We start from the raw sequence: 115,343 nt of genomic DNA on the forward strand, positions 1-115,343 counted from the left end.
GAGGAAAATAAAGTTGGTAAAAAACTGGTAAAAGATGAGATAAAAAGTTGATATTTTTTTCAGCACATGTTAATATCATATAAATACGAAACATTTCAATGAAGCTCTTGTTGTATGTTTTACACGTTGCCTTGGAGTGGAGCTGAAAAATCATTCCCCAGAAAATTGGTTTTTGAACACACAATAATACGACAAAGGGAGAGGATAGAAATGAATTTGAATGGATATGGGAGAGGTTCCCGAATCGCCCGGGGATTGGAGACTGCGGATCTTGTACTGAAGAACGCGCAGATAGTTAATGTTTTTACCGGTGAAATCATAAAAGGCGATATTGCCATTGCGGACGGAAAAATTGCAGGGATAGGTTCCTATACCGGAGCAGAGGAAAGGGACCTGCAGGGTAAATTCGTATGCCCGGGATTTATCGACAGCCATCTGCATCTGGAATCTACGCTGGTAACTCCGGCAGAGCTTGTTACCGTGGCATCCAGGCACGGGACTACCACCTTTATCGTAGATCCCCATGAGTCAGCCAATGTGTCCGGGCTGGCTGGAATTGATTATATTTTAGATCAGACATCGGATGTAGACGCCAATGTTTTTGTGATGATGCCGTCCTGCGTTCCGGCAACGTCCATTGATGATAATGGCTGTACCCTGACTGCGGAGGATATGGCGCCTTACCTTGAAAACGAGCGTATTCTGGGGCTGGGTGAAGTGATGGATTATTCTTCTGTTGTGAATGCCGAAGAATCCATGCACAGGAAACTGGCCCTTTTTGAAAACAAGGTTCGCGACGGTCATGCACCGTTTCTCAGTGACAGCGATCTGCAGGCATATGTCATGGCTGGTATTACCACTGACCATGAGTGTTCCACCTTCGAATATGCCATGATGGAGCGGAGAAACGGAATGACAGTCCACATTCGTGAGGGCAGTGCGGCCAGAAATGTGGAAGCGATCATCCGGGGACTGGTGGAGAATCACATGAACGGCGAGGGTTTCTGCTTCTGTACGGATGATAAACACATAGAAGATATTGAACGCGAGGGGCATATTGACCACAATGTGCGGAAATCCATTGCTCTTGGTATGGACCCGGTGGCTGCCATACAGATGGCTACCATCCGTTCGGCTGTCTGCTATGGTCTGAAAGGAATCGGGGCAGTGGCACCGGGATATCAGGCTGACCTGGTGGTCCTGGATGATTTGGAGAGGGTTCAGGTTGAAGACGTTTATTATAAAGGACGCCTGATCGATAAAACTTCGGAAATTGTGGTGAAGGCCTGTGCAGAGGAGCTGAAAAATACTGTTCATGTGGGCGAATTTTCCAGGGAATCCTTAAAACTGACATCTCCTGACGGAGTTTTCCGTGTATTGGAAATGGAGGAGGGCCAGATCACCACGAAAAAGGCGGCAGTGAAGCTGGCTGACGGAGTATGCGAATTCCGGTCTGACAGCCAGTACCAGAAAATTGCCGTTGTGGAACGCCATAAGGCATCGGGAATGGTGGGCGTTGGGATTGTAAAAGGATTTGGCATCCGGGGAGGAGCCATCGCCTCCAGCGTTTCCCATGACTCTCATAACCTTATTGTGATCGGAGATAATGATGAGGATATGGAACTGGCAGTACGGGAGCTGATCCGCACACAGGGCGGCTATACCATTGTGGCGGATCATAAAGTGTTTGATACACTGGAGCTTCCTGTTATGGGACTTATGAGCGATGCGGGTTATCAATACGGCAACGAAAAGCTGAAAGGTATGATAGAAAAAGCGTACAGTATGGGAGTGTCCGGAGGATATGATCCCTTTATCACGCTGAGTTTTATGGCGCTTCCGGTGATTCCGGAGGTAAGAGTTACGCCGCGCGGGATCTATGATGTGCTGACCGGGGAGTTTTACCGGAATTGAGGGCTGTGAAAAGAAATATAAGGAAAGGTAACGGATGAAACCAACAGTTAGAGATATTGCGAAAGAAGCGGAAGTTTCTATCGCCAGCGTATCGCTGGTATTAAATAATAAGCCTTCAAGAATAACAGAAGCAACGAGACAGAGGATCCTGAAAGCAGCAAGGGAGCTTGGTTATGATTTTGAGGAAAAGAAGCGGAAAGCCGAAAAAAGTGTCCAGGAGGCCGCTGTGCCAAGGAAACAGCAGACATCGGTAATTGGAGTGATCCGTCCCAGATACAACAGTGAATTTTCCGATGCCTGCCAGAGAGGAATTGATAAATATGCCAGGGTATACGGCTACCAGACGATAGCCTGTACGGCTGATGATTCCGCAGAGCAGGCGGTGGAGTGTGTGAAAACGCTGGTTGGCCTGGGAATTGCAGGCATTATTATGATGCCGCCCATGGATATGAATGTGTATCAAAATAATGAGAAGCTTGGCGAGGCGCTGAGGACGGCAAAGGTGCCATTCCTTTTGCTGGATCAGGCGATCGACCGTGTTTTCTGCGATTTTATCACGGCTGATAATAAAAGCGGCGGCTATATGGCGGCGGAGTACCTGATACACAAGGGGCACCGGAAGATTGGGATGATCGTGGGGGACAGGGAGGTTTATACCTGCCGGAAGCGGATCGAGGGATATAAGGAGGCGCTGGCCTTTTATAACATTTCCATCCGGGATGAATACATTTTTTACGGTCATTATACGGCCAGAACAGGCTATGAGGGTATGAAATATCTGGACGATATGGGAGTACATGCGGTGTTTACCTATAACGATGAGATTGCCCTTGGCGTTTACCAATATGCCAGAAAAAATGACAAGGTGATCGGGGAAGAGATTTCTGTGGTGGGCTTTAATGATTCTGCCATGGCGCGCATTCTGACACCGCCTCTGACAAGTGTGTCTCAGCCTGGAGAACTGATGGGCAAAAAGGCGTGTGAGGTGATCATCAACAGAATCACCGGGGAGGATAAAGAAAGTGTGAGAACAACGTATTTTACTCCTGTGCTGACGGAAAGAGAGTCAGTGAAATGCCTGAATGAAGGCGAAACTTTCGAATTGTATTAAAATTATAAAAAAATCAGATTTTACGCCTCTGGAGAAATTTCCGGAGGCGCTTTTTTATCATAAATTGCCAAATTAAAGGAGAACAAAAAGAGTTTTTACAAAGTTAATCAAAGTTAATCAAGATACAAATGAGAAAAATATGATTAAATTATTCGAAATAATAAAGAAATATTCGATTTAAATAAAAAAAATAATAAAATGGCGCAGAATAATCAAGGGAACTGGTTAACAAAAACTGGTTGACAAACAGATAAAACATGGTTATAATCATGATTAACAAGGAAAACGTGTGAAACCACAGAAAAAAATAATAATTTGTTAACCTATTTTTAATCATTCAAGGAGGACAAAGAAATGAAAAGAAAAGTTTTGGCACTTGTTCTGACTGCAGCCATGCTGGGCAGCGGATTTTCCACACAGGCAGTAATGGCGGACGAAGGCGAAAAAGAAGAGATCAGCTTATGGTTTTGGGGTGCAGAGCCATATGCGCAGGAGGCTATGCAGAAATTCCTGGTAGATGAGTACAACGCATCACAGGATCAGTATAAGCTTACCGTAGAGTTCCGTCCTTCTGTTGACTCAGATATGACAACAGCTCTGGCTGCTAACGAAGGTCCTGACATTGTATACGGATCCGGCCCTGCATTCGTAATGCCGCTGGTAGAAGCAGGAAAGCTTGAGCCGATGGATACATATGCAGAGGAATATGGATGGGCAGACAGGATCCTGACTCCATATTATGAGTCCGGTACCGTAAACGGAAAGCTTTACAGCCTGACAAATGGTATCAGTACCATGGGCGTTTTCTATAACACAAAGGTTATGGAAGATAACGGATGGGAAATCCCAACTACCATCGAGGAGATGGAAGCAATCATGGATGAGGCGCTGGAAAAAGGAATGTACGCGTCTGTAACAGGAAATAAGGGATGGCAGCCTGTAAATGAGAATTATGCTTCCCTGTTCCTGACACATGTTGCAACACCGGAAACCGTTTACAAATGTCTGACCGGAGAGGAAAGCTGGGTGAACGATGATGTGAAGGCTGCTATTGAGAAGTCGAAAGAATGGTGGGACAAGGGATACCTTGCAGGAGATGATTATGTAAACCTGAATTTCAGTGAGTCCCTCCAGCTTCTCGCAGATGAGAGAGCACCGTTCTTTATCGGACCATCTATCGCGTTCCAGTGGGCTGCTTCCTACTTTGTAGATGACAAAGCAGAAAACATTGCCTTCATTCCGTTCCCTGCAACTGAGCAGGTTCCGGATGAGACTTATACACTTGGTGCTGCCTGCACACTTTCTATCAATGCAAACATCAGCCAGGAGCACAAGGATGAGGCTGCAAAGATCATTGACATTATGATGTCACCTGAATTTACACAGAAGATGACAGAAGCATGGCCCGGATACTGGGGAACCCCGCTGAAGGATCTGTCCACCATTGACACCAGTAATATGAGCTACCTGTCAAAATCCTTCATGGAAGTGGTACAGAATGTATCTGATGCAGTAAATAAGGGAAATTTCGGTTACTATGACAACGTATTCTTCCCGGCAGCAACACAGCAGAGAATCGTTAACATTGATGAGGTTTGGTTTGAAACAACAAGCGTTGATGATTATGTGGAATCTATTGATACAGAATTCCAGGAAGAATTTGAAAAAGGTCTGGTTCCTCCGATTCCGGAGCCTGGAACAAAATAATATGCCCTGAGACATACGCCCCTTAGTGTGCACCAGGAGAAATGCGGCAGATGGTACAAGGGAAAACACCCTGTGTACCACCTGCCTTTTTTGTTTCATAGGAAAGTACTCCATTTTATTCTTCGTGAAGACTTGCTGAACTTTCCTTTGAAACAAAAGACGCAGCTTACGCTGCGGGAATGCGCACTACGCGCAAGAGGAAGATGGTTGCTGGCGCAACCGCGCTCCGGCGCAAGTGTGCGCCAAGGCGCACACATTTTTATTCCATAAATTTGCGGAGGAAAAATATATGGACAGGAAGAAAAAAATAAACTGGAACTATTTTCTCATAGCTCCGGCGCTGCTTATCAGTATTTCGATTATCCTCGTTCCGGGAATTATGACAGTTGTGTACTCCTTTACGGACTGGAACGGGCTTTCACCAAACATTAACTTTGTGGGACTGAAAAATTATCAGGAGCTTTTCGGCGATAAGATCTTTTTTATAGCGATACGCAATAACTTTATCTGGGCGATCATGTTCCTGACAATTCCCGTATTTATTGGTATGTTATCTGCCATGCTTCTTTTGAGCAGAAAAAAGACAAGGAGCATTTATCAGGTGGCGTTTTTGATACCCTACGTGCTGGCACCGTCTGTAAACGCTATGCTTTGGCTGAATATCATGTTCAGTCCGGTAGTGGGCGTGGTAGCCTTTTTGAGAAACAACTTTGGACTTGATATCAGTTCTCCGCTGGCAAACCTGAAATCAGCGATCTACGCATGTGCGGGCGTTGATATCTGGCATTACTGGAGCTATCTTACCGTGATCTATCTGGCAGCTCTCCGCCAGGTGCCCACTGACCAGGTGGAGGCTGCCAAGGTGGAAGGCTGCAATGGATGGCAGCTCTTCCGGTATGTCTATCTGCCTAACATTATGCCTACCGTAAAACTGATGTTTGTGATGATCACCATCGGCTCCTTCCTTTCCTTCGATTATGTGAAGCTGCTGACAGGCGGCGGTCCTGCCCACGCCACAGAGGTTCTGGGCACCTACGCATATTCCTTTGCATTTGGCTCCATGAAGGTTGGAAAAGCAGCGGCAGTCGGTATGTTTATCAGTATTTTTGGTCTTGCTGCATCCTTTGTCTATGCGCGCATGACCAAAAAAGAAAATATGGAATAGAAGGAGGATGCTATGGGAGCTGCATCAAAAAAGAAAAAATTTACAGTGAACTTTGTGACCCATATGGTATTGATCCTGCTGGTAATCATATGTCTTTTGCCTATTGTACTGGTACTGATCAACAGCTTTAAGGAAAATGCAGAAATCGTTGCCAATCCTCTGCGTCTGCCGGTTGTTTACCATTTGGAAAACTATGTTCAGGCATGGACAACAGGAAAATTTGCCAAAGGATTCTTAAACAGTATCAAGTTGACTGGCTGTACGGTTATCATTGTCCTGATCTGTGCATCGCTGGCGGGATACGTGCTGGCTGGGAAAAGGATCAAGGGCAGCGGAGTGGTCCTGATGTATTTCATGGTTGCCATGACCGTGCCCATGCAGTTGTTCCTGTTTCCGCTGTACTATGTATACGCAAAGCTGGGTATGATCGGAAATATTCCGGCAACCAGCGTGATCTTATCTGCAACCTATATGCCCCTTGCCATATTCCTGATGCGTACATTTTTCCTCAATGTGCCAAAGGAGCTTGAGGAGGCGGCGAGGATCGATGGGGCAAATACCCGGCAGGTGATCTGGTATGTTATGCGGCCTGTGGTATCTCCCGGACTGATCACAGTTTCCGTTCTGATCGGGCTTCAGTCCTGGAATGAATATCTGGTGACATCTACTTTCCTTCAGGGAGAGAAGAATTTCACCGCGACCCTTGGATTTTTGTCCATGAACGGAAGCTATGGCTCCAATATGGCTATCCTGATGGCATCAGCAATGATACTGATCGGACCGATCATTATTTTCTTCCTGTTTGCCCAGAAATACTTTGTGGATGGCATGGTAAGCGGAGCGGTAAAAGGATGACGGATTAGGGAGGACTTTATATGGGAATTTTGAAATACAAAAATGATATTTATGCCGGAGTGCTGGGAAAGATTCTGGGGGTCTACCTGGGCAGGCCCATTGAGGGATGGAGCTTTGAAAAGATCAGGGATACCTTTGGCAGCGTCTATTATTATAAAAATCACAAGACAGGGGCGCCGTTGATCGTGCCGGATGATGATATCTCGGGTACCTTCGCATTTTTCCGTGCTCTGGAGGATTGCGGTTATAAAGCAGATATTTCAGCAGAGGAGATCGGCAATGCCTGGCTGAATTATATCGTGGAAAATGAGACGATCCTTTGGTGGGGCGGTCTGTGCAGAAGCACGGAGCATACAGCTTATCTGAGATTGAAAAACGGGGTCAAACCACCTGAGAGCGGATCTGTAAAACTGAATGGCCAGAGCATGGCAGAGCAGATCGGAGCGGAAATATTCATCGATACCTGGGCGCTTGCGAATCCGGGAAATCCGGAAAGAGCTGCAAAAATGGCGAGGGAAGCTGCAAGTGTCAGCCATGATGGAGTGGCAGTGGATGCGGCTGTGTATCTGGCGGTTATGGAGGCAATGGCCTTTGAAGAAAAGGATATTGATGTTCTGCTGGATAAAGGCCTGGGCTACATTGACAATGAAAGCTTTAAATCCCTGATCGGGGAATTGAGAGTGCGATGCAGAAAGGCTGAGGACTGGCATGAAGTGCGCCAGTGGATCGCAGAGGAGCATGGATATGACAAATATCCCGGGAACTGCCCCATGATCACAAATCATCTGACTCTTCTTATGGCATTCATCATGGGTGGAGATGATTTTAATAAGGCGTGTATGATCGCCTGCTCCGCCGGATGGGATACGGACTGCAACTCCGGCAACGTGGGCTGCCTGAACGGTATCCGGCTTGGGCTTAGCGGTTTTGAGACAGGTGCAGATCTGAGAAAACCTGTGGCGGACCGGCTGTATGTGGTGACGAGTGACAGCGGTTCCTGTATCTCCGATGCGGTTCTGGAGACGAGAAAGATCCTGCGGGCCGCAGCCGCGCTGAACGGGGAAGAGGTTGAGATTCCCAGGGAGCGGTTTGCATTTGAATACCCGGGAGCAGTCCAGGGGATCATGCCCTTTGATAAAAATACAGAAGAGCAGGTACTTACCGGGATAGAGAATTCTTATGAAACGACAGGAGAGTATGGCTGCAGGATTTCTTATGCAGGATTGGCAGCAGGTGTCCATGCTTCAGCGGCAGTAGATACATTTATTGATCTGGCGCCAAAGGGAAAGGAGGGAACCAGTTACTTTGACGTACTGTGTTCGCCAACTCTTTACAGCGGACAGAATGTTAAGATTGTTATAGAAGCTTTTGAAGAACACAATCCATTATTGGAGTTTTTTATTGAATATTTTGACGAGAATGACCAATTGGATGAGATGTACAGCTCCAAATATTCTCTGGAAAAAGGGAGAAATGAGCTGGAATGGGAGGTTCCGGACACAAAGGGACATGCCATTTACCGTCTGGGCTTGCGCCTGACCAGTGAAAAACGCCTGGATGGCAGTATTGTGATAAAAACATTGGATTGGTCAAATGCTCCCAGGGTTTACCGTATGGGAAGATCCATGGAGATGACGCCATCTCTGACACCCTGGACCACCACAACAGCATGGCTGAAAACATTTGTGTCGTCAGCAGATCATTTTAATCCGGACTATACGGTGACCTTTTCTATCTGCAATGCGGTGAAAAACGGAGTGGTAACTACGGGAACGGCTGACTGGGCGGATTATAAGGTAAAGAGTGTGATCACCTTTTCGCAGCAGGACAGCGCAGGTCTGGTGGCAAGGGCAAAGGGACACAGAAGATATTACGGCGCTGTACTGACAGAGGGCTGCGCAGTGATCTACCGCCAGCTGGATTGGGAGAGAACGGAAATTGCAAGAGTACCGTATGATTACAAAATTGACAGTACCTATGAGCTTGAATTTGGAGTGAAAGGCGATGTGCTGACACTGATCATAGACGGGCAGTTAGCGGCAGAAGGCAAGGATAGCACGTATACCTGCGGTCAGGCTGGATTTGTGGTAGACTCAGGTGCTGTTTTAGGAGGCGGCTTCGAAGTGAGCAGACTATAATCAGAATGAATTTAAGAATAATCACATAGGGGGAATACAGCAGTATGAGTATCAGACAGTTTGAAGATCAGATTTATTCCGGGGTTCTGGGAAAGATCCTGGGAGTTTATCTGGGACGTCCTGTGGAAGGCTGGAGCTATGACAAGATCCGCGACACATTCGGGGAAATAAAATATTACGTTCATGACAAAGTAGGGGTGCCGCTGATCGTGGCAGACGACGATATTTCAGGAACTTTCGGATTTTTCCGTGCTATTGAAGATAACAATTTTGACAAAAATCTTCCTGCAAAGGCTTTTGGGGATACCTGGCTGAACTATATTATTGAAAACCGTACCATTCTCTGGTGGGGCGGCCTGGGACGATCTACGGAACATACGGCCTATCTGAATTTAAAGAACGGTATAGACGCGCCAAAAAGCGGCGCCATCGAAACCAACGGAAAGACCCTGGCTGAGCAGATTGGGGCGCAGATTTTTATTGATGCCATAGCCATGGCGTGCCCGGATAATCCTGATCTGGCGGTGGAGCTGGTTAGAAAGGCGGCAAGTGTAAGCCATGACGGTATTGCTGTCCAGGCTGCCTGCCATTTGGCAGCACTTGAGTCCATGGCCTTTACGGAAAAAAATATTGATACCCTTCTGGACAGAGCCGGCAAATATATTACAGATCCGCTTCTTATCAGCATTATTGCTGATGTGAGGGAAATCTGCAGCAAGGAGAAGGACTGGCGAAAGGTAAGAGATTATCTGAATCCGAAGTACGGATATGAGGTTTATCCGGGATGCTGTCACATGGTGCCTAACCATGCTATGGTGATCGCTTCCATTTTGCTGGGCGGAGATGATTTCCAGAAATCCATCAGCATTGCATCATCCGCAGCGTGGGATACAGACTGTAATGCCGGAAACGTGGGCGCTTTTAACGGAATCCGTCTGGGCATTGAGGGAATCAATGCAGGGGCAGATTTCAGAACTCCGGTAGCGGATCTGATGTATGTGGTGACTGCAGACGGAGGTTCTGTGGTTACGGATGCAGTGATCGAGGCAAAGAGGATCATCAATACGGCAGCTCATCTTGCAGGGGAAGAGGTTCCGGTATCAAAAGAACGGTATACCTTTGAGTTCCCGGGGGCATTGCAGGGCTTTGCGCCATGTGAATATGCTCATGGCTGTATGAGCGGCGTTTCCCTTCGCAATATCAATGAGCAGGAAGAAAAAAATGGCCTGGAAATCCGCTGTCAGTGTGTGGCAGACGGCGTAACCGCAAATGTGTCAACACAGACCTTTATTGATTTTTCCAAAGTGGCTATGAATTTTTCCACAGTCGCATCACCCACTTTATATTCTTCACAGATCGTGAAAACAAAAGCCAGTGTACCAGGCGGGGAAGACGTGTATCTGACGCCTTACATTTTATACTATGACATTGACAATGAGAGCCAGGTGAAATACGGAGAAGCCTGGAAGATTTCTGAGGAGCCGAAGGAATTTGACTGGAAGGTTCCGGATACACAGGGAATGGCAATCTATAAGCTGGGCTATCAGGTGTCATCGGCAAAGAGGTTTACGGGAAGTGTGGTGATCCACAGCATAGACTGGAAAGGTGCTCCCTCAGATTTTGCGCAAAGGGGAATGCTTATGACGTCTATCTGGAATACCAATCCGCTGTGGCTGGCAAGCTTTGCAAGCTCGGCAGCGCAGTTTGCGGCTGACTTCAAGTATACCTACTGTGTTTCCCATCAGGAAGCTGACGGTCTGGTGACCATCGGTACACGGGACTGGGAGGATTATGCGGTGGAATCTACCGTATATTTCAGCCTTCATAAGGCCGGGGGAATGGTCATCCGGAGCATGGGACATAAGCGGTATTACGGTGCAGTGCTTACCGGATATAATACAGCTCAGATTTTTGTGCAAAAGGACAAAGACAGAAAGATCCTGGCTGAAACGGTCTATGTTTATGAGGAAGATAAACCATATCGCATGAGACTGGAAGCGAAGGAAAACAGGCTGAGCTTCCGGATAAACGGGGAAGAGATTCTGACCGCTGAGGACGATACCTATACCTGCGGCGGCGCTGGCTTTACCATTTCCCGGGGAACCATGACATGTGACAGCTTTATTGTGGGAAAGCAGGAGGGATTATGAGATATATCATAGCTTCAACGGCAGTTACGGATGAGATACGCTTTGCAGACGGAAGAAATGTGGAAAAGGTGGCCGGAGGAGCAGGGATCTATGCGCTGTGCGGGGTGAAGCTCTGGTGTGACGATGTGATGCTCGCCACTGGTGTGGGAGCAGATTTTGACAGTATATATGGAGACTGGTACCGAAAAAATAACCTTTCCATGGAGGGGTTGATCATAAAGGATGAGAAAACCCCGCATACGGTAATTCAGTATTTTGAAGATGGGGAGAGGGAAGAAATTCCGCTCTATGGTCCGGATCATTACAAAAAGATCGAGACAGTTCCAGAGGATCTGGAAGGCTATTTTAAAAGTGCGAAAGGGATTTACATTTTTAAAAACAGTGATGAGAAATACTGGAAGCAAATCCTGAAATATAAGAAAAATTCTCCGGCAAAGGTTATGTGGGAGATAGGAAGCGATGCGACTTTTGAGGAAAATTACAGCCTTGTAAAAGGGATCGCAGGACAGTTGGATATCTTTTCCATAAATATTGGAGAGTCTGTAAAGCTTTTGGGAAAGAAGGAGCTGACGGATATTATAAAAGAGTATCAGACATGGGGATTGCCCCTTGTATTTCTCAGGAGAGGTGCAGAGGGCTCTGTGATGATAACACCTGAAGAGGCCGTGTACGTGCCTTCACAGACAGGGGTCCATGTGGCGGATCCCACAGGGGGCGGAAACAGTTCGTCAGGGGCTGTTCTCTATGGCTTCTGTGAAGGGTTTTCCCCGGAAATATGCGGAATTATGGGAAGCATTTCGGCGGCAATGTGTATTTCCCAGTATGGCGTTCCTGAAGAAATCACAGAAGAAATGCGCGAGAATGCCAGGGAAAAGACTGGGCTTGCATAGCCGCGGAATATCTTTTGACAGCGCAGATGAAGGAGGTAAAAGAGCGTTACATGTTAAGCGATAAGATACGACAGAAACCATCGATCAAAGAAATTCACGACAGATACAGTTATTATTATAATGTACCGGAAAAGGGACTGGTGATAAATGGAAGGCCAGCCATGACACAGATTGACCATGAAAAGGTAGGAGATTTTGTGCTTTTGACAGTGAGAGATCCACTGTGTGCATACGATGAGGATCCGGCAAAAAAGATTGCGGATCAATTGGAAAATCCGGAATTGATCGGATGCTCGGGCATGTTTACCAGCTACAGCGGAACCTATAAGGGGGCTAAGATCACGGTGGTAAGCGGCGGCAGCGGTTCGCCGGAAATGGAACTGATCCTTTATGATTTTATGGAATATACAGATGCAGGAACGTTCCTTCGTGTAGGCGGTTCAGGAGGGATCGGAGATGAGGTAAAGCCGGGAGACGTGGTCATTGCAAGCGGAGTGGTGCGCGAGGAAGGGATGACAAAGGCATATGTTCCCGCACCTTATCCGGCAGCCAGCCATTATGAGGTCATCAATGCCATGGTACAGGCTGCGGAAGCCTTAAAGGCTCCTTATCATGTAGGGGTTACCGTGTCGGTTGACAGCGATTTTGTAGGAGGAGGCAGACCGGGAGTCGGGGGATATATGCAGCCCTGGAACATTGATTTTGCGGGGATCTATAACCGTGCAGGCGTTCTGAACGGAGACCGGGAATCTGCTGCAATTGTAACCTTATCTGCTCTTTTTGGCAGAAGAGGAGGTTCCATTTGCTCCGTTGCCGACAATCTGTGTACAGGAGAAAAGTTCGAGGCAGGAAGCGGACATAATTATGCCATTGAGATCGCGCTGGAGGGCTGTGCCGTACTGAACCGCATGGACCAGCAGAAAAAAGCAGCGGGGAAAAAGCACTGGTACCCGGAAATCTGATTGAGATTCGAATAAGAAATGGAGAATGACAATGAGCAAATATGACAACCCTATGAGCCGTCAGGTAGAGAGTCTGCCGGAGCTGATAAAACAGCAATATGAGGATCTGGAGCCTAAAACAAGGACGGTCCTTTCCTTTCAGGAAATCTTTAATATTCAGAGAATCGTACTGACCGGATGCGGCGATTCCTATGCCGCAGCTATGGCCACAAAACACGCTTTCGAGATGCTGACAGCGATTCCTACAGAGGTGGTTCCTGCCATTGAACTGAGTCGTTTTTACTGTGAAAAACATATGGGGATCGACTGCAGAAATCCTCTGGTGATCTCCGTAAGCAATTCCGGAACAGGAGCGAGAGTGGCTGAGGCTGTACAGAGAGCCAGAAAGCATGGATGCTATGTACTGGGAGTTACGGGAAATATGGAGTCGCCTCTGGCACAGAATTCGGATAAGGTTCTGAAGCTTGAAATCCCTTCTTTTGAGGATGCGCCGGGAACGAGAAGCTATCTGGTCAGCGTCATGGCGCTGCTGCTTCTGGCGGTCCGTTTCGGAGAGGTGAGGGGAAAATATACCATGGATCAGGCCATGGACTACCGCTATGATATTGAAAATCAAGGGAAGCTGTTGGAGAAGCTTCTGCCGGAAATGAAGATGAGCTGTGAGAAGGTTGCGGAGGAGTGGAAGGATTTTCCATGCTACGATTTTGTGGGTGCTGGATTTGATTATGCAACAGCATGGTTCGGTCAGGCAAAGATCCTGGAAGCTACAGGAAAGTTTGCCATGCACATCAATTCAGAGGAATGGTTCCACCTGAACTTCTTTGCAAGGGATGCCAGACATATGGGTACGGTTCTGGTGGCAAACACTACCAATCCTGCTATGAGCAGAAACAGGGAAATGCTGAAATATGCCAATGAGCTTCACAGGCCGATGGTGGTGATCACAGACGGCAGCGAGGAAGACTTTGGCGGTGAAAAGGCGGAATACATTAAAGTTCCTGCGCCAAAGTATCCCATTTCCATGCCTCTTACCCATTTTGCCCCCGTGTGTCTGATCGCAAGCTATATTTCCGTTCTTATTGGTGAAAAATATGGACGCGGATGTGAGGATGAGTGGAGCTTTTGCAAAGGCGGGTACTGTGTGAAAAACAGCGAAATTATTGTGAAATAGGGGGAAAGGGCAGTGGCAGTTTTAAAAAATATCAAAATTTCAACCACATATAATGAGGTCCATGACATTACAAAAGAGGTAAAACAGGTGGTGGAGGAGAGCGGGATCCAGGAAGGAATCTGCATCGTACATAATATGCATTCCACGGCGGGCTTGGCAGTTTTTTCACCATGGGACCCGGATGGATTTGTGGATCTGGATGAGGAGATCCGCCGTCTTGTACCAACAAGAATTGACTTCAAGCATCAGCACGATACACCCCAGGATGCGGCAGGACATATTAAATGTGCGCTTCTGGGAGTGACGCAGACATTTATCGTCCATGGGGGAAAGCTGCTTCTGGGCGGCTCTCAGGGGATTTATTTTCTCGAGTTTGACGGACCGAGAAACCGGGAGTTTTATGTGAAGGTTGTAGAGGATTAGTGCAGGAGATTGCACAAGAACTACGTGATTAGTGATAGGAGGAATATCTATGAAAAAAATAATTCTTGACTGTGATCCTGGTATGGATGATTCTATGGCGATCGTGATGGCTGCAAAATCTCCGGACATTGATCTGCTAGCCGTAACCACAGTAAATGGAAATTATCCGGTGGATGTAACCTGTGCAAATGCCAGAAAGACTCTGGAAATGCTGGGAATAGACAATATTCCTGTTGCCCGGGGATTGGAAAAGCCTATGGTGAGAAATGCGCCAAGCGACCCGTTTACCCACGGGCGGGACGGGCAGGGGGAAAATTTCCTTCCTGATCCCAGGCTTCCCCTTTCTGACAAGCATGCAGTAGATATGATCATCGATCTGGTAAAAGAGAATCCCGGAGAGGTTACACTTGTGGCAACCGGACCGATGAGTAATATCGCAACAGCATTGATCAAGGAGCCGGGAATCAAGCCAATGATCAAAGAAATCGTGGCAATTTCAGGTGCATTCGGTCTGAACAAATATGCTTTTTTGAATGCAACAGGCGATACGCCGCAAAGCGAATGGAATGTTTATGTTGACCCGGAAGCAACAAAGATCGTGTACGAATCAGGCATCCCGCTGGTGGCGCTGGGGCTTGATGTGGCAACATATTTTGACGTTAATTTCAGTGAAGAGGATATTAAGCTTCTGGATGAAAGCGACAAAAAAGAGGCAAAATTTCTGCGTCAGGCGATCCGTTTTAACGGAGGAAGAGGATTTGATGCCTATTGCACCGTAATCGACTGCATGGCAGTTGCCTGTGTGATCGATCCTACGCTTGTGAAAACCATGAAAGCTCATGTTGGCGTTGAGACAAAGGATGGACTGACCCTTGGTATGACAGTGGTAGACCGCAGGCACCATCATGTGTGGGAGCAGCTTCCGGTCATTGAAATCGGATGCAGCGCGGATTACGGAAGATTTCTGAAGCTGCTTCTTGACCTTGTTTTGGAATAGGAGACTGAAAAATGTACAGATATCAGCATAAAATGTTTGAAAAAGAGGCAATTTATATTGCCGGACCAGAGTGCTTTTATACGTATGGTTACGATGCTCTGGGAGCTATGCGTGCCAGGGCACAGTCTCTGGGCTTTGGGGTAACCTTACCGAACGATCATCCTTTGGATATGGAAAATCCGGATAAGCAGAAGCGTGCGGACAGCATTTTTGTCGACCTGGATAAGGTGATGAAGGAAACGACAGTCATAATCGCGGATCTGGAAGCATACAGGGGCGCAGAACCGGACAGCGGCACTATTTACGAGCTGGGAATGGCATATGCAGTGGGTGCCCGCTGCTACGGATACACCCGTGATAAGAGAAGTCTGGGTACAAAAAACCAGCAGGCGTATTTGAAGAATGGCAGGATCTATGACGAGAGAGGCGGTGTGATGCCGTATGCACAGCTTCCTTTTTCGCCGACGATCATCGGTTCCACAAAGATTGTGGAGGGGGACTTTGATGACTGTCTGAAAATGCTGATGGTTGATATTGAGGAAGAATATAAATATAAAGCTGGACGCGGAATGCAGGTGGATCATTCACGGCATGTGACGGAAGACAAGAGAGAAAAACCTTTGATCTATCTGGCTGGGTTTGAAAGATATGATGAGGATGGCGAGGCTGTTTTTGCAAAAATGAAAGAAATCTGCAGACAGCGTGGCTACGATGCAGTATCCCCTCTGGACCAGGCACCCGGCGTGAAAAAGATTGACACAGAGAATCCTTATATCCAGGCAGCCAATCTGTTTGACAACTTCCAGCAGCATGTAAGGAACTGTGATATTATCGTGGCAAACCTGAACGATTACCGCGGCTACGAGGTAAACAATGATGTTGGGTTTGAGTGCGGTATGGGCTATATGCTGGGCAAAAAACTGTATGGATATATGGATAATGCGGATAAACTGATCAACCGGATCCCGCATTTAGGAGAAGAAAAGGAATACCGTGATCAGACGGGAAGTAATGTGGAAAACTTTGATTATCCGGCAAATCTTATGTTCGGAAGCTCCATGAAGATCTTTGAAGGAGACTTTGAGCATATTATTGGAAAAGTGCTGGATGACCTTGAAAAGGAAATTGTTTGATCCTATAATTGGAGAGGAGGAAAGATAATGGGAACACCTCATAATATGGCAAATAAGGGAGATATTGCAGAGAAAGTGCTGCTGCCCGGCGACCCTATGCGGGCAAAGTTTATCGCGGAAAATTTTCTGGAAAACCCTGTATGTTATAATGAAGTCCGGGGCATGTATGGATTCACAGGAACATATAAAGGTGAGCGGGTATCGGTTCAGGGAACCGGCATGGGAATGCCGTCCATGCACATTTACGCCAGCGAGCTGATCCGGGAATACGGCGCCAAAAGACTGATCCGTGTGGGAACCTGCGGCAGTCTGAGGGAAGGGATCGACCTGAAGGATGTGGTGATCGCCATGGCATCCACAACGGATTCCGGCATGAATAAGGACCGTTTTGGAAGTATTTCCTTTGCGCCCACAGCAAGCTTTTCACTGTTAAAGGCTGCCTGGGAAAAGGCAGAGGAGCTGCAGGTAAAAGCAGTGGTAAGCAATATTTTCACCAGTGACAAATTTTATGATGACAGGGGAAATGAGAAGAATGCACTGCTGGCATCCTACGGTGTGGCGGCGGTGGATATGGAGACATGTGAGCTTTATACCCTTGCATTAAAATATGGCGTGGATGCACTGACAATGCTGACGGTAAGCGACAATCTCCTTACAGGAGAGAAGTGTACGGCAGAAGAGCGACAGACTGCTTTTCTGGATATGATCCGGATCGCACTGGAAATTTAATTCCCGCGGGGGCTTTGACTTAGATATCAGGAGGTAGGAAAGAATATGAAAAGGCGTGTTTTTCTCATTGTTCTGGACAGTTATGGGATTGGATATGAGCCGGATGCGGCGGATTTCGGGGATGTGGGAAGCAACACCCTTGGAAGTATTGTGAAGTCGGAATTTTACCATACACCCAATATGAAAAAGCTGGGACTTTTTAACATTGAAGGCGTAAAGGCGGGGGAGAAAGAGGAGTTTCCCCTTGGCTCCTATGGAAGAATGCAGGAAAAGTCAAGAGGAAAGGATACCACAGTCGGGCATTGGGAGATCGCAGGATTGGTTTCAGAGAGCCCTCTGCCTACTTATCCCAATGGTTTTCCAAAGGAAATCCTGGATGAATTCGTGCGGCAGACAGGGAGAGAGGTGCTGTGTAATCTTCCCTATTCCGGCACGGAGGTGATCAAGGATTACGGTGAGGAGCATGTAAAGACAGGGGCGCTCATTGTATATACCTCTGCAGACAGTGTCTTTCAGATTGCGGCCCATGAGGATGTGGTTCCGGTGGAGGAGCTGTATCGGTACTGCAGGATCGCCAGAGAGCTTCTCGTGGGAAAACATGGAGTTGGCAGGGTAATTGCCAGACCCTTTACCGGGGAAGCAGGCGCCTATGTGAGGACACCAAGAAGGCACGATTTCTCCCTGGTGCCGCCTGGAGATACCATGCTGGATGTGCTGGAACGGGCAGGCTTTGATACTATCAGTATTGGAAAAATATATGATATTTTTGCAGGAAAGGGTATTAAAGAAAGCGTTCCCACCAAAGGAAATACAGATGGTATCGGCAGACTTTTTGAGATGCAGAAAAGAGATTTTAACGGACTGTGTTTCCTGAATCTGGTGGATTTTGATATGCTTTACGGGCATAGAAATGACATTGACGGCTATGCAAAGGCGGCTGCGGAATTTGATACGGCGCTGGGTAAATTCATGGCAGAGATGAAGGACGAGGATATCCTGATGATCACTGCGGACCACGGCTGCGACCCTGGCTTTAAGGGAACCGATCATTCCAGGGAATATACCCCCATGCTGATGTACGGAAGGGATGTGCGGGAAGGTGTGGATCTGGGAACAAGACCTTCCTTTAGCGATATCGGACAAACGATTCTGGATATCTTTGGGATAAAGGGAGGTATTCAGGGAGAGAGCTTTTGGGAAAAGGTGAGCAATTAAAGAAGGGGCGTGTCGCACGGGGAATAAAATCCTGCGTATGATACGCCCTTTCAAGACTCTATGAAAGATTTTTTATAAGATACTGTGCATTGTCGTAATCTTTTGAATCTACGAGAATTTCATAAACTGACGAGACATTGGAAAAATTGCCGCCAAAGCTTCTGGAGGACCCCCTTCCGGGTGCTAAAAAATCCTGTTCATGGCTGGTTCGGGTATATTTGTGTTTTATTTTGTTATGATCCAAAATATCCCGGATTTTATTGCACTCAGTTAAGGAAGTGCCAATGTATAGTGTTTTCATAATGAACACCTGCTTTCTCTGTAGAAAAAGAAATATTGAAATTTTACAGCTCCATTATACTAAGCCTAACACATTAAATCAATACAGAAAACAAAAACACGCAGCGCCGCTAAAGCGAATCTGCGTGTTTTGCATTTATTCTGATTTTACAGTAAATTGATACTTGCCTTTTCCATGACCGGAAACTGGTTGGATAAGATTGGCAGCGAGCATTTTTTTTATTAGTTCACCAGCAGAAAAAGAAGAGATTCCCGTTACCAGCATGATTTCCTTTCTGCCAAAGGGATGTAAAAAGCCTATTTTTTCATGGATTTGCAATATTTTATCTTTGGTGGATTGCTTGGCGTTTAAAGACGAAACATAGGTTTGAAACATAGCTTTAGAGGTTTCAAACGTAGGTTTTAACGATTCAAACATAGGTTTCTCTTCAATTTCGGTCGGAGTATGGTAGTTTAGATTATATAATGTTACCCAAAAAGAAAAGGTATCCGAATAAAATCTAGGCTCCAGTTCTGGATGATAATTGATTGCCTGGTGGTAGTCGCCTTTAATTTTTTTGAAACCACTTCCTCTGCGTTCCATGTAGTTCATGCGGTTAAAGATATCAGCAATGATAGGATTACGGCGTTTGGAGGGCACATGGTCAGTGTCAAGGTTTTGTACAAGTGTCCCTGCATACATGCCACCGGGGGAATAGATTTCCATACGGTCATCATAAATGTCAATATGAACTTCACTACCGGTTTCAAGATATCATCAGTTTTTTTCCAACGCTTTTTCGTATTATTTTTGATAAAATCCGTTCCATTTTGGAGAAGCGTTACGAGGCTTCCTCTATATTCTTTGTCATCAATTGCTTCCATAACTCCGGAAGCTTTATCGAGTCCATACCAGTGTGTACAGAACAGACGTGATTGGTAAATGGGAGAATCATCAGCTAATAACGCTCCAGCATTTGTTAATACCTTGTCATCATTCATAAGGCCAAAAGACAAAACAAAATCTTTTCCGTTTTCCTGCTGGATTTTCAGAACAATCTGCGGAATAGGATCCATTTTAGATTTTATTGTTTCACTGATTTTTTCGGCAAAGTTATGTGCGTTATCAAGTCCAATCCATTGTTCATCATCGGATACGCCAAAAATCAATACGCCACCGATTCCATTGGCAAATGCGCTTACACTTTTCAGCCAGCTTTTGGGCCGTTTTTCTTCTAAAGTCAGTTTTTTGTCATATTCAGTAGCTTCTCCGATTAAAGATTTGATATTCAAAGCGGTTCCTCCATTCCTGAATATTATTATATTAACGGGTATTATGGCTGTCAAGGTAAGCATTTGCGATTTGTATTACCCATTATACAACTGATAATATTTCCCCTTCTGCGCGATCAGTTCATCGTGGGAGCCGCGCTCGATGATCCGGCCCTGTTCCAGGACCATGATGCAGTCGCTGTTGCGGACAGTGGAAAGCCTGTGGGCAATGACGAAGGTGGTTCTGCCGCTCATCAGCTTATCCATGCCGTCCTGTACCAGCTTTTCGGTACGGGTGTCGATGGAGCTTGTAGCTTCATCCAGGATCAGCACGGGCGGGTCTGCTACGGCAGCGCGGGCGATGGAGAGAAGCTGTCTCTGGCCCTGGCTTAAGTTGGATCCATTGTTTTTCAGCATAGTATTGTAGCCATCGGGAAGCCTTCTGATAAAGCTGTCTGCATTTGCAAGCTTTGCGGCTGCAATGACCTCTTCGTCAGTGGCGTTCAGGTTGCCGTACCGGATATTCTCCATAACCGTAGCAGTAAAAAGGTTGGTCTCCTGAAGCACGATGCCCATGGAACGCCGCAGGTCAGCTTTCTTGATCTTATTCACATTAATGCCGTCATAGCGGATCTTGCCGTCCTGGATATCGTAGAAACGGTTCAGCAGGTTGGTGATGGTAGTCTTTCCGGCACCGGTAGAACCGACAAAGGCAATCTTCTGACCGGGTGTGGCGTACATTTTTACATCGTGGAGCACAATCTTATCGTCATTGTAGCCGAAATCCACGCCGTCCAGAACCATATCACCCATTAATTCCACATAATCCGTAGTGTTGGTGGCTTTATGGAAATGCTTCCATGCCCAGCGGCCTGTACGCTTTTCGGATTCTGTCAGCCTTCCTCTTTCTTCTGTGACATTTACGAGAGTGACATAGCCGTCGTCTGCCTCCGGCTGCTCATCCAGCAGGTCGAAGATCCGTTTTGCTCCGGCGAGAGCCATAACAATACTGTTAAACTGCTGGGTTACCTGGTTGATAGGCTGGTTAAAGCTCTTATTGAAGGTCAGAAAGCTTGCCAGGCCGCCAAGGGTAAAGCCACCCACGTTGTTGATAGCCAGGACGCCGCCCAGAATGGCACAAAATACATAGCTGAGATTACCGATCTGGGCACAGGTAGGACCCATCACATTGGCGAACTTGTTTGCATTGTTTGCGCTTTCAAAAAGCTGATCGTTCAGCTCATCAAATTTCTTCATGCTCTCTTCTTCATGGCAGAATACCTTTACAACCTTCTGCCCTTCCATCATTTCTTCAATATAACCGTTGACAATACCCAGGTTTTTCTGTTGGGCAAGGAAGTATTTACCGCTTAAGCCTGCAACTCTGCGGCTGGCAGCGAGCATGACAGCTACCATTACAAGTGTAAGGATGGTCAGCGGCACATTCAGCATGATCATGCTTGCCACAACGCTCACAACGGTGATTACACTGGACAGAAGCTGCGGGATGCTCTGGCTGATCATCTGGCGCAAAGTATCGATATCATTGGTGTAGATGGACATGATATCGCCATGGGCATGGGTGTCAAAATATTTTATAGGCAAGGTCTCCATGCGGGCAAACATTTCATTACGGAGATTCCGCAGGGCGCCCTGGCTGACATAGATCATGATCAGGTTATAAACATAGGTAGCAGCCACGCCGACAGCGTAAAAGCAGGCCACTTTTAAAATTGCCATGGCAAGAGGCTGGAAATCAGGAACATCTGTCTGCAAAAGGGGCAGAATGTACTGGTCAATGAGGGTTTTTGTAAACATGGTTCCCTGGACATTTGCCAGAACACTGACGAAAATGCAGACGATAACTGCTGCAATATGGAATTTATAGTCCTTTAGGATGTAGGCAAAAAGTCTGCCCATCATTTTGCCGGGATTCTCGATCATAGGGCCGGTACGCACCAGAGTGCCGCCGCCTCTTCCCTTTGGTCCGCCAGATGATGTATTGGAATTACTCATGCCTGTTCACCTCCCTTATGTTGGTCAAAATCGCCGCCGCCCTTTGTCTGGGAATTATATACTTCCTGATAAATGGCATTGTTTTCAAGCAGCTCCTTATGTGTTCCGAAGCCATTGATCCTGCCGTTCTCCATCACAATGATCCGGTCAGCATTCTGGATACTGGAAATACGCTGTGCAATGATCAGTTTGGTGGTGTCCGGGATCTCTTCGGCAAAAGCACGGCGGATCCGGGCATCCGTGGCAGTATCCACAGCACTGGTGGAATCATCAAGAATCAGTATTTTCGGCTTTTTCAATAAGGCGCGGGCAATGCAAAGCCTCTGCTTCTGACCGCCGGAAACATTGGTTCCGCCCTGTTCGATGTAAGTATTGTATTGCTCCGGCATTTTTTCAATGAATTCATCGGCACAGGCAAGGTGACAGACACGTCTGCATTCCTCCTCCGTAGCCTCCTTGTTTCCCCAGCGGAGGTTTTCCAGGATGGTGCCGGAAAAGAGCACATTTTTCTGAAGCACCACGGCAACCTGGTTGCGGAGCGTTTCCATATGATAGCTGCGCACGTCAATGCCGCCCACCTTTACGGAACCTTCATTTACATCGTAGAGGCGGCTGATCAGGTTTACGAGGCTTGACTTTGCGCTTCCTGTGCCGCCGATAATGCCAATGGTTTCGCCGGATTTAATGGAGAGGCTGATATCCTTCAGAACAGGCTCTTTGCTGTCCTTTTTGTAGCGGAAGGATACGTGGTCAAACACAATGCTGCCGTCCGGAACTTCCATGACCGGGTTTTCCGGGTCAGAAAGATCAGCTGTTTCATTCAGGACTTCTGACACTCGCTCTGCACTTGCAATACTCATGGTAACCATGACAAATACCATTGAGAGCATCATCAGGCTCATAAGAATGTTCATGCAGTAGGTCAGAAGGCTCATAAGCTCGCCGGTAGTAAGGCTGCTTCCCACGATCATTTTTGCACCGATCCAGCTTATTCCAAGAATGCAGGCGTAGACAGTAAGCTGCATCAAAGGCATGTTTACGACTACCAGCTTTTCTGCTTTGATAAACATTTCGTAGACTTTATTGCAGGCCTTCTGGAATTTGCTTGTCTCGTAATCCTCACGGACGTAGGCTTTTACAACACGGATGGCAGTGATGTTTTCCTGTACGCTGGCATTGAGATCATCGTATTTGCGGAATACTGCCTGAAAGTATTTGGTTGCCTTTCGGAGGATACAGAAGAGGCAGATACCCAGGAAGATTACGGCGATCAGATAGACACTTGCCAGCTTTGCGTTGATGATAAAGGCCATAACCATGGCGCAGATCAGGCTGGCTGGTGCACGGGTACACATACGCAGGAGCATCTGGTAGGCGTTCTGCAGATTAGTCACGTCTGTGGTAAGACGGGTGATCAGGCCTGCGGTACTGAATTTATCAATGTTGGAAAAAGAGTAGGTCTGGATGTTGGAATACATGGCCTTGCGCAGATTTCTGGCAAAACCGGTGGACGCAAGGGCACCGTATTTACCGCCCAGGACTCCGGTGACCAGTCCTGCCACAGCAAGGACTGCCATCAATGCACCCATACGGTAAATATAGCCAATGTCTCCGCCTTCCACACCATTGTCGATCATGGAGGCCATGACAAGGGGGATGAGGGTTTCCACGATCACCTCCAGGATCATAAAGACCGGGGTGAGGGCAGAAGCCTTTTTAAACTCCTTAACCTGGCCTAATAGTGTTTTTAACATTAGGACTCTCCTTTCTGTTTTGTATTTTTTTCTATATTTATTTTTACCTGCTCCACGACTTCAAAAAAGGTGTCCAGCTTTTCCTGGGAAATACCATCCCTAAGCAGTAGGTCAAGACGATCGAAATTGTCTATGATCTCCATCTGAAAGGCCGTGGCTTTCTCCGTAAGGACAAGCCGTTTCAGACGGGCGTCCCGGGGAATCGGTTCTCTGGTGATCAGGCCTTTCTTTTCCATTAACTGCAGGATTTCGGAGGCTGTGGAGCGGGCAATATGAAATTCTGCCTCCAGATCCTTTTGGAAAACATCTGTACCGGAATGCCGGAAAAGGTAGCCGATTATCCAGCCCTGCATATGGGTGATCCCGGCCTTTTCGTCCAGTCCGGCGCGGAAAAGGCTTACCATACGGCCTATCATATGATCCAGCATATGTACTTGGTATCCAATGTGTTTGTCTATCATAAGCACCTCATTCATAAGGGGTCTGCGTGGCAGACATGCCATTCGGGCGAAAAGTTCGAACCCGAACTGTTAGGGTACGAACAGATTATATGGAGTTATATAGTATTTGTCAATAGGAAGAATATGTTTTTTATGTGAACATTAGGCTGGGCTTGCGGTTTGAGAGAAGGTTCTATATAATGAGAGAATGAAGAAATTTTTGCGTTTATGTGGAAAGCACTGGCGCGGCCTGGTGCTGGTTTTTATAATTGTATATGTGGTGATCGGGGCGATGATACCCTTTGCAAGACAGAAAACGGTGGGGGAAGAGGAGAATATTTATTCCCGCCAGGATTTTTATGCCCGGGAGGGGAGCGTCAGCGCGGACAGGGCACATGTGGTGGAGGATAATAAAGAAGCCCTGGAGCTTCGTCTCCTCATGCTGAACGAGGCAAAGGAACGGATCATTTTGTCCACCTTTGATTTTCGCCAGGATGAAAGCTCCTGGGATCTGGCTGCTGCTATTTACCAGGCGGCTGAACGAGGGGTACAGATTGAGATTATGGTGGACGGCTTCAGCGGATTGCTGCGCATGGAAGGGAGTCCCTTCTTTTACGCATTGTCCAGCCATCCCTGCATTGAGGTCAGGATCTACAACCCCATTAATCTGCTGACTCCATGGAAATTAAACGGCAGGATGCACGATAAATATGTGATCTGTGATGATAAGGCCATGCTTTTAGGGGGAAGAAATACATTTTCATACTTTCTGGGAGATTACGAGACAGATTCCCGAAGCCATGACAGGGAAGTGATGATCTATAATACGGATTATGAAAAAGGGACGGAGAGCAGTGTGATATCCCAGGTGGAAGAGTATTTTTACAGCATTTGGGACGGACCGTATATGAAAGTGTTCCATGACAGCGAGAGCCTTGCAAAGCGCCGTTCCGTAAAGCTTAAGATTCAGGCGTTGAAGGAGCGGTATGAGGAATTGATAGAGCATTATCCTGCATGTTTTGAGGCTTATTCCTATGAACAGCATACGGTTCCCATTCAAAAGGCTACGCTGATCTCCGGCGAGACCGGTATTTACGGGAAAAAGCCCATTGTGTGGGATACTCTGCAAAAGCTGATGGCAGATGGGTCGGAAAGTGTAGTTTTCCATACGCCGTATGTGGTCATGGATGAGACGATGGCTGAGGGTATGAAGGAAATTTCGGAAAGAGTGTCCGATTTTTCCATGGTGATCAATGCCATAGAAAATGGAGATAATGTGGTGGCATCCAGCGACTATATGCTTCACAAAAAGGAGGTTCTGGACACTGGCGTGAAGCTGTATGAGTTCGACGGGGGAGAATCCACCCACGGAAAGACGATCCTCATCGATGATGATATGTCTGTTATCGGGTCCTATAATCTGGACATGCGGAGCACCTACATGGATACGGAGCTGATGCTTGCCATTCAGGGAGAGGAGTTTTTTCAGGAGTTAAGCGGATATACGGATGAATTCCAGAAGAAATGCCGGATCATTGTGGACGAAGATCATTACGAGCTCCCGGAGGGATTGGTGCCCCAGAGACTGTCTCTGAAGAAAAAGATTATTTACAGCCTGGTCGGGCCACTGATCCAGCCTGTCAGATATGTTGCGTAGTGAAATTATATATATGCTTTTTTGCCTCCGGGTCATAAAAGGCCCGGAGGTTTTTCGGGTACCTTCTAATACTAGCGTATGCTGCGGTGTGCTTTCGTTTTATTCCTTCTGCGGTAGCTGAGCCAGGATGATGGCGGCAAACATGATGAAGCAGCCCAGGATTTCTTTGGCGCTGAGCTTCTGACCCAGGATGATCCAGCCAGCCAGAACGGAAATGCAGGATTCCAGGCTGAGGATCAGGGAAGCCACGGTGGGGTTCATGTTTTTCTGTCCCACGATCTGCAGGGTATACGCTACACCGCAGGACATGACGCCTGCGTAGAGAACGGGCTGCCATGCTGCCAGGATGGAAGACCACTGCGGATGTTCAAAAACCAGAGCCGGGATGCCGGAAAGAACACCGCACACCAGAAACTGGATGCAGGACATCTTTACGCCGTCCACCATTGGTGAAAAATAGTCAATTACCAGGATGTGCAGGGAGAATAACACTGCACAGATCAGCACCAGGATATCGCCCTTTCCGATGGAAAAATCATCGGTGATACAGAGCAGATACAGGCCGATCAGCGCCATGATAACGGCAGCCCAGATGAAGGGACTGCATTTCTTTTTCATAAAGAGTCCAATGATCGGGACGATTACAATATAGCAGGCAGTGATGAATCCTGCTTTTCCCACAGTGGTATATTTGATGCCGAACTGCTGGAAATTGCTTGCCAGGCAAAGGCAGATGCCGCAGGCAATACCGCCCATAACCAGGGTTTTTCGTTCAGCTCGGCGCTCCTGCTCTGTGCGTTTTGCAGGTGCTTTCTGCTTATCCAGAAACCAGATAACCGGCAGCAGTACGATGGAGCCGATGATGGAACGCACGGCGTTAAAAGTAAATCCTCCTACATAGTCCATGCCAACGCTCTGGGCAACAAAAGCAACGCCCCAGATGGTGGCGGTGAGAAGAAGGATCAGAGAATTCTTCAAAGGTATCTGTTGTTTTTTCATAATCTACTTGTATGCCCGCTGTTTCCGGGCATACTCTCCTCGTTTACCAATTATTCTTTTAAATTATGCGGGGCTTTAACGCTCCATCATGCTGATGGATTCGATTCCCACGCTGCCGCCCCGTACCACTTCGATGCGGCCGAATTCCTCTTTGATAAGCTTCACGACAGCGTCATTTTTTGTTGCTGTCTGGACGAATTCCAGAAGAAGGCTGTCCTTTCCATAGTCGATAACCTTTGCTTTGAAGGTTTCCGCGATCTGAAACAGCTCCACCTTATCAGCAGGGGTGCAGTTGAAAACTTTTATATAAAGGATCTCCTTCATTCTCACAAAGATATCTGTAAAATCAATGACCTTGATCACCTCTACCATACGGTTTAACTGCTTTTTGATCTGCTCAAAGGTCTCATCATCGCTGACCGTTGCAATAGTCATTCTGGACACGGTAGGGTCCTCTGTGGTGCCTACCGTAAGGCTGTCCAGATTATAGGACTTTCCGGAAAAAAGCCCGGAAATTTTGGAGAGAACACCAACCTGATTCTCCACATAAAGAGAAATCCATCTTTTTTTCATTCCTTTATCTACAGCCATCTGTTCATCCTCCTAACAATCCATAATCATATCTTCCAGCGTTCCGCCGGGCTTAATCATCGGGTAAACCATTTCCTCCGGGTCAATGATAAATTCAATGAGAGTTGGGGTCTTGGTGTTTGCCTGTGCCTGTTCAAAAGCAGCGGCAATTTGCTCCTTGTCGGTAACACGGATGCCTTTTGCTCCGTAGCTTTCAGCAAGCTTTACGAAATCCGGGGTATATTCCGGGTATTCCTCGCCGTTTGTGCGGCGGGAAAGGGCGCCGGAGCGCATGTTCGTCATGCTGTAGCGTTTTCCGTAGAAAAGCTTCTGCCACTGGCGCACCATGCCCAGATATTCATTGTTGAAGATGCAGACAATAACCGGCAGCTCCTCCAGAACTGCGGTGGCGAATTCCTGAATGTTCATCTGCATACCGCCGTCGCCGGAAATGACGATAACCGGCTTGTCCGGGTTGCCGATCTTTGCGCCGATTCCGCCAGGGAAGCCGTAGCCCATAGTGCCAAGACCGCCGGACATGATAAGCTGCTTTTTCTCCGTGATCTCCGCATACTGGGAAACAAGCATCTGGTGCTGTCCTACGTCCGTGACAATGATCGCCTCGTCAAACTGACGGTTCATCTCATTTAAGATATCAAGAGGTCCAAGCTTGGCAGTCGGGCGCATGGTAAGAGGATGTTCCTCCTTCCAGGCCTGGATTTCCCCAAGCCACTTTTTCGTGGAGCATTCCTCCACATATTCGTTCATTTTTGCCAGGGCTTCACGGGCATCGGCTACGATGGGAATATCTACCTGGATATTACGGGAGATCGATGCCGTGTCGATATCGATATGTATGATCTGTGCATTGGGGGCAAATGCGTGGAGCTTTCCGGTGATCCGGTCGTTGAATCTGGTTCCGATGGAGAAAAGTACATCGCAGTTGCTGACCGCCATATTCGCTGCATAGGAGCCGTGCATACCAAGATTTCCGATAAAAAGCGGATGGTTGGTGGGAATCGCGCCTCGTCCCATAACGGTGGTGACCACGGGAACGTTTGTCTTTTCCACTGCTTCGCGAAAGAGGTCGTTTGCACGGGCGATATTGACGCCGCCGCCAGCCAGAAACAGAGGACGTTTCGCTTTGGAAAGGGTCTTGATGGCGCGTTTGAGCTGACCAATATGGACGCTGGTATTGGGCTTATAGCCGCGGATGTTGACAGTCTTTGGATATTCGGCGCTGCCAAGCTCTGCCATCACGTCTTTGGGAAGGTCAATGAGTACAGGGCCGGGACGTCCTGTGCGGGCAATATAGAAGGCCTCCTTGATAATACGTCCAAGGTCTTCACGTCTGCGGACTGTGACACCGTATTTTGTAATGCTGCGGGTGATGCCTACAATGTCAACCTCCTGGAACGCATCGTTTCCAATGAGGTGGCGCGCTACCTGTCCGGTAAAGCATACCAGCGGAACGCTGTCGTAGTTTGCGGTAGCAAGTCCGGTGACAAGGTTTGTTGCGCCAGGACCGCTTGTTACAAGGCAGACGCCCACTTTTCCGGTGGTTCTTGCATAGGCATCGGCTGCGTGGACAAGCGCCTGCTCGTGGCGGGGCAGGATGACAGTGATATCGTCCTGTTTATACAGTTCATCGCTGATGTCGATGGTGCAGGCCCCGGGATAACCGAAGAGGTATTCTACGCCTTCTTCCTTCAGGGCTTTTACAAGTAATTTGTTTCCTGATATTTGTCTCATTATCAAAACCTCCTTTTTTAATCGGTATGTGGAGCTGTGGCTTGCAGCTCGCATAAAAAAGCCCTAAGCTTCATAAAAAGCTTAGGGCGAAAATTTTCCGCGGTACCACCTAATTTCAGGAGAAGAAAAATCTCCCACTCTGTCAATACAGGAGAATATGAATCTATATCTGCAATTCCCTATATTGCGTCCCTGTAACGTGGAACCTACGTTGAAGCCTACTTGGCGGCTGCCGCCGCGGTTCAGTCCACTGCTCAAGGGCTACTTCCACAGTCCGTTCCCGAAGGCTTTCACCAGCCGCCTCCTCTCTGCGCATCCCAAAACTGTGTACTCCTCCCTGTCACTGCATTTGGCTGTAATAGATGTTGAAACCTATTATAACGGTTTCGGGGGCTGATTGTCAACCGGAGATTCAGGAAAATTGGCTGCTTTCCTTAACCACTGGGAAAGAGATCTGCATCTCAAATCCCTGGTTCCACTCGGAATTTGCATTCAGAGTTACATTTAATTCCCTTGCAATTTCTTTTGCAAGATACAGCCCCATGCCGGTGGCCTTCTTCCTGTTTTCGCCGGAATCGCCTGTAAAGCCCTTTTCAAAAATATAGGGCAGGTCGCAGCTTCGGACACCAACTCCGTTATCCTTGATACTCAATACATAACAGCCATCCCTTTCAAAAGCCGAAAAACACAGCTCCGGATCCTCGCCACAGTACTTTATGGAATTGCTGATAATCTGTCCAAGAAGGAAGGAAAGCCCTCTTCTGTCAGAGTAAACTGTATCTTCGGACAAGGAAAACCGGATCTGAAACTGCTTTTCCTCCAGTAACGGCCTGTAATCTTCCAACAAATCCTTAATGCATGTGCGGATAGGGATATGCTCAAACAGATAATCCTTTCTTGTGCTTTTGACCCGCGCATAGAATAGCATCTGGTCAATGGACTCCTGCATACGGTTTCGGATATGATCCAGCTTAAAACTTACGTCAGGAGATAATTCATCTCTGCGGTTGTCGAGGAGCAATGTCAATAAGGAGAGCGGCGTTTTCGTTTCATGCGCCCACGATTCTACATATTCTTCATAATCGTTTAATTGTGTTTGCAGCTCCGTATAGGCAATTTGTTTGTCGCGCAGGTTTTTACCAAGCTGACGAATGTATTCTCTCTGCACCACGCTGACGGTTTCCAGCAGCAATTCCTCATGATATTCATCCGGATTATAGAGGAAAGCTAAAAATGCCTGTTCCTTCTTTCGTTCCCATTGGATAAGTACACCGCATACCAGGGAGAATAAAAGAACCGTAGCAAGTACGATCACAACCATCATGGCATAAAATGCCTGTACATCAGCAAGCCATAGAAGTAATGCTGCAAATGCATCAATCCCCAGCAAAAGCAAAAGCCATGGAATATATTGCAGGAGTGACTTGATGATACGCTTCATACCGGCTCTCCTTCCGCTGTGAGTTGGTAGCCAATTCCACGGACAGGAACGATCTGCTGGCGCATCATAAGATTTGCCATAGTCTTTTTCAGCCGTGTCAAATTAACCTGAAGCGCATTTTCATCAATAAACTCAGTGGTTCCCCAGATTGCCAAACACAATTCTTCCTTTGAAACGACTTCATCTCCGTGAGTCAGAAACACCTCAAGGATCTTCCCCTGGTTTTTCGGAAGAATGACAGAGCTGTTGTGAATATAAAGCGTGTAGGTCTGCCGGTCCAAAAGGAAGCCTGCTCCCTCCAGCAGATTTGACCGGCCTTCGTAGCGCTTCATCACATTCGAGACACGGGCCAGAAGCCGCTCTTTCCTGCAAGGTTTTGTCAGGTATTCGTCTGCGCCCAAATCCAGCGCATGTAATTCGTCACGGAGCTGGTCACGGGAGGTAAGTACAAGAACAGGGATAGAGCTTTTTTGTTTCACTTCCCGGCAAATCTGGAATCCACTGGTTCCCGGCAAATTCAAATCCAAAAGGATCAGATCGGGGGAAAGCTCCAGAAGCTGTCCCGCCACATCTTCAAACACGCAGATTTCATTGACTTGATATTCTGCCTTGCGCAGCATATCCGATAGCTCTTCCCGCATGAGAGATTCATCTTCTACGATCACAATGCGTTTCACACGGCTTTCCCCCTTTCTTCTTCATGATCTGCCATATTATTCTTCGCGCTCCGGAACCATTAGGGTCAGGAGGTAGTGGTCACTTGTCCGCTTCACGGCCGCGATATAAACATATTCTACCATACAAAGCAACAAAATCATAGCGGCAGAAATGATCATCATTTCGGGCAGGTCGGTTTTCGCTCTGGAGGGCAGAATACCTGTAAGCAGCGCCCGAACTCCAATCAGGCTGCTCAAAGCAGCCACAACCACAGGAAGGCCAAAATACCAGTTGATTTGTTTCCTGGAGGACTTGCAAAGAGTAGAGTACGCAGCGCCTAAATGGACCAGCGTCCGATAGCGGCGGCTGGATTTCTGCTGAGTGATGAGGAATTGTACGCCGATAATGGTATTAGCGATGATCAGGAAGATGATCGCCAGGTAAATGGTGATATAGCTGGCCGCCACCATATAAAACAGTTGCCGCCCCATATTTTGCAGGTAGCTCTCATAATACAAGCCTGCTTCATCCAGCTTCTTATTCATATCAGATATAGCGGACATGAGACTTGCATTTTGCGTTTCGCTTTTTTCCAAAACGCCATTGAGATAAATGTTATATTCACCTTGCGTATAGTATTCAAACACTTCGTCAGGAAGGATTAGCGCAAAGGATAACGTAATGGATCGATCTGTAACCAGTTTTGTTGTTTGTAATTTCCCCTTCAGATAAAGAGTTTTTCCATCCAGATGGGTTTCCGGCCGCGCTTCCAGAATGCTGTTAAGCAGCCTTGTTCTCTCATTGGTCGTAAATTCATTGTCCATATAAACAGCAGCTTCGTCTGCATCCAGTATTAGATTCGGAAGACCGGCAATAGTCAAAAGCTGATTATAGCTGCTAAGCTGAATTAAATACGGATAGGTGTCATATTGGAGATTGTTAAGAAGCACATCCCTGTCCATGGAGGATTCCAATTCACGCAGAGCAGATATAACCGTTTCCATTTGGAAAGCATTGTTGAGGTCTTCAGTAGTACGGATATGCCCAACTTTCATGTCAAACAAATCAGAAAATTGGGTGTCTAACTGGTGATCGCTTAACGTCTGCCGGATTGCCGCCGTATCGTTTCCATCCTCAATCTCCTCAAAGGTATAGTCCAGGACATGCTGTTCGGATTCTCCGTAGAAATGTGAGATCCCTACGCCTGCCCCGAAGCAGCACAGGGCTGCTAAAATGAGAAGAGAACAAATGGCAAGCGTACCAGAACGATGGACAACGGTTTCCTGTATCTGACGGAAGTTAAATACATGGAGTTGACGGTCCTTTTTCCCGGATTTTACCACAAAGCTAATCAGGAATCGGAGGCCCCAAAAGAGTGCGATTGTGCCGAAAACACCAAGAAGGATGGTCAGGCCCATCATCATAAGACCAGACCATGCTTTTCCGTGAATGGCCATAGCATAGGCCGCGGTCAAACAAAGAATCCCAACCAAAAGCGAAAACGCATAGATGATCGCAGGTAGCTGCTTTTTTGCTCCATCCGGCGTATCGACAAGCAGTGAGCCTATTTCCTGTCTGCTGATTTTGACGCTGAGGATCAAAAATGCCGCAAATTTAATCAGGAGGAAGCCTGCGGCTGTCCACAATACGGCTTCCGGAAAAAAGGAGATCTGATGACCAACAATTCCAAGTCCCACCAGCCGGGCGGTGATCAGGCTGATCAGCTCCGACAGCAGAACGGCAATCGGTAATCCGATGAGCAGTGAGACAACGCTGTTGCGGAAATCCTCGGCCAGCAGCATCACAAACAATTTGATGCGCCTCATGCCCATCATCAGATAGATACCAAGCTCATGCCTGCGCCGCTCTAGCTGAAGCTTACTGGCATAGTAAATGAGGAAAAACAGGATGAACAGTGTCATGCCAAAAAAAGCGGGGATCATCGTCAGCAGTCTGTCTACCGCATCGCTTTCCATCTGTGCCAGAAAGATCATCACATCCTGGTTCGGCATCGCCAGAATAATGTAAAAAGCGATGATAGATACCAGCAGAGAACTGAAGAACAGGCCGTTTTCTTTCCGGTTTCTTTTGCTGTTGCGGGAAATTAGCTTAAAGAACATTTGCGCTGCCACCTCCTAACTGCGCCATTACCTTCAAAATCCGGGAATAAAATTCCTGCTGAGATTCGTCAGGGATATTTCGGCGAAGCTCATGGAAGATAACACCATCCTGAATGAACAGGATCCGTTTACAATAGCTGGCCGCATTGGAATCATGCGTTACCATTAAAATCGCAGCATTTGCATTCTGATTCAGCCCGGAAAGCTTTTCCATCAATGCTTTCGCATTTTTTGAATCCAGAGCGCCGGTAGGCTCATCAGCAAGGATGATCCCCGGATTCAGAATCAATGCTCTGGCTGCGGCAATTCTCTGTTTCTGTCCGCCGGACATCTGGGACGGAAATTTATTCAGGACATCCTTCACTTCCAGATAAGACGCAAGCTGTTCCAGCCGCGTATTGCTTTCATTTTCAGGTACACGGTGCAGGGACAGCGGAAGCAGAATGTTTTCGCGACCAGTCAGATTGTCCAGAAGTTCAAAATTTTGGAACAAATAGCCGATCTCTTTTCCCCGATAATCAGCCAGCGCCGATCCTTTCAGCGTCTGTATCTGTTTCCCATTCATCGTGATACTTCCGCTGCTGGGCTGGATCACGGTTGCAATACAATTCAGCAATGTGGATTTTCCTGATCCACTGCTCCCCATAATGCCCAAAAACTCTCCGGGCATTACCTGAAATGTAATACCATCCAATGCCTTTGTCTGGCTTTTTGCTTTGCCATAGTATTTTTTCAAAGATTCAATCTCAAGAATAGGTGTCATTTCAATACCTCCTTTGGTTCTGTCATTATCATAGCACAAGGAGGATCTATATAACACTTACAGTCGATGAAAGGTTTTATGGGAAGTCTGACAATAAAATAAGATACGGCTGCAGACATAGAAAAATGTCTGCAGCCGTTTTGAATGTCAAGGAAAAGCTGCGTCAGAGGCAGATGGCTGCCGGGCGAGCTGCGGATGACAATCACAGGAACACATACTTCAGCACAAACAGCACAGCCAGAACATACATCAGGATACTGATCTTCTTTTTCTTTGCGTTTCCGGTTGCCAGATTGATGATAACGTAGGAGATAACGCCGAGGGAAATGCCCTCAGAGATGCTGTATAAAAACGGCATGGCGATAATGGCAATAAATGCCGGGATCGCTTCCGTCATGTCATCAAAATCGATCTTGGTGACAGAGGTCAGCATCAAAAAGCCAACAACGATCAGCGCCGGGGCTGTGGCAAAGGATGGGATTGCCAGGAAGATGGGGGACAGGAACAGGGACAGGCCGAATAGGATCGCTGCCACAACAGCCGTCAGTCCTGTTCTTCCGCCTTCGGCAACACCGGAAGCACTTTCCACAAAGGTGGTAACCGTGGAGGTACCGCAAATGGCACCGGCAGTTGTTCCGATGGCATCAGACAGCAACGCACCCTTGATCTGGGGCAGGCGTCCGTCCTTATCCAGCATATCCGCCTTGGAAGCAACGCCGATCAGCGTTCCAAGAGTATCAAACATATCCACGAACAGGAAAGCGAACATGATCACCACGAAATCCAGAGAGAATACAATGGAAAAGTCCATTTTCATGAACGTGGGAGCCATGCTGGGGATGGAGATTCCGCTGGAAAAATCCGGGAGCAGGCTGTAAAATCCAGCTTCAGCGTTTGGCGCATATATGCCTGTAAGCTGACAGATGATGCCAAGGCCCCAGGTGATCAGAATACCCCAGAGAATGCCGCCCTTTACATTTTTTACAAGCATGATAGCTGTGATCAGCACGCCCAGCAGCGCCAGGAGCACGGTGATCCCTTCATAGGAGAAGGTACCGGAGGAAACAGAGCTTTTAAAGGAAAAGATGCTTACCAGGGTAGAGTCATTGTTTACTACGATCTTTGCATTCTGCATTCCGATAAAGGCGATAAAAAGTCCGATACCTACGGATACAGCGTGTTTCAGGTTCATGGGAATGGAGTTGAAGATCGCTTCCCGCACATTGGTGAGTGAGAGCAGGATGAAAATAATACCTTCGGCAAACACGGCTGCCAGTGCCTGCTGCCAGGAATAGCCCATTCCCAGGACTACCGTGTAGGCAAAATAAGCATTCAGGCCCATGCCGGGAGCCAGAACAAACGGATAGTTGGAAAGTAACGCCATCAGGCAGGTGGCAATAAAGGATGAAAGGGCAGTTGCGGTAAAGATTGCGCCCCGATCCATGCCTGATGCAGAAAGGATGTTAGGATTTACGGCCAGAATGTACGCCATGGTCATAAAGGTAGTGATACCTGCCATGACCTCGGTCTTTACATCTGTGCGGTGCTCCTTCAGATGAAATAATTTGTCAAGATTCATATTTCTTCCCCCTTTTCTCAGACTCGCATTGAAGAGTCCGTTTATTTCCGCGGGCAATGAGCCAAGCGCGGGTGCTTGCACACGCATTTGGCGAATGCCGCGAGAGTCAAATACCCTGCAGGGTATTTGACGTGATTATATTACCGGAAATATATTTTTCCGTAATATTTCTGGCGTCGGAGAGATAGACAAATCTCTCCAGACGTTCTCTGGCAGTAAGCTGCTGCGGATGGCGCAGATTGCTGTCGTCCAGTACAAGGGCATCAAATTCATAGCCTTTTTCGAAACTTCCCACCTTTCCGAAGAAGGAGCCGCCGCCCAGAGTTGCCATATAAAAGGCTTCTTCCAGGGTCACAGGCTTTAAGGAATCATCCAGAAGCCGCCAGCGCAGCTTGGAGACCTGAATGGCATCCGCCATGGCGCGGAAGATGGATAGAGAAAAACCGCCTGCAATGTCACTGCCAAGACCGATATGGAGTCCTTCGTCCAGATAGCGGCGAACAGGTGCAATGCCGGAAGCAATATCGGTGTTTGACTGGGGGCAGTGGGCAATGTAAACGCCTCTCTCCTTCATCAGCGCGATTTCCTCGTCTGTGGAGTGGACACAGTGTGCCATGATCGTTGGGCAGTCTTCTCCTCCAAACAGACCGAACTGGCTGTAGGCATCCCCGTAAAAACGGCTGGAAGGACAAAGCTCCTGAACCCAGGCAATCTCACTGAAATTTTCAGACAGATGGGACTGGATGGGAAGCTGGTATTCCTTTTGTATCTCGGACAGCCGCCGCATCAGGTCATCGCTGCAGGATGGGATAAAGCGGGGTGTCAGGATGGGCTGGGTATTCTGGTAACGTCCGATGACCTGGGACAGCCATTTTCTGGTGTCTGCCGCGGACGCCTGGGAACTTTCTTCCTGAAGATCCGGGGAGCCGTTCCGATCCATGTTTACCTTGCCAACCATGGTTTTCAGCCCGGTTTCCTCCAGAAGATCCATAAGGAGTACCGTAGCATCTACATGAAGCGTCCCGAAAATACACGCCCGTGTGGTAGCGCTCATTTTCAGATCCTGGGCAAAAATGGAGTAGGCTTTTTGGGCATAATCCGGATCCTTGTATTTGGCCTCCTGGGGAAATGTGATGGTGTTCAGCCATTCCAGAAGCTCCAGATCCATTGCGGTTCCCCGATAGCAGTACTGGGGAGCATGGAGATGCAGGTCCACAAGTCCCGGGGTGATTAGCTTTTCACCCATATCCTTAAGGGGAAGATTCTGGAAGCGTTCCGGCAGTACGGAAAATACACCTGCAGAGATCCCGTTTTCGCAGACCACATAAGCATTATCCATAATGGAGAGAGTATCCGGGCTTTGGCTGTGACAAATGGTGCCTTTTAGTACGAATGATCGTTCATTCATGTTTTCACCTTCCTTTCAGTGTCGAAGAGGACAAAGGGCGAAAAAAAGCTACCATTAATAGATACACCTATGCCCTGTACTTCTGTAGGAACTTATAGACAACTATTAAGGTAGTTGGTAGAAACGTCCAACCAATTATGGACTTATATAAGCAGTTTCACGCTTGTTATTTATTTATATGATTATTATAGAAGAAATAGAGTTTTATGTCAATTTATTTTTGAATAATTAAGATAATAGGGCGGGGCGCTGTAAACGGAGCAGCGGTCAATAAAATTTAGGTCATTAATCTGACATTTTTATAAAGGATATGATTTTTCTTTGAAAAGGTTTCCTGTAACATGGAGGCATCCTTTATACACAGGAGGGGAATACATGGAAAAAATAAAATTCTTGGATGAGAGCGGAGCCTTTTCAATTAAAAGTCCGGAAAATTACAGTGCGCTCTATTTTCCTATTGCGAGTGAAAAAGGGCTGAAAAGCGCAGTGACGCCAAATCTGGGCGGTGACAGTAAGCTTGACCAGGAGACCTTTCTGCTGGAGCCAGTGAGTGTGGAGAACCTGCACAATAACCGTTCCACAAGGAATTTCTGGTGCAATGTGGAAAATGTGGGATGCTGGTCCGTAACAGGTGCATCCGCGGAGGAAGAAAATAAAAAGTTTACGGATGAGCAGGATAGCAGTGAACTGACAGCAGGGCTTATGTGGCATACCGTAAGAAGGACTTCACGGAAATATAAGCTGGAATCTGAAGCAACCTTGTTTGTTCCGGCTGAGGAAAATGTGGAGATCATGTATGTAAAGATCCGAAACACAGCCGGGGTATCGCAAAAGGTAACTCCCATTGCTGCTGTGCCTATTTATGGAAGAAGTGCGGACAATATCCGTGATCATAGGAACGTTACTTCCATGCTTCACAGAATACGAACGGAAAAATACGGTGTTCTGGTGAAGCCTACCATGTCCTTTGATGAGAAGGGACACAGAAGAAATCATCAGATTTATTTCGTGGAAGGAATCACCGGAAACGGAAAAGCTCCGGTTTCCTTCTATCCTACGGCAGAGTCTTTTATAGGAGAAGGTGGGACCTTTACCCACCCCAGAGCAGTTTATATGGACATGCCGGGAGTCCCGGCGAAAACGGAAGCAGCAGGAAAAGAGGCGATGGGCGGGATTCGTTTTGAAACAATCGTCCTTGATCCGGAGGAGACAGCGGAATATCTGATCTTTGCAGGGACCGCGGAGGAGGAAGAACAGGTGGAGCGGGTTATTTCGCTCTATGGCTCTCACGGTAAAGCAGTGCAGGCGCTGGAGGCTGTGAAGAAATACTGGCAGGAAAAAGTGAATGTGTCCTACCATACAGGAGACAGCCGATTTGATCTTTTTATGCGTTGGGTAAGCTTTCAGCCTTTGCTAAGAAGGCTTTACGGGTGTTCTTTCCTGCCCCATCATGATTACGGAAGAGGCGGCAGAGGATGGAGAGATCTCTGGCAGGATTGCCTATCTCTTCTTTTGATGGATCCGGGGGATGTACGGAAAATGATTCTGGACAACTATGGCGGTGTGAGGATCGACGGAACCAACGCTACGATCATCGGCAGCAGGCAGGGAACCTTTTTGGCAGACAGAAACGGAATCAGCCGCGTCTGGATGGATCATGCAGTGTGGCCGCTTATGACCACAAAGCTTTACATAGACCAGACAGGAGATATCGGGATTTTGACAGAAAGAGTGGCATATTTTAAGGATCCTCAGTCCATGCGGGGTACGGATACGGACAATGAATGGAACGAAGAGTACGGAATGCAGCAGAAAACGGCGGATGGCAGTATTTATTGCGGCTCTGTTCTGGAGCATCTTCTGATCGAGCATCTCAGTGCGTTTTATGAGGTTGGGGATCACAATATCATGCGTTTGCGGGGAGCTGACTGGAATGATGCGCTGGATATGGCGCCGCATCACGGCGAGAGTGTGGCGTTTACCTGCGCTTACGCAGGAAATTTCAAGGAGCTTGCACACTGCCTTGCCCTTCTGCGCGATAACATGGCATGTACGGAGATTGCGCTTATGGAAGAGATTGCGGTTCTTCTAAAGGATGAGCCAGAGATGTATGAGGATATTCAGACAAAACATGAGACTTTGAGAGAGTATCTGAAAGCCTGCAGACACCATATAAGCGGAAAAACGATACTGGTTCCGGTAGACAAGGTGATTGAAAACCTGAACCACAAAGCGGACTGGATGATGGAGCATATCCGTAAACAGGAATGGATCAACGGAGAAGACGGTGAAGGTTGGTTTAACAGCTACTATGATGACCACAAAAATGCGGTGGAAGGATTTTTTGAAAACGGGGTCAGGATGATGCTGACTGGTCAGGTGTTTGCAGTGATGAGCGGTACGGCAACAGAAGAGCAGACTGCTGAAATATGCAAAAGTGCAGACCACTATCTGTATGATCCGGAGGTTGGCGGTTATCGTTTGAATACGGACTTCCATGAGCTGAAATTTGATATGGGAAGAATGTTTGGATTTGCATATGGAGAAAAGGAAAACGGAGCCGTCTTTTCCCATATGGCTATCATGTATGCAAATGCACTTTATAAGAGAGGATTTGTAAAAGAAGGCTATCAAGCATTGAGAACTCTGGCAGATACGGCGCTTGATTTTGAGACCAGCAGGATTTATCCGGGAATTCCCGAATATTTTAACCGTGAGGGAAGAGGAATGTATCACTATCTCACAGGCGCCGCAAGCTGGTATATGATGACCATGATCACGGAAGTGTTCGGGGTACACGGAAAAGCTGGCAGCCTGGCAGTGCGGCCAAGGCTGATGAAATCCCAGTTTGATGCTGTGGGAAAAGCAGGTATCAGGCTTACATTTGCAGGAAAGAAATTTGAGATCCTTTATCACAATGAAGGTGCACTGGAATATGGGGAATACCGTATTGGCAGTGCGAAATGTGACGGAGTTCCTATGCAGAACACGGATCGCGGAGCAGTTATGGACAGAGCGGCTGTAGAGGCGTTGGGAGACGGCGAACATCAGATTCAGGTGGCTCTTGTTCCGCGAGATATGGCGGCAGAGTAATAGACAGAGAGAAAAGGAGAAAGCAAAATGCAGTATGGATATTTTGATGATGAAAGGCGGGAGTATGTAATAACAAGGCCGGACACGCCTGCTCCGTGGGCAAATTATCTGGGCTCTCCAGAATATGGCGCTGTGATTTCAAATAATGCGGGAGGCTACAGCTTTGCAAAATCAGGTGCAAATGGACGTATTCTCCGGTATGTATTTAACGGTTTTGACCAACCGGGGCGCTATCTGTATATCCGGGACAATGACAGTAAAGATTACTGGTCAGCCTCCTGGCAGCCGGTAGGAAAAGATCTGGAAACATATAAAAGTGAATGCCGTCACGGGACAGGTTATACAAGAATGATTGCGGATTACACCGGCATTCATTCCGAAGCACTGTACTATGTTCCAATGGATAAGGAATATGAGGTGTGGGGCCTGAAGGTAACAAACCAGTCAGATACCAACAGAAGCTTAAGTGTTACAGGATACGCAGAATTTACAAATAACAGCAATTATGAGCAGGATCAGGTAAATCTCCAGTATTCCCAGTTTATTACCAGAACTCTTTTTGAAGGCAATCGTATCCGTCATATGGTTCACGGGAATCTGGACGGACTGGATGATGGCAAGGATGTAGACGACAAGATCGTTGTGGAACGCTTCTTTGGACTGGCAGGCAGTGAAGTTTCTTCTTATTGCGGCGACAGGGAAAAATTTCTCGGAAGGTATCACGGATACGGAAATCCTGCAGGCGTGGAGAAGGGAGGCCTTGGAAATGAGCTGAGCTACAATGAAAACGGCTGCGGCGCGCTGACGTCTCAGATCGTACTGGCACCGGGTGAATCCAAAAGCCTGGCATTTGTCCTTGGGATGAAGTATGACGCGGAAGCAGAAAAAATCCTTAAGAGCTATGAGAAGCCGGAAGAAGTCTGTGAAAAGGAAGTGGAAGAGATCAGATCCTACTGGCATGGAAAGCTGGCACATTTTCAGATTAAGACTCCGTGTCCTGAATTTAACACTATGATTAACACATGGAATGCGTATAATTGTTTTATGACCTTTATCTGGTCTCGGGCAGCTTCCTTTATCTACTGTGGTCTGCGTAACGGATACGGATACCGTGATACAGTACAGGACATTCAGGGGATCATCCATCTTGCGCCGGAAATGGCTGTGGAAAAAATACGCTTCATGCTGTCAGCACAGGTGGATAACGGAGGCGGCCTGCCCCTTGTAAAGTTTACGCACAACGCGGGACATGAGGATACACCGGATGATGCGTCTTATGTAAAGGAAACAGGACACCCGGCTTATCGTGCGGATGATGCCCTGTGGCTGTTTCCGACAGTCTATAAATATATTTCCGAGTCCGGCGACCTTGCCTTTATAGACGAAGTGATTCCCTTTGCCAACCGGGACGAGGGTACGGTTTACGAGCACCTGAAAAGAGCGATCGATTTCTCCATGAAGCATCTGGGAAGCCACGGAATGCCGGCTGGTCTGTATGCGGACTGGAATGACTGCCTGAGACTGGGTAAAGAGGGAGAGTCTACGTTTGTGGCGCTGCAGTTCTACCTTGCCATGACCATTCTGAAAAAATTTGCAGAATATAAAAAAGACGAAGCGTATATCGCTTATCTGGAAGAAAGCCAGGCAAAGCTTGGAAATATCCTTGACGGGCTGTGCTGGAATGAAGACCGTTTTATCCGGGGCTTTACGGAGACAGGGGAGGTCATCGGAAGACGCACAGATCCGGAAGCAAATATGTGGCTGAATCCGCAGAGCTGGGCTGTCATCAGTGGATTTGCTTCAGAAGAACAGGCGGATAAGGCGCTGGATGCGGTTTATGAGAGGCTGAATACAGAGTATGGGGCAATTCTTATGGATCCGCCCTATCATGAACACGCTTTTGGCGGAGCACTGGCTGTTATTTACAATGCAGGAACAAAGGAAAATGCAGGAATCTTTTCCCAGTCCCAGGGCTGGATCATTCTGGCGGAGGCACTGCGGGGACACGGTGACAGGGCATTTGGTTACTTTATGGAAAATGCCCCTGCAGCACAAAATGACCGTGCGGAGGTCCGAAAGCTGGAGCCTTACTGCTACGGACAATTTACAGAAGGAAAAGCAAGCCCGCATTTTGGACGTTCCCATGTACACTGGCTTACCGGAACAGCGTCTACGGTCATGGTGGGCTGCGTGGAAGGGATTCTGGGAATGCGTCCGGATTTCTACGGACTTAAGATTGCTCCTTCCATACCCAGGTCATGGGATGGTTTTGAGATTGAAAAGGATTTCAGAGGAAACCATCTGCACATTGTAGTTTTCAATCCGGGACATGTGGAATCAGGATGTAAGAAGGTTTTTGTAAACGGAAAGGAAATAGAAGGAGATTATATTCCGGCAGAGCTTCTGGAGAAATATACAGAGATTGAATTTATTATGTCATAATCTTTATATAAGGGCGGACACCGCCGTCAGGATTTGGCGGTGTCTGGTTTTGAGAGAGGTGCGACACTCCAGGTGGTGCAGTAATAGAGGTCACGGTATTTTTTTGGAGTCATTCCAACCAGCTTTTTGAAAATCTGTATAAAATGGCTTTGGGAGGAGAAGGACAGGTAGTTTGCAATTTCGATCAGGCTGTAGTCACAGAATTTGAGAAGATTCTGCGCCTTTTCCACCTTTTTCTCCCGGATATAATCGCTGACAGAAATACCTACCTCTTCCTTAAAAATGCGGGAAAGATAACTGGCGGACAGGCCGGTATGGGCAGCAAGGTCTTCGATGGTGATCCGCTCTTTGATATGGGCGTATATGTATTCAATACAGGAAGTGACTGGCTTGGAGGTTCCGGCATTTTTGCGGAGAAGCCGCATTTTTCCTGTAAAATCCAGAACCATGCGGTCATGGAGGCTGGCAACCTCCTCGGTGGTGTGAAGCAGGTCCAGCTTCAGAATGTAGAAGTCGCTGAGACGGAATGCCTGCTCCATTTCCATTCCGCCTTCCACGCAAAGCCTTGTTATAAAAGCGGTTGTGATAACAAAATGGTATTTCAGATTTGTGACCGGATTACGGGAGAGAATCCCTACCCCTTCGGATTCGGTAAAGCGCTTTTGCTCACAATTCTGGCGTACAGCATCGATATCACCGGAGCTGACAGCCTGATAAAAAGCGATTTCCTCGTTCTGCGGGCGATGGGTACGCTCTTCCTCACTGTCCAGTGTTTCCTTTCTGTACCAGTCCTGCAGTAATCCCATGTGAACGCTCCTTTCCTGCCGCATTACAGGGCAGATAAAAATTTTGTTTATTATATCATGAATTTGACATTTTTACAATTAATCTAATATATTGCTTTAGAAAAAAGAGGTACACTATCATCATCAAAGGGAGAGAGAAAATCCCGAAAAAATAAAAAACAGGAGGACAAAGATTTGAAGAAAAAGTTAATTGTTGCGTTAGTTGCGGCAGCTATTGCATCAGGATCAATGGCTGGAAATGTGTTTGCAGCAGAGGAAGGAAAGGTTATTAATATTTATTCATGGAACAATGAATTCCGTGAGCGCGTGGAAGCTGTTTACTCTGAGGTGGAGGAAACCTCCGAGGACGGCACAGTAACAAAATTAAAGGATGGTACGGAAATACATTGGATCATCAATCCGAATCAGGATGGTGTTTACCAGCAGAAACTTGATGAAGCATTGCTCAGACAGGCTGATGTTTCAGATGATGAAAAAGTGGATATGTTTCTGTCAGAGACAGATTATGTAAATAAATATACAGATGCGGATGCAGATGTTGCAATGCCGCTTACGGACATTGGCATTGACCCGGAGACTGATCTGGCAGACCAGTACGACTTTACCAAGACAACCGCATCTGATCAGAACGGTGTGCAGAGAGGCTCCACATGGCAGTGCTGCCCGGGACTTCTGGTATATCGCCGTGATATCGCAATGGACGTATTCGGAACAGATGATCCGGAAGCAGTCGGCGAGAAGGTAAAAGATTGGGATACTATCAAAACTACAGCAGAGGAACTGAAAGCAAAGGGATATTATACATTTTCTTCCTATGCAGACACCTTCCGTCTGTATGGCAACAGCATTGAAGAGTCATGGGTTCAGCCGGGCGAGACAACCTTAAAGGTTGATCAGAAGATCATGGATTGGATCAAGGATTCCAAGGAATGGCTGGATGCCGGCTACTTTGACAAGACCGTAAAAGGCCAGTGGAACGACGACTGGAATAAATCAATGGGCTCCAAGTCCAAAGTATTTGCATTCCTGCTTCCGGCATGGGGAATCGATTTTGTCTTAGAGAAAAACTGGGACGGCGATGAAGGCGCATGGGCTGTTACAAATCCTCCGCAGGAATACAACTGGGGCGGTTCCTATCTGCATGCGTGTGCAGGCACAGACAATCCGGAGCATGTAAAGGATATTATCCTCGCGCTGACCGGTAATAAGGATAACCTGTTAAAGATTTCCCAGGATTATTCAGACTTTACAAATACAAAGAGCGGTATGCAGGAAGCAACGACTGATGATGAGAATTTCTCCTCCGCATTCCTTGGCGGACAGAATCCATTCAAATACTTTGCTCCTGTTGCAGAGAATATTGCCATCGCACCTCTTTCCGCTTATGATCAGGGCTGCGTTGAGCTGATCCAGAATGCGTTCAGCGATTATTTCCAGGATAAGGTTGAATACGATAAAGCAAGAGAAAACTTTGAGACAGCGATCAGAGAGCGTTATCCGGACATCAGTGAGATCCAGTGGGCAGAATAATGTGATCAATCTGTGGGGCATATCTATGCTCCACAGATATTTTGAGGAAAGGAATGATATCTTATGAGGAAAAAGCGCAAAAGTATCAGTTATGCGAAATGGGGATATATTTTTATTCTTCCGTTTTTCATTTGTTATTTTATCTTTTCTTTGATCCCTCTGGCAGATACGGTGAGATACAGCTTTTTTGAGTATTATCGCTCCGGAATCAAAGAAATCGGTCCAAATTTTATTGGGATGGAAAATTATACCAGCCTGCTGCAGTCAGATATGCTGAAGTATGGAATAAATACCCTGATCTTATGGATCATCGGATTTATTCCGCAGATTGTAGTTGCTTTGATCCTTGCCGTATGGTTTACGGACATTCGTCTGAAGATCCATGGAAAGCAGTTCTTTAAGGTGGTTATCTATCTGCCGAACCTGATCATGGCGTCTGCGTTTGCCATGCTGTTTTTCACAATGTTTTCAACCAACGGACCCATCAACTCGATTCTGATGTCTCTGGGGCTGATTCAGGAACAGATCGACTTCATGGGGACTACATTCGGGACGCGGTCCCTGGTTGGATTTATGAACTTCTTGATGTGGTTTGGAAATACAACTATCATGCTGATGGCGGCAATTATGGGTATCAGTGTGGATGTCTTTGAGGCTTCCGAGCTGGATGGATGCAATACGATAAAAAGATTTTTCTACATCATCCTGCCGCTGATCCGTCCGATTCTTGCTTATACACTGATCACAGCCATCATCGGCGGTCTTCAGATGTTTGATGTTCCGCAGATTCTGACCAATGGACAGGGTAATCCAGACCGTACTTCTATGACGCTGATTATGTTCCTGAACAACCACTTGAAGAGCAAGAACTATGGTATGGCGGGTGCGCTGTCAGTTTACCTGTTTATTATTAGCGGTATTTTGTGTCTGATTGTATACAGGATGACAAATGACAATGACCCGGACGGCTCCAAGGCGGCTGCAAGAAGGAAAGCAAAAGAAGAAAGAAGAAGGAGGAAATAACATATGAAATCCAAAAAGCCAAATCTCGTACAGAGTATCATTGCGCATACCGTGCTGATCATTCTGTCGCTTATGTGCCTGTTCTTCTTCTATATTTTGATCATCAATGCCACACGGTCTCACGCAGACCTGCAGAAAGGCTTTTCCGCGCTGCCGGGAAAATATTTTCTGGAGAATCTGAAAAATGTTGCCAATGACGGAACCTTCCCTATGTTTCGGGGAATCCTGAACAGCTTGATCGTATCCGGCTGCTCAGCGGCGTTGTGTACATATTTCTCATCATTGACAGCTTATGGACTGTACGCATATGATTTTAAAGTGAGAAAAGCAGCGTTTACGTTTATCATGGCAATCCTGGTTATGCCTACCCAGGTTACGGCAATGGGCTTTCTGCGTTTGATTACGAAAATGGGGATGTATGACTCCCTGCTTCCCCTGATCATCCCATCCATTGCATCCCCGTCCGTGTTCTACTTTATGTACAGCTATCTGCAGTCATCACTTCCATTGTCTCTGGTGGAAGCGGCAAGAATTGACGGAAGCGGGGAATTCAGGACCTTTAATCAGATCATACTGCCGATCATGAAGCCGGCAATCGCGGTACAGGCGATTTTTACATTTGTGGGTTCCTGGAATAATTACTTTGTTCCGGCATTGGTCATTCAGTCAAAAGACAAAATGACGGTTCCGATTTTGATCGCTACGCTTCGAGGTGCGGACTATATGAATTTCGACAGTGCTAAAATTTATATGATGATTACGGTAGCGATCGTTCCGATCGTTGTGGTATATCTGCTTCTTTCAAAATATATCATTGCAGGCGTAACGCTTGGCGGTGTAAAAGAGTAAATTTAACAGATCAGAGATCCCCCGCTTTCAATGCGTATAGCATTAAGTGGGGAATTTCAATAAGGAGAAAAAATATGACAGCAGGAAATCAGACTCGCAGCGGGACGCTGGCGCCTCATCCCTCAGATCGGGAGGTTACGCACAGCCGTCTGGCACGGGAAATGGCGGCAGAGGGAATGGTTCTATTAAAAAATGAGGGACTGCTTCCGTTCAAGGAATCCGTACGCCTTGCATTGCTTGGCGCTGGTGCGGCAAAGACAGTGAAAGGGGGGATTGGCTCAGGAGATGTAAACAACAGGGAAAATATTTCCATATACAGAGGGCTTAAGGAGTCAGGAGTATTTCTTACCAGCGAGGGCTGGCTCTTGGACTACAATCAGCGTTATGATGCCGCCAGAGAGGAATGGAAGAAAAAAATACTGGAGGATGCGAGTCATGTGGAAAATCCATTTGATGCGTATTCAGCGAATCCGTTTGTGCTGCCGGAGGGACGGGATATCCAGCCGGAGGATGTGAAGGGGGCCGAGGCAGCCGTTTATGTCATCAGCCGTATTTCCGGAGAAGGCAAAGACCGGCGCAGGACAGAAGGAGATTATTATTTAAGCAGAAAAGAGCAGGAGGACATCCTGTACCTTAATGAGAAGAATATTCCGATCGTGCTGATATTAAACGCAGGAGGTCCGGTAGAGCTGACGGATATTCTGCAGAAGGCGGAATATATAAAAGCAATTTTAAATATTTCCCAGCCGGGCCAGGAGGGCGGCTATGCAGCGGCTGATGTTTTGCTGGGAAAGAAAGCGCCGGGGGGAAGGCTGACTACAACCTGGGCGAAACGCTATGAAGATTATCCCTATGCTGACACGTACAGTTATCTGAATGGAAATTTGGAATGGGAAGAATATAAAGAAGGCATCTACGTAGGATACCGGTACTTTGACAGCTTCGGCATAGAGCCTCTGTTTCCTTTTGGTTATGGACTTTCCTATACCTCATTTGAAATAAAATACGAAGGACTTCGGATTAAAGAAGATGGCTTTGAGGTGGAAGCCACAGTGAAAAATACAGGGGACTGCTATGGCGGCAGGGAGGTAGTTCAGGTTTATGTAACACTGCCGCAAAATGGCGGAGCCAGGGAATTCCAAAGGCTGGCAGGGTTTGCCAAGACTGCTGTTCTGCAGCCGGGGGAATCACAGAGGCTTACCATTGCCATAGAGCAAAAGCAGATAGCTGTTTTTTCTGATAAGAAGCATGCCTGGCTGGCAGAAAAGGGAAAATATGGCGTGTGGGTAGGTGAGAATCCGGCTTCTTTGCAGTTGGCGGCAATGCTTTGGATCCCGGAGGAGGTGATTCTGGAGCAGGTACATACAGTATGCCGGAAAGCGGCAGACTTCGAAGAACTGGGGGCAGCGGCATCAGCAGCGAAAAAAGAAGCGCAGTGGCTGACAATGGCTAAAGAACAAGGCGTTCAGGAGCTTATTTTTGTGCCTCAAAAAGAAGAAAAGAAAACGTACCGGAGACCTGATGTGCCGGAGCAGCCAATTTCAGAGCTGATACCGCTATTGTATGGAAATATTACTATGGGTGCCAGTACTCTGGGATCCGCTGGAATCCGTGTTCCCGGTTCGGCTGGGGAGACAACGGAAGCGCTGGAGAAAAAGTACGGAATGAGCTCCCTGATCATGGCGGATGGTCCGGCCGGGCTCCGGCTGCGGCAAAGCTATGAGGTGGATCAAAAGAGTGATGAAGTGTATGGTCTTGGCGTATTGGGGTCTCTGGAAAACGGATTTTTGGAGCCAATGGAGCATCATGAAAATGCGGATACCTATTATCAGTATTGCACAGCATTTCCGGTGGGTACTGCTTTGGCGCAGACCTGGGATAAGGATCTGATGAGGCGCTTTGGTGAGGCGGTTGCAGTTGAGATGGAGGAGTTCCATGTGGATCTGTGGCTGGCGCCTGGTATGAATATCCACAGAAACCCGTTGTGCGGACGTAATTTTGAGTATTATTCGGAGGACCCTCTGTTGTCCGGAGTTATGGCGGCGGCAGTGACCGAAGGTGTACAGAGCCGAAAAGGGTGCGGTGTGACCATTAAACATTTCGCCTGCAACAATCAGGAGGACAACCGCATGGGTGTGGATGTCCGTGTTTCCGAAAAAACGCTCCGGGAAATTTATTTCCGCGGATTTGAGATCGCAGTGAAGAAAAGTGCGCCTATTGCGCTGATGACATCTTACAATCTGATCAATGGGGTCCATTCGGCAAACAGCAGGGACTTGTGTACCACACTTGCCCGTGATGAGTGGGGCTTTGACGGTATCATTATGTCGGACTGGAACACAACGGTTCCGGAGGACGGGAGTGTGCCGTGGCAGTGTGCGGCTGCCGGAAATGATATTATCATGCCGGGCAGTCCCAAGGATGCTCAGAGCATTCAAAAAGCGTATGAAGAAGGAGAATTAACAGAGGAAGACATTCGAAATTGTGCGGGACGTGTGCTTGAGGTGATCAGAAAGCTTGGCAAATTCAGATTTTCGTGCTAAAATAGGCAGAAAATATATGCCGGAGGTAGGACCTTGAATCTGAATAAGGAAAATATGAAAAAGATATATGGGCTCATTGCATTTGCTGTGCTTTTGTATCTTGGGGTGCAGAATATCAATGTGGTGTTGAAATATGTGGGGCTTGTCTGGGGGCTTCTCCTTCCATTTGTTGTGGGCGGCGCCATGGCGTTTGTGCTGAACGTGCCTATGTCCTTTATAGAAAAGCGCTTTTTCGGGAAAATCAAAGAAAAAGGCGGCAAGGCGGCGAAAGCGGCGCGTCCGGTAAGCCTGGTGCTTTCCATTGTGTTTGTGGTGCTGATCATCCTTGTGGTGATCCTGGTTGTGGCACCGGAGCTGGGCAGCACACTGGTGACTGTGGTGAAGGGAATCGAAGAAAGTATCCCTAAAGCACAGGAGTGGCTGGAGGAAACCTTCCACAGTGATTCCCAGATCGTAAAGTGGGCGAATTCGATTGATATACAGCCGGAGAAAATCATAGATTCCGCAGCCAGTGTTTTGAAAAACGGCGTGGATAACATTCTGGCATCTACCATTACCGTGACAAAGGGCATTTTAAGCACTGCAATGAATGTGGGAATCGGGTTCATTTTTGCCTGCTATCTGCTTCTGCAGAAGGAGAAGCTGGGGGTTCAGGTGAAAAAAGCTGCTTATGCCATATTACCGGAGAAGGTGGCAAAATACGCAGGGCATGTATGGTCTCTTGCCAGCAGGATTTTTGCCAGCTTTATCACAGGGCAGTGCATTGAGGCTGTGATCCTGGGCAGCATGTTCTTTGTATCCATGACGATCCTGCGCTTCCCTTATGCTATGTTGGTGGGAGTTCTGATCAGTTTTACAGCTTTGATTCCTGTATTTGGAGGTTTTATCGGCTGCTGGGTAGCTTTTTTCCTGATCCTGATGGTAAGCCCGGTAAAGGCATTGATGTTCCTGGCGCTGTTTTTGATTTTGCAGCAGATCGAGGGAAATCTCATTTATCCCCATGTAGTCGGAAACTCCGTAGGACTTCCCGCCATATGGGTTCTGGTAGCCGTCACTGTGGGCGGCAGCCTTATGGGAATCGTGGGAATGCTGGTTTTCATCCCGCTGGTGTCCGTGGTTTACACCTTATTCAGGGAGTGGGTTTACGGCAGGCTGAAGCAAAAGAAAATAAAGGTAGCCTGAAAGAAGTCTGGCTGAAAAAAGATACCGGTATGTTTCGGAATCGTATATAACGGAGGAGTAAAGGCTGACAGCATGTATCCAGTGGAGGATGCGGCTGTCAGCTTTGCTTTTCAGATCACATCTTCGATCACCAGTATTCCGCAGCGGAACACTTCCACTTCGGCTATGATTTCGCTTTTGCCTTCCGGTATGCTCCACTCACATTTCTGTCTGGCTCCGTGATGTTCATCGGGGGTGGCGAACCATATATGTTTCGGCTTTCGATGTATTTCGATCTGTGCAGATATTCTTATATTGTGGCTGGGCTTACGTTTTCCCTCTGCCCAGAGATTGTCATTTTCAGACAGGTTCACAAAATAGATCACCTTGGTATCTTTGCTCTGGCGTATATGATACCAAATTTTTTGGGGTTCCCCATCAGCGCTGCCGGCGGGAGTAAATACATATTCCCGGTTATCCCATCCCTGGTGTGTCATACTCACATCTGCCAGCTCTCTGTCATAGAAAAACTCCCCATACTGTACAAAAAAGTCCTGATAAGTCCGCACAGCGGCTAATTGTTTATCGGTGAGGGTCACATAATCCGCATAGTACCCCTGGGTGATCACGGCATTCTGCTCTCCAAAAAAGATCTGAGAGGCACCGTGCATGGCAATGACAAAAGACAGATATAGCTGGCTTTCCAGCGCGCTTTCGGATTCGCACGTACGAAAGGCTGCCGGGTATGCCGCGATAATTACAGGCCTTTCGCCACGGCTGGCCTCACGGATCAGACTGCCAATATGACGATACGTTACGTTGGGTGGCCAGACCTCTATATAGACAGCGGATTGATGGGCATTCACGGTCCTGGCAAGGGGCCATCCGCCTACATTGTTAAAAATCAGAACAGGAGAGGTATTATTTTTTGTCAAGAATTCCGCGGCATCATCGATCAGCGGAGTGAACTGCTCCTCCAGATATTGTATTTCTCCCTTCCAGTCAAGCGCTGTTTTCGGCTCCCCATAGGTATCCATATGGATCCCGTCAAAGCCTGCCTGTTCCATGGCTGTTCGGTACTGTTTCAGGATATGTTCATGCCATCCGTTTTCACGGCTGATATTCATAATGTAAAAGGTTTCAATAAAGCACAGAGGCTTTCCCTGACTGTCATACAGGCTCTGTTCAGGATGATCGCGCTGATATTGAGCAGATGCGGCGTACACGGCACCGTATGCCAGGGCTTTCATGCCGTATTTGTGACACGCCTCCACTTTTTCGCGGATCACACACAGATCATTTTTCTTTCCCATCATATCAGTATAATGAGTTTCGGGTGCTACCAGATCATCATGGCGGTACGACCAGTCGTAGAACTGTACTGCATTGATATGCAGCTTCAGCATGCTGACAATATCCTCCTCACCGCTGTCTGATTCAGAAAAATCGCTGAGAAAACCATATCGGATCAATTTTTCGGAGGATACGATATCAAAGGCAGTATAAGCATGATAAAGGCACACATCCCCACGGTAGAATTCAGCTTCCACACCATAACCGCCTGGTTCTGCCGGAAAATCCTTCAGGAGAAGGCGGTTTTTTCCGGATGTCAGATCAACCGGAAAGCAAAATACCTGCTTCCGGGTGATCCGCAGCACTGCACGATCCGCATTGCCGTTGTTCTCGGCAATCAGAAAAATTTTCGTTCCCGGTTCAAAGCTAGCTTTTGCGGGATAAATATCAAACTGCATTCTGTATGTTCCTCCTATCCTTTCATTGCGCCATCCGTCAGCCCTTTGATAAACTGCTTCTGGAAAATCAGAAAAACAATTACCACAGGCACAATGGCAATAGCTGAAGTTGCCGCCATAATATTCCATTTTGCGCCTCCAAATTGCTGGAAGAATACGGACAATGCCTGGGGAATATTCTGTTTTGCCCGTGATTGCAGGAAAAAAGCAGCCTGGGCATAATTGTTCCAGATACCAAATCCGTTCAGGATCACAAAGGAAGCAGTGGCAGGTCGGATGACCGGAAAGATAATCTTCCAGAATACAGCCATTCCGGTACAGCCGTCTATGGCAGCCGCCTCATCCAGCTCCTTAGGCAAAGCCTCTATAAAAGTAGTGTAGATAAATACAGCGGAAGGCATAGCTAATGTGGAACAAACCAGCACCATACCCCACAGCGTATTGACGGCATGAAGCTTTCTCATCAGCGTATATAGCGGAACTGTATTGATGATGCCCGGTATCATCATACAGGAGAGAAGGATACCAAACACAAGCTTATTAAACCGTGTCTTGTATCTGGCAATGGCGTATCCAGCCATTCCGCCCGCTGCAATGGTAAGCACCAGGGTTCCTGCCGTGATCACTGCGGAGTTTACCATGGCAGTCCCGATGCGTGACTTATTCCAGGCATCGAGAAAATTCTGCCAGTAAAATTCCGGAATAAATATATTTCCTTCATAAAAAACCCGTTTGGAAGAATTCAATGCCAGGATCAGTAAAATAAAGAATGGGAGCAGACTGGTAAGACAGATCAGAAGAATTATCAGTCCTCTTAAGATTTTCAGTATACGTTTCATCTACATCCTCCTCTACTCTTTGGCTCTGGTCAAACGCATGGAAATGAGTACCGGAACCAGAATGATAAAAAACAGGATCAAGGCCACTGCAGTGGAATAACCGGTTTTGCTGCCATAACACATGCGCATAATATAAATGCTGAGGCTCTCCGTAGAATAACCGGGACCGCCCTGTGTCAGCGACATGATGATATCAAAGACGGACAGCGAGCCTATGATATTTGTAATGACATTGATGCGCACCGACGGTTTCAGCAAAGGAACCGTAACACTGCGGAAGCACTGCCATCCATTGGCACCGTCGATTCTGGCTGCCTCAGTCAGTTCTGCCGGGATGGATTGCAGACCAGCCAGATAAATGATCATGGTCATTCCGGAATATTGCCATACATTGACCAGGATCAGTACCAGCATGATGGTTCCATAGCTCTTCATCCAGCTTGCAGTCAGGTCAGGCAGTCCAAGCTGTAAAAATGCGTAATGCAGGTATCCGCGTCCGGGCTGCAGCAGAAAATACCAGATATATCCCATGATCAGCGGGCTGATAATAGCCGGAAGGTAAATGATCACTCTGGCGATGCTCTGTCCGCGGAAATGACTGTTCATCAGCAGTGCATAGCAAAGCCCCACGACATTCAGCAAAAAAGCACTGCACACAGCGAAAACCAGAGTGGTTCGGATATCGTGAATGGCACGTTCGTCTGAGAAGAAATCAATAAAATTTTGAAGTCCGATAAAATTTGCAGTTCCCATACCATCCCAGTCTGTAAGGCTCATGCCGATTCCTCTGAAAAGCGGATAGATAAAGAATACGGCAAAGAGCAAAAATGCCGGAAGGGACATAAATTGTGTCACACAGATTTTTTTTCTTTTCACAATTACTCCTCCTTAAAAAGTCGCATTTTAAAAGGAGCCGCTGCAATCCTTTTCTGTCATGTAACAGCTCCTTCGCAGTTGAAATTTTTCTTTAGAAGCCGGCATCCCAGGCTTTCTCATAAGCTGCTGCAAATTCTTCTGCCGTATATTTGCCGGCAAGAAGATCCTGTACCATTCTTCCTGCATCATCTCCTGAAAAACCGGCGGGTTTTTCATTGGTAAAACCAATGTTTGCCGCAGATTCCACAGCGGCATTCACGCCTTCCACTACAGTCTCCGGAGCCCATTTTGCATCTACATCTGTAAAGGCAGACGGAGAACCAAGGCTCTCGGCATATTTTGTCTGGTTCTCTGCGCTGAACAGATACTCCAGAAAGGCCTTTGCTTCCTCTTGATGCTCAGAATCCGCACTGATGCTGTAGCCGGAATCCTCTGCTACCAGTACCATAGGAGTGCCATCCTCCATCATAGAGGGATAGGGTGCAAACCCAATCTTATCTGCCATTTCCGGATCTTTTTCCAGAATATTGGAGAGGCACCACATACCGTTGCTGAACATTGCTGCTTCGCCGGAAACAAAGGCATCTACACAGTTGTCGCTGGTGGCTGTCAGAACATCCTCATTGATGAGCCCTTTTTCCTGAAGCTCCAGCAGCCCAGCTGCAAATGTTGCCATGGCACCGTCTGCAGCGCCAAAGTTCAGAATGCTCTTGTCGTTATTCAGCATGGCCTTTTTCGTCTCTGTGGCACCGTATTTTGCTTTGATATAGCCATGAGGGATAAATTCGATCAAATGTCCCAGATGCCATGCTTCACTTCCGAAAATGAACCAGGGTGCGACTTCCGGCATCTCGGTTTTGATGGTTTCCAAATTTGCAACAAATGTCTCCCAGGTGTCTGCGGGAGCCAGATCCAGTTCATCAAAGATCTCCTTGTTATAAAAGAAACCAGCCATGGTCATATTGGTACAGATACGATACTGCTTTCCGGAGTTTACATCCGTACAGCTTTCTTTCATGGAAGGGATCAGCCTGTCCCAGATGTCGTTCATGTCCGACAGATCCAGATATTTGCCCTGGTCAACATATTCCTGTTCATAAGTGGTCATGATATCCGGCGCTTCTCCTGATGCAAACTTGATCTTAATGATATTGCTGGCATCATTCTGATATTCCTGCTCAACGGTGATGCCATCATTTTGGGCATTGAAATCTGCGATGATCTCATCCATCAGATCCACGGTTTCCACTTTCCCGGTGAAGAATGACAGATCGGCATCCGCTGCACATACAGGAAAAGCCAGAACCTCCAATGCCATGACTCCTGTTAAAAATCCTGCTAAAAGTTTTCTCATATTTGTTCCTCCTTCTCTGAAAACCTTTTTGATAAGTCTATTATACGTCTGTATATACTTGTTGAAAATTCCTGATTTTTTAGAATGATATCCTGATTTTTTGGATATCTTATACAGAATATTGAAATTTTTGGAGCACCATTTTATAATATTTCATAGATGCAGCGATCGCGGCAGGATACATAAAAACAGGAGACGGCCTATGAAAAAACGGAGGAGCTTAACTCTTTTTACAAACACGATACAGCAAAAGCTTTTTTGTATCATATCTGCACTGATTTTCGGCACGGTCATTCTGGTGTCAGGCTTCAGCCATCTGCGTTTTGCCTCTGATTATACCAGGCAGTCGGCGGAAAATACCAGACAGCTTATGGAGCAGATCACGCTGAATCTGGATGCTTATATTGACGAACTGACCAGACTGTGTCTCAGTCCTTATTATAATCGGCAGGTAATGCAGCAGTTGATGCATACGCCTGAGACAGCTCAGGAGAAACTGGATAAAAAACGGGAGATTGAAAATTATCTGGGGCAGGTTATGACCACTCCGCGAAAGGATATCCTTCGTGTCTATATTTTTTCGGACTCTGTTTATTCCTGCAACCGGACCGCACATGACGCAGATACCCAGACCTATGAATCGGAAGAATGGTATCAGAAGGCGCTTTCCGGCAGCCAATATGTTATTCTGCCTCCGCAAACAGAAGATTCTGACACCTCTCCCATTACCTTTTTTTCGGTGGCAAAACAGATATGCAGTCTGAAGGATAATTCTGAAGTCCTGGGAGTCATCCGCGTGGACGCCAACTACAGCGGTATAAAATCCGTTTGTGACCGGGTTTCGGTACGTCCCGGAAATGCTTTGATGATTCTCGATAAGAGCGGTAATCTGATTTACAATCATGCTGATCTGAAAGAACCTGTTTCCAGTGAGGAAGTGCTTCAGATCCTTTCGCAGGACGATTGCTCAAGTGCCAGGCTGCATGGAGAATCCTATCTGGTCCATGCGCAAAACATTCCTTCCACTGGCTGGAATGTGGTGACCTTTAATTCCAAATCGGAGATTTATGCCAATGCAAAAAGGACGCTGGTCTTCAACCTTCTGATCGCAATTTTTATGGTGGGTTTGGGTGTGATCTTATCTGCATTTACCTTACATCGGAACTTATATCCGCTCTATCAGACGGTTTCCCTGATGCAGCAGGTGCAGAACGGAGATTTATCTGTCAGGGCTGATACAGACTGTACATCGGAGATTTCTTATTTGAATGCCTCGTTTAACTGTATGCTGGAACAGATCCAGCAAATGATCTTTCAGGAAACTCAGCTTACAAAACAGGTATATGAAGCAAAATATTTGCAAAAACAGGCTCAGTTTGATTCTTTGTATCATCAGATCCAGCCGCATTTTCTTTTTAATACCTTGAATACCACCAGTCTTCTGATAAAATGTCAGCGGTATCAGGAAGCCATTACCAGCATTGAACAGTTGTCCGTGCTGCTGCGGGGGATTATTTATTCGGATAAGGAGATTTCGTTGGAAGGAGAGCTGGCTATTACGAACAGCTATCTGGAACTGCAAAAACTCCGTAACAGCTATCTTCATTTTTCCATCCGGACTGATGACACGGATCTTTCTTTGGAAATGCCAGCCTTGTCTATTCAGCCCTTGGTGGAGAACGCGTTGATTCACGGCTGCAGCTCAATGGAAGAGGATTTTATGATCGAAGTTACTGTATGCAGCAGGGAGAAGCAGCTTAGAATCGCGGTTTGTGATAATGGAATCGGTATGACAGAGGAGGAGCTGGCTGCTTTGAAACAGCGTATGGAGGACTGCGAAGCAGGTGATATATGTTCCGCGGGTGGGATTGGCCTGATCAATATTCAAAAGAGAATACATTTAAAATACGGGGAGGCTTATGGGCTGGAAATACAGTCTGGAAAAAATAAGGGAACGGTTATTACTCTGTCGCTTCCGAAGGAGGTTATGTAATGTACACAGCGTTAATTGTGGAAGATGAACCGCTCATGAGGGAATATTTGCTGGCGAACCTGTCTGTTATTCATTGGGAATGGAAAACAGCTGCCTGTGCCAAAAACGGTGTGGAGGCACTGGAGCTTCTGCAGAAACGGCATTTTGATCTGGTCATTACAGATATAAAAATGCCGCGGATGGACGGGCTGGAGTTGGCTGATTATATCCATAAAAGGTTTCCGGATATGAATATGATCCTGCTGACCGGGTATGATGAGTTCGATTATGCCAGAGCAGCAGTGCGCGCAGGTGTTACGGATTATCTGCTGAAACCCCTGAAGGATATGGAACTGCACGATGTACTGAACAGTATTGCGGAGAAGCTTTCCGGTTCAAGAGAGAATGCCGGACAGGACAGGGTGGCTGCTATATCGTCACAGGATGTTTCGGAAAAAGAAGCGCCTAATATTATTGTACAGCGGGCGAGGGCCTATATTCAGACCCATTATGCTGCTCCGCTGTCATTAAATGAACTGGCAGAAATCCTGAATGTTAATCCTGCCTATCTGAGCAGTATTTTTAAATCTGACCGGGGGGAATCCTTTTCGAAATACATTCTGAGACTGCGGATGGAACGTGCCGCAAAGCTGCTTCGTACTCATCCCGCGGCAAGGATCAATGAAATTGCGGAAGAAACAGGGTATGTGTCTGCCAGGCATTTTGATACGGCATTTAAGAAGTATTACGGTATTACGCCCAATGAATACAGAATGGGGAGTGAATGTGCAGAAAGAGGTGGAATAGATAAATAAAAATGCGGAAACCTTCTCAATTTGTTTATGCAAATCCAAAAGGTTTCCGCACCGCGGGACTCGCTGCAATTTGCGCTGCAAATCGCACCGCGCCGAATAGCTTCGCGCTACGACTCAGCTTTTTTATTGAGCTCGTGCCTTATTTATTGTTCTTCTCAACCTCAGCCATCTTCATAGCGCGGACTTTCAGGGGCAGGCCGAAGAGGGTGATAAATCCGTCTGCATCGTGATGGTCGTACAGGTCGCCGGTTGTGAAGGAGGCCAGGGACTCATTGTACAGGCTGTATGGGGAAGTGGTGCCTGCTTTGATGATGTTGCCCTTGTAGAGCTTCAGCTTTACTTCACCAGTCACATATTTCTGTGTGGATTCCACAAATGCCTGGATTGCCTCACGAAGAGGTGTGTACCATTTTCCTTCGTATACGATCTGGGCAAACTGGCTGCCCAGCTTTTTCTTTGTTTCCATGGTATCGCGGTCAAGGATCAGCTCCTCCAACTGGTCGTGAGCCTCCATCAGGATCGTTCCGCCAGGAGTTTCGTAAACGCCGCGGGATTTCATACCAACAACACGGTTTTCCACAATGTCTACAATACCGATGCCGTTTTCACCGCCCAGTCTGTTCAGCTCAGTGATGATCTCGGAAACCTTCATCTCTTTTCCGTTTAAGGTCTTCGGAACACCGGCTTCAAAGGTCATGGTGATCTCTGTCTCCTTGTCAGGAGCCTTTTGCGGGGTCACACTGAGAACCAGCATGTCATCGTAGTTGGGGGCAAGTGCCGGATTTTCCAGCTCCAGTCCCTCATGGCTGATGTGCCATAAGTTACGGTCGCGGCTGTAGCTGTGGCTTGCATCAAATGGAAGATTGATGCCGTGTGCCTGACAGAATGCGATCTCATCCTTACGGGACTGCATGGTCCACACATCGGTCATACGCCATGGAGCGATGATTTTCAGATCAGGAGCCAGAGCCTTGATACCAAGCTCAAAACGGATCTGGTCATTTCCTTTTCCGGTTGCACCGTGGCAGACAGCGGAAGCGCCTTCTTTTCTTGCAATCTCAACAAGCTTCTTTACAATGGCAGGACGTGCCATGGAAGTACCAAGGAGATATTTGTGCTCGTAAACAGCGCCAGCCTCAACACAAGGCATAATGTAATTATCGCAAAAGTCGTCAACAATATCTTCAATATATAATTTGGAAGCGCCGGAAAGCTTAGCTCTCTCATCCAGACCGTCTAGTTCATTTCCCTGTCCGCAGTTTACGCAGCAACAGATAACCTCGTAATCAAAATTTTCCTTCAGCCACGGAATCAATGCTGTGGTATCAAGACCGCCTGAGTACGCTAAAACAACTTTTTCTTTCATTATAATATTCCTCCTGAAAATGGTATGTTTATAAAATGGAACAATAAGCTCTTTTGAATAAATATTCATTTCTGTTTGGGGGATATTTTATTGTCCCCCTATGGACAAGGGTTAATATACAACATTTTTCATAAATATGCAATAGGGATTTTGAAAAAAGTAAAATTAATTTTTGCATAAAAATACATATTTTAATAGGAAAAGACGTAGAGAAATTCAAAAATAGTCAGAAAGTCCGGAAAATAGCTATTGCATAATATGCAAGATAGATGTATAATCTACCCATCGCCCTGAATAGACTTTTTATCTTTATGGCAGGGCAGCAGGAGGAAAAGCAGATGATAAAGGCAGGAATTATCGGAGCCACCGGTTATGCAGGCAATGAGATCGTCAGACTATTGATGGGTCACAAGGACGTGGAGGTTGCATGGTACGGCTCCAGAAGTTATATTGATAAAAAGTATGCAGGAATTTACCAGAATTTTTTCAAGCTGGTGGATGCCGTGTGCATGGATGACAATATGGAGGCGCTGGCTGAGGAGGTAGATGTGATTTTTACCGCCACTCCCCAGGGTTTATGTGCATCTTTAGTCAATGAAGAAATCTTATCGAAAGTAAAGGTCATTGACCTGAGTGCGGATTTCCGGATCAAGGATGTAAAAAAATATGAAGAATGGTACGGAATCCCCCACAAAGCACCGCAGTTTATCGATGAGGCAGTGTACGGCCTGTGTGAGATCAATCGTGAGGATATCAAAAAAGCAAGGCTGATCGCCAACCCGGGCTGTTATCCCACATGCTCCACGCTTTCCATCTATCCTTTATTAAAGGAAGGACTTATCGATCCGGACACCATCATTATAGATGCCAAATCCGGCACCACAGGAGCAGGACGCGGCGCAAAGGTGGACAATCTCTACTGCGAGGTCAATGAAAACATTAAGGCATACGGCGTAGCAACCCACAGACACACCCCGGAGATTGAGGACCAGCTTGGCTATGCCTGCGGACGCCAGGTGCTGATCAATTTCACACCGCATCTTGTTCCCATGAACAGGGGTATTCTGGTGACAGCCTACGCATCCCTTGCAAAGAAGGTAACATACGAAGAGGTAAAGGCCGCCTACGACAAATACTATGAAAAAGAAACCTTCGTGAGAGTACTGGATCAGGATGTATGCCCCCAGACAAAATGGGTGGAGGGCAGCAACTATGTGGATGTAAACTTTAAGCTGGATCCCAGAACAAACAGGATCATTATGATGGGCGCCATTGACAACCTGGTAAAAGGCGCAGCAGGACAGGCAGTACAGAATATGAACCTGATGTTTGGCTTCGAGGAGTCAGAGGGACTTTTGCAGGTTCCCATGTATCCGTAACAAAGCAGACTGACAAGTCGCGCAGCGACCTGCGTTCATGAGCATGTAGCAAAGCGGAATGCGAATGTCCGCTTTATAGCAGGAAAGAGGAGAGAAAATTATGGAGATAATCACAGGCGGCGTGACTGCGGCAAAGGGCTTCTTTGCAGCAGCAACAGCAGCAGAAATCAAATATAAAGACCGCACAGACATGGCAATGATCTACAGCGAGGTTCCCTGCAAAGCCGCAGGAACTTTTACCACCAATGTGGTAAAAGCAGCCCCTGTAAAATGGGATCAGGACATTGTATATAATCATTCCAACGCACAGGCAGTCGTGTGCAACAGTGGCATTGCCAATGCCTGCACCGGAGAGGAGGGCTACAGCTATTGTAAAGCAACAGCCGACGCTGCGGCAGAGGCGCTTGGGGTCCCGGCTGACAGCGTTCTTGTGGCATCCACAGGCGTGATTGGAATGCAGCTTCCCATGGACCGCATCACAAGCGGAGTCAAAGCGATGGCACCGAAGCTGTGCGGCAGCCTGGAAGCAGGAACAGAGGCCGCAAAAGCCATTATGACCACAGACACCGTAAAAAAAGAGGTAGCCGTCCAAATCGAGATCGGCGGCAAAACCGTCACCGTAGGCGGCATGTGCAAAGGCTCCGGAATGATCCACCCCAACATGTGCACCATGCTTGGCTTCCTTACAACAGACGTCTGCATCTCAAAGACACTGCTCCAGGAGGCCCTGAGCGAAAACATCAAAGACACCTACAACATGGTATCCGTAGATGGAGACACCTCCACCAATGACACCGTACTCCTCCTGGCAAACGGCCAGGCAGGAAACCCGGAAATCACAGAAAAAGGCAAAGATTTCGCCCTCTTCATGGAAGCCCTGAACTACGTGAACACAACCCTCTGCAAAAAAATAGCCGGAGACGGCGAAGGCGCCACCGCCCTTTTCGAAGTAAAGATCATCGGTGCTGAAACAAAAGAACAGGCCGTAACCCTAAGCAAATCCGTAGTCACCTCATCCCTGACTAAAGCCGCCATCTACGGTCACGATGCCAACTGGGGCAGAATCCTCTGCGCCATGGGCTATTCCGGCGCCCAGTTCGACCCTGAAAAAGTAGACCTCTACTTCGAAAGCCGCGCCGGAAAGATCAAAATAATCGAAAACGGCGTCTCCACCGGCTACAGCGAAGCAGAAGCCACCAAGATCCTCTCCGAGGACGAGGTAACGGCCATCGCCGACATCAAAATGGGAACCGCCACCGCCACCGCCTGGGGCTGCGACCTAACCTACGACTACGTAAAAATCAACGCCGACTACCGCTCCTAACAAAAGAAACTCCGCAAAAGCGTGTCTCGTCCGCAAAGCGGAGATCCATCAGCAGGGGCAGTCCTTGCTCCCCAAAAAGCGCGTCTCGTCCGCAAAGCGGGGCCAACAGGGGGAGCGCGAGGGGGGCATGCGGCCTTCGCAACTCCGAGCTTGCCCCTCGCAGATTTTTCACAACTTTTATAAAAAAGAGGATTAAACTATGGTAAACCAAAAATATCTAGACAAAGCGGAGGTCCTCATCGAAGCCCTCCCATACATCCAGCGTTTCAACCGCAAAATCGTCGTCATCAAATACGGCGGAAGCGCCATGCTGGATAACGAACTAAAAGAAAATGTCATCAAGGACGCCGTCCTCCTAAAACTGGTAGGCTTTAAACCCATCATTGTCCACGGCGGCGGCAAAGAAATCAGCCGCTGGGTAAACAAAGTAGGCATGGAACCCCGTTTTATTAACGGCCTTCGCGTAACCGACAAAGACACCATGGAAATCGCAGAAATGGTTCTGGCAAAAGTAAACAAAGAGCTGGTAAACTTTGTCCAGTCCCTTGGCGTCCGCGCTGTGGGAATCAGCGGCAAGGACGGCGGCCTCTTAAAATGCAAAAAGAAAGTATCCGATGCCGGAGATATCGGTTATGTAGGAGACATCACCCAGGTCGATCCCAAAATCCTTTACGACCTTTTAGAAAAGGACTTCCTCCCCATCGTTTTCCCAATCGGCTACGATGACAATTTCGATACCTATAACATCAACGCCGACGATGCAGCCTGCGCCATCGCAGAAGCCGTAAGTGCAGAAAAGCTGGCCTTCCTGTCAGACATAGAAGGCGTTTACAAAGACCAGAACGACCCCTCCACCCTGATCTCCGAGCTTCATGTCAATGAAGCGGAGGAACTGATCCGGGAAGGCTTTGTAGGCGGCGGCATGATCCCGAAGCTGAATAACTGCATCCATGCCATTGAGAAGGGCGTAAACCGCGTCCACATTCTGGACGGGCGTATCCCCCACAGCCTTCTTTTGGAAATTTTCACTAACAAAGGTATCGGAACAGCAATTTTAAGAGAGGACGGCGAAAAATACTACCATGAACATGATTAACCAGATGGAAGAGGCAGAAGCAAATATTCTGCATACCTATAACCGTTTCCCTGTTGTATTTGAACGGGGAGAGGGCGTTTACTTATATGACACAGAAGGAAAAAAATACCTGGATTTTGCTGCGGGAATCGCAGTAAGCGCTTTGGGCTACCACTATCCCGGATATGACGAGGCGCTGAAAGACCAGATCGACAAGCTGCTCCACATTTCCAATTTATATTACAATCAGCCGATCATTGAGGCGGGAGCCAGACTTGTGATGGCAAGCAGAATGAACAAGGTATTCTTTACAAACAGCGGTACCGAGGCCATTGAGGGAGCTATTAAAGCTGCAAAAAAATACGCTTTTGAGAGGGACGGACATGCAGATCATGAGGTCATTGCCATGAACCATTCCTTCCACGGCAGAAGCATCGGCGCTCTGTCCGTAACAGGAAATGCCCACTACAGGGAGCCTTTCGAGCCTTTGATGGGCGGCGTGAAATTTGCGGACTTTAACGATCTGGAAAGCGTAAAGGCCCAGGTGACGGACAAAACCTGCGCCATCATTGCGGAAACCGTGCAGGGCGAGGGCGGCATTTACCCGGCAGATAAAAAATTCCTGGAGGGCCTTCGCAGGCTTTGCGACGAAAAAGATATTCTGCTGATCCTGGATGAGATCCAGTGCGGAATGGGCAGGACCGGCTATTATTTTGCATGGCAGGCATACGGCGTGCAGCCGGATATCATGACCTGCGCCAAGGCTCTGGGCTGCGGCGTTCCTGTGGGAGCATTTGTGCTGAATGAAAAGGCTGCCTCTGCATCCCTGAAACCGGGAGATCACGGCACCACCTACGGCGGAAACCCCTTTGTATGTGCTGCTGTGAATAAGGTATTTTCAATTTTTGAGCAGGATATGATCTTGGCACATGTACAGGAGCTGACCCCATATCTGGAGGAAAAGCTGGATGGATTGGCAGAACAGCACGATTGCGTTGCTGCAAGAAGAGGCATGGGCTTTATGCAGGGGCTTGTGATAAAGGGCCGCCCTGTAGGAGAAGTGGTAAACAAAGCTTTGGAAAAAGGGCTTCTTGTAATTTCCGCTGGCAGCGATGTGCTGCGTATTGTACCGCCTCTCGTCATAACCAGAGAGCATGTGGATGAGATGGCAGCTATTTTGGATGAATGCCTGAAATAAGACCCTGGAAAGAATTGTCAAAAAGTCAAAATATCGTAAAAATCCGTCAAAATAGGGTGAGATTTTACTGATCGGTTACACTATAATACGATCATTGAAACAATATTTGGACGGAGGTAGCAAAATAATGAATAAAAGATGGTGGAAAGAAAGCGTAGTATATCAGATTTATCCAAGAAGCTTTTGTGACAGCAACGGAGACGGAATCGGGGATATAAACGGCATTACCTCAAAACTGGATTACCTGAAGGAATTGGGGATCAACGTGATCTGGCTTTCTCCTGTCTATCAGTCTCCAAATGATGACAACGGATATGACATCAGCGATTATCAGGCAATTATGGAGGAATTCGGAACCATGGAGGATTTTGACAGAATGCTTGCCGCGGCTCATGAGAGAGGCATTAAGATCCTGATGGATCTGGTGGTAAACCATACTTCCGATGAACATAAATGGTTTGTGGAAAGCAGAAAATCTGAGGATAATCCTTACCGTGATTATTATATCTGGCGCCCTGCAAAGGACGGCGGAATGCCAAATAACTGGGGCTCTGCCTTTTCCGGTCCGGCATGGGAATATGACGAAAAAACAGATATGTATTATCTGCATCTGTTTTCCAAAAAGCAGCCTGACTTAAACTGGGATAATCCAACGGTGCGTAAAGAAGTCTTTGACATGATGAACTGGTGGCTGGAAAAGGGTGTAGACGGCTTCCGGATGGATGTGATCAGCCTGATTTCCAAGAAGGAAGGACTTCCGGACGGAATACCGGGAATCAACGGTTACGCTGGATGTGATGAGACAGCGAACGGTCCTCACGTACATGAATATCTGCAGGAAATGCGTGAAAAAGTATTAAATAATGCAGATACCATGACCGTGGGAGAATGCGCAGGCGTAACGCTGGAGGAAGCGAAAAAGTACGCATCAAGCAGTGAAAAAGAGCTGAACATGGTATTCCAGTTTGAACATATGGGCGTAGATTCCGATGAAAAAGGAACAAAATGGTGCACCAGAAAAATGGATCTGCGTGACTTAAAGGAAATCCTTTCCAAGTGGCAAAAGGGTCTTGAAGACATTGCATGGAACAGCCTTTACTGGGAAAACCACGACCAGCCCAGAAGCGTTTCCAGGTTTGGAAATGACAAAGAATACTGGGAAGTATCAGCAAAAATGCTGGCAACCTGCCTTCACATGATGCAGGGAACTCCTTATGTATATCAGGGCGAAGAGCTGGGAATGACCAACACGGTTTTTGAGACAATTGATGATTTCAGAGATCTGGAAAGCATCAATGCTTATCATGAATTGATAGAGCAGGGAGTTTTCAAAGAAGATGAGTTGATGGAAGCGTTGCGCTATAAGAGCCGTGACAACGCCCGCACTCCGATGCAGTGGGATGACAGCGAACAGGCTGGCTTTACCACAGGAACTCCGTGGATCAAAGTGAATCCAAACTATAAAAAAATCAATGCCAAAGAGCAGCTTTCCAGGGAAAATTCTATTTTCCATTACTATCAGAAGCTGATCCGTCTGAGAAAGGAAAAGGAAATCGTGGTGTACGGTACCTACGACCTTCTCCTTCCGGATGACAGGGATATCTACGCATACACCAGGACATTAGGAGAAGAAAAGCTTCTTGTTGTGTGCAATTTCAGCGACAAAGAGATTTCTTTCAGTCTGCCACAGGAGTTTGAAAACAGCCATGTTATGATCTCCAACTATGAGATGACAGAAGTGAAAAAGGAGCTGATCCTGAAGCCTTACGAGGCATTCGTTCTGGAAAAATGATCATATTTTCATATCTTTAAATTCAACTGATTCCGGTACTGCAGAGGTGTGGTGCCGGAATTTTTTTTGAATTCTCTGAGAAAATTCCCCATATTGTTAAAGCCACATTCCAGACAGATCTCCGTGACGGACATGCTTGTTTCCTCCAGAAGCCTCATTGCCTGACGGATGCGGTAATCATTCAGGTATTCCATAGGTGTGCGCTGAATCGCCTTTTTAAAAAAACGGGAGAAATACTGTTCATTCATATTGACAACACCTGCCATATCCCGCAGATAAATCTTTTCTCTGTAGTTTTCACGGATAAAGGTGAGAACAGCTTTGATCTCCTCCACACGCTTATCGCTTGTCTTTTCTGTGGCCTCGAACATCCGGTTTTGGGAGAGAATAGCTAAAATGCGCAGGAGAGAAGCCTTTATAAAAAGCTGGCTGGTCAGATCGTCTGTGACGGCGCGGATGTCTGCCTCAGGACGCTGGCCTGTAAGGGAAACGCCGAAGGCTTCCGTCACATCCCCAAAGGCAGAACGGATGGGCAAAAAGGCCGGGTGTCCGGAGGGAATGCACCGGGGAAACAAAAGGGTGCCGTTCTGGATTGGGGCGAAGAGCTTAAGCTGAGTGGCGTCGCAGGAATCAAAGCTCAGCATGGACGGATGAAACACCACAGCATTTTCGCAGGCATTTCCGTTGCTCTCACTTATGAGGCTGTGAAGCTCGCCGGGATTGATAAAATAAAAGGCTTCCTCCGTGACAGTAAAGTGCTCCATATTGATCTCCAGGGAAAAGCCTTTTTCCGAAAAGTATATAATTTCCAGTTCCTCATGCCAGTGATGCTTCACCATAAGGCCCTTTTTATGTGCCGGATTCCGGTACAGAGCGCAGGGAAAGGTGTTGGTACCGTGGATTCGGATTTCTTTTAAACCGGGGGATTTGGATTGCTGCATGGTTCGTCTCCTTGAGGATTATTCTTGCTTATCATATTTTTAACATATCATATCGTCTGAAAGGGCGCAATAGTGAAAATATATGTTGACAACTATTGTTGTCAGTGATATGCTATCTACAACTTGAAAATGACAAAGAAAGTTGTCAAAATGACAAAAAAACAGGTCAAAAAATCTAGGGGGGGGGGTAAAAGGTATGCCGTTGGAAAACAGGCTGAAGGAGCACCGTGCCAGACTTGGAATTAATCAGGCAGATATGGGAAAGCGTGCAGGTGTTTCACGGCAGACCATCAGTTTGATCGAGAGAGGTGACTATTCGCCGTCAGTGTCTTTGGCATTGAAGCTGGCGAAAATCTGTCAGGTGACAGTGGAGGACATTTTTACATATACAGAGGAGGGTGAGGAGAATGAGTAAAAAGAAGGGGATGAACAGTTACGTAAAATATTTTGCGGTGATGCTTGTTTGTGCAGCGTGCGGCGGGATATTGGGATTTTGTGTATCCTATTTCGAAGGCTTAAGCGAGATCAATCTGGGAGTAGGTGGATTTCTGAAACTGGTTCGGACGAACATCCTGCCTCTGCTGGTGATCTTTACTGTTCTTGCGGTTATGTGTAATGAAGTGATCCTGAGCCAGATGAGAAGAATCGGAAGGGCGATTCCCAAGGCTGAGGATGAGGAATGTGATGTTCTGGAATACGAGCTGGACAGAATCGGAAACTTAGGAGCAATTTCGTGCAACGTATTTTTAATAGGTTCTCTTCTGATACTATCCACTGGATATTCCATGGAATACATTGAAAATGCGGTAAGATCAGAGGGCATCAGGCTGATCGCAGGAATGGTCGTATTTATACTGAATAATGCTTATATCGGGATATGGCAGGTGCGGTATGTGAAGCTTATCCAGAAAATTTATCCGGAGAAAAAAGGGGATCCGGCATCCAGAAAATTTCAGGAGCAATGGCTGAAAAGCTGTGATGAGGCGGAAAGAGAGACGATCTATCAAAGCAGCTATAAGACCTATATCAGACTGTCGAAGTGCTTCCCGTTTTTTGCCATGATAGCAATGCTGTGTCATCTGATGTGGAATACGGGGATTATGGCAGTAGTTATGGTTTGTGCTTTGTGGCTGCTGACTTCTATTACATATTGCCGGAACAGCCTTACTAAAAAGAGGGAAAAGCTGCGGGGGTAAGGAGAAAAAATGGAAAAGAAAAAAATAAAAAGGCGGGTCGGACAGCTTGTAGTGAGCCTGATGATGCTGGCTATGGGAGGCTGCTGCGGCGTCCTGATCGTAAAGTATCTGGAAGGCATGAAAGCCCCAAGGTCTTCCATAAAAGATATGATATTCGGACTCATTTTTCTTCTGGCAGCTATGTATGCGGCAATGCTGCTGCAGATCATCATTCATGAGGGCGGACACCTGGTCTTTGGACTGTTGACTGGCTATAGATTTTCCTCCTTTCGGATCGCCTGCTTTATGTTTATCCGGGAGGATGGAAGGCTCCGGCTGAAAAGGCTGTCCATTGCCGGAACAGGAGGGCAGTGTCTGATGATACCGCCTGAGCTGGAGAACGGAAAATGTCCTTATGTTTTGTACAATTTGGGCGGTCCCACCTTTAATCTGATTGCCGCCGGGCTGTGTGCGGGTTTAAGCGTACTGCTGGATCCATATGTGCTGGTTTCCACGTTTTTCATGGTCATGACGGTTGTGGGAACTGCATTTGCACTGATGAACGGTATCCCCCTGCATGTGGGCGGAGTTGACAATGATGGATATAATGCCGTCTCAATGGGCAAAAACCGGGAGGCGCTGGAGGCGTTCCGGCGGCAGATGTGTATCAGCAGTCTGGGCGCAGAGGGAAAACGTCTCAGAGAGATGCCGGAGGAATGGTTCGTGATGCCGTCTGAGGAAAAGATGAAAAACAGTATGATCGCAGCTATGGGCGTTTTTGCTTGTCAGCGGCTGATGGATGAGATGAAATTCCGGGAGGCAGATGAAATGATGGAGCGGCTTTTATCCATAGATACCGGGATCGTGGGGCTTCACAGAAATCTGATGAGAGTTGACCGGATATTCTGTGAACTGATAGACGAAAATCGTCCGGATCATCTGGAAAAAATGATGGACAGGGAACTGAAAAAGTTTATGAAGTCCATGAAAAATTTTCCGTCCGTTTTGCGGACACAGTATTGTTACTCTCTCCTGGCAGAAAAGGACCGGGAAAAGGCGGAGAAGTACAGGGGGCAGTTTGAAAAAATGGCGCAAAAATATCCTTATCCCATAGACATCCAGGTGGAAAGGGAGCTGATGGAACTGGGCTGTGAGGCAGCAGAAAGGAAGAACTTGGAGGAGAGATTATGAAATTAGAAGTAAAAATGTGAGGAAAAAGTTTGGCGATACAGAGGTGCTTCACGGGATTTCTTTTTCTGTGGAAAGCGGTAGCGCACTTGGCCTTCTGGGGCGCAACGGCGCCGGAAAAACCACTACGATCCGTATTTTAATGGATGTTTTTAAAAGTAATTCCGGAGAGATTTACCTGGATGGAAAGCCCTTTCGACCCAGGGAGCATCAGATCGGTTATCTGCCTGAGGAAAGGGGGCTTTATCCCAAAAAGACGGTGAGTGAGCAGCTTATTTACCTGGGAATGCTCCGCGGTTTAAGCGCAAAAAGTGCAAAGGAAAGCATGAAAAAATGGATCACCCGTATGGGCGTGGAGGAGTACGAAAACCGTAAGCTGGAAACACTTTCAAAAGGAAATCAGCAGAAGGTACAGCTCGCCCAGACGCTGATCTGTAACCCGGAGATCATTATCCTGGATGAGCCTTTTTCCGGTCTTGACCCTGTGAATTCCCAGATATTAAAGGACGTTATCAAGGAACAGATACAGGAAGGAAAACTTGTTATTTTTTCCAGCCATCAGATGAGTTATGTGGAAGAATTCTGCGAGGATATTGCCATTTTAAATCATGGACAGATCGTGCTTTCCGGGGATTTAAGAGAGATCAAACGGGAATTCGGAAGAGACCGTCTGGTCATCTCCAGCATGGATGAGGAGCCGAAGGATCTTGCCAGACGGCTGACGGATACCTTTTCCGATCTGCTCGAGGTGGAAAAAGTCAGGAAGGACCGGGTAATCATCCGAAAGATTGATGAGGAAAATAAGCCTCTGATCCTGCAGAGACTTCTGGAGCAGGATGTGGATCTGGAATTCTTTGGGATGTACGAACCGTCTTTAAACGATATCTTTGTGGAGAAAGCAGGTGACGAGGCATGAAGCAGTTTTTGACCGTTTTAAGATTTGAATTGAATAATTATTTTAAGAATAAAAGCTTTATGATCACAACCATTTTGCTGGCATTGGCGGTGGCGGGAGTGATCATAATTCCGACTATGATTCCAGGACTTTTAGGAGGAAATTCAGCAAAGGACGAACAGGAAAAATTGGGTCTACTGGGCATTTGTGTGAATACTGCTGAGGTTGAAAATGTAGACGGGCTTTTGGATATGATGCCTGCAGAATGGGTGCTGTATGAGGATGAGGAGAGCCTGAAACAGGCTGTAGAAGACGAAGTTGTTAATGGCGGATTTGTATTAAACAGTCCGGATGATGTGAAATATGTAGTAATGAATCTGACAATCAGCGACAGGATCGCGGAAGATTTTGAGCAGGCTATGAATATCTGGCTCCGGCAGCGGTACCTTACGGGAAAAGGACTGACAGCGGAGGAGATTCAGGCTGCTGACAGCCTGGCTCCCAGCATAACACCGGAAATTCTCGGAAAGGACAGCGCTAAAAATTACGCTTATACGTATGTTTTGGTGTTCAGCATTTACTTCCTGATCATTTTCTACGGGCAGATGATCGCGGTGTCCGTAACAACGGAAAAGAGCAACAGGGCTATTGAGATCCTTGTGACAAGCGTGAATCCAAACAGCCTGATATTTGGCAAGGTTCTGGCGGGTGCACTATCCGGTATTTTGCAGATGATCATAATTTTGGGGGCTGCATTTGCCGCTTATGGAGCATTCCGGGAGGCATGGGGAGGTGCCCTGGATTTCCTTCTGCATGTGCCCGCAAAGGTGCTGATTGCATTTGCATTTTTCGGAATCATGAGCTATCTCCTGTATGCGTTTATCTTTGGAATGCTTGGCGCGTTGGTGTCAAAAACAGAGGATATCAGCAAAAGCTCTATGCCGGTGACTCTTATTTATGTGGCATCCTTCCTGATTGCCATGATGGGGCTGACAGACTGTGACAGCATGATGATAAAGGTGGCATCCTTCATTCCCTTCTCATCAGGAAATGCTATGTTTATCCGCATTTCCATGGGCAGTGTAGCAGTATGGGAAATCGCAGTTTCCGGTGCGGTTCTCCTTCTGTCCTGTGTGGTGACGGGAATCCTGGCAGCCAGGCTTTTCCGCTTCGGAACGCTTCATTACGGAAATCCTATGAAGTTTACAAAAGCCTTAAAGGGTGCAAGAGAACAGAACTGATGCGGGAACAATGGTGCATATTTTTCCGGAATTGGTATATGCTATAAAAAAGAGGGAGGTGTTGCAGAAGCAGCGCCTCTTTTCACAATAACCAGTATGTGGAGGGAAAAATATGTGGGGTATCCTTGTTGCGTTGATTTCCGGTGCATTGATGAGTGTGCAGGGTGTGTTTAACACGGAGGTGACAAAGCAGACCAGTCTGTGGGTGTCTACAGGATGGGTGCAGCTTTCTGCCTTTCTGGTGTGTGTGCTGGCGTGGATCTTTACAGGCCGGGACAGTGTGGGAGCTTTGTGGCAGGTGGATAATAAGTACACGCTTTTAGGTGGCGTGATCGGAGCTTTTATTACGGTGACAGTAATTCAGAGCATGGGCTCTCTGGGACCTGCAAAGGCGGCGATGCTGATCGTAATATCCCAGCTTGCAGTTGCCTATATCATTGAACTTTTCGGTATGTTCGGTGTGGATAAGGAACCGTTTGAATGGAGGAAACTGATCGGTATGGCAATCTCCATCGTAGGGATTATTATATTTAAATGGCAAAAGTGATAATTGCTATTGTAAAATTATGACTTTTTCGTTAAAATAATGGTGGTAGAGTATGAGTGGCGGGGAGCTTGCCGTGTGAATATTTACGGCAAAGGAGTGAACCGGCATATTATGATTAAGAATAGAGCAAAACCATTATTTTGTCTGGCGCTGCTTACGGCGGGTCTTTTGGTTGGAAACGCAGGTCTGACAGGCTGCGGAAACCGTGAAGCAGAGTTTTTGGAGAGAAAAGCGGCGGAGCAGGCGGACGATTCGGAAGAGTATCTGGCAGAGAAAGAAACACCGGATGAGACGGACGAAGAGAAGGATGCAGCTTCGGACAGTGTGACAGAACCGGAACCGGCAGGAGTTACGGAAACGCCTGTCAGGATTTTCGTGGACGTACAGGGTGCGGTTGTCAATCCGGGAGTTTATGAGCTGGAGGAAGGGAGCAGGGTTTTTCAGGCTGTTCAGGCGGCAGGAGGCTGTCTTGCAGATGCGGCGGAAAGCTATGTGAACCAGGCGAAAAGCCTTTCAGACGGACAGCAGATATACGTACCTGCCCTGTCAGAAGTGCAGGAAGCAGAGAATGGGAAAGATGTGATTGCTGCAAAAGCACCTGAGGCTGTGGGAGCAGAAGAAGACGCAGATAAAGGGACGGCAGAGCAGTCGGAAAATGATGCAGAGAGCAGGATAAACCTGAACACTGCGGATGTGGCACAGCTTACCGGGCTGGCAGGCATCGGGGAGGCAAAGGCGAAAGCCATTCTTGCATACCGGGACAGTGTGGGCGGTTTTTCTTCCATAGAAGAGATCATGAATGTGGAAGGCATCAAAGAAGGTACTTTTTCCAGGATAAAAGATGACATTGTAGTAGGATAAGGAGAACATAAATGAGCAGGAAAGTATTGGTAGTAGACGATGAGAAGCTGATTGTAAAGGGCATTCGTTTCAGCCTGGAACAGGAGGGAATGGAGGTTGACTGCGCATATGACGGCGAAGAAGCAGTGGAGAAGGCAAAGGAAAAGAAATATGACATCATCCTTCTTGATCTGATGCTTCCGAAGATGGACGGCCTTGAGGTGTGCCAGCAGATCCGGGAGTTTTCCAATGTGCCCATCATCATGCTTACTGCAAAGGGAGAGGACATGGATAAGATCCTGGGCCTGGAATACGGTGCAGACGATTATATCACCAAGCCCTTTAATATCCTTGAGGTAAAGGCACGCATCAAGGCGATCATGCGCCGTGCCGGAAGCGGACAGGAGGAGAAGGAAAAGGCAAAGACCATCGAGGTGGGTGATCTGCGCATGGACTGCGAGGGGCGCCGTGTCTTTATTGCAGGCAAGGAAATCAATCTGACTGCAAAGGAATTTGATGTGCTGGAGCTTCTTGTGTTTAATCCAAATAAGGTCTACAGCCGTGAAAACCTGCTGAATATTGTGTGGGGCTATGAATATCCCGGCGATGTGAGAACTGTGGATGTACATATCCGCCGTCTGCGTGAAAAAATCGAGGCAAATCCCAGTGAGCCGAAATATGTACACACCAAATGGGGTGTGGGATATTACTTCCAGGCATAAACTATGACACAGAAAAAGAAATCAAGCTTTTTTAAAAGTCTTCGTTTTCGTATCCTGATTATCCTGATCATACTGGGAATCGTGCCGAGTGTCATTGTGACAAGAATTGCGCTTACCACCTATGAGGACAGAGCGATCGCTGTCCGTAAAGAGAGCGTGAAAAATCAATGTGACATTTTGTGCAACCTGTTAATTAAAGAAAACTTTCTCAACGACTCCAGCTCGCAGGTGGTAAACAGCAAGCTGGAGTTGCTGTCTGGGATTCTTGGCGGCAGAATTCTGTTGGTGGACAGGGATTATAAGATAGTTAAGGATACCTATGGCGTGGACGAGGGCAAAATCCTGATGTCTTCCATGGTGATCAAATGCTTCCGGGGCGAGGAGGCCAGCCGGTATGTGAGAAAGAGCCAGAAGATCGAGATGGCTGTACAGATCAAGAGCCCGGAGGTGAAACAGTTCCAGGGTGCCATGCTGGTCAGTATTTCCACAAGCGAGATCGCGGCTACTATGGATGAGCTGGAACAGAAAGGGTTGATCATTTCGGGGATTATCGTGGCTCTGTCCATTCTGTTGGCCTATGTGCTTTCCACAGTTCTTGTTAAGCCCTTTGCCAGAGTTACCAAGTCTATCGAGGATCTGACGGATGGATACCAGAATGAGGAGATTTCCGTGCCGGATTACACGGAGACAGCCCTGATCACAGATGCCTTTAATAAATTGCTTTCCAGAATGAAGGTTCTGGACGAATCCAGGACAGAGTTTGTATCCAATGTGTCCCATGAGCTGAAAACACCGCTTACTTCCATGAAGGTTCTGGCAGATTCCCTGGTGGGGCAGCAGGGTGTTCCGGAGGAGCTGTATCAGGAATTCATGAGCGATATCACAGCAGAGATAGACAGAGAAAATAAGATCATTACAGACCTTCTTTCTCTGGTAAAAATGGATAAAAAGGCAGCAGACTTAAATGTGGAGCGCATGGATATTAACCAGCTTGTTGAGGGGATTTTAAAGAGACTGCGTCCCATTGCGGATAAGAGAAATATAGATCTGATCCTGGACAGCTTCCGTCCTGTGGAGGCGGATGTGGATGAGGTGAAATTTACTCTTGCCATCAGCAATCTGGTGGAAAATGGAATCAAATATAATGTGGATGACGGCTGGGTGAGAGTCACTTTGGACGCAGATCACAAGTATTTCTATGTAACGGTGGCAGACTCCGGTATGGGAATTCCGGAGGATTGTATTGAACGGATCTTTGAACGTTTTTACCGTGTGGACAAGTCCCATTCAAAGGAAATCGGCGGAACAGGTCTTGGTCTTGCCATTACCCGCAGCGCCATTACCATGCACCACGGTACCATTCAGGTGTTCAGCAAGGAAGGTGAGGGTACTACCTTTACCGTCCGGATTCCAGTGTCATATATTCCGTAGGAGGTGTCAGGATGAAAAGAATATTAGGTATCCTGCTGTCTGCGGTAATGGCATTCGGCCTTCTGGCAGGATGTTCGGTGGAAGTGCAGGAGGAAAAGAGCGACAGCGGAAGCAACCAGTATTATCTGTATTATATTAATAAAGAAGAGACAAATCTTGAAAAAGAAAGCTATGTACCGGAGCGGGAGACAGCGGAATTTATGCTTCAGGATCTGACGGCTGTGTTAAACGGACATCAGCAGCAGGGAGAGAAGCTTGCACTTTTGCCGAAGGAGGTTGAACTGAATTCCAGCCAGATGAATGGTTCTGTGCTGGAGCTTAGCTTTAACAACCAGTACAGTAATATCAGCAGAACAAGGGAAATCCTTGTACGTGCCGGGATTGTAAAGATGTTTTTGCAGGTTCCCGGAATCACAGGCGTGAAATTTTTTGTAGGAAATAATGAGCTGCTGGATTCCAAGGCGCAGCCCGTGGGAGAAATGAATGAAGATACCTTTGCGGAGCTGTGGGGGACAGAACGGGAGGCTTACCGGTATGGCACATTTACTCTGTATTTCACAGACAGCACAGGGGAAAAGCTGGTGGAAGAAAAACGAAATGTGTATTATAAGCGCAGTCTGCCAAGAGAACGGGTGATCCTGGAGCAGCTTGCAAAAGGCCCTATGGTAAAGGGAAATTACCCTACCATTCCGGAGAGCACGGAGGTTATGGATATTACAACAGCAGACGATGTGTGCTACGTGGATTTTAATTCTGCATTCCAGGATTATCAGCTTGACATTCCGGTAAATACAGTGATTTATTCAGTCGTAAACTCTCTGCTGACAGCAGCAAATGCAGACAAGGTTCAGATTTCCATTGGCGGAAATGATGAGGCTGTGCTCAATGACGGCACATCCCTGTATAATTTCTACGAAAGGAGCGAGGAGCTGGTCGCTGCTGTAGAGATGCAGGAGAAAAAATAAAAGGGTAAGAAAACAGGAGGAAGGCTTTATGACAAGGCGTCCGCTTTGCCTTGTATGCCTGTTTCTGATGCTTGCCATGATCCTTGCGGATTGGCTTGGATTTCCTCTGATAAGGGGAAATCCTCTGCCGCAGGAGATACAGTCATGGGTGGAGGAGCATCCGGAGTCCACTGTCTGCGGGGAAGTGGAACGGTATACGGTCAGTGAGTTTTCCGCATCTGTCTATCTGAAAAACGCATATCTTATTTACAGATCAGAAAAAGTTTCCATTGAAAATGTAAAAGTATTTTTAAAAGAGGAAGAACAGGTTCCTGTGGGGACCGTGATTTTGCTGTCCGGAAATCTGGAGCGGGTACCGGAAATCCGCAATCCGGGGGAGTTTGACAGCAGACAGTATTATGCCTGTGAGCATATTTATTATTTTTTGAAAAAAGGAAAAATACTGAAAAAGTCAGATGATTATTCCAGATACGGTCAGTTTTTGGCTGATTTAAGAGAAAGACTGGCGGAAGCACTGAAACAGACAGCAGGGAATGCAGCGCCGGTATTTCAGGCTATGGTGTTGGGGGATAAAGGAAATCTGACGGAAGAAATAAAGCTGCGCTATCAGATGGCGGGAATTGTACATATCATGGCCATTTCGGGCTTGCACATCAGCATTCTGGGAGTGGGGCTTTACCAGGTTCTGATGAGGACGGGAATGGGAATATGGCCGTCAGGGATTCTTGCGCTGGCAGTGATGCTGCAGTATGGGATGATGACAGGAGGCAGTGTGTCTACCATGCGCGCAGTGTGCATGTTTTTGATTTCCGTGGGCGCAAAAATTGCCGGACGGATCTATGATATGATGACAGCCCTGGCTGCGGCAGCCATGCTGATTCTGCTGGAATCTCCTGCGTATCTTTACAGCAGCGGATTTCTGCTGTCCTTTGGAGCGGTGCTGGGAATCGGAATTGCGGCTCCCTCCATGCTGCATCTGACCGGGGTGAAAACAAAGGCGGGGAAAGGGCTGGTATCCTCTCTTGCAGTCCAAATGGTCACGCTTCCCGTTTCGCTTTATTTCTTTGGAGAGGTATCGCTGGCAGGAGTTTTTCTCAATCTGGCTGTGCTTCCCACAGCGGGAGCAGTGCTGGGAAGCGGCGCGGGCGCTGCGCTTTTGGGGAGCGTGTATGTTCCGGCAGGAGCGGTGGCAGCAGTGCCGGGGAGATTGCTGCTGTGGGGCTATGAAAAATTGTGTGCCATAGCGGCAGGGCTGCCTGTTTGCACCTGGGTCGGAGGAAGGCCGGAGATTTGGCAGATCGCGGCGTATTATGGGATACTTGGGGTCATATTGTGGTTTGACCACGGAGAGCGTTTTAACAGGAAAGCGGTGCGTATGTTTTTCTTTGCGGGAGGCATTGCTGTTGGAATCCTGGTTCTGGGATATCGTTCCTGTCCGTATATGAGAATTACCTGCCTAGATGTGGGTCAGGGCGATGGTATTATGGTGGAAACGCCGGAGGACTACAGCTTTGTCGTGGATTGCGGGAGCAGCAGTAAGACGGGAGTGGGGCAGTATCAGCTTGTGCCTTACCTGAAATACCGGGGAGTTTCACATCTGGACGGGATTTTTGTTTCCCATACGGATGAGGATCACATAAGCGGTGTGAGAGAGCTTTTGGAGCTTATGGGAAAGGGACTGGTTTCAATCCGGGCAGAGTGTCTTTATCTGCCGGCCTGGGCGGATGCGCCAGAGGCGTGGGAGGAGCTTTGGAATCTGGCAGAGAAAGCGGGTGTCCGGGTGCGCCGGGTAAAACAGGGGGACTGCCTGGCTGAGGGGAAGCTGAAATTTTGTTTTCTGGCTCCGGCTCCCGGTACCCGGGGCGATGATGTGAATGAGGATGGGATGGTCCTTAAGCTGGAGTATGGTTCTTTTTGCGGGATTTTTACCGGAGATATTGGGGAGGAAACGGAAAAGAAATTAATAAAAGAAGACCTGCTGTGTGATGTGGATTTCTTGAAGGTAGGGCATCACGGCTCCAGGTATTCCTCAAGTCAGGAGTTTCTGGAAAAACTTAAACCGGAGTACGGGGTGATTTCCTGCTCGGAATCCAATACTTACGGTCATCCCTCGCCGGAGGCGGTAGAACGTCTGGAGGGCTGCGGATGCCAGGTGGAGTACACGATGAAAAGCGGAGCAGTTACACTGGTGACGGATGGGGAGAGAATTGGAATGCGTGGATTTTTGCAGGAGAAGTCAGGATGGTGAGTTTTTTCTTCCATGAAGGCGGATTTTGTGGTATGTTTATGGTATGCTCCGGGACAGTGAAGTAAGGTCCGGGGATTTGCATAAGACAGGATATAGCGGATTCAGGAGAAAAGATTTGAAGAATATTCAGGAAGACATCAAGACGGGAAAATTTAAGCAGGCATATCTTTTGTATGGGGACGAAGCCTATCTGAAGCAGCAGTATAAGCACAATCTGCAAAAGGCGCTGAACCCGGACGGGGACAGTATGAACTACAGCCATTACGAGGGAAAGGGAATTGATGTGCGGGGATTGATCGATCTCTGTGAAACCATGCCTTTTTTTGCGGAGCGAAGAGTGATCCTGCTGGAGGACACCGGATTTTTTAAGAATAAATGCGATGAATTTGCGGATTACATGAAGGAACTGCCGGATTATCTGTGCCTCATTTTTTCGGAATCCGAGGTAGATAAACGAAGCCGGATGTACAAAGCAGTAAAGAGTTGCGGCAGGATTGCAGAATTCATAAAGCAGGATGAAAAGACATTGATGCGCTGGGCTGCGGGAATTCTGGGGAGAGAAGGAAAAAAGATCACCCAGAGGGATATGGAGCTGCTTCTTACGAAAACCGGAGTGGACATGGGAAATATCAGAATGGAGCTGGAAAAGCTGATCACCTACACCGGAGAGCGTGACGTGGTGACAGGAGCTGATATTGAAGCAGTCTGCACGACCCAGACCCAGAACAAAATATTTGATATGGTACGTGCCGTGACGGAGAAGAATCAGAAGCGTGCGCTTGATCTGTACTATGATCTGCTGACTTTGAAGGAGCCGCCTATGCGGATCTTGTTTCTGTTGGCAAAGCAGTTCCGCCAGCTCCTTCTCACAAAAAAATTTATGCAGGCCGGCATGTCGCAGCCGGAAATTGCGTCCGGTTTGTCAGTCCCTTCTTTTGTGGTGCGGAATATTGTATCATGTGCAAAGTCCTATACTGTGGAAGAGTTGGAACAGGCGGTAGAGGATTTTGTGGATGCGGAGGAAGCGGTAAAGACGGGACGGCTTCAGGATGTGCTGAGCGTGGAGCTGCTGATCGTGAAGTACAGCTCTGCCAGGGCATGAGGATGATGGTTGTTGGCGTAACCGCGCTTCGGCGCGAGTGTGCGCCAAGGCGCACACTTTTTTGGGACTTTAGGACAGAAAAAAGGCAGTCGATGACGGTTCGACTGCCTTAATTTTCACTTATAAGCTTATAATTAAAAATTAAATTTCTCTATTAGCCGATGCTGTTTACGGCTTTTGTTAAACGGGAAACTTTTCTAGCGCAGTTATTTTTGTGATAAACGCCTTTGGAAGTTGCTTTGCTGATAGTAGAAATAGCATCCTTTAATGCAACCTCTGCTGCTGCTTTATCCTTATTTGCTACTGCAGCCTCAACTTTCTTAATGGAAGTCTTAACAGCGGATCTGATAGATTTGTTTCTCGCAGCTTTTGTTCTGTTTACTAAAATTCTTTTTTTAGCAGATTTGATGTTAGCCAATTCGTACACCTCCAATTCCTGAGTGATCGTGAAAATATTTTCTTCACAGGAACAGACACGGGCGCTCCTATGAAACATGCTTATACATTATATTGTAATTACAGGAGATTGTCAATATATTTTTGAATAAATATTTTCGCCGTATTTTGGCTCGTATTTTGGCTTGTGGCGGAAAAATGATTCCGGGTATACATATTTCGGGCTTAAATGAGGAAACTAAAGGGAAAAGAGTGTAAAGCAATAAAATGTTTGGAGGAGAGAGCGCGATGTTGGGAAGCTACAGAATCAGAACAGACCTGGCTGTGGAAGCACGGGAGCGGTTTACCGAGGAAAATGTGGAGATTCGGGGCGTGGAGGTGAAGGAGGATTATGATGAGGAAAAGGATATCCGCACCACAGTGGTGAAGATCACGACGGAAAACGGTGCAAAAGCCATGGGACGGCCTCAGGGAAATTACATTACTATTGAGGCGCCGAACCTTTCCATGCCGGATGAGGACTACCACCGGGAAATCTCGCAGGAGATTGCCAGCCATCTCAGCCAGCTTATCGATCTGAAAACAGAGAAATCCATTCTGGTGGTGGGACTGGGAAATCAGGCCATTACAGCAGATTCCCTGGGACCGCGGGTGGTAGATAACCTCCATATGACCCGCCATATTATCCAGGAATATGGACTGATGGGAATGGGAGAAGAAAAAATGCACCGGACAAGCGGCATTGTGCCGGGAGTGATGGCACAGACCGGAATGGAAACATCGGAGATCGTGGAGGGCGTCGTTTCCATGACAAAGCCGGATGTGGTGATCGCTATTGATGCGCTGGCTGCCAGAAGCACCAGAAGACTGAACCGCACCATTCAGATTACGGATACGGGTATCAATCCGGGATCCGGTGTAGGAAATCACAGAGTAGGGCTGACAGAAGAGAATCTGCAGGTAAAGGTGATCGGCATCGGTGTGCCTACGGTGGTAGATGCAGCGACGATCGTCCATGATTCTATGGCGCATCTGCTGGAGGCTTTGGACGAGGCGGAGCAGAAGGAGTTTCTGGAGGAAATGATCTCGCCTCATCTTCACAGCATGTTCGTAACGCCGAAAGATGTGGACGAGACGGTAAAATATCTCAGCTTTACCATATCAGAGGGATTGAATATGGCTTTTGCGCAAGTGTGCTAGAGTGTGAAGTGCAGATTGCAGGAATGAATTTTCAAACATGCTTTAGTATAATCCGTGAGGACTTGTCATAGTATAACCTTAAGAGGTGATTTTGTGACGAAATTCCAGAGAGCGGTGTGCTTAATTTTATGCTTGTGCTTTTTGGGGGTTCTGGCAGTGATGCCAGAGCCTTTTTCCCTGTGGAGAACTATGGGAAATGTGTACAGGCAGCTTCCACTTTACTGCTTTCTGGAAAAACGAGCGGAAAAAGCGGCAAATGAGGGGGACGCAGAGACAAACGAGCTGATCGTGGCAAGAAATGCGCAGTATCTGGGTATGCTGGTCGAAGAAGAGAATAGCCAGCCGGTCCAGGGGGAGGCTAAAGCAGAAGTTGTGCCGGAGGATCAGGATGATGCGGGGGCGGAGGCTGTGCGGACCCCCTTGGTGGCTGCCATCACGGAGAAACCTGGCAACACAGAAGATTCTGCCCGGGAAAGCCTGATACCCGCCAGTGTGACACCCACGGAAGGTCCATCGCTCCTGGTATCCGTTACGCCGGTTCCAGAGGAAGAGGCCAGTCAGACGGCAGCATCGGTGGAGGCACATCCGGTGATTGATCTGTCACCGGAAAAGCTTGGGGATTTCGATTACCTGCTTGGGAATTTTTATATTGTGGACGGAGCAACGGCAACTAACGCATCGCAGTTGGACGCAGCTCGTTTCCTCAGAGAGGATCTGACTATGAAACAGGATGCCTCTCTGCCGCAGATTTTGATCTACCACAGCCATTCCCAGGAAACCTTTGCCGATTCACGGGAAGGAGAAGTGGAGGACACTGTGGTAGGAGTGGGGAATTATCTGACCACCCTTTTAACGGAAACCTACGGATACAATGTGATTCATGTTACGGAAACCTTTGATATTATTGACGGAGAGATCGACAGGAGTAAAGCATATGATTGTGCAAGAGAATATGTGGAACAGTTATTGGAGGAAAATCCTTCTGTGGAGGTAGTGATCGATCTGCATCGTGACGGGGTTCCGGAGGACCGCCGCCTTGTAACAGAGATAAACGGAAAGGAGACAGCCCAGATCATGTTCTATAATGGTCTAAGCTATACGGTAAACCATGGTCCCGTTGAATACCTGCCCAATCCTTACATAGAAGATAATCTGGCGTTTTCTTTCCAACTGGAATATCAGGCTGCCCAGTATTACCCGGATTTCTACAGAGGAATCTATCTGGCTGGTCTGCGCTATAATCTTCATCTGCGCCCAAAAGCCCTCCTTCTGGAAGCCGGTGCCCAGACCAACACGGTACAAGAAGTGAAAAACGCCATGGAACCTTTTGCAGATATCCTCAACCGTGTGCTGAAAGGGGAATGATGTTGGTGTACAGCGATTAAGCATCTGTACACCAACGTTTGATGGCTAAATATGCTTCTTTAAATCGGCTTCATTCATATTCAGATATTTTGCACCCTCGGTAATGCTAAGCAAGCCATCTCTGATCAGATTAACGGTCAATTCGCGTTTGCCTTCCGCTTTTCCTTCTTCACGGTACATCATCATCGCTCCATCCCACGCCTGGCACATATCTTTTACCTCCAATCTGTTGTTTTCCAATACGATATATTGATCCAGAAGAACTGCAAGAAAACGGCGGGTTTCTGTTGAAAGCTCCTGGATATCTCTTTCGTGTGTTTCTATGTAGGCTTTTAAATCCTCTTTTTTTCGGCTGTGTTTCATTAATTGAAAAATATCCTTCCATTCCGTATGAAATAATTGAGGATTCTGTTCGCGGATATCTGCAACATGAATCCGATAATCAGGAAGTATAGTACGGAATTTTTCAACCTCTTTGGGGACATTCATCATATCGTGCAAACTGTGTTTTGCTTTCCAGCGGGTTTCGCCCATATACAATATGACATTAAAAACAGGAATCAAAGGGTATACAGTTCCGTCTTGTGAGATTGACTGATATTCCTTTGTTTTCAACTGGTCAGTATATTCAATTCCGTCATATACCATATTCCGCAGAGGCATATTGTAATCGGCTGTGGATTGTCCTTCACATCCAACGAGAAAACGTTTATCGGGTTTATCGTGCAGCATCAGCATGTCACGTTCCCGTTCCACAAAATCCGGCTTTACGAATGTCAATTTATCCGGTGTATATTTTGGTGCATCTTTATCTGGAGTAGTTATGGCTTCATATGAGTTGAGACAAAGCCGCTTTTTTCTTTGTAACTTTTTCAGATACCTGGAATCTATGATAGGATATCCTTGAAAAATAGTGCCGTTGATCAAATCAGCAAAGCGTGAGGTATCCTTCAGGTATTCTGACAAGGCATAGTCTTTTACGCCCAAGTGTTCACCTGCTTTCGGTTTTTCTGAATTTGCGGGAGTTCTCTGCCGAATGGCAAATAAGAATTTTTCCTGAAATGTAAATTCAGAATATCACAGTGGCGTCTGAAATGCAAGGTGTTTTAACTAATACGATTATATCATAATAAAATAAAGAACACAATGGACTGTTTTGGAAACTGAACAAGCTATTCGCAGCTAATGAGTTGTACTGGGAAGCCGCAGAGGTTATAGGAAAATTAAGCGGTGACAGAAATTCGCTACTGTGGTATAATGTGAACACTTAGTGAATGCAAGCCGCGGGCGCAGCATGAACTTAGCGAGTCCAAGCGGCAGCACAGACAGCAGACGAGGTAAGAGGAGGAGTTTTCTGGAATGACAGACCAGAGTAAAATTCGTAATTTCTGTATTATCGCACATATAGACCATGGAAAATCCACACTGGCGGACCGGATCATTCAGATGACCGGGCTATTGACAGAGCGTGAGATGCAGTCTCAGGTACTGGATAACATGGAATTGGAGCGGGAGCGCGGCATCACCATCAAGTCCCAGGCCGTGCGCATTATATATAAGGCAAAAAATGGAGAAGAATATATTTTTAACCTAATAGACACTCCAGGACACGTTGACTTTAATTATGAGGTTTCCAGAAGCCTGGCTGCCTGTGACGGCGCCATCCTGGTGGTGGATGCAGCCCAGGGAATCGAAGCCCAGACGCTTGCCAACGTGTATATGGCGCTGGACCATGATCTGGAGGTTATCCCTGTGATCAACAAGATCGACCTGCCAAGTGCTGAACCGGAGCGGGTTATTAATGAGATTGAGGATGTGATCGGTCTGGAGGCCCAGGACGCTCCGCTGATCTCTGCAAAGACCGGCATTAACATCGACCAGGTTCTGGAGCGCGTTGTGGAAAAAATTCCGGCTCCGGAGGGAGATGTGGATGCACCATTAAAAGCATTGATCTTTGATTCCGTATATGATTCCTATAAAGGCGCTATTGTTTTCTGCCGTCTGGTAGACGGGCGTGTGAAAAAGGGAACCAAAATCCGTATGATGGCAACCGGATTTACTGCAGAGGTAGTTGAGGTTGGATATTTCGGAGCCGGGCAGTTTATTCCCTGCGATGAACTGAGCGCCGGAATGGTAGGCTATATTACCGCGAGCATCAAGAATGTGCGCGACACCCGTGTAGGCGATACGGTAACAGACAACGACCGGCCATGCGCAGAGGCACTTCCCGGATATAAAAAGGTAAATCCAATGGTCTACTGCGGACTTTACCCGGCAGACGGAGCTAAGTACGGTGATTTGCGGGATGCACTGGAAAAACTTCAGCTAAATGATGCGTCTCTGTTCTATGAACCGGAAACCTCCGTAGCATTGGGCTTTGGCTTCCGCTGCGGATTTTTGGGGCTGCTGCATCTGGAGATCATCCAGGAACGTCTGGAGCGTGAATATGACCTTGACCTGGTAACCACCGCGCCAAGTGTTATCTATAAAGTACACAAGACCAACGGCGAAGTGATCGATCTGACCAATCCGACGAACCTGCCGGATCCTTCGGAGATTGAATATATGGAGGAGCCGCTGGTCAATGCGGAGATCATGGTGACTACCGAGTTTATCGGTGCAATCATGGATCTGTGCCAGGAACGCCGGGGACAATATATTGGGATGGAATATATGGAAGAAACGCGTGCGCTTCTGAAATATAAGCTTCCGTTAAATGAGATCATCTACGACTTTTTTGACGCACTGAAGTCACGGTCCAGAGGATATGCTTCTCTGGATTATGAGCTTTGCGGCTATGAGAGAAGTGAGCTTGTGAAGCTGGATATCCTGGTAAACAAAGAAGAGGTGGATGCCCTTTCCTTCATCGTGCATGGTGGCACTGCTTATGAGCGTGGCCGCAAGATGTGCGAAAAGCTGAAGGAAGAGATTCCACGCCAGCTTTTTGAGATTCCCATCCAGGCAGCAGTGGGAAGCAAGATCATCGCCCGCGAGACAGTGAAGGCCATGCGCAAGGATGTGCTTGCAAAGTGCTACGGCGGCGATATCACCAGAAAGAAAAAGCTCCTGGAAAAACAGAAGGAAGGAAAGAAGCGTATGCGCCAGGTAGGAAACGTGGAAATTCCTCAGAAAGCATTTATGAGTGTATTGAAGCTGGACGATAAATAGCAGGTAAGTTTGCGGAGTGATAATATGAAAGCAAAGATAAAAGTCCTTATCAGAAGGATAAAAAGAAGCATCAAAACAGACAGGGACAAATGGATAAAAGGGGCTATTCTGGCAGTTATTCTGATCCTTATAGCCATTTTCCTGGGAAATTGTGCCTGCGGGAAAAAGAAGGCAAAGGAGCCTGACGAAGCAGCCCAGGGTGTTATGAAAATTTCACCTATACCCACCCCAACTCCCACAGAGGCGCCCAGACAGGTCAGCGCCGATGCTGTGGCAACCAGCGGAAACGTGACCATGGTAAATGAATATCTGGTACAGAAGGAAGAAAATGGCGGCGCCGGGAGTGCAGATAACACGGATAATACAGCAACGTCATCCGGCACAGATGATGGCACAGACAATGGCACAGACGATGGTGCCGTTGACGAAACAGAAGGAGAAGAGGCTGAGTAATGGAGGAGAAAAATAATTTTTCTCCTCTCGAGCTTTATGTCCACATCCCTTTTTGCGTGAAAAAGTGTGCGTACTGTGACTTTTTATCTGCGCCCGGGACAAAGGAGCTGCAGAGAGAATACGTTCAGGCGCTTCTCGAGGAAATCCGGGCTGACAGGGAAGAAAAAAGCCGGCCTGTGACTTCGGTCTTTATCGGTGGGGGAACGCCTTCCATTTTGGATGGGCAATTGATGGGACGGATTTTGGAGGAATTGAGATCGAATTTCGCAATGCTGCCGGATGCTGAGGTGACAATAGAGGCAAATCCCGGGACATTATCTGCTGAAAAGCTGGATACCTACAGAAAAAGTGGGGTGAATCGCCTGAGTCTTGGGCTGCAGTCACCGCAGGATGAGGAGCTGGCTGTGCTGGGGAGAATCCACAGCTATGATGCTTTTCTGGAAAGTTATTATATGTCCAGGGAGGCGGGATTTTCCAATGTTAATGTGGATCTGATGTTTGCCATACCGGAGCAGACCAGGGATGGCTGGCAGGAAAATCTCAGGAAGGTGGCAGCGTTGGAGCCGGAGCATATTTCTGCCTACAGTCTGATCGTGGAGGAAGGGACACCCTTTGCGGAAAGGAAACTGAATCTGCCGGATGAGGACACAGAGTATGCGATGTATGAGGATACGGCAGAAATTTTGGGACAGTATGGTTTCAGACAGTATGAGATTTCCAATTATGCCAGAAAAGGCTTTGCCTGCCGTCATAACATCGGTTACTGGAGGAGGCGCGATTATTTGGGATTCGGCCTTGGAGCGGCCTCCTTTTGCGGAGGTATGCGCTATTCCAATACAGATGACCTTGGATATTATCTGAAAAACAGCGGAGATTTCCATAAGCTTCAGTGCAATGTGGAAATGCTGACGGAAAAGGATGCCATGGCAGAGTTTATGTTTTTGGGGCTTCGTATGACAGACGGTATTTCAAGAGCAGAATTTGAGAACAGTTTTGGCATTCCCATCGAAATGATCTATGGTACGATTTTAGAAAAATATAAAAAGCTTGGTTTATTAGAAGAACAGAATGGCAGAATTTGTCTGACAAGGAGAGGAATCCATATGAGTAATCATGTGATGGCGGATTTTCTTATTTAGCAAATTTTGCCGCAGTAAAGATAAAAAGGGACGGAGAAATCCGTTGATGATACAGGAAGGAAAAAGAAAAATGTTACAATTTTTATGCTTGGCAGGACCTGCCTGCCTGTCGATGGTGATTTTTTTGAAAGGGGATAAACAGGAAAGAAGATTATTCCAACTGGTTATGCTTTATGGGGCGTTTGCTATGGTAGATACGGCTTTGAGCCTGATTTTTACTGCACTGCTCGGTAAAGCTGAATACACCTGTCTGCAGGGAAATCTGAATGATACCTACATCTCGCTGAAATCTATGATTTTTTTCATTGTGATTTCGATCGCGGTGGGCGGCGCAGCAAAAGCGCTGGATACCTACATGGATTTTAACTTTAAAGTGAAGAAGGAAAGTCCAAAAGATGAAAAAGAAAATTAAAATTATTTTTGAGTATATTGTAGTTGTTCTGCTGGTGTTTGTGGGTTCCCTGCTTGCATTTGCTGCCAGATGGGCGGTAAGCTCGTTTGGGGATATTTCTGTAGATGAGATTATTTTCCATCTTATGGTGCCGCTGGAGGGAACAGAAGGAAGCGTTCTGGAAGAGTTTGCATTGCAGGCGCTGGTTCCGGCTATCCTTATCACTGCGCTGTTTCTTGTTATCAGGGCATTTTCTTCGCAAAGAGAGAAGATCCTTACATATTGGAAAAAACATAACAGGAAAGAACTCTGGTTAGAGGTAGAGAATAAGAGAAAGAATAAGAAGACAAGCTATCTCGTTATTCCTATGGTGCTGTCTGCAAAAGGCGTGACAGAGCTGGCGCTTGTGTTTTGTATGCTGGGAATCCTTTACGGGGCCGGAAAGGTGCCGATTGTGGATTATATTAAGAAAGAACTGCATGATTCCAAGCTGATCGAAGAAAACTATGTGGACCCAAATGAGGTGAAGATCACATTTCCGGAGAAAAAGAGAAATCTGATTTATATTTATCTGGAATCCATGGAAACCACTTATATGGATAAGGAACATGGCGGAGTTATGGATGAGAATCTGATTCCGGAACTTACAAAACTTGCGGATGAGAACCTGAGCTTTTCCCAGCGTTCAGGCGGGCAATTGAGCGGGGCAAGGATGGTACCGGGAACTACCTGGACTATTGCAGGTATGTTTTCCCAGACCTGTGGGCTTCCATTGCGGCTTCATGTTAAAAGCAATGATATGGCAAAATATGAAACATTCTTTCCGGGAGTAACATCTCTCGGCGAGATTCTTGAAAAAGAAGATTATGTAAATTGGCTGATCTGCGGCTCTAATGTGAAATTCGGCGGCCGTGCCGCTTATTTTTCGCAGCATGGAAACTATCAGTTCCTGGATTGGATAAAGGCGCAGGAGCTTGGATTGATTCCGAACGGATATAAGCAGACGTGGGGATATGAGGATCAGAAGCTGTTCCAGTTCGCAAAAGATAAGGCACTTGAGCTGGCAGCAGGAGACGCGCCGTTTAATATGACGATATTGACAGTGGACACCCATAAACCGAAGGGATACATATGCCCGCTGTGCCAGGAGAAGTTTCCAACGCAGTATGAAAATGTTCTGGCCTGTTCCAGCCGTCAGGTATATGACTTTGTAACATGGCTTCAGCAGCAGGATTTCTATAAAGATACGACGGTGATCCTGTCCGGCGACCATACTACCATGGCGGTGGGTTATATCAATTCTTACATACCGGAGGATTATACGCGCGGTACATATCAGGCTATCCTTAATGCTGCAGCAACACCGGTAAAAACAGAGGACAGACAATTTACGAATATGGATATGTTTCCCACAACCCTGGCAGCTATGGGCTGTACGATCGAGGGGGAACGTCTTGGGATCGGCACAAACCTGTTTTCCGGTGAACCGACGCTGATGGAAAAGGTGGGATATGACTGTATGAATGAAGAATTGGAAACCGGATCAAGCTATTACGACAATCGGTTTATGTATGGAAAATCTAGCTGAGATAATTTGGAGAAGAGACTTGACGAACAAATGTTCCTGTGCTATTCTGATATAGCACAGGAGCATAAGCAAGGAATCCTGCTTTGCAGGGTTCTTTTTTTCTATAAATATACGGCTGTTTGGCTAAACTGATTTAATAGGGTGCTGAACAGATATGAATTATCTTTCGGATAAGAGATTGGAGGAGCACATGGCAGAGACAAATAAAAAGCAGTTCATCAGAATCCGGGGAGCCAATGAGAATAATCTGAAAAATTTAACTGTGGATATTCCCAGAGATAAATTTGTGGTTTTGACCGGATTAAGCGGTTCAGGAAAATCCTCACTTGCATTTGACACGATCTATGCAGAAGGGCAGAGAAGGTATATGGAATCCCTGTCATCCTATGCCAGGCAGTTTCTGGGGCAGATGGAAAAGCCTGATGTGGAGAGTATTGAGGGTCTTCCGCCTGCTATTTCCATTGACCAGAAATCTACAAACAGGAATCCGCGTTCCACCGTGGGAACTGTGACAGAGATTTATGATTATTTCCGCCTCCTTTACGCCAGGGTTGGTATCCCGCATTGTCCTAAATGCGGCAGGGAAATCAAGAAACAGACAGTGGATCAGATGGTAGACCAGATCATGGAGCTTCCGGAACGGGCGAAGATCCAGCTTCTTGCTCCCGTAGTAAGAGGAAGAAAGGGAACCCATGCCAAGCTTCTGGACCAGGCAAAGAGAAGCGGCTATGTCCGTGTGGAAATAGACGGAAGTGTGTACCAGCTATCCGAGGAGATTAAGCTGGATAAGAACATTAAGCATAATATTGCCATTATCGTAGACCGTCTTGTGGTGAAGCCGGGGATCGAAAAACGATTAACAGATTCCATTGAGACAGTGCTGGATCTGGCAGATGGGCTTTTGGTGGTGGATACCATGGATGGGAATTACCTGAATTTCAGCCAGAGCTTCTCCTGCCCTGATTGCGGCGTGAGCATTGATGAGATTGAACCCAGGAGTTTCTCGTTTAATAATCCCTTCGGTGCCTGTCCGGATTGCCTGGGCCTCGGATATAAAATGGAATTTGATATTGACCTGATAATACCGGATAAATCCCTGAGTATTTCTCAGGGAGCCATCACAGTAATGGGATGGCAGTCCTGTACGGATAAAGGAAGCTTTACCTATGCAATCCTTTCCGCGCTTTCAAAGGAATATGATTTCAGTCTGGATACTCCCTTCTGTGATTATCCGAAGAAAATCCAGGACATCCTTGTTTATGGTACGAACGGGCATTCCGTTAAGGTTTACTATAAGGGCCAGAGAGGAGAGGGTGTTTATGATGTGGCATTCCCCGGTCTTCTGAAAAACGTGGAGCAGCGCTATAGGGAAACCGGCTCTGAAACTATGAAACAGGAATATGAGACCTTTATGCGTATCACGCCCTGTACCACATGTAAAGGCCAGAGACTAAAAAAGGAATCGCTGGCTGTTACGGTGGCAGATAAAAATATATATGAGATTACAAATCTTTCTATTGATAAATTGAAAATATTCCTGGAAGAAATGAAGCTGTCTGAACAGCAAATGCTGATCGGTAAGCAAATCCTGAAGGAAATCAGGGCAAGAGTAGGATTCCTGGCAGATGTGGGACTTGAGTATCTGTCTCTTTCGCGTGCTACCGGAACCCTGTCAGGAGGGGAAGCGCAGCGAATCCGTCTGGCTACGCAAATTGGTTCAGGACTGGTGGGAGTAGCATATATTTTGGATGAGCCTAGTATCGGACTGCATCAGAGAGATAACGATAAGCTGCTCCGCGCGCTGATGAATCTGCGTGATCTTGGAAACAGCCTGATCGTGGTAGAGCATGATGAGGATACCATGCGGGCAGCGGATTTCGTGGTAGACATCGGTCCCGGAGCAGGAGAACACGGAGGACAGCTTGTGTGTATCGGCACGGCGGAGGATCTGATGAAGAATCCGGATTCCATTACCGGTGCATATCTCAGCGGAAGGATGAAAATCCCGGTACCTGCGGAGAGAAAGCAGCCTACAGGATTTTTGACGATCAAAGGTGCGGCAGAGAACAACCTGAAGCATATAGATGTGGAAATCCCGCTGGGAGTCATGACCTGCATCACAGGTGTTTCCGGTTCCGGAAAAAGCTCTCTGATCAATGAGATTCTTTATAAAACTCTGGCGAGAGATCTGAACAGAGCGCGGACCATTCCGGGAAAGCACGATTCTATTGAGGGAATCAAACAGTTGGATAAGGTGATCGCGATCGACCAGTCTCCCATAGGGCGTACTCCGAGATCCAACCCGGCCACTTATACAGGAGTATTTGACCAGATACGGGACCTGTTTGCATCCACAGCAGATGCTAAGGCAAAGGGTTATAAAAAAGGGCGTTTCAGCTTTAACGTAAAGGGCGGCAGATGTGAGGCCTGCAGCGGAGACGGTATCATTAAGATCGAGATGCACTTTCTGCCGGATGTATATGTTCCCTGTGAGGTCTGCAAAGGCAAACGCTATAACAGAGAAACACTGGAAGTGAAGTATAAGGACAAAAGCATCTATGACGTGTTGGACATGACAGTGGAAGAGGCATTGCCCTTCTTTGAAAATATCCCTTCAATCCGCAGAAAAATAGAAACACTGTACGATGTGGGACTTTCCTATATCCGTCTGGGACAGCCTTCCACCACCTTGTCAGGAGGAGAGGCACAGCGGATCAAGCTTGCCACGGAGTTGAGCAAGCGCAGCACCGGAAAGACCATTTATATTCTGGATGAACCGACGACAGGACTTCATTTTGCCGATGTGCACAAGCTTGTGGAAATTCTGAAGCGCCTGGCGGACGGAGGAAATACGGTGGTGGTGATCGAGCATAATCTGGATGTGATTAAAACGGCAGATTACATTATCGACATAGGTCCGGAGGGCGGCGACAAAGGGGGTACCGTAGTGGCATGCGGAACACCGGAGGAGGTGGCTGCTAATCCGGCCTCCTACACAGGACAGTATGTGAAGAAACTGCTGTAAAGATGAACTGGGTCTTTCCATTTTGCGGATTTTTGTATATAATGATTACTGTTCATAGTAATTTTTGCAGGTACGTGCCTGCGTTTGTATACAGAAAGGGGATTTCCATGCCTGCAAGTGATATCGGGATTGACCTTGGTACCAGAAACTGTCTGGTATATTCCACGGGAAAAGGGCTTGTACTCAGTGAGCCTTCCGTGGTAGTTTATGATAAAGATTCGGAAAAAATAAAAGCGATCGGTGAGGAAGCTCGCCAGGTGGCAGGCCATGTATCTTCCAATATGGAAGTGATCTGGCCGATTCGCCAGGGTGTTATCGTGGATTATATTGTTCTGGAAAAAATGCTGAAATACTTTATCTCCAAAGCTATGGGGCGGAGAGCGTTCCGAAAGCCGAGGATCAGCATCTGTATTCCCAGCGGAACGACAGAAATTGAGAAAAAGGCGGTGGAGGAAGCGACTTATCAGGCTGGTGCCAGAGAAGTTTTTCTGGTGGAGGAGCCTATAGCGGCGGCCATTGGAGCCGGAGTGGATGTGACAAAGCCATTTGGCAATCTGATCGTGGACATTGGAGCCGGAACAACGGACATAGCCGTTATATCTATGGCGGGAGTGGTGGTGTCCAGTTCCATTAAGGTGGCGGGAGATAATTTTAACCAGGCCATTATGAGTTATGTGAGAAAAAATCACAGTCTGTTTATCGGAGAGGACGCAGCGGAAAATATCAAGATAAAGATCGGTACGGCCTGCGAGGAAAACTCCACCAGAACCATGGAGGTGAAGGGGCGCAATGTGATCACCGGACTGCCAAAGGTGGTAACACTGACCTCCGAGGAGGTACGCGTTGCGTTGCGGGAAGCAACAGGGCAGGTCGTGGAAGCCATACATGGAGTTTTGGAGAAAACACCGCCCGAACTGGCAGCGGACATTGTGGACCGGGGAATCGTGCTGACAGGCGGGGGTGCTATGCTGCATGGCATGGATACTCTGGTGGAGCAGAAGACAGGAGTCAGTGCGCTGACGGTACAGGATGCCATGATGGTAGTTGCCGTTGGTACCGGAAAATATGCGGAAATTATTTCAAGGATGAATGAGTAGGCGGGGTGCTGCATTTTGCAGCGCCTCTTTTGGCAATATTTTGTGTACCGCATGTACAGAATGACAGAAAACGGGAGATGAGCAGATGAGTGAAACCATTACCGGATATATTGACCATATAATATTTCGGAATGATGACAATGGATATACTGTTATGGTGATGAAAAATACTGGAGTGGAGGAGGAGCTTACCTGCGTGGGAACTTTTCCTGATATCAGCCAGGGCGTGACCATTGAAGCGGAGGGACATTTTACCCAACATCCGATTTATGGAAAGCAGTTCCAGATTCAGTCTTTTACGGAAAAAATGCCGGAGGATACTCTGGCGATGGAACGATACCTTGGTTCCGGCGCGATCAAGGGAATCGGGGCGGCTCTCGCTGCCCGTATTGTACGCCACTTTGGGGAGGACACTCTGCGGATCGTGGAGGAGGAGCCGGAACGTCTGTCAGAAGTGAAGGGCATCAGTGAGAAAAAAGCACGGGAGATTGCCGCTCAAGTTACTGAAAAGGCGGATATGCGCCGGGCCATGATATTTTTGCAGAAATACGGGATATCTTTAAATCTGGGCGCGAAGATCTACCAGAAATACGGACAGTCTGTGTATAGTGTGCTTCAGGAAAATCCATACCGTCTGGCAGAGGATATTTCCGGGGTTGGATTTAAGATTGCGGACGAGATCGCATCCCGTATCGGCATTCATACAGATTCGGATTACAGAATCAGAAGCGGGATGTTGTATACTCTTTTGCAGGCTTCCGGGGAAGGCCATACATATCTGCCGAAGGAGGAGCTTTTTAACCGTTCTTCCAGGCTTCTTGATGTGAATCCTTCCTATATGGAGAAGCATCTGATGGACATGGCTATTGACAGAAAGCTGGTCCTGAAAGAAAAAGAGGGAGAGACCCTTGTTTATCCAAGCAGGTATTATCAGCTTGAGCTGAACACGGCGCGGATGCTGTGTGAACTGAATATCCGCTGCCCTCAGGATAAAAGCCTGATGGAACAAAGGATTTCCCAAATAGAAAAAGAAACCGGAACGATTCTGGATGAGATGCAGAAGAGAGCCGTGATGGAAGCTGCGGAAAATGGCCTTTTTATCCTGACAGGAGGGCCAGGCACCGGAAAGACTACCACTATAAATGCCATTATCAGGTTCTTTGAAGGAGAAGGTGCGACCCTTCGCCTGGCAGCTCCCACAGGACGTGCAGCGAAGCGCATGACAGAGGCTACAGGATATGAGGCCCAGACCATACACAGGCTTCTGGAGCTGAATGGTCTGCCGGAGGAAGAACGTGAGGGCCAGCCCATCCATTTTGACAGAAATGCCCAGAATCCGCTGGATGCAGATGTGATCATTATTGATGAGATGTCAATGGTGGATATTTTTCTCATGCATTCTCTGTTGAGTGCAGTGACAGCGGGTACGAGACTGGTGCTGGTGGGGGATGAAAACCAGCTTCCCAGTGTGGGACCGGGAAACGTACTGCGTGACATTATTCGGAGTAAAGAGTTTCCGGTGGTGGAGCTGACCAAGATTTTCCGTCAGGCATCCCAGAGTGATATTGTAGTGAATGCACATAAGATAAATAAGGGGGAGCCGGTATCACTTAATAATAAAAGCCGGGACTTCTTTTTTCTGAAGCGGTATGATGCAGATATCATCATCCGTGTGGTCATTGCGCTGATCCAGGAGAAGCTTCCGAAGTATGTAGACAGCAGACCCTTTGAGATCCAGGTGCTGACACCGATGCGGAAGGGGCTTCTGGGAGTGGAACGGCTGAACCAGATCCTTCAGAGATATCTGAATCCGCCGGATTCAGGGAAAAAAGAAAAGGAACTGGGAGAACGACTTTTCCGGGAGGGCGATAAGGTGATGCAGGTAAAGAATAACTATCAGTTGGAATGGGAGGTTCGTGGAAAATACGGAATCCCTGTGGAAAAGGGTGTAGGTGTCTTCAACGGAGATACGGGAATCCTGAAGGAGATCAATGAGTTTTCCGAGACAGCTTCCGTGGAATTTGAGGATGGCCGCTATGCGGATTATTCCTTCAAGCAGCTTGAAGAGCTGGAGCTTGCCTATGCCATTACCATTCACAAATCCCAGGGATCAGAGTATCCGGCTGTGGTGCTGCCGATTCTTTCAGGACCAAGGATGCTTTTGAACCGTAATTTACTTTACACCGCCGTTACCAGGGCGAGAAAATGTGTAACTGTGGTGGGAAGTGAGGAAACCTTCGGGGAGATGATCAAAAATGAAAAGCAGCAGAAGCGTTACAGCTCTCTTGATGAAAGGATTCAGGAGCTTTCCTGATATTCTTTATCCCAGACGCTGTCCTTTGTGCCATCAGATTCTGAAAGATCCATCGCGGCTGATCTGTCCTGCATGTGCGAAGGAAATCCGGCCCATATCAGAACCCAGGTGCTTTAAATGCGGAAAGCCGGTAAAGGAAGAGGAGGAATACTGCGTGGATTGCAGAATCCATCCCGGTGCTTTTCGCCAGGGAAAAGGGATTTTTCTTTATGACAGCAGGATGAAGGACTCTCTGATGAAATATAAATACTACGGGCGGCGTGAGTATGGAAGGTTTTTTGCAAGGGCGATGTATATTTACGGAAAAAAAGATTTAGAAAGATGGAAACCGGATTTGCTCATCCCTGTCCCGCTATATTGGAGAAAACAGAGGATGCGGGGATTTAACCAGGCCGCATACCTGGCAGAGCAGCTTTCAGGCTATACCGGAATTCCGGCAGACTGCAGTCTTGTAAAAAAAGTCAGGCAGACAAAATCCCAGAAAAAGCTGGATGCAGCCGGACGCAGAAAGAATCTTCAGGCAGCTTTTCGCGTGAGGGAGCGGGTAGACGGAAGAAGAATCCTAGTGGTGGATGATGTATACACAACCGGGAGCACCATGGATGCAATGGCATCCTGCCTTTTGGAAAACGGGGCTGAGGAGATTTTCTTTCTTACCCTGTGTATGGGACAAAGCAGGTAGAAACAGCAAAAAAGGCTTTTCATGGTTGGGGATATATGATACAATTAGCCTGTATGAGTATTTTTATTTCTAAAAGAAGTGTGAGGAGTCATTTATGATAAACGAGGAAAAAGTGAAGATCATGAACCGGCTTGCCATGTACGAAAAGAAAGAGGGCAGAAAGTATCTTCCTGTCAGCAAGTATTACAGAAGTGACTATATCGGTCTGGCTATGATTAAGAATTTCTTTTTGGTAACCATAGGATATGCTCTTGTGCTTGCCGTTGTTGCAGCATATAATTCCGAATATCTGATGAACAATATCCATAAGATGAATCTGATAAGTCTGGGAATCGGAGTACTGGTGGGATATGTGGCCACTCTGGCTGCGTATTCCGTTTTGACCTATATCCAGTATACCGTGAAATATCACCGGGCAAAAAAAAGCGTAAAGAAATACTACGGAGAGCTGACAAAGCTTGAAAAAATTTACAGCCGTGAAGAAAAAAAGTCAGCGGGTCGTGAAATGTCAGGAGGATATAAGAAATGACAGCATTACTTGAATTAAAGCAGAAAATCAAGAACCTGTACGGGCAGTACGAAATATATATCCTGCCCATATTGAAATTTGTTCTGGCATTTGTGTATTTTGTGTGGATTAACGGTAATATGGGATATATGAGTCAGGTGAATAATCTGTTCGTGGTTCTGATCCTGGCGCTGATCTGTTCTATTTTGCCATCTGCTGTTATGGTTTATATCGGCTTTGTATTGATGCTGCTTCACAGCTATGCTCTTAGTATAGAGGTTGCAGGTTTTATGCTGATGCTGATCCTGCTTATGATAATCTTCCTGCTGAGATTCAGCGGCGGGCAGAATACAGTTATGGTATTCACCCCACTTTCCTTTGTATTTAACGTTCCGGCCTTGCTGCCCATTGGAAGCGGACTACTGGGAAATTCACTTTCAGCCATTCCTGCAGGATGCGGCGTGGTGATGTATTACTTCATCCGTTTTATCCGGGCACAGTCCAATACGCTGATGAACGCGGAGATGGAGATTACGGATAAAATTCAGATCATGGCTGACGGACTGGTGCAGAACTGGGGCATGTGGATCACCGTGGTGGCATTTGTTGCCGTGATTCTCCTGGTACGCCTTATCCGTACCCGGTCCTTTGATTATGCGTGGCGGATCGCCATCATTGCAGGCGGCGTTGCGTATGTATTTGTAATGCTGGTAGGAAGCTTCTACCTGAATGCAACGGTTGCCATGGTTCCACTTCTGATCTGTACAGTGGTTGCAGTTCTGGTAGGGATCATTCTGGAGTTCTTTGTGTTCGGAGGCGATTACAGCCGTACAGAGAGACTGGAATACGAGGATGACGAATATTTTTATTATGTAAAAGCAGTGCCTAAGGCATCTGTTGCAACGTCAGAGAGAAGTATCAAGAAAATTAATGCAGAACCTGTACGTGAGGAGCGGAGAATGGAGGAGAGCGCAGGAACCTACGCAAATCCGATTTTCCATGGCGACGAGAAAGCGAGAAAGAGAAAAGCTTCTCCGGTGCCGAGACAGGCACGTCCGGTTCAGAAACCTGTAAAAGATGTCGATTTTGAGAAAAAACTGGAGGAATCCCTGAAGGATCTTTAGTATCCGGTTTTTCCGAAGTATGAATGAAAGGAGAGCGCTATGCAGGATATAGCAGTTACAATATCAAGATATCTGTCCAAGCTGTCTTTGCCTAGTCTGGGCATTACGGATGTGATAGAAATCTTCCTGATTTCATTCTTCATTTATCAGTTTATGGTGTGGATCAAATTCACACGGGCATACACCCTTCTGAAGGGCATCCTGGTTGTACTGGGATTTATTTTGCTTGCTTCTATTTTTAAAATGAATACGATCCTGTGGATCGTAAATAAAGTGGCAAATGTTCTTTTGATCAGTGTAGTCATTATCTTTCAGCCCGAATTGCGGAAGGTTCTGGAGCAGCTCGGACAAAAAAAGATCATGGCATCAATCATTCCTTTTGATACAGGAAAGGAAGTGCAGGAGCGTTTTTCAGACAAAACTGTAAACGAGCTGGTAAAAGCCTGCGTTGATATGGCTGAGGTCAAGACCGGAGCGCTGATCGTATTGGAGCAGGATATTCGTTTGACAGAGTACGAGCGGACAGGGATCAATGTGGACGCTGTACTTACCAGCCAGCTTCTTATTAATATTTTTGAGCATAATACACCTCTTCACGATGGAGCAGTCCTTGTGCGTGGAAATCGTATTGTGTCTGCAACCTGTTATCTTCCGCTTTCGGATAATATGGAACTGAGCAAACAGCTTGGCACCCGTCACAGAGCAGGTGTGGGAATCAGTGAGGTCAGCGATTCTGTGACGATCATCGTGTCCGAGGAAACCGGAAAGATATCAGTCGCACAGAACGGAAGGCTTGCCAGCGGGGTAAACAGCTCCGAACTGAGGGAGGCTCTCGTAAAAGCTCAGAACAAAAAAGTTGTAAACAACAGTAGATTGCGTTACCTGCTGAAAGGGAGAGTGAAACATGAAGAAGCGAAAACTGACCGATAACATCCCTTTAAAGATCATGTCACTGCTTGTTGGTATTATGGTTTGGATCATCGTGGTAAATGTAGATAACCCGATCAGCCAGAAAAACATTACCATTCAAGGAGAGAGTGTGGAGGTGCTGAACACCGCCTATGTAGACAGCGCAAATAAAATGTGCCTGCAGGACGATGACCCGAGTCCTGTGCGTGTAACCATTACCGGGGAAAGAAAGACTCTGAGCAGGATTACTGCTTCAGACATTACCGTGACTGCTGATCTCCAGCAGGCTGTAAGCCTGGATACGGATCCGGTGATGGTTCCCATTACTGCTTCCTGTCCCGGGATTTCTGCCGGAAACATCGAGGTGACACCTCAGTATCTCAGCGTTCATCTTGAAGAAAAAGCTACCCAGGAATTCCTGGTAAATGTAAACTATGGCGACAGCAAGCCGGGAAAAGGATATGAAGTAGGGGCTCAGATTGCCAGCCCTGAGAAAGTGAAGATTACAGGACCAAAGTCTCTGATTAATAAAATAGATAAAGTAAATGCCACGGTAAGCGTGGAGGGAAAAACTGAGGACTTTACAGAAGATGTAAGCCTTACTATTACAGATAAAAACCAGGATGCTTTTTCTAGCAGAATGGCTTATCTGACCATAGATAATTCCAAAGTTCTTGTCAGCACCAGGTTCTGGAAAATCAGGACAGAGGTCAAGATCCAGGGAGAATATACAGGAAAACCGGCTGACGGATATTATGTTGACAGTGTTACCACTGTTCCGGATACCATAAGTCTGGCGGGAACGGATGAAGCGCTTGAAAGCCTGAGACAGAATGAAAATACTTTGTGGATCGGCGGAGACAGCATTGATATCAGCGGAAAGACAGGCGATATTGAGGAGAAGGTAAGCCTGAAGGACGTATTGCCGGAGAACACAAAGCTGACCAGCGGTGCCAGCGAGGATGTCTGGGTGAGAGTGAGCATTCTGCCTGAGGGAAGTCGTTCCTACGGCCTGTTGTCTAATGAGGTAAAGGTAGAAAACATACCTGAAGATCTTCAGTTGGCATTTGGCACCGACAAGATTGAAATCCGGGTAAAGGCTGTGAAAGGCGAGATTGACGATTTTGATGTGGAGGATGTGAAAGCGTCCGTTGACTTAAAGGATATGACGGAAGGAAGCTACCAGATTCCTGTAAAAGTGGAGCTGCCGGAAGGATATGAGCTTTTGGAGGACGTGACTACAGATGTTACAATATCCGAAATATCAAATGCGGAAGAGAATAATGGATAGGGGAGTGATACTATGGTAAGCTGTAAGGTAAAAGTAAAAAACCCATCAGGACTTCATTTACGTCCTGCTGGGATTTTGTGTAAGGAAGCTATGAAATACAAATCTTTGATTACTTTTCAGTACACAGATGGCACTGCAAATGCAAAAAGTGTGCTCAGTGTGCTGGGAGCCTGCGTGAAATGCGGGGATGAGATTGAGATTTTCTGTGAAGGCTCAGATGAAAAGGAAGCGCTGGAAAACCTGGTTGCGGCAATCGAGGGCGGACTGGGAGAATAAGGAACACGATTCTATTTAGGAGGGAATAAATTGAGGAAGAGATTAGTTGCTGCATTGCTGGCAACAGCATTGTGCCTGTCAGCTCCGCTGGAGGCAGGGGCTGCCGCTTTGGACGGGGAGTTGGCAGCAGATTTTACAGCAGAAGCAATTGCAGAGGAGATTACTGCGGAGAATACAGAAACACCTGCTGCGGAACAGGAGACAGAGCAGGAAGTGCCTGTTGATACGCAGGCTCCTGAAACAGAAATAGAAACGACCCAAACGACTCAGGAGAATCCGGTGGAGGAGATTCCGGAGGAAACGTTTATTGAAGATGGCTTTACATCAGGGGAGGATAATGTTTATCAGGAGCCGGACGGCGCAGACATTGGAATGTATGACGGTGTTGCTGATGATGAAACACAGACCAATCCTGCTGATGCAGGGGCTGTACAGCAGGAGAATATCAACTGCTGGAAATGGGACAGCGAGGCAAAGGTTTTCTGCTATTATGGGGAAGACGGAAATGAAATGACAATGGCACAGGTGGATGCGCTCCTTGTATCTCAGGGAAAATATACAGGGTACTATGAGATTGACAATGAGTATTACTGTCTGGATGGAAATGGGGCACCCAGAACAGGTGACATTACTCTGTCGGTAAATGGTACGACGGCAACGTATTATTTTGACCCAACTCCGGATGAATTAGGAATTACAGGAAAAATGTACCGGAAGGGATGGCGCTGCGTAACTACTGCGGGAAAAGAGCAGTGGCTCTGTTATGATTCCGGTGAGCAGAACCCGGCAGATATGGGTAAGCTGTATGTTCACGGTACGATTGCCACAGATCTTGATAAGCTTAAGGGAGATGCTACATACCTGATTGATAAAAATGGTTATATCATTGCCGGAAAGACTATGGTAAAAGCTGAAAATGGCTCTTATTATGCTACAGACAGCCAAGGCCGTATTTATAAGGACAAAATGATAACCTATAAAAAGTATCAGTATTATTTTGGCTCAAACGGCGCAAGGGTGACCTGGAAAAACTGTTGGCACCGCTGTCCGGGCGCCGGAAACAGACTGTACTATTTTGGTAAAAAAGCAGGAAGAGTACAGAAGAAAACCGGCTGGCAGAAAGTCACCAGAAGCAACGGTAAATTTTATGGATGGTTTTACTTTAACAAAAAGGGTGCTCACTATGTCAATAAGCTGACAAAAAGCGGTTATTACTTTAAAGAGGACGGAAGGCTTGCCAGCGGAGTCACAGTGATTAAGGGCAAGAGCTATTTCTTTGAAGTATCAACATCAAAGAAGCGAGCCGGAAAAATGGTTAAGGGCCGGATGGTCACCTATAAAAAGAAAACCTACTATGCGAACTCCAAGGGTGTTCTCCGCAGCAGCGGCTGGCAGAAGATTGACGGCAGCTACTATTATTTCAAAAATATGGTTGCAGTAAAGAATACCTATATTAAAAAAGGCAGCACTTATGGTTATCTGGATAATACAGGACGATTTACTACCGGGTGGGTTATCATAGATAATTCGAAGAACCTGGTTAAATATCTGAATCCTGATAAGGAAGGATTTTTAACAAACACCTCCAGATGGATTGATGGTAAGCTTTATTACTTTGATAAAAACGGATATCGTATCAATGATCTGACTTCCAAATATACAGGACCTTACACTCTTGAGGTTGACCGTGTAAACAATGTTATGACAGTATACGCAGAAAATGGGACTGTACCGGTAAAATCCATTCGTGTTTCCGTTGGTCTGCCGGAGAGCCCTACTCCCCTGGGAACCTATTACCTGTCAAGAGCAGGAAGATGGCAGAGTCTGATGGGGCCATCCTGGGGTCAGTACGGAAGCCATGTAGACGGAGCAGGACAGGGTGGTATTTTCGTCCACTCTATAGCGTGTGACCAGCCAAACAGCTATAATTTGTTTACCTTTGGTTACAATCTGCTGGGAAATCCCGCATCTCACGGCTGTATCCGTACCTGTGTAGCCGATGCAAAATGGGTATACGACCACTGCAACGGTTCAAGAATCAGAATTTTTGACGGTACCTATCATGCAGATGAGGTCTTTAAGGGACCGTTGGGCCGCAGGGCATTGGCACCTCTGCAAGGCCAGAAAAACGGCGGATATTTCGATCCTACGGATCCTGCTGTTGTATAATAATGTTATTTGAGAATCAAAGAGCTCTTCGGATTTTCCGAAGGGCTCTTTTTTGAAGGAAATCCTGATAATTTCATTGAAATTTCACATACATGTATGTATAATATAAAAGTAACATTTTTTTAACAAATGCAGAGGGAAAAAGTTAATAAATAAGGCAGGAGGAAACAAATGAAAAAGTGGAAGAACTGGTTATCGGCATTACTGTTGACTGCTGTTGTGGGGGCAGGATTTATGGCAGGACAGACAACGGTAAAAGCAGAGTCGAGGCCTTATGACAGAAGTGATAATGTTGCTCCGGAGGAGTTGGTCCCAAATGTAGGAGCATCCAGCACAAAATCAAAGGTTTCTAAAAACGCATGGAAAAAAATAAATGGTGTGTGCTATAACGGAAGCGGAAAAGTAATTCCGGGAGCGATCACCAGAGGAATAGATGTTTCTGAGTGGCAGGGGAAAATTGACTGGCAGAAGGTGAAAGGTTCGGATGTGGATTTTGCCTTTGTGCGTATCTCCTATGGTTTAAATCATCTTGATACATACTATGAATACAACATGCAGCAGGCTGAATTGGCAGGCGTTCCAGTGGGAACTTATGTATACAGTCTGGCAACAAATACCACAACAGCCTTAAAGGAGGCTCAGTATGCCATTCAGCAGATGAAGGGCAAAAAGGTTTCGTATCCGGTAGTGTTTGACTTGGAGGATTCATCCATGGGAAAGCTCCCTAAAGCTACCATCACCAAAATCGCTCTTACCTTCTGCGATGAGGTGAGAAAAGCTGGCTATACGCCTATGCTTTACATGAATCTGAACTGGTATAACAATCATGTGGATTGGAGCCTTCTGGCTGGTTCAGGGTTGGATGTGTGGATTGCTTCCTATGGTGATACGATTGATGCTCCTGACAGCAGTAAGTATGCTTATACTATCTGGCAGTGTACAGACGGTAATGAAGAGGTTGGGTTAAATCCTACAAAGGGCTTAGTCGCTGGTATTCCAACAAGCAATGATGTGGATATGAACTTCGGCTTTACAGATTATACCACGAAAGTTGTACCCCGCTGGGAACCACAGTCCGGGTATGTTCCCGCAACACAGCCCTTATATCCTGATACTACACTGAAAAAGGGTTTGGTCACGGAAAACGGCAAAACCTATTATTATAAAAACGGTACGAAGATCACAGGCTGGAGGAAAATCAGCGGTAAGTATTATTATTTCAGCGCCAGCAATGGAGCCATGCTGAAAAGCAAGCTGGTGAAAGTAAACGGAGATGTTTATTATGTAGACAAAAAAGGCGTCCGTGTAACAAAGAAGCTTGTAACAAAGAGCAAAAAGAAATATTATTTCGGCAGTGACGGAAAGGCGGTAAAGGGAAGTTATAAGCTGAATGGAAAATACTATTATTTTGACACAGAAAACGCTTACATGTGTACGAATTATAAGCTGATGACTGCCAAAGGAACCATCTATTATTATGGAAGCGATGGCGTCCGCGTAAAGAATACTTTCGTAACCATAAAAGAAAACAACAAAAACAGGACATACTATTTCGGCTCTAACGGCAAAGCATATAAAGGCTGGCATACCATTAAGGGGAAGAAATACTATTTCTATCAGGGAAAAGGCACCAATGCAGGAGTGCGTGCCCAAAGCGTAACACTGACAGATTCAAAGGGCACTGTATCTGTGTTCAACAAATACGGCGTCTGCACAAAGCAGTATAAGAATTAAGCGCCATGGAAAAAACAACAAATAGGCAGGGAAGCCTGAAGGATTACATTTTTTTGCATCTATCCGTCCTTCTGTTTTCCTTTACCTCCGTATTCACAAAGCTGGCATCAGGGGAGTTTAACAAAAACGGTATTTACGGCTGGAAGCTATATCTTTTCCTGTTTCTGATGCTGCTGAACTGTTTTATCTATGCCTTGGTATGGCAGAAAATCATCAGCCGTTTCGAGCTGAGCGTTGCCTACGCCAACAAAAGCGTCTACCTGATCTGGACCCAAGTATGGGCCATACTGATCTTCCAAGAGACGCTGACCGTACAAAACATTATAGGACTGATAATCGTATTTGCAGGAGTATTGGTGGTGCAGAAATATGAATAAATACATGCTGTTAATGTTCGCGGGAACCTTTTTCACCGCATTTTCCCAGCTACTGCTAAAACAGAGCGCCGGAAAAAAATACAAACACCCAATTTTCGAATACCTGAACTGGCGTGTGATCACCGCCTACGCCATTTTCGTAGGCGTACTCCTCCTAAACACATATGCCTACACCCGTGTAGACATGAAATACGGAGCCGTAATCGACACCTTCAGCTACGTATTCGTAATGCTCCTTTCCTATTTCATACTAAAAGAAAAATTCACAAAAGGAAAAGTAATCGGCAATCTCCTAATCATGACCGGCATTTTCATCTACACATTAGGATAAGCAAGATATCCAATGCCAATAACCCACCATCATGATTCTTATTCCATATAATGTTCGCATCCAATCCATCCCGTCAAACAAGCGGGCCAAAAGGGGGTGCGCGAGGGGGAATGCGACCTTCGCTCTCTGAGCTTTCCCCCTCGCTTTAATCTGGATACCCCGGCATCCTATCCTCATAAAGCACATTCTCCCCCAACGGAGAAAGCACCGCTATGTTATGGAATATCTCCCGAGTAAGCCGATCAGCCTCTTCCCTGTCCTTACAGGTAATATAATACCGCACAACATAAGGATTCTTTCCATGGGGAACAATCTCCTCCCCCTTTTCATAAAAAGCCCAATACTCCTTCACACCCGGAAGCCCTGCAAGCTTTTCTGCCTGTGACTGATCATCCACGACCATTCCGTTTTTTCCATGAAAATACAGAACTGCGCAGCACCTGGAAAAATAAGGAGAATGCGCAGAAAGCCTTTTCCGCAGCTCCCCCTCCTGATACACATAATCCAGAAGAAGCTCCTCCACAGCAAGTCCGCTGCAGTATTCCACCAGCTCATGCTCATAGCCAAAAAATCTTCCCGCAATCTCGCATACCGACACAGGAGTGCCCGGCTTCCAGAAAAACTGCATAGAAAGAGGTCCTGATCTTTGCCCGGTATATTCCACCGTTTTTTGCAACACTTGACGGGCTTCGTCTATAACATGATCGATCAGCCTGGAAGGATAAACATTTCTGGTACTGATGGGAATCTCCTGTGTCCCAATGGATGTCTTTTCCCTGTCCGCAATACTCAAAACATGTACCTGCCCATCCAGAATCCAGGTCATCATATTGAACTCATATCCATCGTGATATTCCTCCACAAGCAGCTCCTTAATGTCCGAGGTTTCGCAAACATAATCAAAATGCTGACGGACCTGCTGAACAGAATCCAGAACGAGAACCCCCCTCGAACCGTATTTATCCAACGGTTTCACCACAACAGGAAAAGCAAATCCATCCAGCGCCTGATCCGGGAAATCCCGGTTCACAGTTGTAAAATGGGGCGTAGCAATCCCAAGCTGATCCAGCATTTTTTTCATTTTATATTTGTTTCTGTAAAGATCCAGCTTATCCGGGGAAAAATAGCACTTCAAGCCAGCCTTTGCAGCAATTTTCACCATGCACTCAAAAAGATAATCGGAAAAAGAGGTGATGATTCCATCCACCTGCTCTTCCTTGCAAAGCCGCGCAATTTCATCTATATTGCCAGGCGGAATATCATAGGATTTATCGGCATGGGCCTTTCCCTCACTGTTTTTGTAGCCATCAACCACAATGGTGTAATAACCGCGTGCCTTAGCGGTCTCGATAAGCTGAATGAATTCTCTGAGGGAACCCAGAATTAAAAGCCTTTTTTTCATAAGGAACCTCCTGTTTCCTGTAATTGCTCCAAAAGAACCCGGGCAAGCCGCTCCATATCTGCAGGCAAATACCGCTGATCCACAGGCAGGGGAAGAATATGAGAAGCAAAATCCCATTCCAGGCAGTCGGAGGAACACTGCGCAATCACATTATTCCAGTAGGTAGGAACAAATATTTTCTGTGCTGCCAGAGATTTTTTCAGGATAGCAGCTTTGTTTGTATAAAAAGGGTAAACAAAAGGAACCTGTGGTGCAGAAAACTTTTTTCCATTAAAGTTCCCTAAATGGTCTTCCAGAATCCTGTAATTTGTCCGGCGCCGCATGGCAGCGCTCTCATAATCAATTCCGGACAGCAGATTTCTGGTAAGCGGTGACATTTGTTTTACAGGTTCTTGGTAAAAGCTTTCTGCTGTATCCAGCATATTCTGATAATAGTCAGAAGCACTGTGTTCGTAGCGCCCAAGAATGTGGGACATCCGCGCCGCAGAGCTGTCCAGCGGAAGTTTTTCATAATCAGATGGCTTTTGGGGTAGATATAGATAGGCTCCGTCCGGCAGACCGAAAAATTTCCTGCAGGAATAGAGGGTTGGAACACCCTTCACAGGTTTCTGGTAAAAATCGTGGGTGTGATCCACAATAAGGTTTGCGTATTTCTCTTTCAGATAAAGAATTTTATCCTTCGTAAGCTGTCCATAATAGTTGATCACATAGACAAAAGAGCCTGCTTCCGGCTCAAAATCCCTGGCGGGAAGAAAATCCTCTGCCAACGGGTACCATTTCACCGTTCCGTCCCAGGTTTCGCAGATTGCCGTTACTGAATCGCAGATAAAGCGGGGCAGATAGAGAATCTGAACCTTTAGCTCCTGCAAAGCATAGAGAAGTGCAGTGCGCCCAAGGTTCAGACGGAGCAGGTTCTGGTGATATTCCTTCCCGGGAAGGGGTTCCATTTGAAAATATCCGCCGATTTCCTTCATATATAATAGTATCCTTTCGAAAATTATGCGGTTTCTTTTGCCTTGTCCTCTTTGTTCTCATCGGTCCGATTGTCTTCGGTTTCAGCCCTCCGAACTACAAAATGGGGCATTTTCTTTGCCTCGTCCAGTACGTGCATCAGATATTCGCCCAGGATGCCGATGCCAAGAAGTATCAGGCCGTTGTATGCAAGGATCAGCAGCACAGTGGTGGTAAAGCCTTCCACCGATACGCCAAAGGCAAAGTACCGGAAAAGATAATAAATGGCAAGACAGATGCTGACAACAAAGCTTACGACACCAATATCCCTTACCACGATCAGCGGGAAAGAGGAATTGGTAGTGATGTCGTAGATCAGATCCTTTACCAGGCGGCGGAAGGTATAGCCGCTGTGACCGAATTTGCGGGCATCATGCTGCACTTCCACGTTGATGATTCGGTTTGAGGTCTGCACCAGGAGATTTCCGATTTGGGGCAGATGGATCGTATTCTGTACAATGGCATCCATAATGAACCGCCGCATCAGCCGGAAACTGGTAATCTCCAGGCTGGGGTCCTTATGAAGCATTTTGGACGTGGCATAGACGGAAAGGCGTGTGCCCATTTTACGGATAAAATTGTGATGACGGTTGGCATATTTTGCAATGATGACATCCACATCATCTCTCTGGTCCATAACCTGGATCAGCTTGGGGATTTCTTCCGGCGGATGCTGGAGGTCATCATCCATGGTAATGACAAAATCTCCCTTTACATAAGAAAAGCCGCAGAGAAGTGCGGGATGCTGTCCGAAATTTTTTGCAAGCTGTATGGCTTTCACGCGGGGATCGCGCTGGTGGAGCTGTTCCATGATTGCAAAGGAATTGTCTTTGGAACTGTCGTCCACTAAAATCAGTTCAAAGTCCTGATGGACAGTATCCTCAAAAACAGTTTTCAGGCGGGTATATAATTCTTCCAGCGTATGCTCGGAATTGTACACGGGAACTACGATGGAATATAAACTCATTGTTTGTTCCTCCTTATTCAGGTGAATTGACGGGCAGAAGCTATGGCCTGTCCGCGGATTGTTTTTCATGATTATACCGTGGTCACTAAGCTCATGCTGCGCCTGCGGCTTGCATTCCCTAAGTGTCCAGGTATATGTTCTCACTAGATTCGCGGTGCGCCTCTCGGCTTGCGCTCATCAAGTGTTCACATTATATCACTTTTTATAGGGGAAAGCAAATTTAGGATTGAATTTGCTGGATAATTGTGAGAAAATGAAATACAGTTTAGACGTGCGCCTGTGCGCAGATGCCGGAACTGTAGTATAATGAACTGTATAAAACGCAGCAAATATGGAGTTTAACAGATAAACTATGACAGAACGTGAAAGATCGCGTATTCCATTTAACAAGCCCGCTTTTGTGGGAACGGAATTAAACTATATAAAGGATGCAGTAGATAAAGGAATGCTCTGCGGCGACGGAGAATACACGAAGAAGTGCGCCGCCTGGATGAAGGAGCGCTTCCAGGTGAACCAGGTGTTTTTGACAACTTCCTGCACTCATGCTTTGGAAATGGCTGCTTATCTGGCAGACATTCAACCAGGCGATGAGGTGATCATGCCCTCTTTTACCTTTGTATCTACAGCAGACGCTTTCGTGCTCCGGGGAGCCAAAATCGTGTTTACAGACATTCGCCCCGATACGATGAATATAGACGAAAAGCTGATCGAGGATGCCATCACTCCCAGGACAAAGGCTATCGTGCCTGTTCACTATGCTGGTGTGGGCTGCGAGATGGACACGATTATGGACATCGCCCGCAGACATAACCTGAAGGTGGTGGAGGATGCCGCCCAGGGCGTCAACGCTTTTTACAAGGGAAGGGCATTGGGAACCATTGGGGATTTCGGCTGTTACAGCTTCCATGAGACAAAAAACTATACGATGGGAGAGGGAGGCGCCGTGGTGTTCCAGGATGCCGCATATCAGGAAAAGGCGGAGATCCTTCGGGAAAAAGGCACAGACCGCAGTAAATTCTTCCGGGGGCAGGTGGACAAATACCGTTGGATCGATTACGGTTCATCCTATCTGCCAAGTGAAATGAATGCGGCTTATCTCTACGCCCAGCTCGAGGAAAGTGAGAAGATCAACAGCAAGCGGCGGAGGATTTATGATTATTACCATGAAAATTTAAAATGCCTGGAAGAGAGAGGTTATATCCAACGCCCCCTTGTGCCTGAGGAGACAGAGCATAACGCCCATATGTACTACCTGAAGGTGAAGGATTTAGAGACAAGAACCCGTTTGATATCTTATTTAAAAGAGAATAATATTTACAGCGCATTCCACTATATCCCTCTGCACAGCTCTCCGGCAGGAATGAAATTCGGACGCTTTCACGGGGAGGACAGGTATACCACCAGGGAAAGTGAGAGACTGCTCAGGCTTCCCATGTTTTATAACCTGCCTATGGAGGATGTGGAATACATTACGAACAGGGTTCTTTCCTTTAACTTTTAGTCCCTGGAAAGCTACAGGAGGACACAAATAATATATGATAAAAAGAAAATATAAAAGTCTGACAGCCATGATTTTATTGCTTGCACTGCTGACCGGATGTATTCCGGTACAGGCAGCCCCTGCAGTGAATAACGGCACCATGGGAGCAGTCACTTACGACCAGTCCCTTCCCGCGCCGCCGGACACCTTTTCCGAGACTGCAGTTCTGATGGACGCAGATACAGGCGCTGTCCTTTATGGAAAGGGCCAGGACGATATCAGATATCCGGCCAGCATCACAAAGATCATGACACTGCTTCTTGCAGCGGAAAACGCATCTCTGGAGGATCAGGTAACCTTTACGGAAACCGGAATCCGGGAAGTGACGCCGGACAGCGGAAATATCGGAATGCAGCTTGGGGAAGTCATGTCCATGGAATCCTGCCTCTATGCGGCGATTATACAGTCTGCCAATGAGGTTTCCACCCAGATCGCAGAGTATGTAGGCGGCACGGAGGAGCATTTCATCGAGATGATGAATCAGAAGGCACAGGAGCTGGGCTGCAAAAATACCCACTTTGTAAACGCTAACGGAATGCCGGATGAAAACCACTATTCCACAGCCTATGACATGGCGCTGATCATGCAGGCTGGTCTGAAAAACGAGACGTTCCGGAAGATCATCGGTACCCAGGATTATGTGATCCCGGCTACCAATATGAGCAAGAAAAGAAAGCTCCATACCCATCTGCCTCTGCTTGCGGAGGAGTCGCCGCTTTGCTATGAAGGGTGTCTGGGAGGGAAAACAGGTCTGACACAGGCATCTCAAAACACTATGGTGGTGGCGGCGGAGCGAAACGGAGCCACTTATATCGTGGTAACTATGCGGGACGCGGAGCTGAGCCAGAATTGTGCGGACAGCATTGGACTTCTGGACTATGCCTTTAACAATGTTCAGAAGGCTCCGGAGCCAAGCCCAACACCTGAACCAACACCGGAGCCTGTTTTGGAGCCAAGTCCCACAGCAGAGCCGGCGCAGGAGCCTGCCATAACTGAGGCGCCGACGGAGGACGCTGAAATGCAGGGGGAGTCGTCAGAAGGACTCTCTGCACATAGAAGTACCCTTTTGATCATCGGGGCAGTGATGGCAGTTATTTTGATCATTTTGTGCATCGCCCTTGCGAGGAAAAAGCGAAAGCACTGAAAATATTGAAAAACACATGAAAAGGAGAAGAAAAAATGGGAAAAATTAAAGTAACAAACTGTGATGACATCGAAGGATTAAAAGTAATCGAGCCTACCGTATTCGGAGATTCCAGAGGTTATTTTATGGAAACCTATAATTATAATGACTTCAAGGAAGCCGGAATCGACGTGGAATTTGTTCAGGATAACCAGTCCAGCTCAAGATACGGCGTTTTAAGAGGACTCCACTTTCAGATCAATTTTCCGCAGGACAAGCTTGTCCGTGTAGTAAACGGGGAGGTATTCGACGTTGCTGTGGACTTAAGAGAAGGCTCTAAAACCTACGGAAAATGGTACGGCGTGGTGCTTTCCGCTGAAAATAAAAAGCAGTTCTTTATTCCGAAGGGATTTGCACACGGCTTCTTAGTGCTTTCCGAGACAGCAGAATTTACCTATAAATGCTCTGACTTTTATCATCCGAACGATGAAGGCGGACTGATCTGGAATGACCCGGATATCGGTGTTCAGTGGCCGATACCGGAAGGCATGGAGCTTATTTTCTCCGATAAAGACCAGAAATGGGGAAGCTTCAAGGAATTTCACAGATAGGAGAAACATATGCTGAAAACGATTCTGGCTCTGCCGGCGGATGTATACAAAAACCGCCGGCTTGTCATGAAGCTGGCAAAAAATGATTTTAAGACCAGGTATGCCGGCTCCTATTTCGGAACCTTCTGGGCGTTTGTACAGCCTATTGTCACCATTTTAGTGTACTGGTTTGTGTTTTCCGTGGGATTCCGCTCCAATACGGACAGCGTGGGAGTGCCCTTTGTACTCTATCTGGTGGCTGGTATCGTGCCCTGGTTCTTTTTTCAGGACTCCCTGATCGGGGGGACGAATGCCCTTATTGAATATAATTATCTTGTAAAAAAAGTCGTTTTTAATATCAGTGTTCTTCCGGTTGTGAAGATTATTTCTGCCATATTTGTACACGGCTTTTTTGTGTTGTTTACCATTATTCTGTATCTGTGCTACGGAAGATTCCCGGATTTCTATTATCTGCAGCTTATTTATTACAGTTTTTGTGTGTTTGTGCTGGCATTGGGAATCTGCTACGTGACCTGTTCTGTCGTTGTGTTCTTCCGGGATCTGACACAGATGATCAATATCGGACTGCAGGTAGGCGTATGGCTCACCCCCATTATGTGGGTGGCAGAGGACTCTCTGAAGGGACACGCCCTTTTGCAGAAGATCCTTCAGCTCAATCCCGTATATTATATCGTGTCAGGCTACCGTGATTCGCTGATCATGAAACGCTGGTTTTTTGAACGTCCGCTGTGGACGCTGTATTTCTGGATTTTTGCCATCGCCTGCTTTGGACTGGGGAATTGGGTCTTTAAGAGGCTGCGTGTACATTTTGCAGATGTATTGTAGGATTGCCATGAGAGAAAGGAAACAACGTGGAAAGTAAGAATGCCATTGAAGTAAACCATTTATCAAAAATGTATAAGCTCTACGAAAAGCCATCAGACCGTCTGAAGGAATCCCTGGGCATAAGCCGGAAAAAACGGTATCAGGAGCGTTATGCGTTGAATAATGTTAGTTTTAATATCCATGAGGGCGAATGCGTGGGAATCATCGGAACAAACGGCTCCGGGAAATCCACCATTCTGAAGATCATCACAGGAGTTTTGAATCCCACGGAGGGGGAGGTAAAGGTAAACGGTCGTATCTCTGCTCTTCTGGAGCTGGGAGCAGGTTTTAACATGGAATATTCCGGTCTGGAAAACGTGTATCTCAACGGCACCATGATCGGCTTTACCGAGGAGGAGATCGACGCAAGGCTTGATGATATCCTTGCCTTTGCAGACATTGGGGATTATATCCACCAGCCTGTAAAAATGTATTCCAGCGGTATGTTTGTGCGCCTTGCCTTCGCTGTTGCCATCAATATTGACCCGGAAATCCTGATCGTGGACGAAGCCTTGTCCGTAGGAGATGTTTTTTTCCAGGCAAAATGCTATCATAAATTTGAGGAGTTTAAAAAGCAGGGAAAGACCATCCTGTTTGTAAGCCACGACCTGGGCAGTGTGTCCAAATACTGTGACCGGGTGATTCTGCTGAACCAGGGCGTGAAGCTGGATGAGGGAACACCCAAGGCTATGGTGGATATGTATAAGCAGCTTTTGGTGCATCAGGATCCTGTGAAGCAGGCAGAAGGAGAAACAGAGAAGCCGGAGGAAAACTGGAGAGAGGGCTTCCAGGTAAATCCCAATACCCTGGAATACGGGGAAAAACAGGCGGAGATTCGGGACTTTGTGGTTCTGGATGAAAAGAACCGCCAGACCAATACCATTGAAAAGGGAAGTACCTTCCGGATCAAAATGCGGATTCATTTTAATGAAGATATCCAGCAGCCGATCATGGCATATACCTTTAAGAATATTCAGGGAACGGAGATTACCGGAACCAACACCATGTATGAAGGGGTAAATGTGTCCCATCCTGACAAGGGAAAGGAATGCGTGGTGACATTTGAACAGAAAATGGACCTTCAGGGGGGAGAATATCTTCTGTCCTTTGGATGTACAGGCTACAAAAACGGAGAGTTCGCCGTATTTCACCGTCTTTACGATGCGTGCAACATTACTGTGGTTTCCTCGAAAAATACGGTGGGCTTTTATGACATGAATTCCAGGGTGACAGTGGAGGAATAAAAGGAGAATTCCATGCAGGAAAAAATCGGAAATGTAATTTTGGATTATGAATACTATCCCGGAGAGGATTTATACAGTGATGGTCCGGTGGAGGAGGAGCTTCTTGAGATAGCCAAAAACTATAAAGAAGAGGAACTGAATCAGGTGATCCAGGAGAAAAACAGTTGGCCTGTGCTTTACCATTTTTCTCATATCCGCCAGAATATTCTGGAGTGGCTTCCTATTTCGAAAGAGGATAAGGTGCTGGAAATCGGTTCCGGATGCGGTGCCATGACCGGCGCTCTTGCAAAAAAAGCGGGAAGCGTTACCTGTATTGACCTTTCCAAAATGCGCAGCAACATCAATGCCTGGAGAAACCGTGACTATGAAAATATAAAGATCATGGTGGGGAATTTTCAGGATATTGAGAAAAATCTGGAAGAAAAATATGATTATATCACCCTGATCGGGGTGTTTGAATATTCCGAGGGCTACATCGGGACAGGGGAGCCTTATGTGGAAATGCTGAGGCGTATCTCGCGCCATCTGTCCCCCGGCGGCAGGCTGGTGATCGCAATTGAAAACCGTCTGGGGCTGAAATACTGGGCCGGCTGTACAGAGGATCATGTGGGCAAATTTTTTGAGGGGCTGGAAGGCTACCCCGGCACAACGGGAGTCAAGACCTTTTCACGAAAGGAGCTTCAAAAGATCATTGATCAGGCTGGAGACTTTACCATCACCTTTTATTATCCCTACCCGGACTATAAATTCCCTATGACCATTTATTCGGATAAACGACTGCCCAAAAAAGGGGAGCTGAGTGATAATTTCTGTAATTTTGACAGGGCGAGGATGCAGCTTTTTGATGAGCCCAAGGTGTATGATTCCCTGGTGGACGCAGAGCTTTTCCGGGAATTTTCCAATTCCTTTCTGGTTCTGGTGCAAAAGGAGGGCGAGTGATGGACGAGATCATTTACAGCAAATATTCCAATGAGAGAAGCCGGAGCTTTGCCATCCGTACCGATATCCTGGAAGGGGCAAATGGACTTTATGTGGAGAAAAAAGCGCTCTATCCGGAGGGGCAGAACCATGTGGAGGAGATTTTCCGCTGGTATGAGGAGCTGACGGAGGCTTATAAGGAGATTGGATTTTACTGCAACCGCTGTGAAAAAACGGACGAAGGAATCCGCCTGGAATATCTGGAGGGACAGACACTGGAGGAAGCCCTGGACGATCTGCTGGAAAAAGGAAACACAGAGGCGGCAAGGGCAAAGCTTCACGACTATCTTCTTCTTGTAAAAAAGCTTTACGATAA

At 47.0% G+C, this 115,343-nt stretch carries 95 protein-coding genes, 1 pseudogene, 1 riboswitch and 1 other annotated feature (1 of these 98 running past the window's edge); of the genes and pseudogenes, 70 read left to right on the forward strand and 26 right to left on the reverse strand.

Annotated elements, in window-relative coordinates:
• Positions 1-210 precede the first annotated feature (210 nt).
• The 15 genes from ade (at position 211) to ACESZH_RS08270 (ending at position 18,560) form a co-directional block, all read left to right on the forward strand.
• Positions 211-1,914, forward strand: coding sequence for an adenine deaminase (ade, locus tag ACESZH_RS08200; RefSeq protein WP_373214496.1), 1,704 nt, complete (start codon positions 211-213; stop codon positions 1,912-1,914).
• Positions 1,915-1,948: 34 nt separating this feature from the next.
• A complete protein-coding gene (locus ACESZH_RS08205; protein ID WP_373214494.1) occupies positions 1,949-3,025 on the forward strand; it encodes a LacI family DNA-binding transcriptional regulator in 1,077 nt (358 codons plus the stop codon).
• Between the two features lie 354 nt (positions 3,026-3,379).
• Positions 3,380-4,732, forward strand: a complete 1,353-nt coding sequence (locus tag ACESZH_RS08210) for an ABC transporter substrate-binding protein (protein WP_373214493.1) — start codon at positions 3,380-3,382, stop codon at positions 4,730-4,732.
• A gap of 289 nt (positions 4,733-5,021) precedes the next feature.
• The gene (locus ACESZH_RS08215) at positions 5,022-5,897 is read left to right on the forward strand and encodes a carbohydrate ABC transporter permease (RefSeq protein WP_373214490.1); all 876 of its coding nucleotides are present in this window, start codon (positions 5,022-5,024) and stop codon (positions 5,895-5,897) included.
• A gap of 12 nt (positions 5,898-5,909) precedes the next feature.
• Positions 5,910-6,752, forward strand: coding sequence for a carbohydrate ABC transporter permease (locus tag ACESZH_RS08220; protein WP_373214487.1), 843 nt, complete (start codon positions 5,910-5,912; stop codon positions 6,750-6,752).
• 20 nt (positions 6,753-6,772) lie between these two features.
• Complete coding sequence (locus ACESZH_RS08225) at positions 6,773-8,890, forward strand: ADP-ribosylglycohydrolase family protein (protein ID WP_373214484.1); 2,118 nt, start codon at positions 6,773-6,775, stop codon at positions 8,888-8,890.
• Positions 8,891-8,934: 44 nt separating this feature from the next.
• Positions 8,935-11,040, forward strand: coding sequence for an ADP-ribosylglycohydrolase family protein (locus tag ACESZH_RS08230; protein WP_373214482.1), 2,106 nt, complete (start codon positions 8,935-8,937; stop codon positions 11,038-11,040).
• Complete coding sequence (locus ACESZH_RS08235) at positions 11,037-11,930, forward strand: carbohydrate kinase family protein (RefSeq protein WP_373214480.1); 894 nt, start codon at positions 11,037-11,039, stop codon at positions 11,928-11,930. The genes ACESZH_RS08230 and ACESZH_RS08235 overlap by 4 nt, the downstream gene beginning before the upstream one ends.
• 50 nt (positions 11,931-11,980) lie before the next feature.
• Positions 11,981-12,892, forward strand: coding sequence for a nucleoside phosphorylase (locus tag ACESZH_RS08240; RefSeq protein ID WP_373214478.1), 912 nt, complete (start codon positions 11,981-11,983; stop codon positions 12,890-12,892).
• A 31-nt stretch (positions 12,893-12,923) separates the two neighbouring features.
• Positions 12,924-14,063: an SIS domain-containing protein gene (locus tag ACESZH_RS08245; RefSeq protein WP_373214475.1), complete on the forward strand. Its 1,140-nt coding sequence runs from the start codon at positions 12,924-12,926 to the stop codon at positions 14,061-14,063.
• Between the two features lie 12 nt (positions 14,064-14,075).
• Positions 14,076-14,486, forward strand: a complete 411-nt coding sequence (locus ACESZH_RS08250; RefSeq protein WP_373214472.1) for a secondary thiamine-phosphate synthase enzyme YjbQ — start codon at positions 14,076-14,078, stop codon at positions 14,484-14,486.
• A gap of 49 nt (positions 14,487-14,535) precedes the next feature.
• The gene (locus ACESZH_RS08255) at positions 14,536-15,483 is read left to right on the forward strand and encodes a nucleoside hydrolase (protein ID WP_373214470.1); all 948 of its coding nucleotides are present in this window, start codon (positions 14,536-14,538) and stop codon (positions 15,481-15,483) included.
• A gap of 11 nt (positions 15,484-15,494) precedes the next feature.
• Positions 15,495-16,616, forward strand: coding sequence for a nucleoside 2-deoxyribosyltransferase (locus tag ACESZH_RS08260; protein WP_373214468.1), 1,122 nt, complete (start codon positions 15,495-15,497; stop codon positions 16,614-16,616).
• Positions 16,617-16,643: 27 nt separating this feature from the next.
• Positions 16,644-17,345: a purine-nucleoside phosphorylase gene (gene deoD / locus ACESZH_RS08265; RefSeq protein ID WP_373214465.1), complete on the forward strand. Its 702-nt coding sequence runs from the start codon at positions 16,644-16,646 to the stop codon at positions 17,343-17,345.
• Between the two features lie 45 nt (positions 17,346-17,390).
• Positions 17,391-18,560 carry a phosphopentomutase gene (locus tag ACESZH_RS08270; RefSeq protein ID WP_373214463.1) on the forward strand — a complete coding sequence of 390 codons (1,170 nt, stop codon included), beginning with the start codon at positions 17,391-17,393 and terminating at the stop codon, positions 18,558-18,560.
• Positions 18,561-18,996: 436 nt separating this feature from the next.
• On the opposite strand, the gene ACESZH_RS08275 is transcribed toward ACESZH_RS08270, so the two are convergent.
• The 5 genes from ACESZH_RS08275 to ACESZH_RS08295 form a co-directional block, all read right to left on the reverse strand.
• Positions 18,997-19,566, reverse strand: a complete 570-nt coding sequence (locus ACESZH_RS08275; protein WP_373219878.1) for an ATP-binding protein — start codon at positions 19,564-19,566, stop codon at positions 18,997-18,999.
• Positions 19,449-20,132, reverse strand: coding sequence for a helix-turn-helix domain-containing protein (locus ACESZH_RS08280; protein WP_373214461.1), 684 nt, complete (start codon positions 20,130-20,132; stop codon positions 19,449-19,451). Before ACESZH_RS08280 ends, ACESZH_RS08275 begins: the two co-directional genes overlap by 118 nt.
• A 75-nt stretch (positions 20,133-20,207) precedes the next feature.
• Positions 20,208-22,127 carry an ABC transporter ATP-binding protein gene (locus tag ACESZH_RS08285; protein ID WP_373214458.1) on the reverse strand — a complete coding sequence of 640 codons (1,920 nt, stop codon included), beginning with the start codon at positions 22,125-22,127 and terminating at the stop codon, positions 20,208-20,210.
• Entirely contained in the window at positions 22,124-23,881 is a 1,758-nt protein-coding gene (locus ACESZH_RS08290) for an ABC transporter ATP-binding protein (RefSeq protein ID WP_373214457.1), read from the reverse strand. The genes ACESZH_RS08285 and ACESZH_RS08290 overlap by 4 nt, the downstream gene beginning before the upstream one ends.
• Positions 23,881-24,342, reverse strand: coding sequence for a MarR family winged helix-turn-helix transcriptional regulator (locus ACESZH_RS08295; protein WP_373214455.1), 462 nt, complete (start codon positions 24,340-24,342; stop codon positions 23,881-23,883). The genes ACESZH_RS08290 and ACESZH_RS08295 overlap by 1 nt, the downstream gene beginning before the upstream one ends.
• Positions 24,343-24,529: 187 nt before the next feature.
• Between ACESZH_RS08295 and ACESZH_RS08300 the strand changes: the two genes are divergently transcribed.
• On the forward strand, positions 24,530-25,978 hold the full coding sequence (locus ACESZH_RS08300; protein ID WP_373214453.1) for a phosphatidylserine/phosphatidylglycerophosphate/cardiolipin synthase family protein: 1,449 nt from the start codon (positions 24,530-24,532) through the stop codon (positions 25,976-25,978).
• Positions 25,979-26,077: 99 nt separating this feature from the next.
• On the opposite strand, the gene ACESZH_RS08305 is transcribed toward ACESZH_RS08300, so the two are convergent.
• From ACESZH_RS08305 to ACESZH_RS08345, 9 genes are all read right to left on the reverse strand, one after another.
• Positions 26,078-26,977 carry a DMT family transporter gene (locus ACESZH_RS08305; RefSeq protein WP_373214452.1) on the reverse strand — a complete coding sequence of 300 codons (900 nt, stop codon included), beginning with the start codon at positions 26,975-26,977 and terminating at the stop codon, positions 26,078-26,080.
• Positions 26,978-27,052: 75 nt separating this feature from the next.
• Positions 27,053-27,550, reverse strand: a complete 498-nt coding sequence (gene ilvN / locus ACESZH_RS08310; RefSeq protein WP_373214500.1) for an acetolactate synthase small subunit — start codon at positions 27,548-27,550, stop codon at positions 27,053-27,055.
• Between the two features lie 30 nt (positions 27,551-27,580).
• Positions 27,581-29,299: a biosynthetic-type acetolactate synthase large subunit gene (gene ilvB / locus ACESZH_RS08315; protein ID WP_373214449.1), complete on the reverse strand. Its 1,719-nt coding sequence runs from the start codon at positions 29,297-29,299 to the stop codon at positions 27,581-27,583.
• 79 nt (positions 29,300-29,378) lie between these two features.
• Positions 29,379-29,652, reverse strand: a binding site (T-box leader).
• A gap of 59 nt (positions 29,653-29,711) precedes the next feature.
• Positions 29,712-30,740, reverse strand: coding sequence for a sensor histidine kinase (locus ACESZH_RS08320; RefSeq protein ID WP_373214447.1), 1,029 nt, complete (start codon positions 30,738-30,740; stop codon positions 29,712-29,714).
• A complete protein-coding gene (locus ACESZH_RS08325; RefSeq protein WP_373214445.1) occupies positions 30,737-31,417 on the reverse strand; it encodes a response regulator transcription factor in 681 nt (226 codons plus the stop codon). The genes ACESZH_RS08320 and ACESZH_RS08325 overlap by 4 nt, the downstream gene beginning before the upstream one ends.
• 36 nt (positions 31,418-31,453) lie before the next feature.
• Positions 31,454-33,517, reverse strand: coding sequence for an FtsX-like permease family protein (locus tag ACESZH_RS08330; RefSeq protein WP_373214442.1), 2,064 nt, complete (start codon positions 33,515-33,517; stop codon positions 31,454-31,456).
• Positions 33,507-34,280, reverse strand: coding sequence for an ABC transporter ATP-binding protein (locus ACESZH_RS08335; RefSeq protein WP_373214439.1), 774 nt, complete (start codon positions 34,278-34,280; stop codon positions 33,507-33,509). The genes ACESZH_RS08330 and ACESZH_RS08335 overlap by 11 nt, the downstream gene beginning before the upstream one ends.
• Positions 34,281-34,482: 202 nt before the next feature.
• The gene (locus ACESZH_RS08340) at positions 34,483-35,859 is read right to left on the reverse strand and encodes an NCS2 family permease (protein WP_373214437.1); all 1,377 of its coding nucleotides are present in this window, start codon (positions 35,857-35,859) and stop codon (positions 34,483-34,485) included.
• Between the two features lie 106 nt (positions 35,860-35,965).
• Complete coding sequence (locus tag ACESZH_RS08345; RefSeq protein WP_373214435.1) at positions 35,966-37,267, reverse strand: amidohydrolase family protein; 1,302 nt, start codon at positions 37,265-37,267, stop codon at positions 35,966-35,968.
• 75 nt (positions 37,268-37,342) lie between these two features.
• Positions 37,343-37,438: riboswitch (purine riboswitch) on the reverse strand.
• 204 nt (positions 37,439-37,642) lie between these two features.
• Here ACESZH_RS08345 and ACESZH_RS08350 point away from each other — a divergent pair.
• Positions 37,643-40,360, forward strand: coding sequence for a GH36-type glycosyl hydrolase domain-containing protein (locus ACESZH_RS08350; protein WP_373214433.1), 2,718 nt, complete (start codon positions 37,643-37,645; stop codon positions 40,358-40,360).
• 27 nt (positions 40,361-40,387) lie between these two features.
• Positions 40,388-42,802, forward strand: coding sequence for a GH36-type glycosyl hydrolase domain-containing protein (locus ACESZH_RS08355; protein ID WP_373214431.1), 2,415 nt, complete (start codon positions 40,388-40,390; stop codon positions 42,800-42,802).
• 26 nt (positions 42,803-42,828) lie between these two features.
• Here ACESZH_RS08355 and ACESZH_RS08360 read toward each other — a convergent pair whose 3' ends face one another.
• Entirely contained in the window at positions 42,829-43,608 is a 780-nt protein-coding gene (locus ACESZH_RS08360; RefSeq protein WP_373214429.1) for a helix-turn-helix domain-containing protein, read from the reverse strand.
• A gap of 174 nt (positions 43,609-43,782) precedes the next feature.
• Here ACESZH_RS08360 and ACESZH_RS08365 point away from each other — a divergent pair, with 174 nt between their 5' ends.
• The 5 genes from ACESZH_RS08365 (at position 43,783) to ACESZH_RS08385 (ending at position 50,735) form a co-directional block, all read left to right on the forward strand.
• Complete coding sequence (locus ACESZH_RS08365) at positions 43,783-45,138, forward strand: carbohydrate ABC transporter substrate-binding protein (protein WP_373214427.1); 1,356 nt, start codon at positions 43,783-43,785, stop codon at positions 45,136-45,138.
• A gap of 63 nt (positions 45,139-45,201) precedes the next feature.
• Positions 45,202-46,161: a carbohydrate ABC transporter permease gene (locus ACESZH_RS08370; RefSeq protein WP_373214424.1), complete on the forward strand. Its 960-nt coding sequence runs from the start codon at positions 45,202-45,204 to the stop codon at positions 46,159-46,161.
• Between the two features lie 3 nt (positions 46,162-46,164).
• Positions 46,165-47,010, forward strand: a complete 846-nt coding sequence (locus ACESZH_RS08375; protein ID WP_373214421.1) for a carbohydrate ABC transporter permease — start codon at positions 46,165-46,167, stop codon at positions 47,008-47,010.
• 74 nt (positions 47,011-47,084) lie between these two features.
• Positions 47,085-49,553, forward strand: coding sequence for a glycoside hydrolase family 3 C-terminal domain-containing protein (locus ACESZH_RS08380; protein ID WP_373214418.1), 2,469 nt, complete (start codon positions 47,085-47,087; stop codon positions 49,551-49,553).
• A gap of 33 nt (positions 49,554-49,586) precedes the next feature.
• Positions 49,587-50,735: an AI-2E family transporter gene (locus tag ACESZH_RS08385; RefSeq protein ID WP_373214415.1), complete on the forward strand. Its 1,149-nt coding sequence runs from the start codon at positions 49,587-49,589 to the stop codon at positions 50,733-50,735.
• A gap of 110 nt (positions 50,736-50,845) precedes the next feature.
• On the opposite strand, the gene ACESZH_RS08390 is transcribed toward ACESZH_RS08385, so the two are convergent.
• The 4 genes from ACESZH_RS08390 to ACESZH_RS08405 form a co-directional block, all read right to left on the reverse strand.
• Positions 50,846-52,465 carry a glycoside hydrolase family 66 protein gene (locus ACESZH_RS08390; protein ID WP_373214413.1) on the reverse strand — a complete coding sequence of 540 codons (1,620 nt, stop codon included), beginning with the start codon at positions 52,463-52,465 and terminating at the stop codon, positions 50,846-50,848.
• Between the two features lie 14 nt (positions 52,466-52,479).
• Positions 52,480-53,304, reverse strand: coding sequence for a carbohydrate ABC transporter permease (locus ACESZH_RS08395; protein WP_373214412.1), 825 nt, complete (start codon positions 53,302-53,304; stop codon positions 52,480-52,482).
• 12 nt (positions 53,305-53,316) lie between these two features.
• Positions 53,317-54,180 carry a carbohydrate ABC transporter permease gene (locus tag ACESZH_RS08400; protein WP_373214409.1) on the reverse strand — a complete coding sequence of 288 codons (864 nt, stop codon included), beginning with the start codon at positions 54,178-54,180 and terminating at the stop codon, positions 53,317-53,319.
• A 91-nt stretch (positions 54,181-54,271) separates the two neighbouring features.
• Positions 54,272-55,534, reverse strand: coding sequence for an ABC transporter substrate-binding protein (locus tag ACESZH_RS08405; protein WP_373214406.1), 1,263 nt, complete (start codon positions 55,532-55,534; stop codon positions 54,272-54,274).
• Positions 55,535-55,736: 202 nt separating this feature from the next.
• Between ACESZH_RS08405 and ACESZH_RS08410 the strand changes: the two genes are divergently transcribed.
• Entirely contained in the window at positions 55,737-57,527 is a 1,791-nt protein-coding gene (locus ACESZH_RS08410) for a sensor histidine kinase (protein ID WP_373214404.1), read from the forward strand.
• The gene (locus ACESZH_RS08415; RefSeq protein ID WP_373214401.1) at positions 57,527-58,321 is read left to right on the forward strand and encodes a response regulator; all 795 of its coding nucleotides are present in this window, start codon (positions 57,527-57,529) and stop codon (positions 58,319-58,321) included. The genes ACESZH_RS08410 and ACESZH_RS08415 overlap by 1 nt, the downstream gene beginning before the upstream one ends.
• A gap of 139 nt (positions 58,322-58,460) precedes the next feature.
• Here the strand turns inward: ACESZH_RS08415 and ACESZH_RS08420 are convergent, their stop codons facing one another.
• Positions 58,461-59,687 carry an argininosuccinate synthase gene (locus ACESZH_RS08420; RefSeq protein ID WP_373214400.1) on the reverse strand — a complete coding sequence of 409 codons (1,227 nt, stop codon included), beginning with the start codon at positions 59,685-59,687 and terminating at the stop codon, positions 58,461-58,463.
• Positions 59,688-60,025: 338 nt separating this feature from the next.
• Here ACESZH_RS08420 and argC point away from each other — a divergent pair, with 338 nt between their 5' ends.
• The 5 genes from argC (at position 60,026) to ACESZH_RS08445 (ending at position 66,455) form a co-directional block, all read left to right on the forward strand.
• Complete coding sequence (argC, locus tag ACESZH_RS08425; protein WP_373214397.1) at positions 60,026-61,066, forward strand: N-acetyl-gamma-glutamyl-phosphate reductase; 1,041 nt, start codon at positions 60,026-60,028, stop codon at positions 61,064-61,066.
• A gap of 100 nt (positions 61,067-61,166) precedes the next feature.
• A complete protein-coding gene (argJ, locus tag ACESZH_RS08430) occupies positions 61,167-62,390 on the forward strand; it encodes a bifunctional glutamate N-acetyltransferase/amino-acid acetyltransferase ArgJ (RefSeq protein WP_373214396.1) in 1,224 nt (407 codons plus the stop codon).
• A gap of 199 nt (positions 62,391-62,589) precedes the next feature.
• Entirely contained in the window at positions 62,590-63,486 is an 897-nt protein-coding gene (gene argB / locus ACESZH_RS08435; RefSeq protein WP_373214395.1) for an acetylglutamate kinase, read from the forward strand.
• Complete coding sequence (locus ACESZH_RS08440) at positions 63,473-64,663, forward strand: aspartate aminotransferase family protein (RefSeq protein WP_373214392.1); 1,191 nt, start codon at positions 63,473-63,475, stop codon at positions 64,661-64,663. Before argB ends, ACESZH_RS08440 begins: the two co-directional genes overlap by 14 nt.
• A gap of 127 nt (positions 64,664-64,790) precedes the next feature.
• Positions 64,791-66,455, forward strand: coding sequence for an alpha-glucosidase (locus tag ACESZH_RS08445; RefSeq protein WP_373214391.1), 1,665 nt, complete (start codon positions 64,791-64,793; stop codon positions 66,453-66,455).
• 8 nt (positions 66,456-66,463) lie between these two features.
• On the opposite strand, the gene ACESZH_RS08450 is transcribed toward ACESZH_RS08445, so the two are convergent.
• A complete protein-coding gene (locus ACESZH_RS08450) occupies positions 66,464-67,396 on the reverse strand; it encodes an AraC family transcriptional regulator (RefSeq protein ID WP_373214389.1) in 933 nt (310 codons plus the stop codon).
• Positions 67,397-67,598: 202 nt separating this feature from the next.
• On the opposite strand from ACESZH_RS08450, the gene ACESZH_RS08455 reads away from it, so the two are divergent.
• The 12 genes from ACESZH_RS08455 (at position 67,599) to holA (ending at position 79,750) form a co-directional block, all read left to right on the forward strand.
• Complete coding sequence (locus tag ACESZH_RS08455; RefSeq protein ID WP_373214497.1) at positions 67,599-67,811, forward strand: helix-turn-helix transcriptional regulator; 213 nt, start codon at positions 67,599-67,601, stop codon at positions 67,809-67,811.
• The gene (locus tag ACESZH_RS08460; protein WP_373214387.1) at positions 67,804-68,592 is read left to right on the forward strand and encodes a DUF3169 family protein; all 789 of its coding nucleotides are present in this window, start codon (positions 67,804-67,806) and stop codon (positions 68,590-68,592) included. The genes ACESZH_RS08455 and ACESZH_RS08460 overlap by 8 nt, the downstream gene beginning before the upstream one ends.
• A gap of 9 nt (positions 68,593-68,601) precedes the next feature.
• Entirely contained in the window at positions 68,602-69,762 is a 1,161-nt protein-coding gene (locus ACESZH_RS08465; protein ID WP_373214385.1) for a hypothetical protein, read from the forward strand.
• A gap of 16 nt (positions 69,763-69,778) precedes the next feature.
• Positions 69,779-70,675, forward strand: a complete 897-nt coding sequence (locus ACESZH_RS08470; RefSeq protein ID WP_373214384.1) for an ABC transporter ATP-binding protein — start codon at positions 69,779-69,781, stop codon at positions 70,673-70,675.
• Positions 70,672-71,895, forward strand: a complete 1,224-nt coding sequence (locus ACESZH_RS08475) for an ABC transporter permease (protein WP_373214382.1) — start codon at positions 70,672-70,674, stop codon at positions 71,893-71,895. The genes ACESZH_RS08470 and ACESZH_RS08475 overlap by 4 nt, the downstream gene beginning before the upstream one ends.
• Before the next feature lie 112 nt (positions 71,896-72,007).
• Positions 72,008-72,442, forward strand: a complete 435-nt coding sequence (locus ACESZH_RS08480; RefSeq protein WP_373214380.1) for a DMT family transporter — start codon at positions 72,008-72,010, stop codon at positions 72,440-72,442.
• 111 nt (positions 72,443-72,553) lie between these two features.
• The gene (locus ACESZH_RS08485; protein ID WP_373214378.1) at positions 72,554-73,303 is read left to right on the forward strand and encodes a helix-hairpin-helix domain-containing protein; all 750 of its coding nucleotides are present in this window, start codon (positions 72,554-72,556) and stop codon (positions 73,301-73,303) included.
• A gap of 11 nt (positions 73,304-73,314) precedes the next feature.
• Positions 73,315-74,004 (forward strand): response regulator transcription factor, encoded by a 690-nt coding sequence (locus tag ACESZH_RS08490; RefSeq protein ID WP_373214376.1) that lies wholly within the window; start codon positions 73,315-73,317, stop codon positions 74,002-74,004.
• Positions 74,005-74,007: 3 nt separating this feature from the next.
• Positions 74,008-75,435: a sensor histidine kinase gene (locus ACESZH_RS08495; protein WP_373214374.1), complete on the forward strand. Its 1,428-nt coding sequence runs from the start codon at positions 74,008-74,010 to the stop codon at positions 75,433-75,435.
• Between the two features lie 11 nt (positions 75,436-75,446).
• Entirely contained in the window at positions 75,447-76,400 is a 954-nt protein-coding gene (locus ACESZH_RS08500; RefSeq protein WP_373214372.1) for a GerMN domain-containing protein, read from the forward strand.
• Between the two features lie 28 nt (positions 76,401-76,428).
• Positions 76,429-78,648 carry a DNA internalization-related competence protein ComEC/Rec2 gene (locus tag ACESZH_RS08505; RefSeq protein ID WP_373214370.1) on the forward strand — a complete coding sequence of 740 codons (2,220 nt, stop codon included), beginning with the start codon at positions 76,429-76,431 and terminating at the stop codon, positions 78,646-78,648.
• A gap of 115 nt (positions 78,649-78,763) precedes the next feature.
• Positions 78,764-79,750 carry a DNA polymerase III subunit delta gene (holA, locus tag ACESZH_RS08510; protein WP_373214368.1) on the forward strand — a complete coding sequence of 329 codons (987 nt, stop codon included), beginning with the start codon at positions 78,764-78,766 and terminating at the stop codon, positions 79,748-79,750.
• 154 nt (positions 79,751-79,904) lie between these two features.
• Here the strand turns inward: holA and rpsT are convergent, their stop codons facing one another.
• Positions 79,905-80,168 carry a 30S ribosomal protein S20 gene (gene rpsT / locus ACESZH_RS08515; RefSeq protein WP_373214366.1) on the reverse strand — a complete coding sequence of 88 codons (264 nt, stop codon included), beginning with the start codon at positions 80,166-80,168 and terminating at the stop codon, positions 79,905-79,907.
• A gap of 266 nt (positions 80,169-80,434) precedes the next feature.
• On the opposite strand from rpsT, the gene gpr reads away from it, so the two are divergent.
• Together gpr and ACESZH_RS08525 are read left to right on the forward strand one after the other, a co-directional pair.
• Positions 80,435-81,346, forward strand: a complete 912-nt coding sequence (gene gpr / locus ACESZH_RS08520; RefSeq protein WP_373214365.1) for a GPR endopeptidase — start codon at positions 80,435-80,437, stop codon at positions 81,344-81,346.
• Between the two features lie 93 nt (positions 81,347-81,439).
• A complete protein-coding gene (locus ACESZH_RS08525; protein ID WP_373214363.1) occupies positions 81,440-82,711 on the forward strand; it encodes a stage II sporulation protein P in 1,272 nt (423 codons plus the stop codon).
• Between the two features lie 45 nt (positions 82,712-82,756).
• On the opposite strand, the gene ACESZH_RS08530 is transcribed toward ACESZH_RS08525, so the two are convergent.
• A complete protein-coding gene (locus ACESZH_RS08530) occupies positions 82,757-83,698 on the reverse strand; it encodes an Rpn family recombination-promoting nuclease/putative transposase (protein WP_373214361.1) in 942 nt (313 codons plus the stop codon).
• Between the two features lie 372 nt (positions 83,699-84,070).
• Here ACESZH_RS08530 and lepA point away from each other — a divergent pair, with 372 nt between their 5' ends.
• The 19 genes and pseudogenes from lepA (at position 84,071) to ACESZH_RS08625 (ending at position 105,287) form a co-directional block, all read left to right on the forward strand.
• Positions 84,071-85,879, forward strand: a complete 1,809-nt coding sequence (gene lepA, locus ACESZH_RS08535) for a translation elongation factor 4 (RefSeq protein ID WP_373214359.1) — start codon at positions 84,071-84,073, stop codon at positions 85,877-85,879.
• 24 nt (positions 85,880-85,903) lie between these two features.
• Positions 85,904-86,332, forward strand: a complete 429-nt coding sequence (locus ACESZH_RS08540; RefSeq protein ID WP_373214357.1) for a hypothetical protein — start codon at positions 85,904-85,906, stop codon at positions 86,330-86,332.
• Positions 86,332-87,471 carry a radical SAM family heme chaperone HemW gene (hemW, locus tag ACESZH_RS08545; RefSeq protein ID WP_373214355.1) on the forward strand — a complete coding sequence of 380 codons (1,140 nt, stop codon included), beginning with the start codon at positions 86,332-86,334 and terminating at the stop codon, positions 87,469-87,471. The genes ACESZH_RS08540 and hemW overlap by 1 nt, the downstream gene beginning before the upstream one ends.
• A gap of 70 nt (positions 87,472-87,541) precedes the next feature.
• Positions 87,542-87,883 (forward strand): hypothetical protein, encoded by a 342-nt coding sequence (locus ACESZH_RS08550; protein WP_373214353.1) that lies wholly within the window; start codon positions 87,542-87,544, stop codon positions 87,881-87,883.
• A complete protein-coding gene (locus ACESZH_RS08555; protein WP_373214351.1) occupies positions 87,867-89,450 on the forward strand; it encodes an LTA synthase family protein in 1,584 nt (527 codons plus the stop codon). Before ACESZH_RS08550 ends, ACESZH_RS08555 begins: the two co-directional genes overlap by 17 nt.
• Before the next feature lie 190 nt (positions 89,451-89,640).
• Positions 89,641-92,475, forward strand: coding sequence for an excinuclease ABC subunit UvrA (uvrA, locus tag ACESZH_RS08560; RefSeq protein ID WP_373214350.1), 2,835 nt, complete (start codon positions 89,641-89,643; stop codon positions 92,473-92,475).
• 107 nt (positions 92,476-92,582) lie between these two features.
• The gene (locus ACESZH_RS08565; RefSeq protein WP_373214349.1) at positions 92,583-93,572 is read left to right on the forward strand and encodes a rod shape-determining protein; all 990 of its coding nucleotides are present in this window, start codon (positions 92,583-92,585) and stop codon (positions 93,570-93,572) included.
• A gap of 85 nt (positions 93,573-93,657) precedes the next feature.
• Positions 93,658-95,886, forward strand: a complete 2,229-nt coding sequence (locus ACESZH_RS08570) for an ATP-dependent RecD-like DNA helicase (RefSeq protein ID WP_373214347.1) — start codon at positions 93,658-93,660, stop codon at positions 95,884-95,886.
• Positions 95,861-96,040: pseudogene (locus ACESZH_RS08575) on the forward strand (double zinc ribbon domain-containing protein); the annotation flags it as partial. The gene ACESZH_RS08570 and the pseudogene ACESZH_RS08575, both read left to right, overlap by 26 nt.
• Positions 96,041-96,568 (forward strand): ComF family protein, encoded by a 528-nt coding sequence (locus ACESZH_RS08580; protein WP_373219884.1) that lies wholly within the window; start codon positions 96,041-96,043, stop codon positions 96,566-96,568.
• A gap of 94 nt (positions 96,569-96,662) precedes the next feature.
• Entirely contained in the window at positions 96,663-97,097 is a 435-nt protein-coding gene (locus ACESZH_RS08585) for a hypothetical protein (RefSeq protein WP_373214343.1), read from the forward strand.
• Complete coding sequence (locus ACESZH_RS08590; RefSeq protein ID WP_373214341.1) at positions 97,094-98,200, forward strand: hypothetical protein; 1,107 nt, start codon at positions 97,094-97,096, stop codon at positions 98,198-98,200. Before ACESZH_RS08585 ends, ACESZH_RS08590 begins: the two co-directional genes overlap by 4 nt.
• 39 nt (positions 98,201-98,239) lie before the next feature.
• Positions 98,240-99,130, forward strand: a complete 891-nt coding sequence (cdaA, locus tag ACESZH_RS08595; RefSeq protein WP_373214339.1) for a diadenylate cyclase CdaA — start codon at positions 98,240-98,242, stop codon at positions 99,128-99,130.
• On the forward strand, positions 99,105-100,400 hold the full coding sequence (locus ACESZH_RS08600; RefSeq protein ID WP_373214337.1) for a YbbR-like domain-containing protein: 1,296 nt from the start codon (positions 99,105-99,107) through the stop codon (positions 100,398-100,400). The genes cdaA and ACESZH_RS08600 overlap by 26 nt, the downstream gene beginning before the upstream one ends.
• Positions 100,401-100,412: 12 nt before the next feature.
• Complete coding sequence (locus tag ACESZH_RS08605; protein ID WP_373214335.1) at positions 100,413-100,676, forward strand: HPr family phosphocarrier protein; 264 nt, start codon at positions 100,413-100,415, stop codon at positions 100,674-100,676.
• 30 nt (positions 100,677-100,706) lie between these two features.
• Entirely contained in the window at positions 100,707-102,845 is a 2,139-nt protein-coding gene (locus ACESZH_RS08610; protein WP_373214333.1) for a L,D-transpeptidase family protein, read from the forward strand.
• A 171-nt stretch (positions 102,846-103,016) separates the two neighbouring features.
• Positions 103,017-104,579 (forward strand): GH25 family lysozyme, encoded by a 1,563-nt coding sequence (locus tag ACESZH_RS08615; protein WP_373214331.1) that lies wholly within the window; start codon positions 103,017-103,019, stop codon positions 104,577-104,579.
• A gap of 5 nt (positions 104,580-104,584) precedes the next feature.
• The gene (locus ACESZH_RS08620) at positions 104,585-104,956 is read left to right on the forward strand and encodes an EamA-like transporter family protein (RefSeq protein WP_373214329.1); all 372 of its coding nucleotides are present in this window, start codon (positions 104,585-104,587) and stop codon (positions 104,954-104,956) included.
• Positions 104,949-105,287, forward strand: coding sequence for an EamA family transporter (locus tag ACESZH_RS08625; protein WP_373214327.1), 339 nt, complete (start codon positions 104,949-104,951; stop codon positions 105,285-105,287). The genes ACESZH_RS08620 and ACESZH_RS08625 overlap by 8 nt, the downstream gene beginning before the upstream one ends.
• Positions 105,288-105,432: 145 nt before the next feature.
• On the opposite strand, the gene ACESZH_RS08630 is transcribed toward ACESZH_RS08625, so the two are convergent.
• The 3 genes from ACESZH_RS08630 to ACESZH_RS08640 are packed head-to-tail and all read right to left on the reverse strand — an operon-like array spanning position 105,433 to position 108,667.
• A complete protein-coding gene (locus ACESZH_RS08630) occupies positions 105,433-106,689 on the reverse strand; it encodes an ATP-grasp domain-containing protein (protein WP_373214325.1) in 1,257 nt (418 codons plus the stop codon).
• On the reverse strand, positions 106,686-107,663 hold the full coding sequence (locus ACESZH_RS08635) for a hypothetical protein (protein ID WP_373214324.1): 978 nt from the start codon (positions 107,661-107,663) through the stop codon (positions 106,686-106,688). Before ACESZH_RS08635 ends, ACESZH_RS08630 begins: the two co-directional genes overlap by 4 nt.
• Before the next feature lie 23 nt (positions 107,664-107,686).
• On the reverse strand, positions 107,687-108,667 hold the full coding sequence (locus tag ACESZH_RS08640; protein WP_373214323.1) for a glycosyltransferase family 2 protein: 981 nt from the start codon (positions 108,665-108,667) through the stop codon (positions 107,687-107,689).
• A 352-nt stretch (positions 108,668-109,019) separates the two neighbouring features.
• Here ACESZH_RS08640 and rffA point away from each other — a divergent pair, with 352 nt between their 5' ends.
• The 7 genes in view from rffA to ACESZH_RS08675 are tightly spaced (at most 35 nt apart) and all read left to right on the forward strand, a layout consistent with a single transcriptional unit that may run on beyond the window.
• Positions 109,020-110,168: a dTDP-4-amino-4,6-dideoxygalactose transaminase gene (rffA, locus tag ACESZH_RS08645; RefSeq protein ID WP_373214322.1), complete on the forward strand. Its 1,149-nt coding sequence runs from the start codon at positions 109,020-109,022 to the stop codon at positions 110,166-110,168.
• Between the two features lie 34 nt (positions 110,169-110,202).
• The gene (locus ACESZH_RS08650; protein ID WP_373214321.1) at positions 110,203-111,351 is read left to right on the forward strand and encodes a D-alanyl-D-alanine carboxypeptidase family protein; all 1,149 of its coding nucleotides are present in this window, start codon (positions 110,203-110,205) and stop codon (positions 111,349-111,351) included.
• 35 nt (positions 111,352-111,386) lie between these two features.
• Entirely contained in the window at positions 111,387-111,941 is a 555-nt protein-coding gene (rfbC, locus tag ACESZH_RS08655; protein WP_373214319.1) for a dTDP-4-dehydrorhamnose 3,5-epimerase, read from the forward strand.
• Positions 111,942-111,950: 9 nt separating this feature from the next.
• Complete coding sequence (locus ACESZH_RS08660; RefSeq protein WP_373214318.1) at positions 111,951-112,766, forward strand: ABC transporter permease; 816 nt, start codon at positions 111,951-111,953, stop codon at positions 112,764-112,766.
• A 26-nt stretch (positions 112,767-112,792) separates the two neighbouring features.
• A complete protein-coding gene (locus tag ACESZH_RS08665) occupies positions 112,793-114,049 on the forward strand; it encodes an ABC transporter ATP-binding protein (protein WP_373214316.1) in 1,257 nt (418 codons plus the stop codon).
• A gap of 12 nt (positions 114,050-114,061) precedes the next feature.
• Positions 114,062-114,988, forward strand: coding sequence for a cyclopropane-fatty-acyl-phospholipid synthase family protein (locus tag ACESZH_RS08670; RefSeq protein WP_373214314.1), 927 nt, complete (start codon positions 114,062-114,064; stop codon positions 114,986-114,988).
• Positions 114,988-115,343, forward strand: the start of a protein-coding gene (locus tag ACESZH_RS08675) for a hypothetical protein (RefSeq protein WP_373214313.1). Its footprint extends 895 nt past the window's final position; 356 of the gene's 1,251 nt are visible here — the first part of the coding sequence; its start codon is at positions 114,988-114,990; its stop codon lies beyond the right edge, outside the window. The genes ACESZH_RS08670 and ACESZH_RS08675 overlap by 1 nt, the downstream gene beginning before the upstream one ends.

Origin of the sequence: Ruminococcus sp. 5_1_39BFAA (assembly GCF_964240875.1) — a bacterium.
GTDB lineage: Bacteria > Bacillota > Clostridia > Lachnospirales > Lachnospiraceae > Blautia_A.

Excerpts from the sequence above, each read along its gene's own strand:
- ade (WP_373214496.1), top strand. The coding sequence starts at position 211 with ATGAATTTGAATGGATATGGGAGAGGTTCCCGAATCGCCCGGGGATTG.
- ACESZH_RS08205 (WP_373214494.1), top strand. The coding sequence starts at position 1,949 with ATGAAACCAACAGTTAGAGATATTGCGAAAGAAGCGGAAGTTTCTATC.
- ACESZH_RS08210 (WP_373214493.1), top strand. The coding sequence starts at position 3,380 with ATGAAAAGAAAAGTTTTGGCACTTGTTCTGACTGCAGCCATGCTGGGC.
- ACESZH_RS08215 (WP_373214490.1), top strand. The coding sequence starts at position 5,022 with ATGGACAGGAAGAAAAAAATAAACTGGAACTATTTTCTCATAGCTCCG.
- ACESZH_RS08220 (WP_373214487.1), top strand. The coding sequence starts at position 5,910 with ATGGGAGCTGCATCAAAAAAGAAAAAATTTACAGTGAACTTTGTGACC.
- ACESZH_RS08225 (WP_373214484.1), top strand. The coding sequence starts at position 6,773 with ATGGGAATTTTGAAATACAAAAATGATATTTATGCCGGAGTGCTGGGA.
- ACESZH_RS08230 (WP_373214482.1), top strand. The coding sequence starts at position 8,935 with ATGAGTATCAGACAGTTTGAAGATCAGATTTATTCCGGGGTTCTGGGA.
- ACESZH_RS08235 (WP_373214480.1), top strand. The coding sequence starts at position 11,037 with ATGAGATATATCATAGCTTCAACGGCAGTTACGGATGAGATACGCTTT.
- ACESZH_RS08240 (WP_373214478.1), top strand. The coding sequence starts at position 11,981 with ATGTTAAGCGATAAGATACGACAGAAACCATCGATCAAAGAAATTCAC.
- ACESZH_RS08245 (WP_373214475.1), top strand. The coding sequence starts at position 12,924 with ATGAGCAAATATGACAACCCTATGAGCCGTCAGGTAGAGAGTCTGCCG.
- ACESZH_RS08255 (WP_373214470.1), top strand. The coding sequence starts at position 14,536 with ATGAAAAAAATAATTCTTGACTGTGATCCTGGTATGGATGATTCTATG.
- ACESZH_RS08260 (WP_373214468.1), top strand. The coding sequence starts at position 15,495 with ATGTACAGATATCAGCATAAAATGTTTGAAAAAGAGGCAATTTATATT.
- deoD (WP_373214465.1), top strand. The coding sequence starts at position 16,644 with ATGGGAACACCTCATAATATGGCAAATAAGGGAGATATTGCAGAGAAA.
- ACESZH_RS08270 (WP_373214463.1), top strand. The coding sequence starts at position 17,391 with ATGAAAAGGCGTGTTTTTCTCATTGTTCTGGACAGTTATGGGATTGGA.
- ACESZH_RS08275 (WP_373219878.1), bottom strand. The coding sequence starts at position 19,566 with ATGGAAATCTATTCCCCCGGTGGCATGTATGCAGGGACACTTGTACAA.
- ACESZH_RS08285 (WP_373214458.1), bottom strand. The coding sequence starts at position 22,127 with ATGAGTAATTCCAATACATCATCTGGCGGACCAAAGGGAAGAGGCGGC.
- ACESZH_RS08290 (WP_373214457.1), bottom strand. The coding sequence starts at position 23,881 with ATGTTAAAAACACTATTAGGCCAGGTTAAGGAGTTTAAAAAGGCTTCT.
- ACESZH_RS08295 (WP_373214455.1), bottom strand. The coding sequence starts at position 24,342 with ATGATAGACAAACACATTGGATACCAAGTACATATGCTGGATCATATG.
- ACESZH_RS08300 (WP_373214453.1), top strand. The coding sequence starts at position 24,530 with ATGAAGAAATTTTTGCGTTTATGTGGAAAGCACTGGCGCGGCCTGGTG.
- ACESZH_RS08305 (WP_373214452.1), bottom strand. The coding sequence starts at position 26,977 with ATGAAAAAACAACAGATACCTTTGAAGAATTCTCTGATCCTTCTTCTC.
- ilvN (WP_373214500.1), bottom strand. The coding sequence starts at position 27,550 with ATGAAAAAAAGATGGATTTCTCTTTATGTGGAGAATCAGGTTGGTGTT.
- ilvB (WP_373214449.1), bottom strand. The coding sequence starts at position 29,299 with ATGAGACAAATATCAGGAAACAAATTACTTGTAAAAGCCCTGAAGGAA.
- ACESZH_RS08320 (WP_373214447.1), bottom strand. The coding sequence starts at position 30,740 with ATGAAGCGTATCATCAAGTCACTCCTGCAATATATTCCATGGCTTTTG.
- ACESZH_RS08330 (WP_373214442.1), bottom strand. The coding sequence starts at position 33,517 with ATGTTCTTTAAGCTAATTTCCCGCAACAGCAAAAGAAACCGGAAAGAA.
- ACESZH_RS08335 (WP_373214439.1), bottom strand. The coding sequence starts at position 34,280 with ATGACACCTATTCTTGAGATTGAATCTTTGAAAAAATACTATGGCAAA.
- ACESZH_RS08340 (WP_373214437.1), bottom strand. The coding sequence starts at position 35,859 with ATGAATCTTGACAAATTATTTCATCTGAAGGAGCACCGCACAGATGTA.
- ACESZH_RS08345 (WP_373214435.1), bottom strand. The coding sequence starts at position 37,267 with ATGAATGAACGATCATTCGTACTAAAAGGCACCATTTGTCACAGCCAA.
- ACESZH_RS08350 (WP_373214433.1), top strand. The coding sequence starts at position 37,643 with ATGGAAAAAATAAAATTCTTGGATGAGAGCGGAGCCTTTTCAATTAAA.
- ACESZH_RS08355 (WP_373214431.1), top strand. The coding sequence starts at position 40,388 with ATGCAGTATGGATATTTTGATGATGAAAGGCGGGAGTATGTAATAACA.
- ACESZH_RS08360 (WP_373214429.1), bottom strand. The coding sequence starts at position 43,608 with ATGGGATTACTGCAGGACTGGTACAGAAAGGAAACACTGGACAGTGAG.
- ACESZH_RS08370 (WP_373214424.1), top strand. The coding sequence starts at position 45,202 with ATGAGGAAAAAGCGCAAAAGTATCAGTTATGCGAAATGGGGATATATT.
- ACESZH_RS08375 (WP_373214421.1), top strand. The coding sequence starts at position 46,165 with ATGAAATCCAAAAAGCCAAATCTCGTACAGAGTATCATTGCGCATACC.
- ACESZH_RS08380 (WP_373214418.1), top strand. The coding sequence starts at position 47,085 with ATGACAGCAGGAAATCAGACTCGCAGCGGGACGCTGGCGCCTCATCCC.
- ACESZH_RS08390 (WP_373214413.1), bottom strand. The coding sequence starts at position 52,465 with ATGCAGTTTGATATTTATCCCGCAAAAGCTAGCTTTGAACCGGGAACG.
- ACESZH_RS08395 (WP_373214412.1), bottom strand. The coding sequence starts at position 53,304 with ATGAAACGTATACTGAAAATCTTAAGAGGACTGATAATTCTTCTGATC.
- ACESZH_RS08405 (WP_373214406.1), bottom strand. The coding sequence starts at position 55,534 with ATGAGAAAACTTTTAGCAGGATTTTTAACAGGAGTCATGGCATTGGAG.
- ACESZH_RS08410 (WP_373214404.1), top strand. The coding sequence starts at position 55,737 with ATGAAAAAACGGAGGAGCTTAACTCTTTTTACAAACACGATACAGCAA.
- ACESZH_RS08415 (WP_373214401.1), top strand. The coding sequence starts at position 57,527 with ATGTACACAGCGTTAATTGTGGAAGATGAACCGCTCATGAGGGAATAT.
- ACESZH_RS08420 (WP_373214400.1), bottom strand. The coding sequence starts at position 59,687 with ATGAAAGAAAAAGTTGTTTTAGCGTACTCAGGCGGTCTTGATACCACA.
- argC (WP_373214397.1), top strand. The coding sequence starts at position 60,026 with ATGATAAAGGCAGGAATTATCGGAGCCACCGGTTATGCAGGCAATGAG.
- argJ (WP_373214396.1), top strand. The coding sequence starts at position 61,167 with ATGGAGATAATCACAGGCGGCGTGACTGCGGCAAAGGGCTTCTTTGCA.
- argB (WP_373214395.1), top strand. The coding sequence starts at position 62,590 with ATGGTAAACCAAAAATATCTAGACAAAGCGGAGGTCCTCATCGAAGCC.
- ACESZH_RS08440 (WP_373214392.1), top strand. The coding sequence starts at position 63,473 with ATGAACATGATTAACCAGATGGAAGAGGCAGAAGCAAATATTCTGCAT.
- ACESZH_RS08445 (WP_373214391.1), top strand. The coding sequence starts at position 64,791 with ATGAATAAAAGATGGTGGAAAGAAAGCGTAGTATATCAGATTTATCCA.
- ACESZH_RS08450 (WP_373214389.1), bottom strand. The coding sequence starts at position 67,396 with ATGCAGCAATCCAAATCCCCCGGTTTAAAAGAAATCCGAATCCACGGT.
- ACESZH_RS08460 (WP_373214387.1), top strand. The coding sequence starts at position 67,804 with ATGAGTAAAAAGAAGGGGATGAACAGTTACGTAAAATATTTTGCGGTG.
- ACESZH_RS08465 (WP_373214385.1), top strand. The coding sequence starts at position 68,602 with ATGGAAAAGAAAAAAATAAAAAGGCGGGTCGGACAGCTTGTAGTGAGC.
- ACESZH_RS08475 (WP_373214382.1), top strand. The coding sequence starts at position 70,672 with ATGAAGCAGTTTTTGACCGTTTTAAGATTTGAATTGAATAATTATTTT.
- ACESZH_RS08480 (WP_373214380.1), top strand. The coding sequence starts at position 72,008 with ATGTGGGGTATCCTTGTTGCGTTGATTTCCGGTGCATTGATGAGTGTG.
- ACESZH_RS08485 (WP_373214378.1), top strand. The coding sequence starts at position 72,554 with ATGATTAAGAATAGAGCAAAACCATTATTTTGTCTGGCGCTGCTTACG.
- ACESZH_RS08490 (WP_373214376.1), top strand. The coding sequence starts at position 73,315 with ATGAGCAGGAAAGTATTGGTAGTAGACGATGAGAAGCTGATTGTAAAG.
- ACESZH_RS08495 (WP_373214374.1), top strand. The coding sequence starts at position 74,008 with ATGACACAGAAAAAGAAATCAAGCTTTTTTAAAAGTCTTCGTTTTCGT.
- ACESZH_RS08500 (WP_373214372.1), top strand. The coding sequence starts at position 75,447 with ATGAAAAGAATATTAGGTATCCTGCTGTCTGCGGTAATGGCATTCGGC.
- ACESZH_RS08505 (WP_373214370.1), top strand. The coding sequence starts at position 76,429 with ATGACAAGGCGTCCGCTTTGCCTTGTATGCCTGTTTCTGATGCTTGCC.
- gpr (WP_373214365.1), top strand. The coding sequence starts at position 80,435 with ATGTTGGGAAGCTACAGAATCAGAACAGACCTGGCTGTGGAAGCACGG.
- lepA (WP_373214359.1), top strand. The coding sequence starts at position 84,071 with ATGACAGACCAGAGTAAAATTCGTAATTTCTGTATTATCGCACATATA.
- ACESZH_RS08540 (WP_373214357.1), top strand. The coding sequence starts at position 85,904 with ATGAAAGCAAAGATAAAAGTCCTTATCAGAAGGATAAAAAGAAGCATC.
- hemW (WP_373214355.1), top strand. The coding sequence starts at position 86,332 with ATGGAGGAGAAAAATAATTTTTCTCCTCTCGAGCTTTATGTCCACATC.
- ACESZH_RS08550 (WP_373214353.1), top strand. The coding sequence starts at position 87,542 with ATGTTACAATTTTTATGCTTGGCAGGACCTGCCTGCCTGTCGATGGTG.
- ACESZH_RS08555 (WP_373214351.1), top strand. The coding sequence starts at position 87,867 with ATGAAAAAGAAAATTAAAATTATTTTTGAGTATATTGTAGTTGTTCTG.
- uvrA (WP_373214350.1), top strand. The coding sequence starts at position 89,641 with ATGGCAGAGACAAATAAAAAGCAGTTCATCAGAATCCGGGGAGCCAAT.
- ACESZH_RS08565 (WP_373214349.1), top strand. The coding sequence starts at position 92,583 with ATGCCTGCAAGTGATATCGGGATTGACCTTGGTACCAGAAACTGTCTG.
- ACESZH_RS08570 (WP_373214347.1), top strand. The coding sequence starts at position 93,658 with ATGAGTGAAACCATTACCGGATATATTGACCATATAATATTTCGGAAT.
- ACESZH_RS08585 (WP_373214343.1), top strand. The coding sequence starts at position 96,663 with ATGATAAACGAGGAAAAAGTGAAGATCATGAACCGGCTTGCCATGTAC.
- ACESZH_RS08590 (WP_373214341.1), top strand. The coding sequence starts at position 97,094 with ATGACAGCATTACTTGAATTAAAGCAGAAAATCAAGAACCTGTACGGG.
- cdaA (WP_373214339.1), top strand. The coding sequence starts at position 98,240 with ATGCAGGATATAGCAGTTACAATATCAAGATATCTGTCCAAGCTGTCT.
- ACESZH_RS08600 (WP_373214337.1), top strand. The coding sequence starts at position 99,105 with ATGAAGAAGCGAAAACTGACCGATAACATCCCTTTAAAGATCATGTCA.
- ACESZH_RS08605 (WP_373214335.1), top strand. The coding sequence starts at position 100,413 with ATGGTAAGCTGTAAGGTAAAAGTAAAAAACCCATCAGGACTTCATTTA.
- ACESZH_RS08615 (WP_373214331.1), top strand. The coding sequence starts at position 103,017 with ATGAAAAAGTGGAAGAACTGGTTATCGGCATTACTGTTGACTGCTGTT.
- ACESZH_RS08620 (WP_373214329.1), top strand. The coding sequence starts at position 104,585 with ATGGAAAAAACAACAAATAGGCAGGGAAGCCTGAAGGATTACATTTTT.
- ACESZH_RS08625 (WP_373214327.1), top strand. The coding sequence starts at position 104,949 with ATGAATAAATACATGCTGTTAATGTTCGCGGGAACCTTTTTCACCGCA.
- ACESZH_RS08630 (WP_373214325.1), bottom strand. The coding sequence starts at position 106,689 with ATGAAAAAAAGGCTTTTAATTCTGGGTTCCCTCAGAGAATTCATTCAG.
- ACESZH_RS08635 (WP_373214324.1), bottom strand. The coding sequence starts at position 107,663 with ATGAAGGAAATCGGCGGATATTTTCAAATGGAACCCCTTCCCGGGAAG.
- ACESZH_RS08640 (WP_373214323.1), bottom strand. The coding sequence starts at position 108,667 with ATGAGTTTATATTCCATCGTAGTTCCCGTGTACAATTCCGAGCATACG.
- rffA (WP_373214322.1), top strand. The coding sequence starts at position 109,020 with ATGACAGAACGTGAAAGATCGCGTATTCCATTTAACAAGCCCGCTTTT.
- ACESZH_RS08650 (WP_373214321.1), top strand. The coding sequence starts at position 110,203 with ATGATAAAAAGAAAATATAAAAGTCTGACAGCCATGATTTTATTGCTT.
- rfbC (WP_373214319.1), top strand. The coding sequence starts at position 111,387 with ATGGGAAAAATTAAAGTAACAAACTGTGATGACATCGAAGGATTAAAA.
- ACESZH_RS08660 (WP_373214318.1), top strand. The coding sequence starts at position 111,951 with ATGCTGAAAACGATTCTGGCTCTGCCGGCGGATGTATACAAAAACCGC.
- ACESZH_RS08670 (WP_373214314.1), top strand. The coding sequence starts at position 114,062 with ATGCAGGAAAAAATCGGAAATGTAATTTTGGATTATGAATACTATCCC.